Origin of the sequence: Pseudomonas sp. AU12215 (assembly GCF_001675465.2) — a bacterium.
Lineage (GTDB): Bacteria > Pseudomonadota > Gammaproteobacteria > Pseudomonadales > Pseudomonadaceae > Pseudomonas > Pseudomonas nitroreducens.
Genome location: NZ_MACM02000141.1, coordinates 1 through 115,343 on the forward strand (window position 1 = coordinate 1; position 115,343 = coordinate 115,343).

The following is a 115,343-nucleotide window of genomic DNA, read 5'->3' on the forward strand; positions in this document are numbered from 1 at the left end:
TCTCCCGTAGGACGTATGCGGTATTAGCGTTCCTTTCGAAACGTTGTCCCCCACTACCAGGCAGATTCCTAGGCATTACTCACCCGTCCGCCGCTGAATCATGGAGCAAGCTCCACTCATCCGCTCGACTTGCATGTGTTAGGCCTGCCGCCAGCGTTCAATCTGAGCCATGATCAAACTCTTCAGTTCAATACTGCTTGGGTTTTGAGAAAACCCTAAACTTGGCTCAGCAATCGCATGCTCAATTTAATGAGCTAAAACTCTCGAATTCACGAGTGTTACTTGCGCTGCTGATAATCAGTCGATCATCAGTCTTACATCACAAGCACCCACACGAATTGCTTGATTCAACTTGTTAAAGAGCAGTTGGTTAAGGCTTTCGTCTCAACCGAGGCGCGCATTCTACGCTAACCCCATCTTTCGTCAAGCTTTATTTTTCGAAAATTTCTTTTCTACTCAATCGCTTGGGCTTCCGAGAAGTCAAACCTCTCATCAGCGGGAGGCGCATTCTACAGCGATCAAACTCACTGTCAAGCACCTCGGCGACCTTCTTTTCAGTTCGCTGCCGGAGCAGCTAATGAAGAGCGGCAAGTGAATCACCTGCCTGATCACCACTCCTAACCTCTAATCTCTGTAAGTACTTGATTTTCAAGTTCTTTCAGCGCTTCATCGCTGGGAGTGGTGCGCATTATAGGGAGTTTAAATTGGCCGTCAACGACTAATTTAAACTTTCTTCAGCCGGCGGTCGGTCGACTGCGCAATCGAGGCAGCTGACGAGCTATCGGGGGCATGCGCAGGAGCATCAGCACAAGCCCTACGACTGCATAGATCGCCCAGCGCTCCAGATCAGACCGCACGACCCACAGCATATGCAACAACCCCAAACCGAGGATGACATATATCAGGCGATGCAGTTTCTTCCAGCTCGCCCCCAGCTTTCGCATGCTGTAGCGGTTGGAAGTGATAGCCAGGGCCAGCAACCCGAGGAACGCCCCGAAGCCGACAATGATGTAGGGCCGCTTGCTCAGCTCTACTCCCAATTGGGCCCAGTCCAACCCAAGGATGAAGACGGCATAGGCACTCAGGTGCAGCACTATATAGGTGAAGCACCAGAGACCCAGCTGGCGGCGAACCTGTCCCCAGCCACCCCACCGGGTGACTTTCTGCAGAGGCGTCATCGCCAGGGTAATGAGCAACAGGACGAGACCGCCCTGGCCCAGCCTGTCCACCAGCGCCTTGCCCGGGTCCGGCCCCAGATCGAAGATCCAAGCCTGGTACAGCCAGAAGAGCGGCGGCGCCGATGCAGCCAGAAACACCCCGGCCCGCCAGAACGGATAGCGCATCAGTAGTCCTTCCTCAGATCCATGCCCGCATAAAGCGAAGCGACCTCATCGGCATAGCCGTTGAACATGAGGGTAGGACGAACATTGGGGCTGAATAGTCCACTGGGCAGACGACGTTCGCGCGCCTGGCTCCAGCGCGGATGGTCTACCGTCGGATTGACGTTGGCATAGAAGCCATACTCGTCCGAAGCCAGACTCTGCCAGGTAGTCTTCGGCTGCTCCTCGACGAAGCTGATCCGCACAATGGACTTGGCTCCCTTGAAGCCGTATTTCCACGGCACCACCAGACGCAGCGGCGCTCCGTTCTGGTTCGCCAGTACCCGGCCGTACATGCCGACAGCCAGAATCGCCAAGGGATGCATCGCCTCATCCATGCGCAGCCCTTCCACATAGGGCCAATCGATCAAGGCGAAGTTGGATTGCACACCCGGCATATCCTTGCGATCCACCAGGGTTTCGAAGCGCAGGTATTTCGCCTTGCTGGTCGGTTCGACCCGATTGATCAGCTCGGAGATCGGAAAGCCGATCCACGGAATGACCATCGACCAAGCCTCGACGCAGCGCAATCGGTAGACGCGCTCCTCCAGCAGATAGGGTTTGATGAAGTCCTCGAGCGCGTACTTGCCGGGTTTACCCACCTCCCCATCGATCACTACGGACCATGGCTCGGTCTTCAAGGTACCCGCATTGGCAGCGGGATCACCCTTGTCCGGGCCGAATTCGTAGAAATTGTTGTAGGTGGTGGCGTCCTTGAACGGTGTGATGGCTTCATCTTTTACCGTGACGGCATCCCAGCGTGTAGCGGCGAGCTTTTCCGTGAGCCAGGAAGGGGCAGCCGCTTCGGCGACATCGGCATAGCGACCGCCCTCGGCAAAACCCAGACGCGGCAATCCGGATAGAGCCGCAGCCGCCATCGCACCACCGAGAAAGTGGCGACGGGAGAGATAGAGGGATTCGGGCGTGACTTCCGATTCGTGGCAATCGGAAAGGCGGGACGACTTGATCAGCATGACGGGCTCCGCAACAACTGGCTGTATGCGCCAGTAGACTGCGGAGCCCGCTGGAAATTACACGGCAGGCGGCTGCTTGCGACGGCGCAATTGCAACAAGTATTGCACCGGTCCGGAGGTCGCGTATGCAAGGAACAGCAGGAGCAGGATGCGCGGCGGGTCGGTGAAGACCACGGCGAATGCCAGCACCACTACCAGGATTGCCATGAACGGCACGCGGCCGCGCAGGTCAAGATCCTTGAAGCTGTAGTACTTGATATTGCTGACCATCAGCATGCCGGCGGCGGCGACCATCAGCGCAACCAGCAGGGAAACCTTGGCGCCCTGAACGTCGAAGTCGGCGAACGCCCAGACCGTACCGGCAACCAGCGCCGCGGCAGCCGGGCTGGCCAGACCGATGAAGTAGCGCTTGTCAGCCTTGCCCACCTGGGTATTGAAACGCGCCAGACGCAGAGCGGCACCAGCAACATAGATGAAGGCGACCATCCAGCCGACCTTGCCCAGGCTGCTCAGCGCCCACTCGAAAGCGACCAGCGCCGGAGCTACTCCGAAGGCGACCATGTCGGACAGCGAGTCGTACTCGGCGCCGAAAGCACTCTGGGTATTGGTCAGACGGGCCACACGACCGTCGAGGCCGTCGAGGACCATGGCGACGAAGATGGCGATGGCGGCGTTGGAGAAATCGCCGTTCATGGCATTGATGATGGCGTAGAGGCCGGTAAACAGTGCTGCAGTAGTGAACAGGTTAGGCAGCAGGTAGATGCCGCGATGACGAACCTTGCGACCTTCTGCGTCATGGCCCTCTTCGATGTGCTCATCGATGGGCAGCAGACTTTCTTCGGTGTCGGAAGCCTTGTTCGGCTCCTCGTGACCTTCACTCATGGACGATTCCTTGAGAACTCGTTGAGGCTGAGATTTGCCGGTGCACGCTTTTGCGTGGACACGTCCGGCACCCCCGCTTTATACCAGATCACCGCCCCTAAACGAAAAAACGCGGCAAGCGCCGCGTTTCCTCGTTTGTCGAAAGGACCTTAGTTCTTGGTCTTGTCGACGATCTTGTTGGCAGCAATCCACGGCATCATGGCGCGCAGTTGCTCGCCGATGACTTCGATACCGTGAGCGGCGTTGTTGCGGCGCTTGGCGGTCATCGACGGGTAGTTGGTAGCGCCTTCGGAGATGAACATCTTGGCGTATTCGCCGTCCTGGATGCGCTTCAGAGCGTTGCGCATGGCCTGACGGGATTCGGCGTTGATCACTTCCGGACCGGTTACGTACTCGCCGTATTCGGCGTTGTTCGAGATCGAGTAGTTCATGTTGGCGATGCCGCCTTCGTACATGAGGTCCACGATCAGCTTCAGTTCGTGCAGGCACTCGAAGTAGGCCATTTCCGGAGCGTAACCGGCTTCGACCAGGGTTTCGAAACCGGCTTTCACCAGCTCGACGCAACCGCCGCACAGAACGGCCTGCTCGCCGAACAGGTCGGTTTCGGTCTCGTCCTTGAAGGTGGTTTCGATGATACCGGTACGGCCGCCGCCAACGCCGCAGGCGTAGGACAGAGCGACGTTCTTAGCATTGCCCGAAGCGTCCTGGTAGATCGCGATCAGGTCGGGGATGCCGCCGCCTTTCACGAACTCGGAGCGTACGGTGTGGCCCGGGGCCTTCGGCGCGATCATGATCACGTCGAGGTCAGCGCGCGGTACGACCTGGTTGTAATGGATGGAGAAGCCGTGGGCGAAAGCCAGGGTGGCGCCTTTTTTCAGGTTCGGCTCGATCTCGTCCTTGTACAGACGGCCCTGGAACTCGTCCGGAGTCAGGATCATGACCAGGTCGGCAGCGGCAACGGCTTCGGCCACTTCGGCGACTTTCAGGCCGTGGTTCTGAGCCTTGGCAACGGAAGAAGAACCCGCACGCAGGCCGACGGTTACGTCGACGCCGGAGTCTTTCAGGTTGCAGGCGTGGGCATGGCCCTGGGAGCCGTAACCGATGATGGCAACTTTCTTGCCCTGAACGATGGAGAGGTCACAGTCTTTATCGTAGAAAACGCGCATTTGGGTAATCCCCTGTCAGTTGGCCTCGTGGGCCGTATTTCAAATCAGATGCTGAGAGTCTTGTCGCCACGGGCAATACCGGTGACGCCGCTGCGGACAACTTCGAGGATCGACGCGGTGCCGATGGCCTGGATGAAGCTGTCCAGCTTGTCGCTGGTGCCGGCCAGCTGCACGGTGTAGACGCTGCTGGTGACGTCGACGATCTGTCCGCGGAAGATGTCGGTGGTGCGCTTGACCTCGGCGCGCTGTGCGCCGGTAGCCTTCACTTTCACCAGCATCAGCTCGCGCTCGATGTGCGCGCTCTCCGAGAGATTCACCAGTTTTACCACCTCGATGAGCTTGTTGAGGTTCTTGGTGATCTGCTCGATGACTTCGTCCTGACCGGCGGTGGTCAGGGTCAGGCGCGACAGCGTCGGGTCCTCGGTCGGGGCGACGGTCAGGCTTTCGATGTTGTAGTTGCGCTGGGAGAACAGGCCGACGACGCGGGACAGCGCGCCGGGTTCGTTTTCCAGCAGCAGGGAAATGATGTGTCGCATGATCAGGTACGCTCCGTCTTGCTCAGCCACATGTCGCGCATCGCACCACCGCGGATCTGCATCGGGTAGACGTGCTCGCTGGTATCGACCTGGATGTCGAGGAAGACCAGGCGATTCTTCATCGCGAAGGCTTCTTCCATCATCGGCTTCAGGTCCTTCAGGTCGGTGATGCGCATGCCGACGTGGCCATACGCTTCAGCCAGCTTGACGAAGTCCGGCAGCGATTCCATGTAGGAGTGCGAGTAGCGGCTGTTGTACTGCATGTCCTGCCATTGGCGGACCATGCCCAGCGCACCGTTGTTCAGGTTGACGATCTTCACCGGCAGGTCGTACTGCAGGCAGGTGGACAGCTCCTGGATGTTCATCTGGATACTGCCTTCACCGGTCACGCACGCAACGTCTGCGTCAGGGAAGTTCAACTTCACACCCATGGCGGCCGGGAAGCCGAAGCCCATGGTGCCCAGGCCACCAGAGTTGATCCAGCGATTGGGCTTGTTGAAGCGGTAGTACTGCGCCGCGAACATCTGGTGCTGACCTACGTCGGAAGCGACGAAGGCATCACCGTTGGTGACTTCGCAGAGGGTCTCGATCACGGTCTGCGGCTTGATGATGCTGCCGTCGCCCATGCTGTAGGGGAACAGGCCGCGGGTGCCACGCCATTCCTCGATCTGCTTCCACCAGGCAGCCTGGGCTTCTTTGTTCGGGGTCTCGCCGATTTCCTTGAGGATCGCGACCATTTCGGTCAGGACGCTGTCCACCGGGCCGACGATCGGGATGTCGGCCTTGACGGTCTTGGAGATCGAGGCCGGGTCGATGTCGACGTGGATGATCTTGGCATTCGGGCAGAACTTGGCTGCGGTCTCGCCGTTGATCACGCGATCGTCGAAACGCGCGCCGACGGCAAAGATCACGTCAGCGTGGTGCATCGCGAGGTTCGCGGTGTAGCTGCCGTGCATGCCGAGCATGCCGACGAACTGGCGATCGGTACCCGGATAGCCACCCAGGCCCATCAGGGTGTTGGTGACCGGCACGTTGAGCATGCGCGCGACTTCAGTCAGCGGCTCGGCGGCATTGCCCATGATCACGCCACCACCGGCGTAGATGATCGGGCGCTTGGCAGCGAGCATCATCTCGGCGGCCTTGCGGATCTGGCCGGAGTGGCCACGGACCGCCGGGCTGTAGGAGCGCAGCTTCACCTTCTTCGGGTAGTTGTATTCGAACTTCTGGGTCGGATCGCCCATGTCCTTCGGAATATCGATCACCACCGGGCCGGGACGGCCGGACTGGGCGATATAGAAGGCCTTCTTGATGACCTCAGGGATTTCCGACGGGTGCTTGATGATGAAGCTGTGCTTCACGATCGGGCGGGAGATACCGACCATGTCGGTTTCCTGGAACGCGTCGGTACCAACCATGTTGCTCGCCACCTGGCCGGAGATCACCACCATCGGGATGGAGTCCATGTAGGCGGTGGCGATGCCGGTGACGGCATTGGTCGCGCCGGGACCGGAGGTCACCAGCACCACGCCGGGCTTGCCGGTGGCCCGCGCATAGCCGTCGGCCATGTGGGTAGCGGCCTGCTCGTGGCGAACCAGGATGTGGGTTACTTCGTTCTCTTTGAAGAGAGCGTCGTAGATATGCAGGAGGGCACCGCCCGGGTACCCGTAGATGTACTTAACGCCTTCGTCACGCAGGGAGCGGACGACCATTTCAGCGCCGGATAAAAGTTCCACGTTGTCACCTCTAGAACGCTATATACGGAAACCCCCAACGTGGGGGACCGACTTGGATGGCTGCCCGGCAGACATGGGCGAATGTAATCGCCGGCTACGTCGACTGCCGATTGAGCAGAACCTGGAGACACTCCTGTTTGTGTTACGGAGAGCCTCCACCCAGCGCGAGGTAACGCGAAACAGGGTGAAACTTTGCGGCGCGGGTAGCACCTCTTGTCTGCCGAGTAAAACCAGCTTGCGGCCGGCCCACTGCAGCGAACCTTGGATTCTTCTGAAACGAAGCGGCCAAGTCAAGCCATATATGGCTTTGAATGAAGCGGGGATGTGAACTTTCTCAGAGTGAATAAGCCCGCGATTTGGTTATAGTTACCGACAGACTCCGCACCCCAAGGATCGACAAAGCATGCGACGGACGATTTTCATGGGCAGCCTGCTGCTCGCACTGGCCCCGACAGTGATGGCCGCGCAGGTCTACAAATGGGTCGATGCCCAGGGCATCACCCACTTCGGAGCACAGCCACCACAAGGTGCCGATGCTGCCACCGTGAACACCAACACCGCACCGCCCAAGGCCAGCAGCAACTTCCCGCCGCCCGCCGACGCCCTGCCGAAACTCGCGCCCAGCGCGGACGAAAAGCAGAAGGCCGCCGACGAAAAGGTGCGCCAGGAAGTCGCGCAGCAGGAAGCCGAACGCCTCAAGCAGTGCGACAAACTACGTAACGACATGGCCCAGTTGAAGAACAATCCGCGCATCCGCGTGGACAATGGTGAGGGCGAGCTTCGCCGCATCACCGAAGAGGAACGTCAGGACCGTATCGCGGCCAGCGAAAAGAGCCTGCGCGAGAACTGCAACTGACGCCCGCTCAGGGCGTCGGGCTGATCAACTGGTCGAAGGCGCCGAGCGCATCGAGCAGACCAGCCACCCGCGCGCCCTCATTGGCATAAGCCATTTCCGCGATGGCACGGATCCCCGAGGCAGTGGGCAGGTCCGCGCCGCTCTCGATGATCAGCTTCATCCGCGGCAGAAATATCCACTGCAGCCACTCCTCCAGCGCCAGCGTATCCACGCAGAAGGGTTCGACGCTGGAAAGCCTGTCCGGCGACGGGCTTTCGCTTCCCCACAGACCGATTGCACGCAGCTCCCGCTCGATCAGCAGCAACTGATCGGCGACGGCCAGCACGCGCCCGTCCATTACAGGGTCACCTTGGCTTTCTGCCGTGCCTCGGCGGCGCCAGCGGTATTGCCCTGCTGGTCACGACACTTGGCGATCAGATCCCACAGACTGGCCTGCATGGTCGGGCGACCGTTGGCCAGCGACAGGCCACGCAGCGCCACCTGTTCGGCTTGCGCAGCATCGCCCTGTGCCAGGCGTACCTGGGCCAGCTTGTAGAGCACCTGCGGCTCGCGCGGAGCAATGCGCTGGGCGCGCTCCAGGCTGGCGGCAGCGCCGTTGAGGTCACCACCACCCTGCTGCTGCGAGGCGGAGGTAAGCAGCGCCAGCACCGGTCCATCCAACTGCTCGTCCGCCGAGAGGCCAGAGTTGCTCGACGGAATGCCGGAAGGCCCCTGGTAGTTCTGGGTGGTCGGCGCAGCCTGCTGAGCCTGATTGATCGGCTGCTGGTAGGTCTGCGACTGGAAGCCACCATTGGAGGTGATGCCACCACTGGTGGAGATTGGCTGCTGCGAGTAGCTCGTTCCCGTTGCTCCCGGCGCCGTGGTCATCGGCGAGGTGCTGATCGGCGCGGCGCCGCTCTGCGCCGGGAAAGTCTGGATCGGCGCCATGCCGGCATCCTGCGGGACCATCACGGTAACCCCGGAGTCACCCTGCGGGATGCTCTGGCCGGCACCGGCACGAACTGGCGCCTGGGTGTTGCCACCGCTGCGGCCAACGCGCTCCGAGTTGGAGACGGAGGTACCGGAGTCCTGCACGGGAATCGCACCCTGCTGCGGGGTCGCACAACCGGACAGAAGCGCCAGAGTCGCCGACGCTGCAAACCAAGCTTTTCTCACTTCCAATCCTCTTGCATCAGTTCAACCAGCCGCGCACCCAGTCCATGACTTCGCCGGCTGGCGTCTGGTTTCCGCAACCTGCGCCCAGCGCAGGTTCGCTTCCACGAATATAAGGCATCTGCACTGCGCCCGGGCAGTTGGCGTCAGTGCCCTGCCCGGTATGCGGATCGACCCAGGCCTGCACGACATTATCCGGCATCGGCATGTCCAGCGGCGCGGGATTGGCCTTGCGCATGAAGCTGGTCCAGATCTGCAGCGCACCGGTGGCACCAGTGAGCGGCGTCTTGCCATTGTCGTCGCGACCGATCCACACCACTGCCAGCAGGTCCTGGCCGAAACCGGAGAACCAGCTGTCGCGAGAATCGTTGGTGGTACCGGTCTTGCCCGCCAGGGTGAGGGACGCCGGCAACTGGTTGTAGACCGAGCGCCCGGTGCCTTCGCGCATCACGCGCTGCATGGCGCTCTGCAGCAGGTAGATGGCGCCCGGATCGAAACGCTGCTGGACCTGGAACGGATAACGCTTGAGCGGCTGCCCGTCTGCCGCCAGCACACTGCGGATGCTGCGCAGCGGGGTATTGAAGCCGCCACTGGCAATCGTCTGGTACATGGTCGCCACTTGCATCGGGCTCAGCGCGCCCGCGCCCAGCAGCATCGACGGATAGGCCGGCCAATTCGGCGACACGCCCAGGCGCTCCAGCGTCTTCAGGACGTTCGGCACGCCCAGGTCGAGACCCAGCCTGGCCGTGGACAGGTTCAGCGAACGGGCCAGCCCCTGGTAGAGGAAGATGGTGCCGTTGGCGGTGCCTTCATAGTTCTTCGGCGTCCACACCTGGCCATCCTTGCCCTTCACCTGGAACGGCTGGTCCTGGATGTAGCTGGTCAAGGTGTACTGGCTCGGACGCTCCAGCGCGGTCAGGTAGACCGCCGGCTTGACCAGCGAACCGATCGGCCGCACCGCATCTACCGCACGATTGAAGCCGGCGAAGCGCGGGTCACGGCTGCCGAGCAGCGCCTGGATTTCGCCGGTTTCCGGGTTGGTCACGACCATCGCGGTTTCGGTCTCGGCGACGCCCTTGCGGCCTTCCAGGCGCTTGAAGGTTTCGCTGACGGCGGACTCGGCCTTCATCTGCAGGATGGGGTCGAAGCTGGTGAAGATCCGCAGGCCTTCTTCGGTCAGGTCCTCGTCGCGATAGTCCTCGCGCAACTGGCGTTTCACCAGGTCGAGGAAGGCCGGGTAGGAGCTGTTGGCCATGCTGCCCTGGGTGGTCACACCCAGCGGCGCCTGCTTGGCGGCAGCCGCTTCCTGGGCGGTGATCACACCCTGCTCGGCAAGCACGTCGAGCACCACATTGCGGCGTTCCAGCGCACGCTCCGGATTCCGACGCGGGTTGTAATAGGAAGGCCCCTTCACCATGCCAACGAGCAAAGCCACCTGGGGCAGCTTCAGCTCCGATAGCGGCTGGCTGAAGAAGTACTGGCTGGCGAGGCCGAAGCCGTTCACCGAGCGCTGGCCGTCCTGGCCGAGGAACACCTCGTTGAGGTAGCCCTCGAGGATTTCACGCTTGTCGTAATGCAGTTCCAGCAGCACCGCCATCATAGCTTCGGTGAGCTTGCGCGACAGGCTGCGCTCGTTGGTCAGGAAGAAGTTCTTCACCAGCTGCTGGGTCAGCGTACTGCCACCCTGGCGCAGCTGGCCGGCGCTGGCGTTGACCCAGACCGCCCGGGCGATGGACTTGATCGAGACCCCGTGGTGGGTCCAGAAATCGCGGTCCTCCACGGCCACCAGGGTATCGATCAGGTAAGGCGGCACCTGGTCCAGCTTGATCAGGATGCGGTCTTCGTTATGCGCCGGGTACAGGCCGCCGATCAGCAGCGGCTCCATGCGCGCGACAGCGAGGTCGCCACCATTGGCGCGACTCAGGCCAGCCACGTAGTCGCCGGAGAAGCGCACGCGAATGCGCTGCGCAGGCTCGGCACCTTCATAGAACTGGAAGCCACGGGTATTGAGGTCGACGGCGTTGCCGGACACCGACACGGCGCCAGGGCCTGCGACCGAGGCCTCGCGGCGATAGCCTAGCGCATCCAGCTCGCGCAGGAAGTCGTCCTTGCCCAGTTTCAGGCCGACGAACAGCTCCAGCGGCCGGGCGTAGACCTTGGCGGGAATGGTCCAGCGCTTGCCGGAGAATTTCTCCTGGACAACCGCATCGAGGTACACGGCAAAACCGGCCAGCACCACGACACCAACCAGACCGAGCTTGAGAGCCCAGCCCAGCCACTTGCGCATGGCAGGCGACGATTTGCCGCTTTTTTTACGAGGTTTGGAAGATCGGGGACGCGTCATGGCGGCGCATTATACGTACTTTGTCCACAGGAGACAGACGCCGCTCCAGCGGGCGTCCGGGCTTGATGCGAACTGCCGCGCATCCAACAAGAACGGCAGTGGCCGAGCTATGACCCCGCGATGGCCATTTGGTTGCCAGCCGGCTGCAGAGTTTGCACCTGCCGACCCAGCCGCCATAATGCCCGCCTTTAGAAAATTCGACCGGAAAGGACATCACGTGAGCCAGACCCTACTCGCAGCCCTGCAGAACCCCGCCCTCTTTCCCCATCCGGTCGACGGCTTCCGGGTCATCGAAACCCACATTTCCTGGGTGCTGCTCACTGGCTCCCATGTCTACAAGATCAAGAAACCGGTGAACTTCGGCTTCCTCGACTTCACCGACCTCGCCAAGCGCAAGCACTTCTGCGAGGAAGAGCTGCGCCTGAACCAGCGTCTGACCGAAGGCCTGTACCTCGACGTCATCGCCATTACCGGCAGCGAATCCGCCCCGCAGATCGGCGGCGACGGCCCGGCCATCGAATACATGATCCAGTGCCGCGAATTCCCGCAGAGCCAGTTGCTCAGCGAAGTTCAGGCCCGCGGCGAACTGAGCGCCCAGCATATCGACGGCCTGGCCCATCAGATCGCCGACTTCCACCTGCGCACCCCGGTCGTCCCCAGCGAGCACCCACTAGGCACTCCGGACGCCTGCATGGCGCCGGTGCGGCAGAACTTCGAACAAATCCGTCCGCTGCTCTCGGACAAAGCCGACCTGCTGCAACTGGATGCCCTGGAGGCCTGGGCGGAGTCCAGCTTCGAGCGCCTGCACGGCGTGTTCGAGCAGCGCAAGGCCAATGGCTTCATCCGCGAATGCCACGGCGACATCCATCTGGGTAACGCCGCGATCATCGACGGCAAGGTAGTGCTGTTCGACTGCATCGAGTTCAACGAGCCCTTCCGCTTCACCGATGTCACCGCCGACTACGCCTTCCTCGCCATGGACTTGGAAGACCGCGGCCTGAAGTGCCTGTCGCGACGCTTCGTCAGCCAGTACCTGGAATACACCGGTGACTACCAGTCGCTGGCCCTGCTGAATTTCTACAAGGCCTACCGCGCCCTGGTCCGCGCCAAGATCGCGCTGTTCAGTCTGGCGCACCAGACTGACGCCGTGCAGAAGGCCGCGACGCTGCGCCAGTATCGCAACTACGCCAACCTGGCGGAGAGCTACAGCGCCATTCCCTCGCGCTTCCTCGCGGTGACCGTCGGTGTTTCCGCCGTCGGCAAGAGCCAGGTCGCACTGCGGCTGGTAGAAGCGCTGGGCGCCATTCGCCTGCGTTCGGACGTGGAGCGCAAGCGCCTGTTCGGCGAACAGCAGGCCGACCAGCAAGGCCAACTGAAGGCCGGCATCTATGCTGGCGACGCCACCACCGCGACCTACCAACGCCTCAACGAGCTGGCCGTTGATATCCTGCGTGCCGGCTACCCGGTCGTGCTGGACGCGACTTTCCTCAAGCGAGAGCAACGTGCCGCTGCCTGGGAAATTGCCGAGGAAACCGGGGTGCCCTTCCTGATCCTCGACTGCCAGGCGCCGGAAGCCGTGATCACCGGCTGGCTCACTCAGCGCCAAGCCGAAGGCAATGACCCCTCCGACGCGACCCTGGAAGTGATCCAGGCGCAGCAGGCCAGTCGCGACCCTCTCAGCGCCGAAGAGCAGCAACACAGCAAGCGCGTCGACACCCCCGACGCCGCCAGCCTCGACGCCCTGGTCGCCAGCATCCGCCAGCGCCTGCCGGGCCTCTGATCCACCGTTTGTCGGCCGGAATCACCGCCACGCGATGACTCCGGCCGGTGGGCAGCGCCGCACGGCGCGCCCTGCCTGCGCCACATCGCCCTGCCCCGCTTTCAGGGCGATGTCACAACGCCACGCTTTTCTCATCCACCGCTACACTTTCCAGGGTGTGTCCGGCCGCTACGAGCAGTTCTCGGCCTTTTCAAGACCTGACACCCATCGTGCCCATCGCAAGGACCGACGATGAACGACGAACTGCTGCACCTGAAGAACCTCGGCAAGACCTCTGCCCAGTGGCTCCACGCCGTGGGCATCCACAACGCTGGCGACCTGCGCCGTCTGGGGGCGGTCGGCGCTTACCGGGCCGTGCGCGCCCGGGGCTTCCGTGCCTCCAAGGTGCTCCTTTACGCCATCGAGGGTGCCCTGCTGGATGTGCACTGGAACGACCTTCCTCCCGCGCACAAGGCAGCCCTTCTCGGCGAGCTTGAGACATTTCCCGCACGTAACAAGAGCTAGCTCACAAGCTCTGTGGGAAAATGTTTACGCAAGGTGCCTGTCCGCTTATGGTCTCAGGGCCCTTCGTGCGCCCTCGACCGTCGCCATATCAAGGAATTACGGCCATGTACCTACTCGGTGAACAACCTGCCTACGCCGATCGACTGATCAATCGCCTGCAGGGCATTCCGGCGCAATTGCTCGCCGGCCTGGAACCCGCTGGCGAAGCCATCCGCCTGGAGCGATCCGACGACCTGGAAGGCGAGTTGCCCGGCAAGCATCTGTTCCTCATCGAGAATGGCCTGGTCCATGCGCTGGTGGACGAGCGCCCGCTGTTCTACCTGCAGGAAGGCGACCTGGTCGGCCTGCGCCAGGGTATCGAGCTGCCACCGTGCCGTTACGTCAGCGAAGAACCTCTATGCCTGATTCCCTATTCGCGCAGCGAAGTGTTCCGCCATATCCACAGCGACGAGGAGCGCCAGGAGCAGTTCCTGCACTACCTGATCGGCCACACCGCGCTGCTGTCCGACGCGCTGGCGCACCTCAAGCAACCGGAAATCCGCCCAGCTACCGGCTTCCAGCATTTCGCCGCCGGCGCGCAGCTGATCCAGCAGGGTGATGACGCCGAGCACGTGTTCATCATCATCGAAGGCCACGCCGAGGCCTTCGTCGATGGGCAGAAGGTCGGTGACGTGCAGAAGGACGAAATCTTCGGCGCCATGGCCGTATTCACCCGCGAGAAGCGCAGCGCGTCGGTCATCGCCAGCGAGCCGTGCACCGTGATGGTGATCCCCAAGGACCAGTTCCTCAGCCTGATGCAGAGCAACCCGCGCATCGCCCACAGCCTCATCGAGGGCATGGCACGCCGCATCGACCTGCTGAACAAGGAAGTCACCCAGTTGCGCCTGCAGCGCCAGCCGGACTGAGCCTCAGCCCTTTGAGAAAGCCCGGCCTTGCGCCGGGCTTTTTCGTTACCGCGGTAGCTCATTCGTCGATGAGAAAAAATCTGCAGAAAAGAGGTTGACTCTCAAATGATAATGATTATTATTGAGTCATCTGGTCGCGAGGCCAGATCGATAACCTCAAGAGACCACGCAGTCGGACTCTTCAGATTATCTCCTCATCAGGCTAATCACGGTTTCGACCCGGCACTTTGCCGGGTCTTTTTTTTGCCCCGGTTTTTACCTTTCCGCCCCATCGCCAATCCGCAGAAAAAACTTCGCATCAGTCGCAGAAAAGCTGTTGACTCTCAAATGATAATGGTTATTATTACAAGAACTGGCTGCGAGGCCAGTTGGATAAGCTAGAGAGACCACGCAGTCGGACTCTTCAGATTATCTCCTCATCAGGCTAATCACGGTTTTAGACCCGGCACTTTGCCGGGTCTTTTTTTGCCCGCGATTTCTTGCGCGTCAGTCTGACAGCGAGCCTATGAAAAACGGAGCCTTCCGGCTCCGTCGTGTGACTTACAGGCTACCGCGCATCTGTGCACAGTAATCGGTGGCGGGCTGGGCCGGTGTATACCACAGGTAATCCGCCTGGCCGGGCTCCACGGGCTTGCCGACTTCCGCCAGCATCACCACCTTCAGCCCTTGCGCCGCGTCGATGTCCTTCAGATGCAGCGGCACTCCCAGATCGCGCCGCGCATGAAAGCCGCCGGCGATCAGCACGGAGGGTTCGGGAGCTGCCTTGAAACTTTCGGCCATGCGCCGGTCGCGCTGCTGCTGCACCGCCAGCATCGCCGGGTACTGGCTCTCGGGCAGCAGGCCACAATGGGAACCACGGATGTCCTCCAGCAATGCATTGCGCACCGACGCGGCGGTGGACGCCGAGCCTTGCAGCTGCGGCTTGGTCCGGTAGATCTTCATGATTTCGCCCCGATCCAGGTTGGCCGCCAGTAGTGGCGCCGGCTGCTTCACCAGCCAGGTCACCAGCGGGCCGTATTGTGACCAGTCCCAGCCCGGCTGCCAGCGCAGCGCAACGATCAGGTCGTTTGGCATGTCGCCCTTTGCGGCGGATGCCTGGGCGGCGCTGACTGCGCTCTGCTGGTCAGGGGCGAGCATTTCCAGCAGCACACTGCCACTCGGGCGACGCTCGGCCAGGGCGCGCACCAGCCAGAGCTCGAGGGCATGGTGATCCGGATTGTCGTGCTGCTCACCAACGATTACCCGCGGTGCCGCTGCAAGTCGATCAAGCAGCTGCGCGGGGGAAAGTTGCTCGCCGCTACGCAGATCGCGGATCACCCCCAGCTCGGCGCTGTCGCGCTCTTCCGGGCTTTGCCAGTCTGGCAGCGGCGGCGCAGCCACCTGGCCCTGGCAGGCAGCGAGCAACGCCAGCAGTGGGACGAGCAGGACCTTCTTCATGGCGACTCCTATCAGCGCGCGATGATCAGCGGATGGCCGCGCTCCGGGTGCTCCTGAACCAGCACGTCGAGGCCGAAGACCGTGCGCAGGGGTTCGGCCTGAAGCACCTCACGCGGCGTGCCGAGCAGATGTGCACGCGCCTCGTGCAGCAACAACAGGCGGTCACAGTAGCGCGCCGCAAGGTTCAGGTCGTGCAGGATGACCAGCACTGCCGCGCCGCGCCCGGCAAACTCTCGCACAGCCTGCAGCGTGGTGTGCTGATGCAACGGGTCGAGGGCGGACGTCGGTTCGTCCAGCAGCAGGATCTGCTCCTCTCCGCCCGGCCAGAGCTGCGCCAGCACCCGAGCCAGGTGCACGCGCTGGCGCTCACCGCCGGACAGCGCCAGGTAGCTGCGCCCGGCAAGGTGCGAGGCATCCGCGGCGCGCATCGCTTCGCGGATGATTGTTTCATCGCGCTGGCGGCCAGTGTCGTGAGGCAGCCGGCCGAACCCCACCACCGCCTCGACGGAAAAGGCGAAGTTCAGCGAGGACGATTGCGGCAGAACAGCCAGCCGCCGCGCGCGCTCGGGGCCCTGCCACGACTCCAGCGGGCGACCTTCGAGGCTCACCGCTCCGCTGGTAAGCGGCAATTCACCATTCAAGGCGCCGAGCAGCGTGCTCTTGCCCGCGCCGTTGGGGCCGAGCACACCGAGCACTTCGCCCGGCTGCAGCGTCACGCTCACATCCTGCAGGACGACCTGGGAGCCGCGATTCACCCGCAGCTTGTCTGCGCACAGCATCAGGAGCGCCCCCGGATCAGCAGATAGAGAAAGAACGGCGCGCCGATCAGCGCAGTGACGATGCCGATGGGGAGCTCCGCCGGCGCCAGCGCCAGGCGAGCGATCAGGTCGGCCAATAGCAGAAGGATCGCACCGCCGAACATCGATGCCGGCAGCAGCACGCGGTGATCCGGGCCGACGATCAGCCGCAGCAGGTGCGGCACGACCAGGCCGATGAAGCCGATCATCCCGGCCGCCGCCACCGCCGCGCCCACACCGAGGGCAGTGCAGAGGATCAGTTCGATTTTCAGTCGCTCGACGTCGAAGCCCAGGTGGCGCGCCTCGGACTCACCCAGCAACAGCGCATTCAACGCATTCACCCGACGCGGCAACCAGCAGGCTACCAGCAACGTGATCAGCAGCAGTGGCCACAGACGCGGGTAGCTCGCGCCATTGAGGCTGCCGAGGTTCCAGAAGGTCAGCGTGCGCAACGTAGCGTCGTCGGCGAGGTAGGTGAACAGCCCGATCAGCGCGCCGGCCAATGCCGTCAGCGCGATGCCGGCCAGCAACATGGTTGCCACACTGGTCTGGCCATTGTGGCGACCCAGCCGATACACCAGCGCCGTCACCAGCAGGCCACCGACAAAGGCGCAGGCGGACAACAAATAAGGAGCAAAGACTTCCGGCAGCCCGCCGATGGAGGCGCCGAAGACGATGGCAATGGCGGCCCCCAGCGCGGCACCGCTGGAAACTCCGATCAGGCCGGGGTCGGCCAGCGGGTTGCGGAACAAGCCCTGCATCGCCACACCGGCCAGCGCCAGCACGCCGCCGGTGGCGATGCCCAGCAAGGTGCGCGGCAGGCGGATCTGCCCGACGATCAGTTCAGCCTGGCCGAGCCCGTCGACGGACACCGGCAGCCCGAGCATGTGCGCCAGCGCGCGCAGGGTATCGCCCAGCGGCAGGCTCACCGGCCCGAGGGCCAGTGAGAGCCAGACGACCAGCAGCAGGAGAAAACCGAGGAACAGGAACAACGGTCGAGCGGTAACGATCCGGGTCAAGGACGACTTTCCGTGTTCAGGGCCTGCGCGGAAGGATAAAAGGCCTGGGCGAGGCTAGCCAGCCCGTCGGGGATGCGCGGACCGAGGCCACCGACCAGCAGGGTCGGGTCGAGCACCAGCACGCGGCCCTCGCGCACTGCGCTGGTCGCGGCGAGGCCGGGATTCTGCTGGGTCAATGCGGCACGTGCCTTGTCGCCGTCCAGGGCGCGGTCGCTGAGCACCACCACCTGCGGGTTCAGCGCGGTGAGCGCCTCGCTGGAGAGCGTCTTGTAGCCGGTATGGGTAGCGAGGTTGCGGCCGCCAGCATGCTGGATCAGCCAGTCGCCGGAGGTGTCCTGCCCGGCCACCAGCAGGTTGCCGCCGGCATGCCCGACCAGCAGCACGACACCGGGAGCGGCCTGTGCGGCCTGGGCCTTCTTCACCCAGGCGTCCTGCGCGGCAAGGCGTGCATCGAAGTCCGACTCGGCCCGTTTCGCCTTGTCCACCGCGCCGAGCAGTTCGCCCAGGCGCTGGATAGTGTCGTGCACGGTCTTTTCGTCAGCCTTGGCCGACAGTGTTTCGATCCGCACGCCCGCGGCACGCAATTGCTGCAGGACCGGCGGCGGGCCCATTTCCTCGCTGCCCAGCAGAATATCCGGCTGCAGCGCCAGGATGCCTTCGGCGGCGAGCTGTCGCTGGTAGCCGATCTTCGGCAACCCCTGCAGCGAAGCCGGATGCAGGCTGGTGGTATCGACGCCGACCAGCTTGGCCTCGCCCCCCAGGGCAACGACCCATTCGCTGAGCGAACCACCAGCGCTCACCCAGCGCTGCGGCAGCGCATCGGCCAGCGCGCTGGTGGCCGTCAGGCAGAGGCCGGTGAGCAGCCCGGCCAGCAGCGGACGGGCAGTCATGGAAGCTTTCTTCATCGTGTCGGCCCTCAGAGTGCCGGGAAGGATTCGGCAAGTTCGCGCCAGCCCTGCAACTCCGGAACTCCCGGCTTTCGTGCGCCAAACACTTGCAGCACCAATTCGCCCTGAGCATCGAAGGCTTCCCAGCTGGTGATCACGCCATCGCTGCTCGGCTTGCGCACGCGCCACAACTCGACCACGCCCGGCGTCTTCAGATGCAGGTTGAACAGCGGATCGAGGACGTTGAACCAGTTGTCCATCCACTTGAGGTTTTCCACGGTGCCGGTGTGGATCTGGATGCAATGGGCGTTGCCGACGAAGAGCATGATCGGCAACTGGCTTGCACCGGCAGCCTCCAGCAGGCGCGGCAGCTCGGCAGTATCCAGGGGCTCGGCCCACTCGCGGCCGGCCAGGCGCAGCGCCTGGGTGCGCTGGACCTTGTGCTTCTTCAGCAAGGCGAAAAAATGGTGGGTGTCCTTCAGGGCCGCCCAGCCCTCACGCAAGGCAGCAACGTCGATTTCGCCGTCGGCCAGCGCAACTGCCTTGGGCTCGAGCGGTACCAGCTCCAGATCGGCGCGCTGCTCGGCAGCGGTGAAGCTGCGCACCAGCGGGTCCCAGGCGGCGAGGTCGCTCTGCTCGGTGAGGAACACCTTGTGCACGGCGGTGCCCTGGCGGTCGAAGACCTGAATGCTGCGCTGGGTACCGTGGGCGGTCTCCTCGCTGACGGCGAAGGCGCTGGCCCAGCCGCCGAGGAACAGGCGCAGGTCGATGTCCGGGGAAACCACCAGGCCCATCTGGCCATTGGCGGAAACGGTCACGTCGCGGTACGGCCCCTTGCGCTCGTGCACACAATGCTCGTTGCGGGTCAGCGCCATGACCTGCCCCAGCTCGCCCAGTGCCGGCAGCAGCTCGGCCCAGTCGGTGCGCAAGCGCACGGCGTCCACCCCCAGGCGGCTGGCCATCAGCTCGGCTTCGCTCACGGCCAGATGGTGCGCCGCATCGCGGGCGCGCAGGCGCGGTTTCTCGGCGCGCAGCGCTTGCCAGGCGCGGTACAGCTCGGAGGCCGGCGCAGTCAGGGTCGTCATTGCAGAATTCCTCGTTCGAAAGGTGGCCTGCCGCGGTGCGGCAGCATGGACGAACCTTGCCACAGGGAAATCAGGAAATCTATTTGATAATTATTTGCATTAGATTGCAGAGAGGCTTAAGGTCGGCGCCGATTTCGCCGGGCTCCCGGCGAGCACCAACTTCAGCACACGGAAGTGCACCCTCTTCCGGTCCTGCCATCCACGCGCGGATAATGGCTGCCCTGATGGAGACCGTGTCGAATGATCCTGCTCTGCGCCCCGCATGACCTGGCCGAAGGCCAGAGCCGGGGCTTCAAGGCCGCCGGCCTGAACCTCTTCGCCGTGCGCCGCGAAGGCCGCGTGTACGCCTACCGCAACCGCTGCCCGCACCGGGAAATCCCCCTGGGCTACGATGCCGAGAACGTTCTCGATGACAGCGGCCGCCTGCTGCAATGCGGCCATCACGGCGCGCTGTTCCTGATCGAGACCGGCGAGTGCATCCAGGGGCCGTGCCTGGGGGATGTTCTGCAAGCGCTGCCCTGCCGAGAGGATGAACAGGGGATCTGGCTGGACGAAAGCGACCCAGGATAGGAACGGTTCCGGGCCGGTTCGCGAGCGACTAGAGCAACACTTTCAGCGGCCGGTCCAGAAACATCTCCTGGGTATCAATCCGCGCTCCATACGCCAGCACTTCCACTCCAGCAGTACGCGCCTCGGCCAGCGCCGCCGCATAGGCCGGATCGATCTCCTTCGCCGGGCGCACCGCTTCGATCTCCGACAGGTTCACCGCATACAGCAGCACCGCGCGCATACCGTCGCGCGCCAGCGCCGCCAGTTCGCGCAGGTGCTTGGCGCCACGCTGGGTAACGGCGTCGGGGAAGGCGGCGACGGTGGTGTCGTCGAAGCCCAGGGTCACGCTCTTCACCTCCACGAACACCGGCTTGCCGGCGTACATCAGGCGGAAGTCCGCGCGGCTGTTTTCCTGCCCGTAGGCAACCTCGCGGCGCAGTTCATCGAAGCCGGCCAACTCGGTCACCGTACCGGCCAGCAGCGCCTCTTCCACCAGCCGATTGGCCCGTCCGGTGTTAACGCAAGCCAGGCGACCCTGCGGCGTCTCCACCAGTTCCCAGGTACCGGGCAGCTTGCGCTTGGGATCATCGGAGCGGCTGAACCAGACGCGGCAACCTTCGCTCATGCAATTGAGCATCGAGCCGGTGTTCGGGCAGTGGATGGTGAGCAATTCGCCGCTGGCGGTCTCGATGTCCGCCAGGAAGCGCTTGTAGCGTTTGATCAGGCGCGCCTCTTCCAGCGCCGGCTCGAAGCGCATCAGGGGCGCCAGGTCTTGAGGCCGCGGGCAATGCGTTCCACCGCCTGCTGCAGGCGATCGACGCTCTGCGTATAGGCGAAACGCACATGGTGCGACGCCTGGTAACGCCCGAAGTCGACGCCGGGCGTGAAGGCTACGTGCTCGGTCTCGATGAAGTGCTGGCAGAAGGCAAAGGCGTCACCGCCGAAGGCGCTGATGTCCGCGTACAGATAGAAGGCACCTTCCGGTTCCACGGCGATGCCGAAGCCCAGCTCGCGCAATGCCGGCAGCAGGTAGTCACGGCGGCGGCGGAATTCTTCGCGGCGCTCCTCGAGGATCGCCAGGGTGGCCGGCTCGAAGCAGGCCAGCGCGGCGTGCTGGGCCATGCTCGGCGCGCTGATGTAGAGGTTCTGCGCCAGCTTCTCCAGCTCCCCCACTGCATCCGGCGGCGCCACCAGCCATCCCAGGCGCCAGCCGGTCATGCCGAAATATTTGGAGAAACTGTTGAGAACGAAGGCGTCGTCATCCACCTCCAGGACGCTGGACGCGTCGATGCCGTAGGTCAGGCCGTGGTAGATCTCGTCCACCACCAGATGGCCGCCGCGCGCCTTGAGCGTGGACGACAGCGCGGCGAGTTCATCCTTGTGCAAGAGGGTGCCCGTAGGATTCGCCGGCGATGCGGCCAGAGCGCCTACACTGTCCTGATCCCAGTGCCGTTCGACGAGCTCCGGGGTGAGCTGGTAACGGCTCTCCGGGCCGACCGGCACCAGTTGGGCGGCGCCTTCCACCAGGCGCAGAAAGTGGCGATTGCACGGGTACCCCGGATCGGCCAGCAGCCAGTGCTTGCCCGGGTCCACCAGCAGGCTGCTGGCGAGCAACAGGGCGCCGGACCCGCCGGGCGTGACGAGAATGCGCTGCGGGTCGATCGACAGGCCGTAGCGCTGGGCGTAGAAGCCGGCAATGGCTTCGCGCAGAGCCGGCAGGCCACGTGCGGCGGTATAGCGCGTGTGACCATTTGCCAGGGCCTGCTGCCCGGCCTCGACGATGGGCGCCGCGGTGGTGAAGTCCGGCTCGCCGATTTCCAGGTGGATGACGTCGTGGCCCGCGGCCTGCAACTCGTTGGCCCGCGCCAGCAGCGCCATGACGTGGAAGGGTTCGATGGCGCGACTGCGCGCACTGAAGGTGGTGGCCATGCAATATTCCGAACTTTGCGACAGAGCCGGGATTCTAACAGGCCACTGATGGATACTGGGCAGCCGCGCATAGACAGTGTGGCGCTTGGGAATTTGCAGGCTTCGTCTGGCAAACACCAGCGATTCTGCGAAGGTTTGCCGAGAAACCCGCTGGTCGCGACCAGTGGGTCGGCAAGCTGGCAGTCAGGTATGTGCGGGCACTGCCAGCCTCGACAACCGGGAGTAGCGTCCCCGTTATCGTTCTGGTAAGTTCGCCCGCTGCGAGCGCGGGGCCGGCGGTGCCGGAGAGGGACCATCCGCGAGAGGATTAGCGAGAGTGAGAGGCGGTCATCCATGCCCACCAAAGCAAAACAACAGAGCAGCCAACTGATTCGTGGCTTCGAGCCCTACCAGGAAACCAAGGGCGAGGAGTACATGAGCGATCGCATGCGCGCGCACTTCACCTCCATCCTCAACAAATGGAAAGTTGAGCTGATGGAAGAAGTGGACCGCACTGTGCACCACATGCAGGACGAAGCGGCCAACTTCCCGGACCCGGCCGACCGTGCCAGCCAGGAAGAAGAGTTCAGCCTCGAGCTGCGCGCCCGCGACCGCGAGCGCAAGCTGATCAAGAAGATCGACGAGACCCTGCAACTGATCGAAGACAACGACTACGGCTGGTGCGATTCCTGCGGCGTCGAGATCGGCATCCGCCGTCTGGAAGCCCGCCCCACCGCCACCCTGTGCATCGACTGCAAGACCCTGGCGGAAATCAAGGAAAAGCAGCTGGGCTCCTGAGCCTGGTTGATCCCGAACGGGGCGCTGCGGCGCCCCGTTTCGTTTCTGCTGCCATCTGAAGAGCCGCCATGCCCACCACCCAGTACATCGGACGCTTCGCCCCCACGCCCAGCGGCTACCTGCACTTCGGCTCGCTGGTGGCCGCTGTCGCTTCCTACCTGGATGCGCGCTCGGTGGGTGGAAAGTGGCTGGTACGCATGGAAGACCTCGACCCGCCACGGGAAATGCCCGGTGCCCAGGCGGCCATCCTGGAAACCCTGGAACGCTACGGCTTCGAGTGGGACGGCCCGGTGCAGCGCCAGAGCGACCGCCACGCAGCCTACTCCGCGCAGGTCGAACAATGGCTGCGCAGCGGCCTGGCCTACGCCTGCACCTGCTCGCGCAAGCAGCTCGAAGGCAGTAACGGCATCTATCCCGGCACCTGCCGCGACGCCCAGCATGACTGGCACGGCGACGTCGCCATCCGCATCCGCGTGCCGGAACTGGACTATCGCTTCACCGACCGCCTGCAGGGCGAATTCCACCAGCATCAGGGCCGCGAAGTGGGTGACTTCATCATCCGCCGCCGCGACGGGCTGTTCGCCTATCAACTGGCGGTGGTGCTGGACGATGCCTGGCAGGGTGTCACCGACATCGTCCGCGGCGCCGACCTGCTGGACAACACCCCGCGCCAGCTCTATCTGCAGGAACTGCTGGGCATCGCTGCGCCGCGCTATCTGCACGTCCCGCTGATCATCCAGCCCGATGGCCACAAGCTGGGCAAGTCCTACCGCTCGCCGCCCCTGGAAGCCGCACAGGCGTCGCCGCTGCTGGTGCGCGCCCTGAAGGCGCTGGGTCAGAATCCGCCCGCCGGGCTGGCGCAAAGCGCTCCGGGTGATGTCCTCACCTGGGGCATCAGGCACTGGAATGCCGACGCCATCCCCCATAGCCTGACGCTGGAAGACGCGCAGCTCTAGACTGGTAAACAGCAGCGGCTCTTCGCAGGACCGAGGGGGGCGCCTAGCCCTTGCTCGCGAACCCGAATCCCGCTGCGGGGGCTTGTTCGCGAGCACGCTCGCTCCCACAAGGTCTGCCGCTCCTTCGGCAAGAGCCGGGTCGGCTTGCCGGCGACTGTGCGCACAGGTAGCCTGCCCGCCGAACCAAGAGAGAGACGACATGTACATCTACCGACTGGTGTTGCTCCTGGTCGTGGGCATCTACCTGTTCTCACCGGCCATCATGGACTGGTGGATCGATCCCCACGGCGCCTGGTACCGCCCGTATCTGCTGTGGCTGATCCTGATCGTCGTCACCTTCATCCTGCAGAGCCAGCGCGATGCTGACGAGCTTTAGCCTCACCCAGCTGATCCTGATCAGCGCCGCTTACCTGATGGTCCTTTTCGGTGTCGCCTGGATCACCGAGCGCGGCTTCATCCCGCGCCGGCTGGTGCGCCACCCGTTGATCTACACCCTGTCGCTGGGCGTGTATGCCAGCGCGTGGGCGTTCTATGGCACAGTCGGGCTGGCCTACCAGTACGGCTACGGCTTCCTGGCGATCTACCTGGGCGTTTCCGGAGCCTTCCTGCTTGCCCCGGTGCTGCTCTATCCGATCCTGCGCATCACGCGGGCGTACCAGCTGTCCTCGCTGGCCGACCTGTTCGCCTTCCGCTTCCGCAGCACCTGGGCCGGTGCGCTGACCACGTTGTTCATGCTGATCGGCGTGCTGCCGATGCTGGCCTTGCAGATCCAGGCAGTCACCGACTCGATCAGCATCCTCACCCGCGAGTCGGAGCCCAACCGCGCGGCGCTGGCGTTCTGCGCGCTGATTACGCTGTTCGCCATTCTCTTCGGCGCGCGCCATATCGCCACCCGCGAGCGCCATGAAGGGCTGGTGATGGCGATCGCCTTCGAGTCGCTGGTGAAGCTGGTGGCGCTCTGCTCCATCGGCCTGTTCGCGCTGTATGGCGTGTTCGGCGGCCCCGACGGCCTGGAAGTCTGGCTGCTGCAGAACCAGGAAGCACTGAGCACCCTGCACACGCCACTCGCCGAAGGCCCTTGGCGCACGCTGCTGCTGGTGTTCTTCGCCGCGGCCATCGTGATGCCGCACATGTTCCACATGACCTTCACCGAGAACCTCAACCCGCGCTCGCTGCTCAGCGCCAGCTGGGGCCTGCCCCTGTTCCTGCTGCCGATGAGCCTGGCAGTGCCGCCGATCCTCTGGGCCGGCCTGCACCTGGGCGCCTCGACCAACCCGGAATACTTCACCCTCGGCCTGGGCATCTCGGTGGACAGCCCGGCGCTGGCGCTGACCGCCTTCATCGGCGGCATCTCCGCCGCCAGCGGCCTGATCATCGTGATGACCCTGGCGCTTTCGGGCATGGTGCTCAACCACCTGGTGCTGCCGCTCTACCAGCCGCCGGCCGAGGGCAACATCTACCGCTGGCTGAAATGGACACGCCGCGCCCTGATCGCCGCGATCATCATGGCCGGCTATGCCTTCTACCTGCTGCTGGGCGCCGAGCAGGACCTGTCCAACCTCGGCATCGTCTCCTTCGTCGCCACCCTGCAATTCCTCCCCGGCGCGCTGGCCGTGCTCTACTGGCCGACCGCCAACCGCCGCGGCTTCATCGCCGGCCTGGTGGCGGGCATGCTGGTGTGGGGCGCGACCATGCTCACCCCGCTGGTCGCGAACATGCAGAGCATCTATCTGCCGCTGTTCAACTCGCTCTACGTACTGGACGACACCACCTGGCACCTCGCGGCGCTCGCCTCGCTGGCCGCCAACGTGCTGGTGTTCACCCTGGTCTCGCTGTTCACCGAAGCCAGCGATGAAGAGAAGGGCGCCGCCGAAGCCTGCGCCGTGGACAATGTCCGCCGCCCGCAGCGCCGCGAGCTGATCGCCGTGTCCCCGCAGGAATTCGCCAGCCAACTGGCCAAGCCGCTGGGCGCGAAGACCGCCCAGCGCGAAGTGGAGCAGGCCCTTCGCGACCTCCACCTGCCCTTCGATGAGCGCCGCCCCTATGCCCTGCGCCGTCTGCGCGACCGCATCGAGGCGAACCTCTCCGGCCTGATGGGGCCGAGCGTGGCGCAGGACATGGTGGAAACCTTCCTGCCCTACAAGGCCAGCAGCGAAGCCTACGTCACCGAGGACATCCACTTCATCGAGAGCCGCCTGGAGGATTACCACTCGCGGCTCACCGGCCTGGCCGCCGAACTCGACACCCTGCGCCGCTACCACCGCCAGACCCTGCAGGACCTGCCCATGGGCGTCTGCTCGCTGGCCAAGGACCAGGAAATCCTCATGTGGAACCGCGCCATCGAGGACCTCACCGGCGTCAGCGCGCAACGCGTGGTCGGCTCCCGCCTGGCCGCCCTGCCCGACCCGTGGCGCGGTCTGCTGGAAGGCTTCATCGATGCGCCGGACGAGCACCTGCACAAGCAGCGCCTGTCCATCGAAGGCCAGACCCGCTGGCTCAACCTGCACAAGGCGGCGATCGAGGAACCGCTCGCGCCCGGTAACAGCGGCCTGGTACTGCTGGTTGAAGACCTCACCGAAACCCAGTCCCTGGAAGACAAGCTGATCCACTCCGAGCGCCTGGCTTCCATCGGCCGCCTGGCCGCCGGTGTCGCCCACGAGATCGGCAACCCCATCACCGGCATCGCCTGCCTGGCGCAGAACCTGCGGGAAGAGCGCGAGGGCGATAGCGAACTGACCGAGATCAGCGGGCAGATCCTCGAGCAGACCAAGCGCGTCTCGCGCATCGTGCAGTCACTGATGAGCTTCGCCCACGCCGGCGGCAAACAGGTCGCGGCCGAGCCGGTATGCCTGGCGGACGTCGCCCAGGAAGCCATCGGCCTGCTCTCGTTGAACAAGCGCAGCGTCGACGTGCAGTTCTTCAACCTGTGCGACCCGGAACACTGGGTGGAAGGCGACTCCCAGCGCCTGGCGCAGGTGCTGATCAACCTGCTCTCCAACGCCCGCGACGCCTCGCCGCCCAATGGCGCGATCCGCGTGCGCAGCGAAGCCTCCGAGCAAACCGTCGACCTGATCGTCGAGGACGAAGGCAGCGGCATCCCCAAATCGATCATCGACCGCCTGTTCGAGCCGTTCTTCACCACCAAGGACCCGGGCAAAGGAACCGGCCTGGGCCTCGCGCTGGTCTATTCGATCGTGGAAGAGCATTATGGGCAAATCACCATAGACAGCCCGGCAGACCCGGAACGCGAATGCGGTACCCGCATCAGCGTCACCTTGCCGCGGCATCCTGGCCCGACGGCCGAGCAGTAAACGAGCACGTCGAGAGAGCTGAATACATGGCACATATCCTCATCGTCGAAGACGAAACCATCATCCGTTCCGCCCTGCGACGGTTGCTCGAGCGGAACCAGTACCAGGTCAGCGAGGCTGGCTCGGTGCAGGAGGCACAGGAGCGCTACAGCATCCCGTCGTTCGACATGATCGTCAGCGACCTACGCCTGCCCGGCGCCCCCGGCACCGAACTGATCAAGCTGGCCCAGGGCACCCCGGTGCTGATCATGACCAGCTACGCCAGCCTGCGCTCGGCAGTGGACTCGATGAAGATGGGCGCGGTGGACTACATCGCCAAGCCGTTCGACCACGACGAGATGCTCCAGGCTGTGGCGCGCATCCTCAAGGATCGCCAGGAGAACCGTAACGCCCCCGCCGAAGCCCGCGGTAACGCCAAGGCCGCCGAGCGTAGCAGCGGTAACACCGCCGCCGCGGATGGCGATATCGGCATCATCGGCTCCTGCCCGCCCATGCAGGAGCTCTACACCAAGATCCGCAAGGTCGCGCCGACTGATTCCAATGTACTGATCCAGGGCGAGTCCGGTACCGGCAAGGAACTGGTCGCCCGTGCGCTGCACAACCTGTCCAAGCGCACCAAGGCGCCGCTGATCTCGGTGAACTGCGCCGCGATCCCGGAAACCCTGATCGAGTCCGAACTGTTCGGCCACGAGAAAGGTGCATTCACCGGCGCCAGCGCGGGTCGAGCAGGCCTGGTGGAAGCCGCCGACGGCGGCACCCTGTTCCTCGACGAGATCGGCGAACTGCCGCTGGAAGCCCAGGCACGCCTGCTGCGCGTATTGCAGGAAGGCGAGATCCGCCGGGTCGGCTCGGTGCAGTCGCAGAAGGTCGACGTCCGCCTGATCGCTGCCACCCACCGCGACCTGAAAATGCTGGCCAAGACCGGCCAGTTCCGCGAAGACCTCTATTACCGCCTGCACGTCATCTCGCTGAAGCTGCCGCCCCTGCGCGAGCGCGGAGCCGACGTCATGGAAATCGCCCGCTCCTTCCTGGCGCGTCAGTGCTCCCAGATGGGGCGCCCGGCGCTGACCTTCTCTCACGAAGCCGAGCAGGCCATCCGTCACTACCCGTGGCCGGGTAACGTGCGCGAACTGGAGAACGCCATCGAGCGCGCTGTGATCCTCAGCGAAAGCCAGGAAATCCCTGCCGACCTGCTGGGCATCGACATCGAGCTGGACGATCTGGAAGACGACTTCGGCGATGATGGCGACCTGCGCCCGACCAACGGCAGCGCCAGCAATCACGAGCCCACCGAGGATCTGTCGCTGGAGGACTACTTCCAGCACTTCGTCCTCGAACACCAGGACCACATGACCGAGACCGAGCTGGCCCGCAAGCTGGGTATCAGCCGCAAATGCCTGTGGGAACGTCGCCAGCGCCTGGGCATTCCACGCCGCAAATCGGGTGCTGCGGCGGACTCGTAACAGGTCACCACACTGTTACCGGAGACATGCTCCGTAACAAAGCCGGGTTCATCGGTAACGGAAACCCGGCTTTTTTGTGCCTGTCGTTCGGAGGCGAACGCTCGCAAACCCTTGAAAAATAAGGATTCGCAAAAGTTGGCACGGCATCTGCTTTGTTATTGGCACAACAACAATAACAAGCACGACCACTCAAAATAAGAACAAGACGAAACGACTCCAGCACAACAAAAACAAAATCGCGGAGGCGCAGCTAACTGATTCTTTTGGAGAAGGGTAGCCGTCGGGAGCAGTCCCGCAACCAGTCAAGAAGAATAAAACTGTCTTGAGGCAGCACGCAAAACTGGTTGGATCGCAAGATCATTGCTCACTCAGCGACCAAAGCAATCCGTTTGCTATTGAGCACCTTCCAAGTGTGGAAGGTTCCCCGAAGCAGATAGCTTCGAGGGTCGGGTCTACAAACAAAAACAACAAGCCCGGTAATCATAATAAAAACAAAGCACGCACCTATTTGGGGGGGAGCCTCGGCTCCCCCAGTAGCTTTCGCTACACCCTCTCCCCTTCTCCCCGCAAGTCCCTTTCCCCAGTTTTCTTCATCATCCCACCCCACAATGCTAGAATCGCCGCGGCGCAGACGGCAGACGATTTGCTGCCAATTGTTTCCAGGCAGCAGCAGGCACCCGCTATCCTCCAGGAAACGCCGTGAACGCGCGGCGCTGCAGACGCCATCCATACACCCATTCCCGATAGTGCACACATGCTGAAAAAGCTGATCCAGTCCATCCGATCCCCATTGCGCCGTCCGCGCGCTGTCCGCACTACTCCGGAAGTCGTTGGCAATCATCAGCACTCGCTGCGGCGGGAACAGTTCAGCAGGAACGCGGTGAACGTCGTGGAGCGCCTGACGAAGGCCGGCTACCAGGCCTACATCGTCGGCGGTGGCGTACGAGACCCGCTGCTCGGCATTCCGCCCAAGGACTTCGACGTGGCCACCAGCGCCACCCCGGAGCAGGTGCGCGCCGAATTCCGCAACGCGCGGGTGATCGGTCGCCGCTTCAAGCTGGTCCATGTCCATTTCGGCCGGGAGATAATCGAGGTCGCCACCTTCCGCGCCAACCATCCGGTCAGCGAAGACGATACCGACAGCGCCCACGCTTCGCGTAACGAAGCCGGCCGCATCCTGCGCGACAACGTCTATGGCACCCTGGAAGACGACGCCCAGCGTCGCGACTTCACCATCAACGCCCTGTACTTCGACGTTACCGGCGAACGCATCCTCGACTACGCCCATGGCGTGCGCGATATCCGCAACCGCCTGATCCGCCTGATCGGCGACCCGGAGCAGCGTTACCTTGAAGACCCGGTACGCATGCTGCGCGCGGTGCGTTTCGCCGCCAAACTGGATTTCGAGATCGAGAAGCACAGCGCTGCGCCGATCCGCCGTCTCGCCCCGCTGCTCAACGAGATTCCGTCCGCGCGCCTGTTCGACGAGGTGCTCAAGCTGCTCCTCAGCGGCAAGGCCGAGCGCACCTTCGAATTGCTCAACGAATACGACCTGTTCGCTCCGCTGTTCCCGGCGAGCGCCAAGGCGCTGAAGGATGACCCGGAATACGCCGGCAAGCTGATGCGCCAGGCCCTGGCCAACACCGACGAGCGCATTCGCCTGGGCAAGCCGGTCACCCCGGCCTTCCTGTTTGCCGCGCTGCTCTGGCCGGCCCTGCCCGCCCGCGTGCTGAAGCTGCAGGACCGCGGCATGCCGCCGATCCCGGCGATGCAGGAAGCCGCCCACGAGCTGATCCTGGAACAGTGTCGTCGCACTGCGGTGCCCAAGCGTTTCACCATCCCGATCCGCGAGATCTGGGACATGCAGGAGCGCCTGCCGCGCCGTCAGGGCAAGAAGGCCGATCTGCTACTGGAAAATCCGCGTTTCCGCGCCGGCTACGACTTCCTACTGCTGCGCGAGAGTGCCGGCGAGGAAACCGGAGGCCTGGGTGACTGGTGGACCGACTACCAGGAAGCCAGCGACGGCGAGCGCCGCGGCATGATCCGCAACCTGGCCAGCCAGCAGGAAGAAGCCGGCGCAGCCCCGCGCAAGCGCCGGCGGGGCGGCAACAACCGCCGCCGTCGCGGCCCACGCACCGAAGGCACCAGCAGCGAATGAGCGAGCGCGTGTACATCGGGCTCGGTAGCAATCTCGCCGAGCCGCGCCAGCAGCTGGAAGCCGCTCTGAAGGCCATGGCGCAGATTCCTGCCAGCAAGGTAGCGGTGGTTTCCCCGCTGTACGCCAGCGATCCTCTGGGCCCGCCGGACCAACCACGTTACGTCAATGCCGTGGCCGCGCTGGATACCGACCTGGAGCCACTCGCCCTGCTGGATGCCCTGCAGACCATCGAGCTGGAACAAGGGCGCGTACGCAAGGACGAGCGCTGGGGACCACGCACCCTCGATCTCGATATCCTGCTGTTCGGTGACCGGGTGATCGACGAGCCGCGCCTCACCGTCCCGCACTACCACATGCACGCCCGCGCCTTCGTGCTCTACCCGCTGGCAGACCTGGCCCCGCAACTGCGTTTCCCCGACGGTCGTACCCTGCCCGAGCTGCTCGCCGCCTGTCCGTTCAGCGGCCTCGAGCGCCTGTCCTGAGGCATGCTGCGCCCCAGGTGTGGGGCGCACTGACAGTAACGCCGTAACAGTCCGGTAACACCTGCAATTGACTTCGCCTTTTTCGATCCGGACTATAGGGCCCCGTTTGCCCCTGCCCGGCGCAGAACCGAGGACACTTTCATGCCTGATGTCACCCTGACCACCCTGCAAGGTCTCAAGCAAAGCGGCGAAAAGATCGCGATGCTGACCTCCTACGATGCCACTTTCGCCCACACCGCCAGCCTGGCCGGTGCCGAAATGCTGCTGATCGGTGACTCCCTGGGTATGGTGCTGCAAGGTCACGACAGCACGCTGCCGGTGACCGTCGAAGACATGGCCTACCACACCGCTGCGGTCAAACGCGGTAACAAGGGCGCACTGATCGTCACCGACCTGCCGTTCGAATCCGGCACTTCCCTGGACCAGTTGCTGCGCGACTCGGTCAAAGTGATGCAAGCCGGCGCCCATATGGTCAAGCTCGAAGGCGGCTCCTGGCTCGCCGAACCGATCGTCCGCCTGGCGCAGATGGGCATCCCCGTGTGCGCACACCTGGGCCTCACCCCGCAGGCCGTCAACCTGTTCGGCGGTTTCAAGGTGCAAGGTCGCCAGGAAGCCCAGGCGCGCCAGTTGCGTGCCGATGCCATTGCCCTGGAGCAGGCTGGTGCTGCTGTATTGCTGCTGGAGTGCGTACCGTCCGCCCTGGCGAAGGAAATCACCGAAGCCGTGAAGATCCCGGTCATCGGTATCGGCGCCGGTGCCGGCACCGACGGCCAGGTGCTGGTGATGCATGACCTGCTCGGTCTGTCACTGTCCGGTCGTTCGCCGAAGTTCGTGAAGAACTTCCTCGAAGGCCAGCCCGATATACAGTCCGCTTTCACTGCCTATGTGAAGGCCGTGAAGGACGGCACCTTCCCTGGCCCGGAGCACGGTTTCGCCTGATGAACACAGTGAAGACAGTCCGCGAGCTGCGTGCCGCCGTGGCGCGCGCCCGTAGCGAAGGCAAGCGCATCGCGCTGGTGCCGACCATGGGCAACCTGCACGCCGGGCACGCCGCGCTGGTGACCAAGGCCGGCCAGCGCGCCGATTTCGTGGTTGCCAGCATCTTCGTCAACCCGCTGCAGTTCGGCCCCAGCGAAGATCTGGAAAAATACCCACGCACCCTTGCCGCCGACCAGGAGAAGCTGCTCAGCGCCGGTTGCCACCTGCTGTTCGCCCCCACCGTCGAGGAGATGTACCCGGACGGCATGGACGGCCAGACCCGCCTGCACGTGACCGGCGTTTCCGAAGGCCTGTGCGGCGGCAGCCGACCGGGCCACTTCGATGGCGTCGCCACCGTGGTCTGCAAGCTGTTCAACATGGTCCAGCCGGACATGGCGCTGTTCGGCGAGAAGGACTTCCAGCAGTTGGCGGTGATCCGCAAGCTGGTGCGTGACCTGAACCTGCCGATCCAGATCTTCGGCGAGCCGACCGTGCGCGCGGAGGATGGCCTGGCGCTGTCCTCCCGCAACGGTTACCTGACCGACGAGCAACGCGCCGTCGCGCCGGTGCTGCAGCGCACTCTGAGGCAACTGGCCGAGCGCATCCGCCAGGGCGAGCGCGACTTTCCCGCGCTGCTGGCAGAAGGCAGCCGGCAGATCGAAGCGGCCGGCCTGCGTATCGATTACCTCGAAGCCCGCGAATCCGCCGGTCTGCGCCCCGCCACCGCAGAGGATCATCAGTTGGTGATTCTGGTTGCCGCCTTCCTGGGCACCACCCGGCTGATCGACAACCTCGCCTTCCACATCGACTGATTCCCCGCCCGACACCCGAATTTTCGCCTCGAAGCCGCGCCAACCGCGGCCTTGAGCGACTTCGGGTGCTCGGGCATACTCGCCCCGCTCTCCTCGACCAGAAGAAAAACAGGAGCCACGTCATGCAGAGCATCATGCTCAAAGCCAAACTGCACCGCGCCGAAGTCACCCACGCCGTGCTCGACTATGAAGGCTCCTGCGCCATCGACGGCGAATGGCTCGATCTCGCCGGAATCCGCGAGTACGAACAGATCCAGATCTACAACGTCGACAACGGCGAACGCTTCACCACCTACGCTATCCGTGGCGAGGAGGGTTCGCGGATGATTTCCGTCAACGGCGCCGCCGCTCACAAGGCCAAGGTGGGTGACCGCGTGATCATCTGCGCGTACGCTCAGTTCAGCGACGCCGAGCTGGAAGGCTACAAGCCGCGCATGTTGTACATGGCTCCCGGTAACGAGCTGAGCCATACCAGCAACGCGATCCCGGTCCAGCTCGCCTGATCCGAAGAGACGATCCCCGGAACCACCGGGCATCTTTTCCGTTCGAAAGCCTCAAGCTCAAACACGCCCGTCTTACCCGAAGGTACGTCATGGAACACCACCTCACCCCGCTGGATGCCACCCAACTGGCGAGCTGGAAGGCATTGGCCGCCCACCGCCAGGAACTGCAGAGCTTCACCATGCGCGAGGCATTCGCCCAGGACCCGGAGCGCTTCAAGCGCTTCTCCCTCAGCGCCTGCGGCCTGTTCCTCGACTTCTCGAAGAACCTGATCCGCCAGGACACCCTCGACCTGCTGGTGAAGCTCGCCGAGGAAGCCAAGCTGGGCGAGGCCATCCAGTCCATGTTCCGCGGCGAGGTGATCAATGCCTCCGAGCGCCGCCCGGTGCTGCACACCGCGCTGCGCCGCCCTATCGGCGATAAGGTGCTGGTGGACGGCAACGATGTGATGCCCGAAGTGCACCGCGTGCTGCACCAGATGACCGAACTGGTCGCGGCCGTGCACAACGGCCTGTGGCGCGGCTACACCGAGAAGCCGATCACCGATGTGGTGAACATCGGCATCGGTGGCTCCTTCCTCGGCCCGCAACTGGTCTCCGAAGCGCTGCTGCCCTTCGCCCAGAAAGGCGTGCGTTGCCACTATCTGGCGAACATCGACGGCAGTGAATTCCGCGAGATGACCGCCAAGCTCAACGCCGAGACCACGCTGTTCATTGTCTCCTCGAAGTCCTTCGGTACCCTGGAAACCCTGAAAAACGCCCAGGCCGCCCGCGCCTGGTACCTGGCCCAGGGCGGTAGTGAGGCGGAGCTGTACCGGCACTTCATCGCCGTTTCCAGCAACAAGGAAGCCGCTTCCGCCTTCGGCATCCGCCCGGAAAACGTCTTCCCGATGTGGGACTGGGTCGGCGGCCGTTACTCACTGTGGTCGGCCATCGGCCTGCCAATCGCGATGTCGGTGGGCATCAACAACTTCAAGGAACTGCTGTCCGGCGCCTACAGCATGGACCAGCACTTCCTCACCGCGCCGTTCGAGAAGAACATCCCGGTGCTGCTGGGCCTGCTCGGCGTGTGGTACGGCGACTTCTGGGGCGCGCGCAGCCACGCGATCCTGCCCTACGACTACTACCTGCGGAACATCACCGATCACCTGCAGCAGCTGGACATGGAATCCAACGGCAAGAGCGTGCGCCAGGACGGCACCCCGGTGTCCGCCGGCACCGGCCCGGTGATCTGGGGTGGCGTGGGCTGCAACGGCCAGCACGCGTACCACCAGTTGCTGCACCAGGGCACCCACCTGATCCCGGCCGACTTCATCGTCCCGGTGTCCAGCTACAACCCGGTCGCCGACCACCACCAGTGGCTGTACGCCAACTGCCTGTCGCAGAGCCAGGCGCTGATGGTCGGCAAGAGCCGCGCCGAAGCCGAGGCCGAACTGCGCGCCAAGGGCGTGGACGAGGCCGAAGTGCAGCGCCTGGCACCGCACAAGGTGATCCCGGGCAACCGCCCGAGCAACACCCTGGTGCTCGAGCGCATCAGCGCCCGCCGCCTGGGCGCGCTGATCGCCATGTACGAGCACAAGGTCTACGTGCAGAGCATCCTCTGGGGCATCAACGCCTTCGACCAGTGGGGCGTGGAGCTGGGCAAGGAGCTGGGCAAGGCGGTCTACGGGCGCCTGGTCGGCAGCGAGGAAAGCGCCGCCGAGGACGGTTCCACCCAGGGCCTGATCGACTTCTTCCGCGGCCGTCACCGCGGCTGATGGATTTACGAACGGGTGAGCGCCTGCTCACCCGTTTGCTCGGCCCGGCACTCTCCGCCATCCCCCTCAGCTCCATCCGCCCTCCCCACCTCTGCGCCTAGCGCTCTGCAGCGCCGATCAGAACACCCACGCGGGAACGTTCCCGTCTGGTGGCGCGTCGAAACTGCATGGACAACCCTTGAACCCGCCTTGCCTTGGATGCACCCTTGGGACATCTCGGCTAAACAACAACAAGGATTCCCCATGCATGAGATCAGCCTTCACCCCGTGCCGGAGGCCGTACGCAAGCGTGCCTACCTCGACAACGATGCCTACCAGCGCCTCTACCAGCAGTCGGTAGACGACCCGCATACCTTCTGGGGCGAGCAGGCCAAGACCTTCCTCGACTGGTTCAAGCCCTGGCACTCGGTGCACCACGGCGACCTCGCGAAGGGCCAGGCGACCTGGTTCAAGGGCGGCGAGCTCAACGTCACCTACAACTGCATCGACCGCCACCTCGAACAGCGCGCCGAGCAGGTCGCGATCATCTGGGAAGGCGATAACCCGGCCGAATCCGCCAACATCACCTACCGCAAGCTGCACAGCCATGTCTGCCGCCTGGCCAATGTGCTCAAGAGCCGCGGTGTCGGGAAAGGCGACCGGGTCTGCATCTACATGCCGATGATCCCCGAAGCTGCCTACGCGATGCTGGCCTGCGCACGGATCGGTGCGATCCATTCGGTGGTGTTCGGCGGTTTCTCCCCGGACGCCCTGCGGGACCGCATCAACGATGCCGATTGCCGCACCGTGATCACCGCCGACGAAGGCGTGCGCGGCGGCAAGTACGTCCCGCTGAAGAAGAACGTGGAAAAAGCCCTGGCGGACTGCCCGAACGTGTCCACCGTGGTCGTGGTCGAGCGCACCCAAGGCGAGATCCCGTGGGTCGAAGGCCGCGACCTCTGGTACCACGAGGCCCTGCGCGAGGCCAGCGAGGACTGCGCACCAGAGCCGATGGATGCCGAGGATCCGCTGTTCATCCTCTACACCTCCGGCTCGACCGGCAAACCCAAGGGCGTGCTGCACACCACCGGCGGCTACCTGCTGGGCGCGGCGATGACCCACAAGTACGTGTTCGACTACCACGACGGCGACATCTACTGGTGCACCGCAGACGTGGGCTGGGTCACCGGCCACAGCTACATCGTCTACGGCCCGCTGGCCAACGGCGCCACCACGCTGATGTTCGAAGGCGTGCCGAACTACCCGGACGCCTCGCGCTTCTGGCAGGTGATCGACAAGCACCAGGTGAACATCTTCTACACCGCACCCACTGCCATCCGCGCGTTGATGCGCGAAGGCGATGCTCCCGTGCAGAAGACCAGCCGTAGCAGTCTGCGCCTGCTCGGCTCAGTGGGCGAGCCGATCAACCCGGAAGCCTGGGAGTGGTACTACGAAGTCGTCGGCGAGAAGCGCTGCCCCATCGTCGACACCTGGTGGCAGACCGAAACCGGCAGCATTCTGATCACTCCGCTGCCCGGCGCCACCGACCTCAAGCCCGGCTCGGCGACCCGCCCCTTCTTCGGCGTGCAACCGGTACTGCTGGATGAGCAGGGCAAGGAAATCGATGGTCCCGGCTCCGGCGTACTCGCCGTGAAAGCCAGCTGGCCCAGCCAGATCCGCAGTGTCTACGGTGATCACCAGCGGATGATCGATACGTACTTCAAACCCTACCCCGGCTACTACTTCACCGGCGACGGCGCGCGCCGCGACGAAGATGGCTACTACTGGATCACCGGCCGTGTGGACGACGTGATCAACGTCTCCGGCCATCGCATCGGCACCGCCGAGGTGGAGAGCGCGCTGGTGCTGCATGACTCGGTCGCCGAGGCCGCCGTGGTCGGCTATCCGCACGACCTCAAGGGCCAGGGCATCTATGCCTTCGTCACCACCATGAACGGCATCGAGCCCAGCGACGCACTCAAGCAGGAACTGCTGGCCCTGGTGAGCAAGGAGATCGGCAGCTTCGCCAAGCCGGAAATGCTGCAGTGGGCGCCGGGCCTGCCCAAGACGCGCTCGGGCAAGATCATGCGGCGCATCCTGCGCAAGATCGCCTGCAACGAACTGGAAAACCTCGGCGATACCTCGACCCTGGCGGACCCCAGCGTGGTCCAGGGGCTGATCGACAACCGCCTCAACCGTTGACCTGCGCTACAGGCCGAGGGCGCAAAGATGCTAGGTTTATGGAACAGACCTGTCGTCCTTGCCCCGAGGCCTGTCCGCCGCAATGGAAACCGTTCGCCGTCATATCGAAAGCCAGGTACTCAGCCTGACCGGCCTCGCCCTGGGCGGGGTCGACTTCGAGTCGCCCAAGGGCGATCCCGGCCTGTTCGGGCCGGAATCCATCAGCTGGAAAGTCCATGGCGACTTCAGCTCGATGCTCATTGGCGGCATCAGCGCCCTGCTCCTGCAGATGCTCCATCCGGCCGCGCTCGGTGGAGTGTGGGACCACTCCAACTTCCGCGCCGACATGCTCGGCCGCCTGCGCCGCACCGGGCAGTTCATCTCCGCAACCACCTACGGTTCGCGCGGTGACGCCGAGAAGCTGATCGAGCGCGTGCGACGCATCCACAACGGCGTCCACGGCACCCTTCCCGACGGCACCCCCTATGCGGCCAGCGACCCGGACTTGCTTACCTGGGTGCACGTCGCCGAAGTCAGTTGCTTCCTTGCCTCGCACCTGCGCTACCTGAACCCGAATCTTTCCGGCGAAGAACAGGACCGCTACTACGACGAGATAGCCCTGATCGCCGAGCGCCTCGGTGCACGCAATGTCCCGCGCTCGCGGGTGGAGGTTGCGGCCTACCTGCAACAAATGCGCCCACAGCTTCGCTACGACGAACGCACCCGAGAAGTGGTCAGCGTGCTCTTCAACGCCCCTGCCCCCAGCTTCCTTGCCAAGCCCTTCGGCATGCTGATGATGCGCGCCGGCATCGACCTGCTCCCGGAGTGGGCGACTGACCAGCTTGGCCTGAGCCTTGGCAGCCTGCAGCGCCAGCTGATCCGTTCCAGCGTGAAGCGCAGCGTGCCGCTGTTGCGCTGGGCGGTGCGCAACGGTTCGCTGCACCGCGCGCGCCGGCGAATGGGGCTGCCCCCTCTGCGCTGAAACGTGACCACTCGGTTCGGAGGGTGGTGAGCCGGCGGCGAGCGTGCAACCATGCTCCTTCGCTGCGGCCGTTGCCGCGCCAGCCAGAGGATTCGCGTCATGCAAGAAGTCGTCATCGTCGCTGCCACCCGTACCGCCATCGGCAGCTTCCAGGGTTCGCTCGCCACATTGCCGGCCCATGAACTGGGCGCCGCGGTGATTCGCAGCCTGCTGCAACAGACCGGCCTGGATCCGGCCCGGGTGGATGAAGTCATCCTCGGCCAGACACTGACCGCCGGTGCCGGCCAGAACCCGGCGCGCCAGGCTTCCATTGCCGCAGGCCTGCCCAACACGGTGCCGGCGATGACGGTGAGCAAGGTCTGCGGCTCCGGGCTCAAGGCCTTGCACCTGGCTGCGCAGGCCATCCGCTGTGGTGACGCCGATATCGTCATCGCCGGCGGCCAGGAAAGCATGAGCCTCGCCCCCTACGTCATGCCTGGCGCCCGTACCGGCCTGCGCATGGGCCACGCCAAACTGGTCGACAGCATGATTCAGGACGGCCTGTGGGATGCCTTCAACGATTACCACATGGGCATCACCGCCGAAAACCTGGTGGAGAAGTACGGCATCAGCCGGGAGGACCAGGACGCCTTCGCCGCCGAATCGCAACGCAAGGCCGCCGAGGCCATTGAAGCGGGGCGCTTCAAGACCGAAATCACCGCCATCGAGATTCCCCAGCGCAAGGGCGAAGCCCTGCGCTTCGACACCGACGAGCAGCCCCGCGCCGGCACCACCGCMGARTCCCTGGCCAAGCTCAAGCCGGCSTTCAAGAAGGACGGCAGCGTCACCGCCGGCAACGCTTCGACCATCAATGATGGCGCGGCCGCCGTATTGCTGATGAGCGCGGCCAAGGCTGCGGAACTGGGCCTGCCGGTCCTGGCCCGTATCGCCGCTTATGCCAACGCCGGTGTCGACCCTGCCATCATGGGCATCGGCCCGGTCTCGGCTACCCGCCGCTGCCTGGAGAAGGCCGGTTGGCAGCTCGCCGACCTGGACCTGATCGAGGCCAACGAGGCGTTCGCCGCCCAGGCATTGTCTGTGGGCAAGGAACTGGGCTGGGATGCCTCGAAGGTGAACGTCAACGGCGGTGCCATCGCCCTTGGCCATCCCATCGGCGCCTCGGGCTGCCGCGTACTGGTCACCCTGCTGCACGAGATGCTGCGCCGCGACGCGAAAAAGGGCCTCGCGACGCTCTGTATCGGCGGCGGCCAAGGTGTGGCACTGGCTCTGCAGCGCTGACCTATCGGGACTTGCTGAGCAGAATTCCGTCTGCACAGCAAGTCTCCACGCACGATTGCAGGCCCATGCCCTCCTAAGTTGATTCTCCGCATGCTTTCGGTCCTACGCATAGGAATATTCCGTAGGTGCTTGAACAACTGGTCTATCTTCAAGATCAATGCGCGCAATTATTTGGACTCAGGGAGTCAACCATGAAGAAACGTGTGGTGCTGATCGAGGATCACCCCGCGATGCGTTTGGCGATCCGTTCGCTGCTTGAACAGGATCCTCAGTTCGAAGTAGCACGCGAGGCAGCCGATGGTCATGGCGGTCTGGACGCTGTCCGCAAGGAACGGCCGGACCTCGTGATACTGGACCTCAACCTGCCAGGGATGGACGGCCTCGACCTGCTGGCGCGTATCCATATTTTCGACGAGAACATCCGCCTGCTGGTCTTGAGCTCGCAGGATGAACGCCTGTACTCGAGCAAGGTCGAAGCCGCGGGTGCGCATGGCTTCGTCAGCAAGAACAAGGACACCAGCGCCATTCTCAACGCCGCTCGCATGCTGGTCTCGGGCTATCGCTGCTTCCCGGAAAAGTCACTGAGCATCGACAAGAACGCCGACCCGGTGGCCAGCCTGACGCCACGCGAACTGGTGGTACTGCGCAGCCTGGTGAGAGGCATGAGCAACAAGGACATCGCCGAGGAACTCTTCCTCAGCCAGAAGACCGTCAGCACCTACAAGACGCGTATTCTCGAGAAGCTGAACCTTGAAAGCCTCGTGGATCTTGTTGAGTTCGCCCGCACTAATCGCCTGAACGACTGACAGACATCACTGAAAACCGCGTCCGAAGGCGACTTTCGAATCGAACCATCCCAGCCGTGCCATACTGGTTCTGCACGTCACGACGGAAACGACTCTCGCCATGCCCAAAGGATTGAAACGCGCCATCGGCGCGGTCTTGTTGCTGGTCTCCCTCTACTGCCTGCTGGGTTTTCTCATTCTTCCCGGCATTGGCCTGCGCGTAGCCAACCAACAACTGGCTCAATACTCGACGGGCCCAGCGCGCCTGGAACGCATAGAATTCAATCCCTTCAGCCTGGAACTCACCCTCTGGGGATTGCACCTGGGCGAAGAGGGGCAGGAACAGGTACGTTTCCGCCGCCTCTACGGCAACCTCGAACTCGATAGCCTGTGGAAGCGCCAGTTGCACCTGGCGGATGTCGAACTCGATGCACCGCACACCGAGTTGCTGTTCGCCGAGAACGGCACGCTGAATCTCACCAGGCTGTTCAAGCTCCCCCCGAGCGAACCGACTCCCCCGCCGGCGGAACCGAGCGATCCCTTCCCGCTGCGCATCGACCGCATACGGCTGGCCGAAGGCAGTCTGCATTTCCTCGACCGTCGCCCCAGCGAGCCGGTGGAGTTCGTCTTCGACCCGTTGGGGTTCGAGCTGCACAACCTCAGCACGCTGCCTGACGACGGCGCCGAAATGACCCTGGTCGCCACCGGCCCGCACGGTGGCAAGCTCGACTGGAAAGGCGACCTGAGCATCGTGCCGTTCACCTCCAAGGGCAGCGTCACTGTCGACGATGTACCGCTGAAGGCCTGGTGGCCCTATGTGCGTGACAACGCTCCGCTCAATCTGAATAACGGCATGCTCAGCGTCGCCTCCGACTACCACCTGGACCTGTCGAAGGACACCCAGCTGCTGCTGGACAAGACGACCATCAAGTTGCGCGACCTCGACCTGACATCACCTGAAGGCAAGCCGCTCGCCAAGCTCGCCACCCTGGATGTCGCCGACACCGCGCTGGACCTCGCCAAGCAGGAAGTGATCGTTGGTCAGATCCGCAGCCAGGGTCTGGAAGCCTGGGCTGCGCGTGAGAAGGACGGGCAGCTTGACTGGCAGAAGCTCTTCGCCGACTTCAAACCCTACAAGCGCCCCGAGGAGCCAACGCCTCAGGCACAGGCCGCCCCCGAGCAGAAGCCTGCCGAGAAGCCCACCAGCGAAGCCAAGGCGGCGTCCGGCGAGACTGCCACCGGCCAGCCGCAAACGCCCCCGGCGAAGGCCGCCAAGGAACAGCAGACGGCCGTGGTCACCCCCGAGGCCGAGGACAAAGCGCAAGGCAAGCCCACCGATGCAACCAAGACTCCGCCAGCAGCCGTGGCCGCTTCAACGACCCAACCGCAGCCCGCAGATGCCCAGTCCGCCGCACCGGCTGAGCCGAAGAAGACCTGGCACGTGGTCCTGCGCGACACCCAGTTGCGCGGCTACAAGGCCCACCTGGCCGATCGCGCACCGAGCAAGCCGGTGAGTCTCGAAGTCGGCCCGCTGGATCTCGACCTGCAGAACCTCGACAGCGGCCTGACCTCGCCCCTGCAGCTCAAGCTCAAGACCGGTCTCGGCCCCCGCGGCCAGATCGAGGCCAGCGGCCAGGTCATCCCCAACCCGGTCAGCGCGAAGCTCAAGGTCTCCACCCGCGACATCGACCTGCGCGTCGCCCAGGCCTACATCGATCCGTTCATCCGCCTGGAACTGCGCAGCGGTCTGCTGGCCAGCGACCTCGATGTCGACCTCAAGGGCACCGAGCCGCTGGCTTTCAGCGTCAACGGCAGCGTTCAGGTCACGCAGTTGCATACCCTGGACACCCTCAAGAGCCGCGACTTCGTCAAATGGACCAAGCTGACCCTCAACGGCCTGGCCTACAAGCATGGCGACAGCCTGCTGATCCAGACGGTGTCGCTGGAAGAGCCCTACGCACGCTTCATCATCAACGAGGACCGCAGCACCAACGTCAGTGAGCTGATCATCACGCAACCGGAATCCGCATCGTCCTCCGCGAACAAAGGCGGCAGTGGCAACAGCAAGCCGCTGGGCATCCGTATCGGCGGGGTGAAGATCAACAACGGTTCGGCCAACTTCGCCGACCTGACCCTGCGCCCGGACTTCGCCACCGCCATCCAGCAGCTGGGCGGCGAGATCGGCACCATCGACAACCGCAATCCGACACCCGCCTCGGTGGACGTGAAGGGCAAGGTCGACAAGTACGCCCCGGTCACCATCAAGGGCAGCCTCAACCCCTTCTCGCCGCTGGAGAAGCTGGACATCGCCACCAGCTTCAAGCGCGTCGAGCTGACCACCCTGACGCCCTACTCCGGCAAGTTCGCCGGCTATCGCATCCGCAAGGGCCGGCTGAACCTGGACCTGCACTACCAGATAACCCAGGGCAAGCTGAAGGCCGACAACAAGGTGCTGGTAGAGCACCTGCAACTGGGCGAGAAGGTCGACAGCCCCGATGCTGTGGATCTGCCGGTGAAACTGGCGATCGCGCTGCTCAAGGACGCCAACGGCAACATCGATATCCAACTGCCGGTGGAGGGCGACCTGAACAACCCGCAGTTCAGCGTCATGCCCATCGTCTGGCAGACCCTGCGCAACCTGGTGGTACGCGCGGTGCAGGCACCCTTCAAATTCATCGCCGGGCTCGCCGGCGGCGGCGACGAGGACCTGGGCAGCGTGACCTTCGCACCCGGCTCCAGCGAGCTGGATTCCGCCGCCCAGGCCAACCTCGACAAACTGGTCGGCGCGCTCAAGCAGCGCCCAGCCCTGAAGCTGGAAGTCGAAGGTGTCGCCGCCGCAGCCAGCGACGGCCCGCTGCTGGCCGACAAGCGCCTGAAACAGGAATACCAGAAGAACTACTACAGCATGTTGCAGCGCCGCGGCGACAAGGTGCCCAGTGACGCCAGCCAGTTGGAAGTCCCGGAGGATCTGCAGCCGATCCTGCTCGAAGGCGTCTACCGTGCGCGCCTGAAGAAACAACCTCCGGCGGAGTGGCAGGACCTGAGCAAGGACGAGCGTTCGGCGAAGATGCGCCAGGCCGTGCTCGACTCCTGGAGCGACAGCCAATTGCTGCTGCGCAAGCTCGGTCAGGAGCGCGCGACCCAGATCAAGGACTATCTGGTCAGCAAGGGCGGCCTGGGGGACGACCGCATCTACCTCATCGACGTCAGCTTCGGCGAAGCGGAGAATGGTGGCAAAGTGGCCGCCCAGCTTCACCTCGATAGCGAGTAAGGAGTCGTTCGATGAAAGCCCTGACCTGGATGTCCTGCGCCCTGCTGCTTTGCGCGGCGGGCGCCCAGGCGGAAAGCATGCGCTGCGGTAGTTCCCTGATCAACGCCGGCGACCGTGCCTGGGAAGTCGAGCAGAAGTGCGGCGCGCCGGATCACCGCGATGAAGTCGGCTATACCCTCAGCGGCTACGACCACCGCGAGTACCGGGTCGAGGAGTGGGTGTACGGGCCGCGCAACGGCACCAGCTACATCCTCACCTTCGAGGCCAACAAACTCAAAAGCATCGAGTTCAAACGCAATTGAAGCCCCTCTTCACTCTGCGCCTGGTCGCGCTTGTGTTACCGCTCACTGTCATTGCGCTGGACGCGCAGGCCGCCAGCTTGCGCTGCAACAGCAAGCTCATCAGCACCGGCGATGTCACCAGCGACGTGCTCAGCCGCTGCGGCGAGCCAGTCAGCCGCTCCTTCCTGGGCTACAAGCAGGTGCCTGGCCCCCGCTACGGCGAATCCATGGAAGTGGCCGTGGAAGAATGGATCTACGGCCCCTGGAGCGGCATGTTGTATTTCGTCCGCTTCGAGGGCAATCGGCTGAGCGACATCCAGAGCAAGCGCAGCGGCAACTGACAGCCGTGCTGGCGAGGTGCTAGTCTCGCCGCCACTCACGCCACTTGCGCCAAGGACCGGTCGCCATGGTCATCGTCCCCGCCGAGCATCCGCTGGACTGGAAAAAGCCTCCCGTCATCACGCTGCTGCTCATCGTCATCAACGTCCTGATCTACTTCGGCTACCAGGGGGGCGATAGCGCCCGGCGCGAAGAGGCCGTACGCGTCTATCTCGATCAGGGCCTGCTCGCTCATGAGCGCCCCTTGTTCAGCGTCTCGCTGGAACGCCGCGACCGCCTGGAAGCCGACCAGCAGCGCGCCCTGGAGGCCCTGCCGCGTCAACAGTTGGCCTGGCTCGTTCTCTCGGATCTGGAGTTCGGCCATGAGCTACGCGCACTGCCGGCCTTCCAGCAGGACAGCGCCTGGCAGGCCGCGCGCCTGAAAGCGGAAGCCGCCCGCGACCTGACCAGCAGCCTGCGCTTCGGCTTCATCCCCGAGCGGTTCACCGTCCAGGGCCTGTTCGGCTCGATGTTCCTTCATGGCAGCTTCTGGCACCTGGCCGGCAACATGGTATTCCTGTTCATCTTCGGCTTCGCTCTGGAAGCAGCCTTGGGACGAGCCCTGTATCTGGGCCTCTACCTGTTCAGTGGCTTCTGCTCCAGCCTGCTGTGGTGGGCGCTGGATCCGTCCTGGGTACCGGGCATAGGTGCCTCCGGCGCCATCTCCGGCCTGATGGGCATGTACATCGGCGCCTATGGCCTGCGGCGCATCCAGTTCTTCTACTGGCTCGGACCGCTGATGGGCTACCTGAAGGCACCAGCGCTGTGGATCCTGCCGCTGTGGCTGGGCAAGGAACTGTTCGGGCTGCTGCGTGCCGCCGATCATGTGAACTACTACGCGCACATCGGCGGGCTGGTCTCCGGCTTCCTCGCCGTCTGGCTGCCGCGCAAACTCGGGCGGATGCCGGTCGACGAGGCCTACCTGGCGAAGGAAGACCCAGAAGCCCCTTTCAAGCGCGCCCTGGCATCGTTGGATGAGCAGATCGGCCGCTTCGCCCTCGACCAGGCCGCCGCGCGCGGTGCGGAGTTGCTGCGGCAGTTCCCGGGGCAACCTTTGCTGGTCGAGCGCCTGTATGGCTTAGCCAAAGGGAGGCAGGACCGGGGCTTGATGAGCGAAACCCTCAAGCAGTTGTTCGCCCTGCCGCCCTCCCCGGCGGCCGACTCACTGCTGCGCAGACTGGCTGAGGAAAGTGCCGCCAGCGATACCGGGCTGCTTGCACATCCGGCCATTCAATTACACCTGCTGCGCAAGCTGCTACATCGCAATGAGTCCGTGCAGGCACTAATCAGCTGGCACCGGCTGGCGCGCTCCGCTCTGCGTCCCGAAATGCTGCCGGGCCTGACCCTGCAACTGGCCAAGCAGGTTGGCCAGAAGGGTGACCTGCAGACCGTGCACGAACTGTCACGCTTCCTCCGTCAGCACTACCCGGAAGCAGACCCGACCCGCCAACTGACGATCTACCAGCAACACCTGGCCCCTTGATTCACCCATGAAAAAGCCCCGCCGGCGTACCGGCGGGGCCTTGATCATCCCTGGGTTCAGGCGCTACAGGTGGCGGCTGAAGTCGCGGACTTCCTCTTCCGCTTTCTCGCGGGTCCAGCCGTAGCGCTCCTGCAGTTTGCCCACCAGGTATTCGGCGTGTCCGTCCGCCGCCTGCAGGTCGTCGTCAGTGAGCTTGCCCCACTTCTCCTTGAGCGAGCCGGAGAGCTGCTTCCACTTGCCTTTGATGACGTCAGTGTTCATGGCGATCCTCCTGTTCGGAGTTGGATGGGGTGAGAACCCGTGGTGCTTACTCGACCGACTTCAGGCCGTCGGCGGACACAGCGGTCACGCCTTTGATGCCCTTGGCGGTCTTGATCGCGAGTTCCTTCTCGGCGTCGGTCTTGACGTTACCGGAGAGCGAAACCACACCTTTGTTGGTCTCGACCTTGATGTTGGTGCCACTGATGTCCTTGTCGGCGATCAGGCTGGATTTCACCTTGCTGGTGATCCAGGTGTCGGAAACCGCCTCTTCAGTTTTCTGGACGGTGTCATTGGCGGCCAGAGTCGTCGGCTGGGCGAACACCGAGTTGGCGAACGAGAAGCTCAGAGCGGTTGCGGTGGCAGCGGCAAGGGCCAGTTTGTTGAAACGTTTCATGGCGGTTTCTCCTGAATTGTTGGAAAACTGCGGCCCGTTCCTGGCTGCAGTTGCACTAGGACTATCGCAAGCCCTGTGCCAGCTTTTACGATCCAGTAAAAACCTTATTAATCAAAAACTTAAAAAGTCAGCCCAAACAGCGACCGCTTGCAGTTTGCAAAGTCTGCCGCTGCGCTCCATGCAGGTTGCACGATCAGGTACCTGAGCTCCTGCCCAACTTCGCCAGCACGGCCTCAAGCTGCACCACCTCGCCCATCTGCTCGAAAGCCGGATAACGCTGGCGAATGAAAGCCAGCAACTGCTGGGCGGGTTCCACCTGCCCCAGCTCCTCCGAAAACGCCCGTGCCGCCATCAGGTAGGCGCGGGGAATGCCGGGGTAATCTGGGTAGCGCTTGTGCAGGTTGCGCAGCAGGCTCAGCCCCTCGCGGGCCTTGTGGCGCTCGATCAGCACCTCGGCAATGCGTTCGCAGACGCTCGGGTCCTCGGGCAGGTAGTCCGCCTGCAGTTGCCGGGCATTGAGGAAGGCGCTGGCAGCCAGCTGCGGGTTGAGCCGGCTGGCCAGGCTCAGGTAGTGCGGCAGGTGATTCAGGCATTCCGCACGCTCGTTCAGGGCGAAGAGCAACTGGTGATAGCGCTCATTCAGCTTGAGATCCTGGCGGCCTTCGCGCAGCGCCGCGACGAGGATTTCCAGCGCCACGCCGGTCTGTCCCTCCTTGACTCGTACCTCCGCCTCGGCCAGTGCCTTGCGGCGGTGCCATTCCGGCGCGGCGTAGCCGGCCGGGGCGTCCTCCCCGGCGGATACGTAGCCCAGTTGGCCCTGATACTGGAACACGGCATAGCCCATCATGGCGCACATCACCACGGCGAAATAACCCGTCAGGCCTGCCACCACCGGGACCATCACCACCCGCGGCAGCCCGTTGGAGAGAAGCCAGGCGACATAAGTGGGCGACTGCCAGAGGATGAACAGGAACACGCAGAGGATCAGGTAACGCCAGCCCATGGCCGCGATCACCTGCCCCACTTCGCCGGGGCTCAGCGCGGCCCCCAGGCTCTTGTCCAGGGACAGCCGGATGATGCTCGCCGGCAGAACCAGCATGACCGCGATATTGGCTGCCCAGTAGATCGCCTCGCTGTGGAAATCGGCAGCCAGCCACAGCAGCACCAGGGCGATCAGGAATACCGCCAGTTGCTGGAAGAACATCCGCAGACTGTCGGGGCTGAAGGCTTCGAGCAGGCCTGGAGCTTCCTGGCCGCCAAAACTCGCCGTTTCGATCACGCTATGCAGGTATTTGGTCGCCACGCTGAACAGGGCGATCCAGAGCACGAACATCGGCGGCATGAATACACAGGCCAGTGCCAGCAAGACACAGAAGGCCAATGGCCCGGCCTGGAATCCGTAGGCGAAGAACTTCGGCAGGCGCTCCCAGAAAGGTTGCGCGGTATTCGCCGCGCCGAGGTAGCGCAGATGGCCCCGGCACAACGGGCACGACGGCGCGTACTCCGGCGCATCGGCATTGAGCGGAATGCAGCAGTCGCCGTAATGGCGCTCGCAAGGCTGACAGTGCCAGGTCGCGGGCTGGGCACTGTGGTAATGACAGTAGCGCTTGTCCATCTCGGGGCATCCTTGGAGCGAGATCGGCGGAAAGCGCATTCTCAAGGCAAAAAAAGAGGGCCCGCAAGGGGCCCTCTCTTCATTTCGCTACCGCTTAGACGCCAGAGGCTTCAGCAGCGGCTACGTCCTTGATGGACAGCTTGATGCGGCCACGGTTGTCCACGTCCAGAACCAGGACTTTGACTTCCTGGCCTTCCTGCAGAACGTCGGTGACCTTGTCGATGCGCTTGTCGCTGATCTGCGAGATGTGCACCAGACCGTCCTTGCCCGGCAGGATGTTGACGAAGGCACCGAAGTCCACGATGCGCTCGACCTTGCCGACGTAGATCTTGCCGATCTCGGCTTCCGCGGTGATACCCAGGACGCGCTGCTTGGCAGCCTCGGCAGCTTCCTTGGTTTCGCCGTAGATCTTCACGCTGCCATCGTCCTCGATGTCGATCGAGGCCTTGGTCTCTTCGCAGATGCTGCGAATGGTGGCGCCGCCCTTGCCGATGACGTCGCGGATCTTGTCGGTGTCGATCTTCATCTGGATCATGGTCGGAGCGTTCTCCGACAGCTCGGCGCGCGGGGCGGCGATGATCTGGTTCATCTGACCGAGGATGTTCAGGCGAGCTTCCAGGGCCTGGCCCAGGGCGATCTCCATGATCTCTTCGGTGATGCCGTTGATCTTGATGTCCATCTGCAGGGCGGTCACGCCCTTGTCGGTACCGGCGACCTTGAAGTCCATGTCGCCCAGGTGGTCTTCGTCACCCAGGATGTCGGTGAGGATGGCGAACTTGTCACCTTCCTTCACCAGGCCCATGGCGATACCGGCCACCGGCGCCTTGACCGGAACACCGGCGTCCATCAGCGCCAGGGAAGCACCGCAGACGGAAGCCATGGAGCTGGAACCGTTGGACTCGGTGATCTCGGAAACCACGCGGATGGTGTAGGGGAACTCGTCCTGGCTCGGCAGCATGGCAGCAACGCTGCGGCGTGCCAGACGGCCGTGGCCGATTTCACGACGGCCAGCGCTGCCCATGCGGCCACACTCGCCAACCGAGAACGGCGGGAAGTTGTAGTGCAGCATGAAGGGGTCTTTGCGCTCGCCTTCGAGGGTATCGAGCAGCTGGGCGTCACGGGCGGTGCCGAGGGTGGCAACGACCAGAGCCTGGGTTTCGCCACGGGTGAACAGCGCCGAGCCGTGGGTCTTGCCCAGTACGCCGACTTCGATCTTCAGCGGACGAACGGTGCGGGTGTCGCGGCCGTCGATACGCGGTTTGCCGTTGACGATGTTTTCGCGAACGGTACGGTATTCCAGCAGGCCGAAGACTTCTTTGACTTCACCTGCGGAGAACTGGCCTTCGCCTTCACCGGCGAACTTGGCGACGATCTGCTCGCGCAGGGCATCCAGGGCCGCGTAACGGTCCTGCTTGACGGTGACGGTATAGGCTTCGGAGATGGCGGCACCAAACTCGGCCTTGATGGTGTTGACCAGGGCAGTGTTCTCGACCGGCGCGGTCCAGTTCCAGCTCGGCTTGCCAGCTTCGGTTGCCAGCTCGGCAACGGCACGGATGACGGCCTGGAACTCTTCGTGGGCGAACAGAACGGCACCCAGCATCTGGTCTTCGGTCAGTTCGTCGGCTTCGGACTCAACCATCAGCACGGCGTCGGAGGTACCGGCCACGACCATGTCGAGGCTGGAGCTCTGCTGCTGCTCATAGGTCGGGTTGAGGATGTAGCCGATTTCCGGGTGGAAACCAACGCGGGCAGCGCCGATCGGGCCGGCGAACGGAATGCCGGAGATGGCCAGGGCGGCGGAAGTGCCGATCATGGCCGCGATGTCCGGATCGGACTTCTTGTTGGTGGAAACGACGGTGCAGACAACCTGCACTTCGTTCATGAAACCTTCGGGGAACAGCGGGCGGATCGGACGATCGATCAGGCGCGAGGTCAGGGTTTCCTTCTCCGAAGGACGGCCTTCACGCTTGAAGAAGCCACCGGGGATGCGGCCGGCTGCGTAGGTCTTCTCCTGATAGTGCACGGAGAGCGGGAAGAAGCTCTTGCTCGGGTCGGCCTGCTTGGCGCCGACGACGGTGCAAAGCACGGTGACGTCGTCCATGGTGACCAGGACGGCGCCGGTGGCCTGGCGGGCAATGCGGCCAGTCTCGAGGGTGACGGTCGACTGACCGAACTGGAATTTCTTGATTACCGGGTTCACGGTTTCTCTACCTTCTCTTTAGTTGCCTTGGGGGAAATTGTGGAAATGCCGGGAGTCGGACCCGTTTTCATTCCCTATAAAAGCGAGAAAGCCGGGAGCCAGAGCCGATGAGCGGTATACACCGCCCAACGACCCCGGACTCCCAGCTTCCCACTTCAGGCTTGCCGTCTTAGCGACGCAGGCCCAGGCGACCGATCAGGGCGCTGTAACGAGAGGTGTCCTTGCTCTTCAGGTAGTCCAGCAGCTTGCGGCGCTGGTTGACCATACGGATCAGGCCACGACGGGAGTGGTGGTCTTTGCCGTTGGCCTTGAAGTGGTCCTGCAGCTTGTTGATGTTGGCAGACAGCAGTGCAACCTGCACTTCCGGGGAACCGGTGTCGCCTTCAGCTTGCTTGTACTCGTTAACGATCTGGGCTTTTTCTTGGACGCTCAGTGCCATGATGGGGCTTCCTCTGAGGTAACAGGCCAGGGACTTCTCCCTGTGTTCATAGTAAGAGGAGTGACCGTGCCTGCTGACAGCCACCCTCGGTTCCGGCCTTACGACCGAATCAGTCGACGCGGCGCCAGGCGCCCGTCTTCGACCACTTCACCGATGCCGATGAAGCGACCTTCGTGATCCTGCACCCGCAGCATGCCGAACTTCGGCATTTCGGGAGCGCGTACTGGCTGGCCATGCAGCCAGTAATAGGCGCTGTGCTCGGAGAGCTGCAACAGCGGCCAGTGTTCCAGGCCGGCATCCACCGGCAGCAGGAAACGGTCGAGGGCTTCGTTGCCGCCCTCGGCATGGACTTTCTCGAGCGCCTCCAACGTCACCGACTGGTTCAGCTGGAAAGGTCCGGCCTGGGTCCGGCGCAGGGCGGCAACGTGTGCACCACACCCAAGTTCGCGGCCGAGGTCTTCGACCAGGGTGCGGATATAGGTGCCCTTGCTGCAGGAAACGGCCAGCGTCGCACAGGGCGACTCGAAGGCGAGCAAATCCAGGCGCGCAATAGTAACAGAACGCGCCTCGCGCTCCACTACCTCTCCTGCACGAGCCAGCTTGTACAACGGCTGACCGTCCTTCTTCAGGGCCGAGTACATCGGCGGCACCTGCTCTATGTCGCCACGGAAGCGTGGCAGCATGGCCTCGATGGCGTCCCGACCAATGGTCACCTCGCGCTGCTCTAGGACCTCACCCTCGGCATCACCGGTGGTGGTGGTCACGCCCAGTTGGGCGACGGTCTCGTAGCCCTTGTCGGCATCGAGCAGGTACTGGGAGAATTTGGTCGCCTCGCCGAAGCACAGCGGCAGGACACCGGTGGCCAGCGGGTCGAGGCTGCCGGTATGGCCGGCCTTCTCGGCATTGAGCAGCCAGCGCACCTTCTGCAGGGCCTGGTTGGAGCTCATGCCACGCGGCTTGTCGAGAATCAGCACGCCGTTGACCGCACGGCGAATGCGTTTCACCTGGGCCACGCGTTACTCCTCGGCATCGCCGCCATGACGGCGATCGGCTGCCACTGCGCGCTCGATCAGCGCCGACAGCTCGGCACCACGGCGGATACTGGCGTCATAGCTGAAGTGCAGTTGCGGCACGGTGCGCAGCTTCATCGCCTTGCCCAACTGCATGCGCAGGAAGCCCGCGGCATCGTTGAGAATGCTGGTGTTCTGCTTCACCACTTCGGCGTTGTCATCCTGGCCCATCACGGTGACGTACACCTTGGCATGGGACAGGTCACGGGCCACGTCGACGCCGGTGATAGTCACCAGGCCCAGACGGGGGTCCTTGATTTCACGCTGGATCAGCAGCGCCAGTTCGCGCTGCATCTGGTCGCCGATACGCTGGGTACGGCTGTACTCTTTGGCCATTTTCCTAACCTGCTTACCCGAGCCAGAAGGCTCCGGGCCTGAAAGCGGCAAACGCCCGGGGCAGCTTTCAAGCTGGCCCGGGCGCTGCGTTCACGCTCGAATACCCTTACAGAGTACGAGCGACTTCGACCTTCTCGAACACTTCGATCTTGTCGCCGACGCGAACGTCGTTGTAGCTCTTCACGCCGATACCGCATTCCATACCGGCACGCACTTCGGCGACGTCATCCTTGAAGCGACGCAGGGATTCCAACTCGCCTTCGAAGATCACCACGTCGTCGCGCAGCACACGGATCGGACGGTTGCGGTGCACCAGACCCTCGGTGACCATGCAGCCGGCGACCGCGCCGAACTTCGGCGAACGGAACACGTCACGCACTTCGGCGATACCCAGGATGTTCTCGCGAACATCGCTGCCGAGCATGCCGGTCAGGGCTTTCTTGACGTCTTCGATGATGTCGTAGATCACGTTGTAGTAACGCATGTCGAGGCCTTCGGTCTCGACGATCTTGCGCGCACCCGCATCAGCACGAACATTGAAGCCGAACAGCACCGCGTTGGAGGCCAGCGCCAGGTTGGCATCGGACTCGGTGATACCACCGACGCCGCCGCCGACCACGCGAACCTGCACCTCGTCGTTGCCCAAGCCACTGAGCGAGCCCTGCAGGGCTTCCAGCGAACCACGGACATCGGACTTGAGGACGATGTTGAGGGTCTTCTTCTCTTCCTGGCCCATGTTCTCGAAGATGTTTTCCAGCTTGCCGGCGTGGGCACGAGCCAGTTTCACTTCGCGGAACTTGCCCTGACGGAACAGAGCGACTTCGCGGGCCTTCTTCTCGTCGGCGACCACGGTCATCTCGTCACCGGCATCCGGGGTGCCGTCCAGGCCGAGGATCTCGACCGGAATCGACGGACCGGCTTCCTTGATCGGCTTGCCGTTCTCGTCGAGCATCGCACGGACGCGCCCGTAGTTGACGCCGACCAGCACCATGTCGCCCTGACGCAGTGTGCCATCCTGAACCAGTACAGTGGCTACAGGGCCACGGCCCTTGTCCAGACGGGACTCGACCACCACGCCACGGCCCGGAGCCGACGGAGTGGCTTTGAGTTCGAGTACTTCAGCCTGCAGCAGCACGGCTTCGAGCAACTCGTCGACGCCGGTACCCACCTTGGCGGATACATGGACGAAGGGAGCATCGCCACCCCACTCTTCCGGGATCACATCCAGAGCGGCCAGGCCATTCTTGATGTTGTCCGGGTTGGCGTCCGGCTTGTCGATCTTGTTCACCGCGACCACGATCGGCACGCCAGCGGCTTTCGCGTGCTGCACGGCTTCCTGGGTCTGCGGCATCACGCCGTCGTCCGCGGCCACCACGAGAATGACGATGTCGGTCGCCTGGGCACCACGGGCACGCATCGCGGTGAACGCAGCGTGGCCAGGGGTGTCGAGGAAGGTGACCATGCCGCGGTCGGTTTCCACGTGGTAGGCACCGATGTGCTGGGTGATGCCACCGGCTTCGCCAGCTGCCACCTTGGCACGACGGATGTAATCGAGCAGCGAGGTCTTGCCGTGGTCGACGTGGCCCATCACGGTCACGACCGGCGCACGGGAAACGGCTTCACCTTCGAACTTCAACGACTCGGCCAGTTGCTCTTCCAGGGCGTTCTCGCTGACCAGCTTGACCTTGTGGCCGAGCTCTTCGGCGATCAACTGGGCGGTCTCCTGGTCGAGTACCTGGTTGATGGTCACCGGGGTGCCCATCTTGAACATGAACTTGACGACTTCAGCGCCCTTCACCGACATCTGCGCAGCCAGTTCGGCCACGGTGATGGTCTCACCGATATTTACTTCACGCACAATCGGTCCTGTCGGGCTCTGGAACCCGTGCTGGTTACGCTTCTTCAGCTTGCCCTTGCCACGGCCACCGCCGCGACGGCCAAAGCTGTCGTCGTCGTCACCACCACTGCGCACGACGCGCGGCGCGGTGGTCTTTTCCTTTTCCTTGATCGACGGGCGATGCTGGGCATGTTTGCGATCGCGGCGCTCGTCTTCCTCGTCGCGCTTGGGCGCACGGCGGGGCTCTTCCTTCTTGCGGTCGTCCGCAGCAGGAGCAGCAGCGACCGGCGCAGCCGGAGCAGGAGCCGCGGCGCGCGGGGCGTCGGCAGCAACCGCAGCAGCGGCAGGCGCAGAGCTGGCAGCCTGGCGAGCGGCATCCGCCTGGCGGCGGGCCTCTTCCTCAGCGGCCCGCTGACGGGCCTCTTCCTCAGCCTTCAGACGCACAGCTTCTTCAGCGGCACGCTGCTCTTCCAGCTCACGCTGGCGCTCGGCCTCGAGCTCTTCAGGATCGCGCTTGACGTAGGTTTTCTTCTTGCGAACCTCGACGCTGACGGTCTTGCTGCCAGCGACTTTCAAGGTCGAAGTGGTCTTGCGTTGCAGGGTGATCTTGCGCGGCTCATCCGCGCGGTCACCGTGGCTGCCCTTCAGGTGGGCCAGCAGCGCTTGCTTCTCGCTGTCGGTCACTACCTGCTCGGCATTGTTATAGGGTAGGCCCGCTTCGCGCATCTGCTGCAGCAGGCGCTCCACCGGCGTATCGACCGTCTTGGCCAGTTCTTTCACCGTGACTTGCGTCATGCACTTCTCTCCTCAGGCCGCGAATGCTTACTCGAACCAATGGGCCCGGGCGGCCATGATCAACTTGCCAGCACGCTCTTCATCCATGCCGTCGATGTCGAGCAGATCGTCAATCGATTGCTCGGCCAGATCTTCACGGGTGGTTACACCGCGCAGCGCCAGGTCCACGGCCAGCTCTTTGGTCATACCATCGAGGCTGAGCAGGTCTTCGGCAGGTTGGGCGTCGGCAAGTTTTTCTTCAGTGGCGATGGCTTTGGTCAGCAGGCGATCCTTGGCGCGCGAGCGCAGCTCGTTGACGATGTCTTCGTCGAAGCCGTCGATGCTGAGCATCTCTTCCATCGGTACGTAGGCGATTTCTTCCAGGGTGGTGAAGCCTTCCTCCACCAGTACCTGGGCGAGCTCTTCGTCGACATCCAGCTCGTCGACGAAACGCTGCAGGATGTCGCCAGTTTCAGCCTGCTGTTTGGCCTGGATATCGGCCTCGGTCATCACGTTCAGGGTCCAGCCGGTGAGCTGGCTGGCCAGACGTACGTTCTGGCCACTACGGCCAATGGCCTGGGCCAGGTTGTCTTCGGCAACGGCGATATCCATGGTGTGGGTATCTTCGTCGACGATGATCGCCGCCACTTCGGCCGGAGCCATGGCATTGATCACGAACTGCGCGGGGTTGTCATCCCAAAGGACGATGTCCACACGCTCGCCACCCAGTTCGCCGGAGACGGCCTGGACGCGGGAACCACGCATACCGATGCAGGCACCCTGCGGGTCGATACGCTTGTCCTTGGAGCGAACGGCGATCTTGGCGCGCGAACCCGGGTCACGGGCGGCGGCCATCACGTCGATCAGCTGCTCGGCGATTTCCGGTACTTCGATGCGGAACAGCTCGATCAGCATTTCCGGCGCGGTACGCGACAGGATCAGCTGAGGGCCGCGGTTCTCGCTGCGGATTTCCTTCAGCAGGGCACGCACGCGGGTGCCGACGCGGAAGGTTTCACGCGGGATGATCTGGTCGCGGGCCAGCAGCGCTTCGGCGTTGTTGCCCAGGTCGACGATCACATTGTCGCGGGTGACCTTCTTGACGGTGCCGGAGATGATCTCGTTGACCTTCTCGCGGTAGGCGTCGACCACCTGAGCGCGCTCGGCTTCGCGAACCTTCTGCACGATGACCTGCTTGGCGGTCTGTGCGGCGATGCGGCCGAACTCGATGGACTCGATCTTCTCTTCGATGACTTCACCGGCCTTCATGCCGGGGTGCTCTTCCTGCACGTCTTCGACGGTCAGTTCAGACGCCGGATTGGAGTAATCCTCGTCTTCGACGATGGTCCAGCGACGGAAGGTTTCGTAGTTGCCGTTGGCGCGGTTGATTTCCACGCGCAGGTCAACGTCGTCCTCGAAACGTTTTTTGGTCGCGGTTGCCAGGGCCAGCTCCAGCGCTTCGAAAATCACGCCAGGCGGAACACCCTTCTCGTTGGATACCGACTCAACAACCAGCAGTACTTCTTTGCTCATCGTACGCCTCGCCTTTCAATCCATTGGAATCCGCGCTCTGGCGGCTCACTCAAATCGGGGAATGATGTTGGCCTTGTCGATCGAGTCGACCGGCAGCAGGTATTCATGGTCGTCCACCAGGACCACCACATCCTGCTCCTCCACACCACGGAGAATGCCCTGGAAATTGCGCCGCCGTTCGAAGGGCGTGCGCAGCTTGATCTTCACCTGCTCGCCGACATAGCGGGCGAACTGTTCGAGCGTGAAGAGCGGCCGATCCATACCGGGCGACGACACCTCCAGGGTGTATTCGCCACTGATCGGGTCTTCCACGTCGAGGATGCCACTGACCTGACGACTGACGATCTCGCAGTCGTCGATCAGGATGCCTTCCGCACGGTCGATATAAACCCGGAGCAGGGAATGGCGACCTTGGGAAATGAACTCCAGGCCCCAGCACTCATAGCCGAGCGCTTCTACTACAGGGGCCAACAAGGCCTGCAACTGTTCTAGCTTGCTCGACACCTGATCGCCTCGCGTATGCTGTAGAAACAAAAAATGGGCGAAACGCCCATCCCTTAAGGACCGCCCTGAACCGGCGGCGCGGACTGTCCAGCTAGCAAAAAGCCCCTGAAAAGGGGCTCTGCCAAACTGGTTGCGGGAGCTGGATTTGAACCAACGACCTTCGGGTTATGAGCCCGACGAGCTACCAGACTGCTCCATCCCGCGTCAAAGCTGGTGCGAAATTATACGGTTGAGCCCCTTGAAGGTCAACCGAAACTCCGAAACGACAAGGCCCGCACTGCGGGCCCTTTCGTATATGGTACCGAGGAGGGGACTCGAACCCCTACAGCCTATGGCCACTACCACCTCAAGGTAGCGTGTCTACCAATTCCACCACCTCGGCAAAAACTCTTGCCTGCTTACTTCTGCTCAGGAGCCGCCGGAACGTCGCCGTTACCGCCTGCAGGGGCTTGAGGTTGCCCTTGCGCGCCCGGCACATCGCTAGCTGCCGGAGCTTGTTCCTGCTTCTGCTCCATCACTGCCGGATCAGGAAGCCCAGCGTGACGAATCATATCAGCTTTTTCTTTAGCAAAATACGCTAAACCCAAGCTGGTAATGAAAAAAACCGCAGCGAGTATAGCAGTAAAGCGGCTCAGGAAGGTAGCAGAACCTTGGCTACCGAAAACGGTGGCCGAAGCACCTGCACCGAACGACGCACCGGCGTCGGCACCCTTGCCTTGCTGAAGCAGGACCAGCACAACCAGACCCAGCGCCATCAGCAGGTGAATCACGATTACAACTGTTTCCAACATCTTCAGTTTCCTGCGGCGCGACAGATCGCACCGAACTCATCCGCATTCAGGGAAGCCCCACCAATGAGCCCCCCATCGATATCCGGCATCGCGAACAGCTGGGCAGCACTGGCTGCCTTGACGCTGCCGCCGTACAGGAGACGAAGGCCGCTTGCCACCTCTGCGTTTTCCGCCGAGATCTGCGAGCGAATCGCCGCATGTACTTCCTGGGCCTGCTCGGGAGAAGCGGTCAGCCCCGTCCCAATCGCCCACACCGGCTCGTAAGCCACAACGGCGCGGGAAAAAGCCCCGACACCGAGATCTTCGATTACCGAGCCCAACTGGCGCCCGACAACCTCAAGAGTCTTGCCCGCCTCACGCTGCTCACGGGTTTCCCCCACGCACAGGATCGGAATCAGGCCACACGATTGAGCCGCCGCAAACTTGCGACTGACCACACCATCGCTCTCACCCAGAATCAGGCGACGCTCGGAATGACCGACCAGCACCAGGGAACAGCTCGCATCCGCCAACTGGCTGGCTGCAACTTCCCCTGTCAGGGCGCCCTGCATCGGCTCAACCGCGCAATTCTGCGCACCGACGGCAACCGCCTTTCCATTCAGACCTTGAACAGCCTGATTGATGTACAGACAAGGCGGAAACACCGCCACATCGACACCCGTGGGAAGAGCCAGTTGACGCAGGCCTTTGATCAGCTCCGTTACGCTGGAGCGGGTACCGTGCATTTTCCAATTACCGGCCACCAAGGGTCGACGCATGCTGTACCTCGCTGAGCAAAGTGGGCGCAGATATTACTCGACGCTTTTGGAACTGACAAGAGAAATCAAGCACATACCTCTGTAACCACTTTCGCCAGCTGCTCGGCATAGGCGCGCACGCGTGCTTCCTCGTCGCCTTCGACCATCACCCGCACCAGTGGCTCGGTGCCGGATTTACGCAGCAGCACCCGACCACGACCGGCCATCTCTTCGGTCACCTTGGCGCAGGCTTCCTTCACCGCCGGATGCTCCAACGGGTCCACCCCGCCACCAGCAAAGCGCACGTTGATCAGCACTTGCGGACACTTGCGAATGCCCATGCGCGCCTCAGCCAGGTTCTGACCTCGGGTTTTCAGCGCCATCAGCACCTGCAGCGCGGCGATGATCGCATCGCCGGTCGTGGTGTGCTGGCAACAGACAACATGGCCGGAATTCTCTCCACCCAACTGCCAGTTGCGCGACTGCAGCTCGGACATCACGTAGCGATCCCCTACCTTGGCGCGGGCGAAGGGAATGTGCAGTTCCTGCAGAGCGAGCTCGAGCCCGAGGTTGCTCATCAGTGTCCCTACCACGCCACCGTGCAGCTTGCCACGATCAAGCATGTCACGCGCAATGAGGTAGAGAATCTCGTCACCATCGACGATGGTGCCGGTGTGATCGACCAACATCACCCGGTCGCCGTCGCCGTCGAAGGCGATGCCGATATCCGCATGATGGGCCAGCACGGCCTCCTGCAACGCCCCCATATGGGTGGAGCCGCACTTGTCATTGATGTTCAGGCCGTTTGGCTCCGCACCGATGACGAACACTTCGGCACCCAGTTCCCTGAATACGTTGGGAGCGATCTTGTAAGTAGCACCATGGGCGCAATCGAGCGCGATACGCAGACCAGCGAAACTGGTGTTCGATGGCACGCTGCTCTTGCAGAACTCGATGTAGCGGCCGGCGGCATCGTTGATCCGCGAGACCTTGCCCAGGCGGGCGGACTCGACGACCGTCATCGGCGCATCGAGAAGCTCCTCGATGATCAGTTCCACCTCGTCCGGCAGCTTGGTGCCCTGGCCGGAGAAGAATTTGATGCCGTTGTCGTCGTGCGGATTGTGCGAGGCACTGATAACGATGCCCGCCTCCGCATGGAAGGTACGGGTCAGATAGGCGATACCCGGGGTCGGCATGGGGCCGAGCAGCATCACGTCGGCACCGGCGGCGGACAAGCCAGCCTCCAGCGCGGACTCGAACATGTAGCCGGAAATCCGCGTGTCCTTGCCCACCAGGACGCGACATTTGCCTTGCTGACGGAAAGCCATGCCCACGGCCCAGCCCAGCTTGAGCACGAAGTCTGGGGTGATCGGCGGGGTGCCTACGCGTCCGCGAATTCCATCGGTACCAAAATACTTCCTGCTCATGCGGACATCCCCTCTTCTGTTGCACTTTCCACTGCGTGAATCATTCGAACCACATCCACCGTCTCGGCGACATCATGGACGCGGATGATGCTGGCTCCCTTGGCGACCGCCAGAGCCGCAAGGGCCAGGCTGCCGTACAGGCGCTCGCCCACCTCACGACCGAGCGCGCGCCCGACCATGCTCTTGCGCGAGACACCGACCAGCAATGGACAGCCCAACGACATCAGGCACTCCATCTGCCGGAACAGATTCAGGTTATGACTCTGCGTCTTGGCAAAACCGAAGCCAGGATCGATGACGATCCGTTCCCGGGCAATGCCCACGGCTTCGCAGACGGCGATGCGCTCCTCGAGGAAATCGTGAACCTCCTGGAGGATATTCGGATAACGCGGATCGTCCTGCATGTTTCCCGGCTCGCCGCGCATATGCATCAGGCAAACCGGAAGCCCCGTGTCCACAGCGGCATCCAGGGCTCCATCACGCTGCAGTGAGCGCACATCGTTGATCAAGCCTGCCCCGAGACGAGCGGTTTCACGCATCACCGCCGGGGCGGAGGTATCCACCGAGATCACTACATCCAGCTCGCGGGCAATCGCCTCGACCACCGGCGCGACGCGCTCCAACTCCTCGGTGGGCGAAACCACGCGAGCGCCGGGACGGGTCGACTCGCCGCCGATATCGATCAGTGTGGCGCCGGCCGCGACCATCTCCGCCGCATGGCGCAATGCAGCATCATGCCGATTGAAGCGCCCGCCGTCGGAGAAGGAGTCGGGAGTGACATTGAGGATGCCCATGACGTGCGGGCGGCTTAAATCAAGAACCCGGTTGCCGCAAGGCAACCGGGTCGGGTGGTACAACGAACTCATTCAGTGCTCTCAGTGTTCGCCGGCAGGCCCGCCAATGGGGTTTTCCTGGCGACCTTCATCACGGGGCGCGGCTGCGTTGCCGGAAGAGCCGGAGTTGCCCCCCTGCCAGTCACGCGGCTCGCGCGGGGTACGACCGGCCATGATGTCGTCGATCTGATCGGCGTCGATGGTTTCGTACTTCATCAGCGCGTCGGCCATCATGTCGAGCTTGTCGCGATTCTCTTCCAGCAGACGCTTGGCGGTGCCGTAGCAGTCGTCGATGATGCGGCGCACTTCCTGGTCGATCAGCTTGGCGGTTTCGCCGGACACGTTGGCGTGCTGGCTACCGGCACTACGACCCAAGAACACCTCGCCCTCTTCTTCCGCGTACATCAGCGGACCGAGCTTTTCCGACAGGCCCCACTTGGTCACCATGTTCCGCGCCAGTTGGGTGGCCCGCATGATGTCGTTGGAGGCACCGGTGGTAACCCCTTCGAAGCCCAGGGTCATCTCTTCGGCGATACGGCCACCGAACAGCGAGCATATCTGGCTTTCCAGAGCGCGCTTGGACAGGCTGTAACGATCCTCTTCCGGCAGGAACATGGTCACGCCCAGGGCACGGCCGCGCGGAATGATGGAAACCTTGTAGACCGGATCGTGCTCCGGAACCAGGCGGCCAACGATAGCGTGGCCGGCTTCGTGGAACGCGGTGTTCTTCTTCTCTTTCTCGGACATGACCATGGTCTTGCGCTCGGCGCCCATCATGATCTTGTCCTTGGCCAGTTCGAATTCGCGCATGTCGACGATACGCTTGTTGGAACGGGCAGCGAACAGAGAGGCCTCGTTGACCAGATTGGCCAGGTCGGCACCGGAGAAGCCCGGTGTACCGCGCGCGATCACGGCCGGATCGACGTTGTCGCCCAGCGGAACCTTGCGCATGTGTACTTTGAGAATCTGCTCACGACCGCGGATGTCCGGCAGGCCAACCACCACCTGGCGGTCGAAGCGGCCCGGACGCAGCAGCGCGGGGTCGAGCACGTCCGGACGGTTGGTCGCGGCGATGACGATGATGCCGTCATTCATCTCGAAGCCGTCCATCTCCACCAGCAACTGGTTGAGGGTCTGCTCGCGCTCATCGTGACCGCCACCCAGGCCGGCGCCACGATGGCGACCGACGGCGTCGATTTCGTCGATGAAGATGATGCAGGGAGCGTGCTTCTTGGCCTGGTCGAACATGTCGCGAACGCGCGAGGCGCCCACGCCGACGAACATTTCCACGAAGTCCGAACCGGAAATGGTGAAGAACGGCACTTTGGCTTCGCCGGCGATGGCCTTGGCGAGCAGAGTCTTACCGGTACCGGGCGGGCCGACCATCAGCACGCCGCGCGGGATACGACCGCCCAGGCGCTGGAACTTGCCCGGATCGCGGAGGAATTCCACCAGTTCGCTGACCTCTTCCTTGGCCTCGTCGCAACCGGCGACGTCGGCGAAGGTGGTCTTCACCTGGTCTTCCGACAGCAGGCGCGCCTTGCTCTTGCCGAAGCTCATCGGGCCGCCGCGGCCACCGCCGCCACCCTGCATCTGGCGCATGAAGAACATGAAGACGGCGATGATCACCAGGATAGGGAAGCTGGCCACCAGGAGCTGAGTCCAGATGCTCTGCTGCTCGGGCTGCTTGCCTTCGACAACGACGTTGTTGTTGACCAGGTCGCCGATCAGGCCGTTGTCGGCGATGGCCGGGCGGATGGTCTTGAAGGTGTCACCGTCCTGGCGCTTGCCAGTGATGACCGCGCCGTCCACGGTCACGCGCTCGACCTTACCGTCCTTCACCTGCTGGATGAAGTCCGAATAGTTGAGCGTCTGCGGCTCGCTCGGGCTGGAGAAGTTGTTCATCACGGTGACGAGTACCGCCGCGATGATCAGCCACAGAATCAGGTTCTTTGCCATGTCGTTCAATTGACTACCCTCTGAAGCCGGCTCCGCCCTGGAAACCGCTTCTCACGACGGCCAGACTCCTTCCGGCCAAAATTACTACACAACGCCCGCCGCCAGGCAGGCGCCGTCTGTAACCCTTTATGAACCCCGGCTTTCACCGGTACAAGCAAAACCTGCAAGGCATAGACCAGAAGCCTGCCCAATCATTCCAGTCTAGGCGCCGCGAAAGCCTCGTGCGAGCAGATACTGCTCCCGTGAACGGTCGCGTGACGACAGCGGCTTGCGCATCTGCACCTTCTCGAAGTTCTCGCGAACCTGCTTGTGGTAAGCGTCGAAACCCTCACCCTGGAAAATCTTGATCAGGAAATCGCCCCCCGGACGCAGCACACGGGTGCACAGATCCAGGGCCAGCTCGCAGAGGAACATGGCACGAGGCATGTCCACGGCGGGCAATCCACTCATATTGGGGGCCATATCGGAAATCACAAGGTCTACCGGATTTTCTCCGATGGCCTCGAGCAACTGGGCGAAGACTTCGTCCTCGGTGAAGTCCCCTTGGATGAAGGTCACATCCGGGATGCTGTCCATCGGCAGGATGTCCGAGGCGATCAGGGTGCCCTTATCGCCGATCACCCGGCTGGTGACCTGCGACCAGCCGCCCGGCGCCGCGCCGAGGTCGACCACGGTCATGCCGGGACGCAGGATGCGATCCTTCTCCTGGATTTCCAACAGCTTGTAGCTGGCACGCGAGCGATAGCCGTCGCGCTGTGCCATCTTCACGTACGGATCGTCGAAATGTTCTTTCAGCCAGCGATGGCTAGTCTTGGAACGGGCCACGTATTACCTCGTCTGAGCGGCATCCCGGTAGTACCGAAACTCGGGTAGAATATCCGCCTTTTTTACCAGGGGTCAGATTATGGCGCTCTCTCAGGAGCAGAAAAAGCAGTTCAAATCTATCGGGCATCACCTGAAACCGGTATTGACCGTTGCTGAAAACGGTCTTTCGGAAGGTGTGATGGCCGAGCTTGAGCGCGCGCTCAACGATCATGAACTGATCAAGGTGCAGTTCCGCATCACTGAACGCGACGACCGTCGCGCACTGATCGACGAACTTTGCCAGAACGGCAGCTGCGAACTGGTTCAGACCATCGGCAAGATGGCACTGATCTACCGTCGCAATCCGAAGCCGAACAAGAACCTGTCGAACATCAGCCGTTTCAGCGGCCTCTGACAGTCAAGACCGGCAACGCGGAGCCGGCAAGGCTCCGCCGCGTCAGGCCCGCTCGTCCCGCCCCGGTACCGGTTGCAGCACCAGCAGCAGACCGAACAGCGCCACCACCAGATAGTTGAACCAGAACCAGCGCTGAGCATCCGGCACGAATTGGCGCACGACGAAGAAAGTCAGGATCATCCCCAGCACCGCCAGCAGCAGTTGTCCGCGCACTTCCCGCAGGAAGGCGACGGCGCCGCGGGCCTGCCAGAGCACCAACCCCTGCAGCACTGCACAGAAACCGGCAAAACCCAGCAGCAGCGGCTTCAGAGCGTCAGCGACGGACTCCACCAGCAGCGGCGCCAGGCCGATCTTGTCCAGCGCCGGCAGCACCACGAACTGAAGCAGCCAAAGGCCGCCGACCCAGAATGTCTGGGCCAGCAGCCAACTGATGGCGCCTGCGTTCAGTGGTTGCCGATCAGGCGTGGCGGACTTCAACGATCTCGTACTCGACATCGCCACCCGGAGTCTTCACCAGAACGGCATCGCCTTCGGTCTTGCCGATCAGCGCACGGGCGATCGGCGAGTTGACGGAGATCTTGCTGTTCTTGATGTCCGCCTCGTCGTCACCGACGATCTGGTAGGTCACCGTCTCGTCGGTCTCGACGTTGGCGATGTCCACGGTAGTACCGAAGATCACCTTGCCACTGTGCGGAATGGTGGTCACGTCGATGATCTGCGCGTTGGACAGCTTGGCCTCGATGTCGCGGATGCGAGCCTCGGACATGCCCTGCTGCTCACGGGCGGCGTGGTACTCGGCGTTTTCCTTGAGGTCGCCCAGTTCACGCGCTTCGGCGATGGCCTGGGTGATCTGCGGACGCAGAACGGTCTTCAGGTATTTCAGTTCTTCTTCCAGGGCGCGAGCGCCCTGGACGGTCATTGGAAATTTGCTCATGCGTTGATTCCTGCATGGAGATCCTGCAGACGGCGAACGGTCTTCTCGGGACCGAACTTGAGCGCCTCACAGATCGCCTGCCCCGCCGCGATGGTGGTGGTGCAGTAGATCTTGTGCTGCAGGGCGTTACGACGGATGGAATACGAGTCAGCGATGGACTGGCGGCCTTCGGTGGTGTTGATGATCAGAGTGACTTCGTCGTTCTTGATCATGTCGACCACGTGAGGACGGCCCTCGGTCACCTTGTTCACGCGACGCACCGGCAGGCCGGCAGCCTCGATCACCTTGGCGGTGCCGGCGGTGGCGACTACCTCGAAGCCCAGCGCGACCAGATCGCGGGCGACCTGAACGGCTTGCGGCTTGTCGTCCTCGCGGACGCTGATGAAGGCGCAACCGGCGTTCGGCAGGATTTCACTGGCGCCCAGCTGGGCTTTCGCGAAGGCCTCACCGAAGCTGTCGCCGACACCCATCACCTCGCCAGTGGACTTCATCTCTGGGCCGAGGATCGGGTCGACGCCGGGGAACTTGGCGAACGGGAACACCGCTTCCTTGACGCTATAGTAAGGCGGGATCACCTCTTCGGTGAAGCCGACTTCGGCCAGGGACTTGCCAGCCATGACGCGGGCCGCCACTTTCGCCAGCGACTCGCCGATGCACTTGGAGACGAACGGCACGGTACGGGACGCACGCGGGTTCACCTCGATCACATAGATGTCCTCGCCCTGAACGGCCATCTGCACGTTCATCAGGCCGACCACGCCGAGCTCCAGGGCCATCTTCTTGACCTGTTCGCGAATCTCATCCTGGATGTGCTGCGGCAGCGAGTACGGCGGCAGCGAGCAGGCGGAGTCACCGGAGTGCACGCCAGCCTGCTCGATGTGCTGCATGATGGCGCCGATCACCACGGTCTCGCCGTCGCACACCGCATCGATGTCGACTTCGATGGCGCAGTTCAGGAAGCGGTCCAGCAGCACCGGGCTGTCGTTGGAAACCTTCACGGCCTCGCGCATGTAGCGCTTGAGCTCTTCTTCCTGGTAGACGATTTCCATCGCGCGGCCGCCCAGTACGTACGACGGGCGCACCACCATCGGGTAGCCGATGTTCTTCGACAGCTCCAGGGCCTGGTCTTCGCTGCGCGCAGTGGCGTTGGCCGGCTGGCGCAGGTTCAGACGCTGGACCATCTGCTGGAAGCGCTCGCGGTCTTCGGCGCGGTCGATGGCGTCCGGGCTGGTACCGATGATCGGTACGCCGGCTTCTTCCAGGGCGCGGCAGAGTTTCAGCGGGGTCTGGCCGCCGTACTGCACGATGACGCCCTTGGGCTGCTCGACGCGGACGATTTCCAGCACGTCTTCCAGGGTCACCGGCTCGAAGTACAGGCGATCGGAGGTGTCGTAGTCGGTGGAAACGGTTTCCGGGTTGCAGTTGACCATGATGGTCTCGTAACCGTCTTCACGCATGGCCAGCGCGGCGTGTACGCAGCAGTAGTCGAACTCGATACCCTGGCCGATGCGGTTCGGACCGCCGCCCAGGATCATGATCTTGTCGCGAGTCGACGGATTGGCTTCGCACTCTTCCTCGTAGGTCGAGTACATGTAGGCGGTGTCGGTGGCGAACTCGGCGGCGCAGGTGTCCACGCGCTTGTACACCGGCAGCACCTTGAGCTTGTGGCGATGGTTGCGCAGGTTCTTCTCGGTCACACCCAGCAGGGTGGCCAGGCGCGCATCGGAGAAGCCCTTGCGCTTGAGCTTGAGCATCAGGTCGCGATCGATGGCGGACAGACCCAGGGTCTTTACACGCTCCTCGTCCTTGATCAGGTCTTCGATCTGCACCAGGAACCACTCGTCGATGCGGGTCAGGTCGAAGACTTCGGCAATGCTCTTGCCGGCGCGGAAGGCGTCGGCGACGTACCAGATGCGGTCGGCATTGGGCACGGTCAGCTCGCGCTTGAGGATGCTCTCGGCTTCCGGATTGCTCAGGTCGAGCTTCGGATCGAAACCGGTGGCGCCGACTTCCAGGCCGCGCAGGGCTTTCTGCACGGACTCCTGGAAGGTACGGCCGATGGCCATGACTTCACCCACGGATTTCATCTGGGTGGTCAGGCGGGCGTCGGCTTTGGGGAATTTCTCGAAGGCGAAACGCGGGATCTTGGTGACGACGTAGTCGATCGCCGGCTCGAAGGACGCCGGGGTGCGGCCGCCAGTGATGTCGTTCTGCAGTTCGTCGAGGGTGTAGCCGACAGCCAGCTTGGCGGCGATCTTGGCGATCGGGAAGCCGGTGGCCTTGGACGCCAGCGCCGAGGAACGCGATACGCGCGGGTTCATTTCGATCACCACCATGCGGCCGGTGTTCGGGCAGATGCCGAACTGCACGTTGGAACCGCCGGTTTCCACGCCGATCTCACGCAGCACCGCCAGCGAGGCGTTGCGCATGATCTGGTATTCCTTGTCGGTCAGGGTCTGCGCCGGCGCGACGGTGATCGAGTCACCGGTGTGCACGCCCATCGGGTCGAAGTTCTCGATGGCGCAGACGATGATGCAGTTGTCCTTCTTGTCGCGGACAACTTCCATCTCGTATTCCTTCCAGCCGATCAGCGATTCGTCGATCAGCAGTTCGTTGGTCGGCGACAGATCCAGACCGCGGGTGCAGATTTCTTCGAATTCCTCCCGGTTGTAGGCAATGCCGCCGCCGGTGCCGCCCATGGTGAAGGACGGGCGGATGATGCACGGGAAGTTGACCTTCTCCAGCACGCCGTAGGCTTCTTCCATGCTGTGGGCGATACCCGAGCGCGGGCAGGCCAGGCCGATATCACGCATGGCCTTGTCGAAGCGCGAACGGTCTTCGGCCTTGTCGATGGTGTCGGCGTTGGCGCCGATCATTTCCACGCCGAACTGCTCCAGAACGCCGTGACGCTCCAGGTCCAGGGCGCAGTTCAGCGCGGTCTGGCCGCCCATGGTCGGCAGCAGCGCGTCGGGGCGTTCCTTCTCGATGATCTTGGCGACGGTCTGCCACTTGATCGGCTCGATGTAGGTGGCGTCGGCCATGGCCGGGTCGGTCATGATGGTGGCCGGGTTGGAGTTCACCAGGATGACACGGAAGCCTTCTTCCTTCAGGGCCTTGCAGGCCTGCGCGCCGGAGTAGTCGAACTCGCAGGCCTGGCCGATGACGATCGGGCCGGCGCCGAGGATCAGGATGCTCTTGATGTCTGTACGCTTGGGCATGGGACTCTCGTTGCAATATTCAGGAAAGGGTTGCGCTGGCCAGCTTCACGCCAAAGCCGACGAACAGGGCGCCGACGCCGCTCGAGGCGCCGGCAGCCAGCCGTTGCCGTCGACGGAACCAGGCCGCCAGACGCACACCGGAGAAAATCAGGAAGCTGAGGTACAGGGCGCTGATGATCTCGAGGATCGTGCCCAGTACCAGGAACGACAGGCCGGGATAGGCGTAACCCGGGTCGACGAACTGGATGAAGAAGGAGATGAAGAAGAGGATCGCCTTGGGGTTGGACAGGCTCAGCAGCAGCGCCTTGCGGAACGGCTGGTTGACGTCCACTTCCTTGGCCGGCGCGGCGGCCGCATCCAGTGGCTGGCGGAGCTTCTGCCAGCCTCCACGGAGCATGCCTAACCCTAAGTAGAACAGGTAGGCGGCGCCGACGTACTTCAGGCCCAGGAACAGCATCGGCTCGGCCTTGAGGACCGAGGCGATACCCAGCGCCGACAGGAACATCAGGATCGCATCGCCCAGGAACACCGCGCTCGCCGCCCGGTAGCCCGAGGCCACGCCGCGCTGGGCGGCAGTGGCGAGGACGAACAGCGAGTTCGGCCCCGGCAACAGGACGATGAACAACGTACCCAGGACATAGGTCCAGAGGTCGGTGATTCCCAGGGTCGGCATCATCTTCTTCTACCTTTTCCGTCTCTCTCGAGAAAAGCCGGGACTCAGCGGCGCTCGGCCATCGCCGCGATGAAGCGGTCGAACAGCGGAGCCACGTCGTGCGGGCCGGGGCTGGCTTCCGGGTGCCCCTGGAAGCTGAAGGCCACCTTGTCGGTGCGCTCGACGCCCTGCAGGGTGCCGTCGAACAGCGACTTGTGGGTGGCGCGCAGGTTGGCCGGCATGCTTGCCTCGTCCACGGCAAAACCGTGGTTCTGGCTGGTGATCATCACCACACCCGAATCCAGGTCCTGCACCGGGTGGTTGGCGCCATGGTGGCCGTGGCCCATCTTCACGGTTTTCGCGCCGGAAGCCAGGGCCAGCAGTTGGTGACCCAGACAGATGCCGAAGATCGGCGTCTCGGTGTCGAGGAACTCGCGGATGGCCTGGATGGCGTAGTCGCACGGCTCGGGGTCGCCAGGGCCGTTGGAAAGGAAGATGCCGTCCGGGTTCAGGGCCAGCACTTCGCTCGCCGGGGTCTGCGCCGGCACCACGGTCAGGCGGCAGCCGCGGGCGACCAGCATGCGCAGGATGTTCAGCTTCACGCCGAAGTCGTAGGCGACCACGTGGTACGGCAGGTCGGCGGCGGCGATTTCCGGGTGGCTGTCGGTTTCCAGGTTCCAGACGCTGGAGCGCCACTCGTACTTCTCGGTGGAGGACACGACTTTCGCCAGGTCCATGCCCTTCAGGCCCGGGAAGCCGCGTGCCAGTTCGAGAGCTTTTTCCTCGGTGGCGTCGTCGCCGACCAGGATGCAGCCGTTCTGCGAACCTTTCTCGCGCAGGATGCGGGTCAGGCGGCGGGTGTCGATGCCAGCGATGGCAACGGTGCCGTTCTCCTTCAGGTAGTCCGGCAGGGACTGCTTGTCGCGCCAGCTGCTGGACAGCAGCGGCAGGTCACGAATGATCAGGCCGGCGGCCCAGACCTTGTTCGACTCGGCGTCTTCGGGCGTGGTGCCGGTGTTACCGATGTGCGGGTAGGTCAGGGTGACGATCTGTTGGGCGTAGGAAGGATCGGTAAGGATTTCCTGGTAGCCGGTCATGGCGGTGTTGAACACCACCTCTCCGACGGTCTGGCCGTCGGCGCCGATGGCTTCACCGCGAAAAACGCTGCCGTCGGCAAGTGCAAGTATGGCTGGCTTAGTCAAGAAGACCTCCCGTAGTTCAAGCCTGGCTGGGCGTGCGCAGATTGTAAAAAAGCGGGATGACATCAGAAGAAGTCATCCCGCTTTTTATGTGATTCATGCTGCGCTGCTTTTAGTGGACACACTAAAGCTGTAGTTTACAGAAATGCGACATCATGGTCCACCTTTTGCACGACGTACGGCCATGCCACTCAGCGAAGGCCAAGTACGTCCTGCATGTCGTACAGGCCGCTGGCCTGCCCCTCCAGCCATTGCGCAGCACGCACGGCGCCACGAGCAAAGGTCATGCGGCTAGAGGCCTTGTGGGTGATTTCCACGCGCTCGCCATCCGCGGCGAACAGCACGGTGTGGTCGCCCACCACGTCGCCAGCACGTACGGTGGCAAAACCGATGGTCTCGCGCGAACGAGCGCCGGTCTGACCTTCACGACCGTAGACAGCCACCTTCTCGAGATCACGACCCAGGGCGTTGGCGACCACTTCACCCATGCGCAGCGCGGTGCCGGAGGGCGCGTCGACCTTGTGACGGTGATGCGCCTCGAGGATCTCGATATCCACATCGTCACCCAGCACGCGGGCGGCGGTATCGAGTAGCTTCAGGCAGAGGTTCACGCCCACGCTGTAGTTGGCTGCGAAGACGATCGGGATGTCCTTCGCCGCTTCGTTCAGCAGCTCCTTCTCGGCCGCGGAAAAGCCCGTGGTGCCGATGACCATGGCCTTGCCGGCCTTGCGGCAGACTTCCAGGTTCTTCAGGGTCACGGTCGGATGAGTGAAGTCGATCAGCACATCGAACTCGTCGACCACCTTGGCCAGGTCGCCCGACAGCGGCACACCAATACGGCCCAGGCCGGCCAGCTCGCCCGCGTCGGCGCCCACCAGGGTGCTGTCCGGGCGGTCTACCGCAGCAGTCAGGCCAGCGCTGCCGCCAGTCTGCTGCACGGCCTCGATCAGGGTCTTGCCCATGCGCCCGGCGGCGCCCATTACGGCTATACGTCGCATATAAAACAGCTCCAAGCTAAAAAGGCCCCGGGCGATTCGCACCACCGGGGCCCTGTATCACAGATCGTCGAAGAAGCGCTTCATGCCCTCGAACCAGCCACTGGCCTTGGGCGAATTGGAGGAGTTGCCCTGCAGGGTGCCACGGAACTCTTCGAGCAGCTCGCGCTGACGCTTGTCCAGCTGCACTGGCGTCTCCACCACCACGCGACACATCAGGTCGCCGGCACCGCCGCCGCGCACCGGGGCAACGCCCTTACCGCGCAGACGGAACAGCTTGCCGGTCTGGGTGCCTTCGGGGATCTTCAGCTTCACGCGTCCATCCAGGGTCGGCACTTCCAGCTCGCCACCCAGGGCTGCATCGGCGAAGCTGATCGGCACTTCGCAGTACAGGTGCTTGCCGTCACGCTGGAAGATGTCGTGCTCACGCACGTTCACCACCACATACAGATCGCCCGCCGGGCCACCGTGGGCGCCGGCCTCGCCTTCGCCGGTCAGGCGGATGCGGTCACCGGTATCGACGCCGGCCGGCACTTTTACCGACAGGGTCTTGTGCTCTTCCACACGACCCTGGCCGTGGCAGGAGCCACAAGGGTCGGTGATCATCTTGCCGCTGCCATGGCAGCGCGGGCAGGTCTGCTGCACCGAGAAGAAGCCCTGCTGCATGCGCACCTGGCCGATACCACCGCAGGTGGTACAGGTGACCGGCGTAGTGCCGGGCTTGGCGCCACTGCCGCTGCAGGTCTTGCAGCCGACCAGGGTCGGAACGCGGATGGTCACGGTAGTGCCGCGCACCGCGTCTTCCAGGTCCAGGTCGAGGGTGTAGCGCAGGTCCGCGCCACGGGCCGGGCCGCTACGGGAACCACCGCGGCCGCCACCACCACCGAAGAAGTCACTGAAGACATCACCGAAGATGTCCGAGAAGCTTGCGCCACCAAAGCCTGCACCGCCGCCACCCATCTGCGGATCGACACCGGCATGGCCGTACTGATCGTAGGCCGCACGTTTGCTGGCGTCGGACAGGACCTCGTACGCCTCGTTGGCCTCCTTGAATTTATCCTCGGCCTCCTTGTCGCCGGGATTGCGGTCCGGGTGGAACTTCATGGCGAGCCGGCGATAGGCCTTCTTCAGGTCCGCTTCGCTGGCGCCGCGCTCGACACCCAGTACCTCGTAAAAATCACGTTTGGCCATAACTTTCCTGCACTCTAAAAACCGTTCCCCCAGACACGCCAACGCGGGAGCAAGCCCCCGCGTGACGTTTCATGCGCACCGACACGCTGGTCGGTGCGCCGGAGCGGAAGCAAGCACGCGGCTTACTTGTTCTCCTTGACCTCTTCGAACTCGGCGTCGACGACGTCGTCGCCAGCCTTGTCGTCAGCGGTCTCGCCCTGAGCGGCAGCACCCGGCTGCGGCTGTTCGGCGTACATCTTCTGCGCCAGCGGAGTGGACGCCTGGGACAGCGCGTTCATCTTCGCTTCGATCTCGGCCTTGTCGTCGCCTTTCACGGCCACTTCCAGCTCGCCGAGAGCCTTCTCGATGGCAGCCTTCTCCTCGGCAGTGGCCTTGTCGCCAGCCTCGGTGACCATCTTGCGAGTCGCATGGACCAGTGCATCGCCCTGGTTGCGGGCAGCGGCCAGCTCCTCGAACTTGCGGTCTTCCTCGGCATTCGCCTCGGCGTCGCGGACCATCTGCTGGATCTCGTCCTCGGACAGACCGGAGGAAGCCTTGATCACGATGGACTGCTGCTTGCCGGTAGCCTTGTCCTTGGCGCCGACGTGCAGGATGCCGTTGGCGTCGATGTCGAAGGTCACTTCGATCTGCGGCACGCCGCGCGGAGCCGGCGGGATGTCGGCCAGGTCGAACTTGCCCAGCGACTTGTTCTGCGCGGCTTGCTTGCGCTCGCCCTGCAGCACGTGGATGGTCACGGCGCCCTGGTTGTCATCGGCAGTGGAGAACACCTGCGACTTCTTGGTCGGGATGGTGGTGTTCTTGTCGATCAGCGCGGTCATCACGCCACCGAGGGTTTCGATACCCAGGGTGAGCGGGGTGACGTCGAGCAGCAGCACGTCCTTCACGTCGCCGGCCAGCACGGCGCCCTGGATGGCAGCACCCATGGCAACGGCTTCGTCCGGGTTGACGTCCTTGCGCGCTTCCTTGCCGAAGAACTCGGCAACGGTCTTCTGCACCAGCGGCATGCGGGTCTGACCGCCGACCAGGATCACTTCGTCGATCTTCGAGACATCGAGGCCCGCATCTTTCAGCGCAACGCGGCACGGCTCGATGGTGCGAGCAACCAGATCTTCCACCAGGGATTCCAGCTTGGCGCGGGACACCTTGACGTTCAGGTGTTTCGGGCCGGAAGCGTCAGCGGTGACGTACGGCAGGTTGACGTCGGTCTGCTGGGTCGAGGACAGCTCGATCTTGGCCTTCTCGGCAGCTTCCTTCAGGCGCTGCATGGCCAGCGGGTCGCCCTTGAGGTCCATGCCGGATTCTTTCTTGAACTCCTCGACGAGGTAGTCGATCAGGCGCAGGTCGAAGTCTTCACCACCCAGGAAGGTGTCGCCGTTGGTGGCCAGCACTTCGAACTGGTGCTCGCCGTCGACTTCGGCAATTTCGATCACGGAAACGTCGAAGGTACCGCCACCCAGGTCATAGACAATGATGGTGTGGTCGCCCTTGGCCTTGTCCAGGCCATAGGCCAGCGCAGCCGCGGTCGGCTCGTTGATGATGCGCTTGACGTCCAGACCGGCAATGCGGCCGGCATCCTTGGTGGCCTGACGCTGGCTGTCGTTGAAGTAGGCCGGGACGGTAATGACCGCTTCGGTGACCGGCTCGCCCAGGTAGTCCTCGGCAGTCTTCTTCATCTTCTTCAGGACTTCGGCGGAGACCTGCGGCGGAGCCATCTTCTGGCCCTTGGCCTCGACCCACGCATCGCCGTTGTCAGCCTTGACGATGTTGTAAGGCACCATCTTGATGTCTTTCTGTACGACATCTTCTTCGAAGCGACGGCCGATCAGACGCTTGACCGCATACAAAGTGTTCTTCGGGTTGGTCACAGCCTGGCGCTTCGCCGGCTGACCTACGAGGATTTCGCCATCGTTGGCGTAGCCAATGATCGACGGGGTGGTACGAGCGCCTTCGGCGTTCTCGATGACCTTGACGTTACCGTTCTCCAGGATGGACACACAGGAGTTGGTGGTCCCCAGGTCGATACCAATGATTTTGCCCATAATTCACTCTCCAGAAATTAGATTCCGCGCTGACCCTGTTGCGGGTCTTTGGCTCGGTTGATTACCCAGATGGGGACCGGGTGATGGATTTCAAGCCTTCTCGTCGATCGAAGGCGGAGTTTGTTCCGGCGCCTTGCTGACCACGACCATGGCCGGGCGCAGCAGGCGACCGTTGAGCAGGTAGCCCTTCTGGAACACCTTGACCACACTGCCCGGCTCGAGGCGGATGCTCTCTTCCATGGCCATTGCCTGGTGGTGCTCGGGGTTGAACGGCTCGCCGTGCGGGTCGACCGGCTCGAGGTTGTAGCGCACCAGCGTGTCGTGGAACATCTTCAGCGTCAGCTCGATGCCTTCGCGCATCGGCTTGATCGCTTCGTCTTCCGGGTTCGACATCTCCAGCGCCCGCTCGAGGGTATCGACGATCGGCAGCAAGTCGCCGGCGAATTTCTCCAACGCGAACTTGTGCGCCTTCTCCACGTCCTGCTCGGCACGGCGGCGGACGTTCTGCAGCTCGGCAACAGCGCGCAGGCTCTGGTCCTTCGCCGCGGCCACCTGTTCTTCCAGCTCCAGCACGCGGGCGTTCAGATCCCCGGTAGCGCCGGCTTCGGGCTGCTCGTTGAACTGGGAATCCTGAGTCTGTTGTTCGTCAGACATGCCACTCTCCTAAAAAGAAAATAAGCCTTTGAAAACAAGGCGAACCCAATGGTCCGCGGCTCTGGCGTGTATATGGGGCGCTTTTTTTTTACTTCAAGGGCCTGGACTTCAGGGACCAACCAGCAAGCGACGAGGGAGAATTGCCAGCCGCAAAAAATACTGTATAAATAAACAGACATCTTTGCGGAGCCGCCGCCCATGTTGGTTCATCTGTCCGTTCACAATTACGCCATCGTCGAGCACCTCGATCTCGAGCTCGCCGCCGGCATGACCGTGATCACCGGCGAAACCGGCGCCGGCAAGTCGATCATGCTCGACGCCCTCGGCCTTGCCCTGGGCGACCGTGCCGACAGCGGCGTGGTACGCCCCGGCTGCGACAAGGCCGACATTCTCGCCAGCTTCGATGTCAGCGCGATTGCCGAAGCCCGCGACTGGCTCGCAGAGCGCGACCTGGAACAGGATGGCCCGTGCATCCTGCGCCGGGTGATCACCGCCGAAGGTCGCTCCCGCGCCTACATCAATGGCACACCCTGCCCACTCGGTGACCTCAAGCACCTGGGCGAACTGCTGATCGACATCCACAGCCAGCACGAACACCAGTCGCTGCTCAAGGCCGATACCCACCGCCGCCTGCTCGACGAATTTGCCGGCAGCCAGGATCTGGCGCGCCAGGTGCACCTCGCCGCGCAACGCTGGAAGCAGACCCACCAGGAACTGGACCGCCTGTCACGCAACGGTGACGAACAGCGCGCTCGTCATCAGTTGCTCAGCTATCAGCTGGAAGAACTGGAGAATCTCGGCCTGGGTGACAATGAACTGGAGGCTCTGGAAGCCGAACACAAGACCCAGAGCAACGCCGGCAGCCTGATCGCCGCCTGCCGCCAGGTGGTCGAACTGTGCAGCGAAAACGACGCCGGCAATGTGCTGTCGGCGCTGACTTCCAGTCTCAATCGGCTCACCGCCTTCCAGAGCCAGCCAATCGCCTTGAGCGAAGCGGTGAACCTGCTGTCCAGCGCGCAAATACAGGTGGAGGAAGCTATCGGCGAACTGAACCGTTTCGTCGACCACTTCGACGCCGACCCCCTGCGCCTGCAGCAGCTGGAAGAGCGCATGGATGCTATCTATAGCCTCGCCCGCAAGCACCGCGTGCAGCCCCACGAACTACAGGATCTGCAACAACGCCTGCTGGACGAGCTGGAAGCGCTGAATGCCGACGACGAAGCCGTCGACCGCCTGGGCGAAGAGCTCGCCGCCTACGCTCGTCATTACCAGGAGAAAGCTGCAGAGCTCAGCCAACTTCGTCGCGCCGCCGCACCACAACTGGCCAAGGCCGTGGAAGTGGAAATGCAGCGCCTGGGGATGCCTGGGGGCCGCTTCTCCATCGATTTGCGCGACGCCACCTCCGATGAGCCTCAGGTGAACGGCCTGGAACAGCTGGAATTCCTGGTCAGCGCCAACCCCGGCCAACCCATGAAAGGCCTGGCGAAAGTCGCCTCGGGCGGTGAGCTGTCGCGCATCAGCCTGGCCATCCAGGTGATCACCGCGCAGACCTCGCGCATTCCCACCCTGGTCTTCGACGAGGTGGACGTCGGCATCGGTGGCCCCACCGCCGAAGTGGTCGGCCAGTTGCTGCGCCGCCTCGGCGATCGCGGCCAGGTGCTGACCGTCACCCACCTGCCGCAGGTCGCCGCACAGGGCCACCAGCACCTGTTCGTGCACAAGGACCGCGACACCAGCGAAACCCGCACCGCCGTGGCCAACCTGAAAAAAGCCGAACGCATCGAGGAAGTCGCCCGCATGCTCGGCGGCGTCGACCTGACCAAAGAATCCCTGGCCCACGCGCGCAAGATGGTGGACTCCGCCGTGCAGGATTGACCCCTTTCTTGGAAGGAGCGAGCACAAACGAAAACGGCGACCCGAGGGTCGCCGTTTCTGCATCTGCGTACGCTTACTTCTTCTTGCGCACGTAGAGCACCAGGTTGTGATCGACGAGCTCGAAGCCGCGCTCCTTGACGATCTCTTTCTGGCGTTTCTCGATTTCAGAGTCCATGAACTCGATGACTTCGCCGGTGTCGACGCAGACCATGTGGTCATGGTGACCGCTGTCGGCCAGCTCGAAGACGGCATGGCCGCCGTCGAAGTTGTGGCGCACCACCAGGCCGGCGGCTTCGAACTGGGTCAGGACGCGGTAGACGGTGGCCAGACCGACGTCTTCACCCGCCTCCATCAGCGCCTTGTAAACATCCTCTGCGCTCATATGGCGCTGCTCGGCGGAGTCGAGCATCTGGAGGATCTTGACGCGCGGCAGCGTGACCTTGAGTCCGGCTTTGCGCAGTTCGCTATTTTCAACCATGTGTGCTTTCTCGCCGCGGAATGCTTCGCAGCACCCCTCAATACAGGTATGATCGGGATTTCGTCGCTCAGCCAAGATAGTGGAAGTCACCCCTTGATGCAAAACGCCAAGCTCATGCTGACCAGTCTCGCTTTCGGGCTGGGACTCGCCGCACTCGCCGGTTGCTCGTTCCCGGGGGTCTACAAGATCGATATCCAGCAGGGCAACGTTGTAACGCAGGATATGATAGACCAGTTGAAGCCCGGAATGACCCGACGCCAAGTGCGGTTTATCATGGGCAACCCGTTGATCGTGGATACTTTCCACCCCAATCGCTGGGATTACCTGTACAGCATCCAGCCCGGCGGCGGCCAGCGCCAGCAGGAGCGGATGAGCCTGTATTTCGGCCAGAACGACCAGTTGGTCGGCCTGAACGGCGACTTCATGCCTGGCGTCAGTCGCGACGAATCGATCCTCGGCAAGGACGGCGTCACCCCGCCACTGGCCCCGGAAGCGCCTCAGCAGCAGCCCGAGCAACCCAAGGAGCAACCGGCCAAGCCCGGCTCCGTGGAAGAGCAGATCCAGAAGGAAGTCGATCAGGTGGAAACCGTACCGATCCCGACTCCGGAACCGCTGGACAAGAATCCGCAGTAAGGGATTCGTGCCAACGAAAAAGCCCGGCCAATGCCGGGCTTTTTTGTTGCCCGTGGTTTCATCACCGAAGTATCAGCCGCGCGCCGCCTTGGCTCTCGCCGCGCGCTGCTTGCGCACTTCCTTGGGATCGGCGATCAGCGGGCGATAGATTTCTACCCGCTCCCCTTCTTCCAGCACGCGCTCGTCGGGCCTGGCCACTACCTTGCCGAAGATGCCCAGCGGACAGCTCTGCACATCCAGATCGGGAAAATGAGCGGAAATATCCGACAGCGCCACCGCCTCGCGCATCCGAGTGCCACGGGGAACACTCAGGCGCAGCAGCATCTGCTTTTCCGGCAAGGCATAGACCACCTCGATGGCGATACTCGCGGATTCAACCATGCAGCTGCTTGGCACGCTGGCAGAAGGCGTCGACCATGGTGTTCGCTGCCTGGGTGAACAGCGGGCCGAGCGTGGCTTTCACCAGCGCTCCGGCGTAGTCGAAGGTCAGGTCCAGGGAAATCTTGCAGGCCTTGTCACCCAGCGCCTTGAAGGTCCACACGCCATGCAGCTGGGTGAACGGCCCCTCCTCGAGGTTCATCTCGATGCTCTGCCCCGGCACCAGCACGTTACGGGTGGTGAAGCGCTGGGTAATGCTGCCCTTGGCCACGGTCAGCTCGGCGCGCATGGCCGTATCGCTTTCCGCCAGTACGGTGGAAGCCGAACACCAGGGCAGGAACTCCGGGTAGCGCGCCACATCGTTGACCAGGTCGTACAGCGCCTTCGCCGGATAGGGCAGCAGGGCCGAACGCTGGATATGCGTGCTCATAGATTTCTCGCTTTGTGTTGTGGGGCATCTGACCGACATCTGACCGGACAGCAGCGCCCTCTGATCAAAAAAACAGCGCGCATTCTCCGAGATTAGCCACGCACCCTCAAGCTTGCATGCCGTCGCATGCTGTCCCGATAGCGGCGCGGCGAGTGACTCCCTATAATGCGCGGCCTATGGCTAAACAGAAGAAACACCCTTCGGGGACCATCGCGCAGAACAAGAAGGCTCTGCACGACTACTTCATCGAGCAGCGCTTCGAGGCAGGCATCGCCCTGGCCGGCTGGGAAGTGAAAAGCCTGCGCGCCGGCAAGGCGCAGCTGGTGGACAGCTACGTGCTGCTCAAGGATGGCGAGGCCTGGCTGCTCGGCAGTCACATCACGCCGCTGACCACTGCCAGCACCCACGTCATCGCCGACCCGGTGCGCACGCGCAAGCTGCTGCTGCACAAGCGCGAGCTGGGCAAGCTGTTCGGCGCCGTGCAGCAGAAGGGCTACGCCTGCGTTGCGCTGTCGATGTACTGGAAGAAGCACCTGATCAAGTGCGAGATCGCACTGGCCAAGGGCAAGAAAGAGTACGACAAGCGCGGCACCGAGAAGGAGCGCGACTCCGACCGGGAAATCCAGCGCGCCATTCGTCACGGCAAGGACGACTGAGCCTCCAAGCGCCCTCCTGCGAGGGCGTGTTGCCAGTCAGGCGTCCACCGCGCCCTGGCGTCGCTGCGCGCGTTGCAGGCGCAATTCCTTCGCCTGTACCTCGGCCAGCACTTCCTGCACGTAGTCGATATGCCGCTGGGAAATCTCCCGCGCCGCTTCCGCGTGCCCGCCAATAATCGCCTCGTACAACTCGCGGTGCTGACGCATCAGTTGCTCGCGCGTCTCGTCACGCTGTGCGTACATCCCGCCGATATTGGTCACCACATTGCGCTTGAGCAAATCGAACAGGCCACGAATGGTGTGCAGCAGCACGGCGTTGTGGCTGGCCTCGGCGATGGCCAGATGGAACGCCGCGTCCGCCGCCCCCTCCTCCGCACGACTGACCTTGCCCACCCGCAGATAGCAATCCTGCAGCGTATCGAAGGACTGCTTCAGGCGCTGGTGATCCACCTCGGTTGCACGCAACGCCGCGTAATAGGCGCAGGAGCCTTCCAGGGTGTGGCGGAACTCCAACAGATCGCGCTGTGCCTCCGGATTGCTTTCCAGCAGGTGCAGCAGCGGATCGCTGAACATGGAGCCCAACCCCTCGCTGACATAGTTGCCTCCGCCCTGGCGACTGACCAGCAGCCCCTTGGCGCCGAGCTTCTGGATCGCCTCGCGCAGTGAGGGCCGCGACACGCCGAACTGCTCGGCCAGCACGCGCTCGGCGGGCAAGCGCTCGCCAGCCTTGAGAGTGCCCTCAAGGATCATCGCTTCCAGCCGCTCGACGATGTCGTCCGACAAACGGCGCTGCTTGACCTGACCAAAACTCATCTTCGTGAACCCCCTCGCTCTCTCACTCTGAGCCGCGCTCCAGACGCGCTCTGCACAGCGCGCGGCAGCCTACCCAGTGGCGCCGCCGGCAACAAGACCAGCTCACGTTCCCGAGCGCCCTCGACAAAAGTCGCAGAGCAGTAAATTGACACGTCGCCAGCAGGGCTTTTACCCTGAGCGCTCAGCCTTGTAAATTGGTAATACCAATTTACCGCAAGCTGGATTGCACCACAACATAAAGCCGCGATCAGTCGACCGTCTGCCCACGCGCCACAAGCGCACCGGAATCGCCCGACCGGCAACCAGGCCCTCCACCCAAAAACAATTAGGGAGCCAACACAGATGCAAACCTGGCAGCAGATCTATACTCCGCTCGGCAGCCTCGGCCTGTCCGCGCTGGTCGCCGTCATCCCGATCGTGTTCTTCTTCCTCGCCCTCGCCGTGTTCCGCCTCAAGGGCCACGTCGCCGGCAGCATCACCCTCGCCCTTTCCGTCATCATCGCCATTGCCGCCTTCGGCATGCCCGCCGACATGGCCATCGCCGCTGCCGGCTATGGCTTCGCCTACGGCCTGTGGCCGATCGCCTGGATCATCTTCGCGGCGGTGTTCCTCTACAAACTCACGGTCAAGAGCGGCCAGTTCGAAGTGATCCGCAGCTCGGTGCTGTCGATCACCGGCGACCAGCGCCTGCAGGTGCTGCTGATTGGCTTCTCCTTCGGCGCGTTCCTTGAAGGTGCGGCGGGCTTCGGCGCACCGGTGGCAATCACTGCCGCCCTACTCGTCGGCCTGGGCTTCAACCCGCTGTACGCTGCCGGCCTGTGCCTGATCGCCAACACCGCGCCGGTGGCCTTCGGCGCCCTGGGCATCCCGATCATCGTGGCCGGCCAGGTCACCGGTATCGACGCCTTCAAGATCGGCGCCATGACCGGCCGCCAATTGCCGTTCCTGTCGATCCTCGTACCGTTCTGGCTGGTGTTCATGATGGACGGCTTCAAGGGCGTGAAGGAAACCTGGCCGGCCGCCCTGGTCGCCGGGGGCAGCTTCGCCATCACTCAGTACTTCACCTCCAACTTCATCGGCCCGGAGCTGCCGGACATCACCTCCGCGCTGGTCAGCCTGATTTCCCTGACCCTGTTCCTCAAGGTCTGGCAGCCGGCCAGCGAGCGTGCAGTGGTCGCTAACGCAGGTGGCGCGGCGGTCATGGGCAGCGGCAACGGCGCTCGCAGTACCGAACCCTCGCCCTACAGCTTCGGCGAAATCCTCAAAGCCTGGTCGCCCTTCCTGATACTGACCGTACTGGTCACCCTCTGGACCCTGAAGCCGTTCAAGGCGTTGTTTGCCCCGGGCGGCGCGCTGTATAGCCTGGTGTTCAACTTCTCCATCCCGCACCTGGACCAGTTGGTGGTGAAAACCGCCCCCATCGTCGCCAACCCGACGCCGATTGCCGCCGTGTTCAAGCTGGACCCGATTTCCGCCACCGGCACCGCGATCTTCCTCTCCGCCGTGATCTCGATGCTTGTTCTGCGGATCACTGCGAAAACTGGTCTGACCACCTTCAAGGAAACCCTGCTTGAGCTGAAGTGGCCGATTCTCTCCATCGGCATGGTGCTGGCCTTCGCCTTCGTCACCAACTACTCGGGCATGTCCACCACCCTGGCGCTGGTCCTGGCCGGCACCGGCGCAGCGTTCCCGTTCTTCTCGCCTTTCCTCGGCTGGCTGGGCGTGTTCCTCACCGGTTCGGATACCTCCTCCAACGCGCTGTTCAGCTCGCTGCAAGCCACCACCGCGCACCAGATCGGCGTCAACGACACCCTCCTGGTCGCGGCCAACACCAGCGGTGGCGTGACCGGCAAGATGATCTCGCCGCAGTCCATTGCCGTGGCCTGCGCCGCCACCGGCATGGTCGGCAAGGAGTCCGACCTGTTCCGTTTCACCCTCAAGCACAGCCTGATGTTCGCCGCCATGGTGGGCCTGATCACCCTCGCGCAGGCGTACATCTTCACCGGCATGCTCGTGCATTAAGGGAGTCATCGCCGCCCCGTCGTTCACAGACAGAACGGCGGGGCGGCCGGCCCAGGCGCCACGCGATAGCTGCAACAAGCCCGGCAAAGCGTCTAGCTTGTTCAGGGTTCCTGCCGTCACCGTGACGCCTTAATCGACAGACCTTCAACGATGGGACGCCCATGATCATTTCTGCCTCTACCGACTACCGCCCCGCGGCCCAACGCAAGCTGCCGCCGTTCCTCTTCCACTACGTCGACGGTGGCGCCTACGCCGAGCGCACCCTGCGCAACAACGTCGACGACCTGGCCAGCATCGCCCTGCGCCAGCGCGTGCTGAAGAACATGTCCGAACTGAGCCTGGAGACGAAGCTGTTCGACGAGACGTTGAGCATGCCCATCGCCCTGGCCCCGGTCGGCCTGACCGGCATGTACGCCCGGCGCGGTGAAGTACAGGCAGCCCGCGCAGCGGCCGCCAAAGGCATTCCCTTCACGCTGTCCACGGTGTCGGTCTGCCCTATCGAGGAAGTCGCCCCGGCCATCGACCGCCCCATGTGGTTCCAGCTCTACGTGCTCAAGGACCGCGGCTTCATGCGCAACGCGCTGGAGCGCGCCAAGGCCGCCGGTGTGAAGACCCTGGTGTTCACCGTCGACATGCCGGTGCCCGGCGCCCGCTACCGCGACGCCCACTCCGGCATGAGCGGCCCGAACGCGCCGCTGCGCCGCGTCTGGCAGGCTATGACCCACCCGGCCTGGGCGCTGGACGTCGGCCTGCTGGGCAAGCCCCATGATCTGGGCAACATCTCCAAGTACCGCGGCAACCCCACCGGCCTTGCCGACTATATCGGCTGGCTGGGCGCCAACTTCGACCCGTCGATTTCCTGGAAGGACCTGGAGTGGATCCGCGAGTTCTGGGACGGCCCGATGATCATCAAGGGCATCCTCGATCCGGAAGATGCCAAGGACGCGGTGAAATTCGGCGCCGACGGCATCGTCGTCTCCAACCACGGCGGCCGCCAGCTCGACGGCGTACTCTCCAGCGCCCGCGCCCTGCCGGCGATTGCCGATGCGGTGAAAGGCGACCTGAAGATCCTCGCCGACTCGGGCATCCGCAACGGCCTGGATGTGGTGCGCATGATCGCCCTGGGCGCGGACACTGTGCTCATTGGCCGCGCCTTCCTCTACGCCCTGGCCACCCACGGCGAGGCCGGCGTGAAGAACTTGCTGGACCTGTTCGAGAAGGAAATGCGCGTGGCCATGGTGCTCACTGGCACCAAGACCATCGGCGAGATCACCCGTGATTCGCTGGTGCGCGAACTGGGCGCGTAATCGCTCTTCGTAGCGCGCATAACCTGGAACGGGCTATGCGACGTTCCTGCGGTGTATGACGCTGGCGCGTTATACACCCTACGAGAGCGGTAGCCTGGGAGCATCCCGGCAAAAAGCGCACCTTGTGTACGCAAAAAAAGAACACCGATGGGCCGTCCAGCGGCCCACGCTCACCGATGATGAATGGAGCTGCCATGAGCCTCCCCGCCGCCTTCCTCGATACGGTAGAACACCTGATTCCCCGCGAACGCCGTTTCGACGACCCGCTCTCGACCCTGGCCTTCGGCACCGATGCCAGCTTCTATCGGCTGATCCCCAAGCTGGTGATCCGCGTCGAGAGCGAGGATGAAGTCGCCACGCTGCTCAAATCCGCCCACGCCCACCAGGTCGCAGTGACCTTCCGCGCTGCCGGCACCAGCCTCTCCGGCCAGGCCGTGAGCGACTCGGTACTGCTGGTGCTGGGTGACAACTGGAATGGCCGCGACATTCGCGAAGGCGGCACGCAGATCCGCCTGCAGCCCGGCGTCATCGGTGCCCAGGCCAACGCCTGGCTGGCGCCTTTCGGCCGCAAAATCGGCCCGGACCCGGCCTCGATCAACGCCTGCAAGATCGGCGGCATCGTCGCCAACAATGCCAGCGGCATGTGCTGCGGAACGGCGCAGAACAGCTACCACACCCTCGCCGGCATGCGCCTGCTGCTGGCCGATGGCACCCTGCTGGACAGCGAGTTGCCCGGGAGCATCGCCGCCTTCCGCGAAAGCCACGGCGCGCTGCTCGAGCAGCTCGCCGAACTGGGCCGACAGACCCGCGCCAACCCCTCGCTGGCCGCGAAAATCCGCCACAAGTACCGCCTGAAGAACACCACCGGGCTGTCACTCAATGCGCTGGTCGATTACGACGAGCCGCTGGATATCCTCACCCACCTGATGGTCGGCTCCGAGGGCACCCTGGGCTTCATCAGCGCAGTGACCTACGACACCGTGCCGGATCACCCGCACAAGGCCAGCGCGCTGATCGTCTTCCCCGACGTGGAAACCTGCTGCAAGGCCGTGACCGTGCTCAAGCAGCAACCGGTATCCGCCGTGGAGCTGCTGGACCGCCGCAGCCTGCGCTCGGTGGAAAACATGCAAGGCATGCCGGTATGGGTGAAGAGCCTCTCCGAAGGCGCCTGCGCGCTGCTCATCGAATCCCGCGCGGCGACCCAGTCGCTACTGCACGAACAGCTTGAACAAATCATGGCCTCCATCGCCGATTACCCGGTGGAGAAGCAGGTCGACTTCAGCGAAGACCCGGTCGTCTACAACCAGCTCTGGCGCATTCGCAAGGACACCTTCCCGGCCGTCGGCGCGGTGCGTGAGACTGGCACCACGGTGATCATCGAGGACGTCACCTTCCCCGTCGAACAGCTCGCCGAGGGCGTGAACCGCCTGATCGGGCTGTTCGACAAGCACGGCTACGACGAAGCCATCCTGTTCGGCCACGCGCTGGAGGGGAACCTGCACTTCGTCTTCACCCAGGGCTTCGAGTCCCCCGAACAGATCACCCGCTACTCGGCCTTCATGGACGACGTCGCGCACCTGGTCGCCGTGGAGTACGGCGGCTCGCTGAAGGCCGAACACGGCACTGGGCGCAACATGGCGCCCTTCGTCGAGCTGGAATGGGGCCATGACGCCTACCAGCTGATGTGGCAACTCAAGCGTCTCCTCGACCCCACTGGCATCCTCAATCCCGGCGTGGTGCTGACCGACGACCCGCAGCTGCACCTGAAGAACCTCAAGCCGCTGCCAGCCGCCGACGAGATCGTCGACAAGTGCATCGAATGCGGCTTCTGCGAGCCGGTCTGCCCGTCCAAGGGGCTGACCCTGAGCCCGCGCCAGCGCATCGTGATGTGGCGCGACATCCAGGCCAAGCGCCGCGCCGGCATCGACACCACCGAACTGGAGCGCGACTACCAGTACCAGGGCATCGACACCTGCGCCGCCACCGGCCTGTGCGCCCAGCGCTGCCCGGTGAACATCAACACCGGCGAGCTGATCAGGAAGTTGCGCGGCGAAGAGGCGCACCACGCCGGTACTGCCACCTGGCTGGCACGCAACTTCTCAACCGCCATGAAGGGCACGAAGTTCATGCTGCATGCGGCCAACGGTGCGCGCATGCTGCTCGGTGCGCCTCGCCTGGCCCGCCTCAGCGCCTCCCTGAGCCACGCCAGCAAGGGCCGTGTGCCGCAGTGGACGCCGGCAATGCCGCAACCGGTGCGCCTCGCAGCAGCGCCGCGCACACTCGATGACAGCCGCCCACGCGTGGTCTACCTGACTGCCTGCGTGTCCCGCGCCATGGGTCCGGCGGCGGCGGACGAGGAACAGATGCCGCTGATCGACAAGACCCGTCAGTTGCTGGAGAAAGCCGGCTATCAGGTGATCTTCCCGGACAACGCCGACAACCTCTGCTGCGGCCAGCCTTTCGCCTCCAAGGGCTACCAGCAGCAGGCTGACGCCAAGCGCGACGAGCTGCTCGCCGAGCTGCTGCGCGCCAGCCGTGGCGGCCTCGATCCGATCTACTGCGACACCAGCCCCTGCACCCTGCGCCTGGTGCAGGAGCTGGCCGATGACCGACTGAAGATCTACGACCCGGTGAAGTTCATCCGCACCCACCTGGTCGAGCGCCTGGACTTCCAGCCGCAGGACAAGCCGGTGGCCGTGCATGTCACCTGCAGCACCCAGCACCTGGGCGAAAGCCAGGCGCTGATCGAGCTGGTCAAGCGCTGCACCCGCGAAGTCGTGATCCCCGAGGGCATCCACTGCTGTGGCTTCGCTGGCGACAAGGGCTTCACCACGCCCGAGCTCAACGCCCACTCGCTGCGCACGCTCAAGGACGCGGTGCAGTACTGCGAGGAAGGCGTCTCCACCAGCCGCACCTGCGAAATCGGCCTGTCCGCCCACGGCGGCATCGACTATCGCGGGGTGGTCTATCTGGTGGACCGCGTGACTCGGGCGCGCCCTCTCTAACGCTGGTGGGTCGCGAACATGGCTGGCTCCTGCCGGCCCCGGCCAACGAGGGAGCGGACTCTGTCCGCGCTCGAACCCCAGCCCACGGCGTCATCCCCTTGTTAACGCCCTGTTAAGCCGGCGCTGTCACCCTCTGCCGCAAAACCGCCGCGGCGGCTATCCTGCTCGGGATGGCCGCGGCGGCGCTGCGCGATAAGGGAGCGAAGATGAGAATCCTGTTGGCGGAAGACGACCAGTTGCTGGGCGATGGCATTCGCGCGGGGCTGGGGCTGGAAGGCGACACCGTGGACTGGGTGAACGACGGTGTCGCCGCCGAGCAGGCGCTGGAAACCGACGAGTTCGACCTGCTGGTGCTCGACCTTGGCCTGCCGCGCAAGGACGGTCTGGAGGTGCTGCGCAGCCTGCGTCGGCGCGGCGACCTGACGCCGGTCCTGATCCTCACCGCCCGCGACAAGGTGGCTGATCGCGTCGCAGGCCTGGACGCCGGCGCCGACGACTACCTGACCAAACCCTTCGACCTCGACGAGCTGCTGGCCCGCGTTCGCGCCCTCACCCGTCGCCATACCGGGCGCGCCGCACCGCTGCTGAAACATGGTGAGCTCTCACTGGACCCGGCCACCCACCAGGTCAGCCTGGCGGGCGCACCGGTCGATCTGGCCCCGCGCGAATACGCGCTGCTACGCCTGCTGCTGGAGCAACGCGGCAAGGTGCTGTCCCGTGCGCGACTGGTGGAAGCCCTCTACGGCTGGGACGGAGACCTGGAGAGCAACGCCATCGAAGTCCACATTCACCACCTGCGGCGCAAACTGGGCAACAGCCTGATCCGCACCGTGCGCGGCATCGGCTACGGAATCGACCGCCCCGAAGGCGCCACCCAACCTTGAGCGGCACGCCGCGCCGCGCCGGCTCCATCAGCCGGCGCCTGCTGCTGATGCTGATCGGCGGCGTTTCCCTGCTGTGGCTGGTGGCCGGGCTGTTCACCTATCAGTTGACCCGCGAACAGGTGAACCGCCTCTACGACCAGGACATGATCGACTTCGGCCAGGCCGCCCTGAGCCTGGTGGACATCGCCGACGCCATCGATCCGCAGTCCAGCGACGCCATGGAAATCCTCGCGCGCAGCCGCAAAGCCATCGAAGGGCTGCCGCTGCTTCGCCGCGAAGCCTCACTTGGCTACGCTATCTGGTATCGCGGCCAACCGCTGCTCGCCACGCACAAGCCCCCGAACGGCATCGAGGCACAACCGCCGGGCTTCTCCGACTTGCTCAGCGGCGACGTCAACTGGCGTGTACTGCAGATGGCCACGCCGGGCGCCGACGAAGTGCGCATCTGGGTCTTCGAGAACCTGCATTACCGCCACAAGACGCTGCACCTCTTGCTGTTCAGCGCTCTGTTCCCGCTATTGCTGGCGCTGCCGCTGATCGGTGTGCTGGTGTGGTTCGGCGTGCGCCAGGGTCTGGCTCCCTTGCGCAGCCTGATCGAGCAGGTGCACCAGCGCAGCGCCCACAGTCTGCACCCACTGGCCTTGAGCCGGGCGCCAGTGGAGGTACACAGCCTGGTCAACGAACTGAACCTGCTGCTGGAGCGCCTGAACTCGGCGATGGAGGCCGAACGCCGGCTGACCAGCGACGCCGCCCACGAAATCCGCACACCATTGGCGAGCCTGCGCACCCACGCCCAGGTAGCGCTGCGCTCTTGCGACCCTGCCGCCCACGCCCATGGCCTGCAACAGGTCAGCCGCAGTGTCGAGCGGATCAGCGCGCTGATGGAGCAGATTCTCCTCCTGGCCCGTCTGGACGCCGAAGAACTGCACGAAATCTTCGCCCCCGTGGACCTGCGCCTGCTGGCCGAAGACACCATCGCCGACCTCGCGCCCCAGGCCATCGACAAGCAGATCGACCTGACTCTCGACAGCCAGGAAGCCACCCTGCCAGGCGTCGCCGCCTGGCTCGGGGTGATGCTCACCAACCTGGTCGGCAATGCCTTGCGCTACACCCCCGAAGGCGGCCGCGTTTCCGTCACCCTGGAAACCAGCAGCGACCGTCTGACGCTCTGGGTCCGCGACAACGGCCCCGGCGTCGCCCCCGCCGAGCGTGCGGCGATCTTCACCCGCTTCTACCGCAGCCCCAGCGTCGCCAGCAGCAGCGGCAGCGGGCTGGGCCTGCCCATCGTCAAGCGCATCGTGGAAATCCACCGCGGGCGCATCAGCCTGCACGAAGGGCTGGAAGGCGCAGGCCTTGGCGTTTGCGTCGAACTCCCGACAACAACCGGCCAAATACTCTGAACCCCGCGTAAAAAACCGCAGTCCACCCTGTACGGCCGGCCTTTACGGGCCGCCGACCATCGGTCCAACGTGACAGGAGAACTGCCATGAAACGCGCCGCCCTGCTCATCACCGCCACCCTGCTGGCCTCGCCGGCCTTTGCTGACGACCTGTGCAGCACCAACCTGCAGAAAGTCGACGACGCGGTGAAAACCACCACCAACAACACCCAGGCCCAGGAACAGGCGATGCGCCTGCAGGAAAAGGCCGCCCAGGCCCAGGCCGCCGGCAACACCAAGGAATGCATCGCGCACACCGAAAAAGCCCTGAAGCTGCTCAAGGACAACGCCGGCGACGGCGGAGCCAACGGGTGACCCCGGTCGCGGTGACCGGCCACTGCGCCGGTCGCCGCCCATAACGGCGGCGAAGCCTGCGCCATTCGCGAGGCCGCAGTTCGTTCCCCAGCCTTCGCCGCTCCCTAAGATGGTGCGATTCCCGATCACAAGAATCACAACGGAATCGCCATGCCCGTCTCCCGCTTGCTCATCGCCAACCGTGGCGAAATCGCCATCCGCATTGCCCGCGCCGCCGCCGAGCTGGGTATCCACACGCTGGCGATCTTCGCCGAAGACGACGCCGCCTCGTTGCACACTCGCCAGACCGACCAGGCTGCTGCCCTCAAGGGACGCGGTGCCAGCGCCTACCTCGATCAGCAACAGATCATCGACATCGCCCTGGCCCAAGGCTGCGACGCGGTGCACCCGGGTTACGGCTTCCTCTCCGAGAACGCCGACTTCGCCCGCCGCTGCGAAGCCGCCGGCCTGACCTTCGTCGGCCCATCGGCAGACGTGCTGGAGGCCTTCGGCGACAAGGCCCGCGCCCGCGATCTCGCCCGCGACCACGGTGTAGCACTGGTCGCCGGCAGCAATCACGCCACTTCGCAGCAAGACGCCGAGCGCTTCTTCCGCGAACTGCCCGCCGGCGCCGGAATGATGATCAAGGCACTGGCCGGCGGCGGTGGCCGCGGCATGCGCGCGGTGCGCAGCGGCGAGGAAATCCCCGACGCCTACACCCGCTGTCAGGCCGAAGCCCGCGCGGCCTTCGGCGATGATCGCCTCTACGTCGAGCGCCTGATCCAGCGCGCCCGACACATCGAAGTGCAGGTGATCGGCGACGGCCGCAGCGTCAGCCACCTGTGGGAACGCGACTGTACCCTGCAGCGACGCAACCAGAAGCTGCTGGAGATCGCCCCGAGCCCCAACCTGCACCCACGCCTGCGCGGCGCCATCCTCGCCGCCGCCGTGCGCCTGGCCGAGGCAGTGAACTATCGCGGGCTGGGCACCTTCGAATTCCTCCTGGACGAGGACAGCGGCGACTTCGTGTTCATGGAAGCCAACCCGCGCCTGCAGGTGGAACACACCGTCACCGAAGCGGTCACCGGCATCGACCTGGTACAGGCGCAACTGCGCATCGCCGCCGGCGCCAGCCTCGCCGAGCTGAACCTGACTCAGGCCGAGATTCCCGCGCCGCGCGGCCACGCCCTGCAACTGCGGATCAACCTGGAAAGCCTCGCCAGCGATGGCACACCGCATCTGGCCTGCGGCACCCTCAGCGCTTACGAACCACCCAGCGGCCCCGGCCTGCGCGTGGACGGTTACGGTTACGCCGGCTACCGCAACAGCGCCGGTTACGACTCGCTGCTGGCCAAGCTGATCGTCCACGGCAGCAGCGGTTATCCACAGCTGGTGCAGCGCGCCTACCGCGCCCTCTGCGAATTCCGCCTCGAAGGTGTGGCGAGCAACATTCCGCTGCTGCTCAACCTGCTGCGCCAGCCTGCAGTGGCGGACAACCAGGTCACCACGCGCTATATCGAAGAACACCTGCCGGCGCTGCTCGATGCGCAGGACCACACCCACCCGCACCGATTCTTCAGCCACGCCAGCGCTGCGCCGCAAGCCCAGCGCGCGAGTGAAGCCCCCACCGGCTGCGTTCCGCTGGCCACGCCCAGTGCGGGAGTCCTCGTCAGCCTGCAGGTGGCTCCCGGCGACGCCGTCGCCCTAGGCCAGACCATCGCCGTGGTCGAGGCGATGAAGATGGAGTTCGAGGTAAAGGCCGGCGCCAGCGGCATCGTCCATAGCCTGGTTGCCACCCCCGGCGATAGCCTCGGCGAAGGCGAAGCGCTGCTGTTCGTTGAGCCGGCCGACATCGCAGCGCAGGACCACGAAAGCAGCGCCGCCATCGCTCTCGACGCCATCCGCGCGGACCTCGCGGAAGTCATCGAACGCCACGCCATCGGCCTCGACGAGTGCCGCCCGGACGCTGTCGCCAAGCGCCACCGAAACGGCAAGCGCACCACCCGCGAAAACCTCGCCGACCTGCTCGATGAAGGCAGCTTCATCGAATACGGCGCATTGGCCATCGCCGCCCAGCGTCGTCGCCGCAGCGTCGAGGAATTGATCGCCAGCAGCCCCGCCGACGGCCTGGTCAGCGGCCTGGGCAGTGTCAACGCCGCGCAATTCGGCAACGAAAAGGCCCGCTGCCTGGTGCTGGCCTACGACTACACGGTGTTCGCCGGCACCCAGGGCGTGATGAACCACAAGAAGACCGACCGCATGCTGCACCTGGCCGAGCAATGGCGCATCCCGCTGGTGCTCTACGCCGAAGGCGGCGGCGGGCGCCCCGGCGATACCGACTTCGTCGGCGTGGCCGGGCTGGACAACATGAGCTTCGTCGGCCTGGCGCGGCTCTCCGGGCTGGTGCCGCTGGTGGGCGTGGTCTCCGGACGCTGCTTCGCCGGCAACGCCGCCCTGCTCGGCTGCTGCGACGTGATCATCGCCACCCGCGACACCAGCCTGGGGATGGCCGGCCCGGCCATGATCGAAGGCGGCGGCCTGGGCAAATTCTCCCCCGAGGAAGTCGGCCCCAGCGACGTGCAGAGCGCCAACGGGGTGATCGACGTGCTGGTGGAAGATGAAGCCGAAGCCACCCGTATCGCCCGCCAGTACCTCGCCTACTTCCAGGGTGACATCACCGACTGGCAGTGCGCCGACCAGCGCCTGCTGCGCCATGCGGTGCCGGAGAACCGTCTGCGCGTCTACGACACCCGCCAGGTCATCGAACAATTGGCGGACAGTGGCTCGGTGCTGGAGCTGCGCCGTGGCTTCGCCGCCGGAATGATCACCGCGCTGGTGCGCATCGAAGGCAAACCCTTCGGCCTGATCGCCAACAACCCCATGCACCTGGGCGGCGCCATCGATGCCGAGGCCGGCGACAAGGCCGCGCGCTTCATGCAGCTGTGCGATGCCTTCGACCTGCCGATCATCTCGCTGTGCGACACCCCTGGCTTCATGGTCGGCCCGGAGGCGGAAAAGACCGCCACCGTGCGCCACGTTTCGCGCATGTTCGTTACTGCCGCCAGCCTTACGGTGCCCTTCTTCACCGTCGTGCTGCGCAAGGGCTACGGCCTCGGCGCACAGGCCATGGCCGCCGGCAGCTTCCACGCGGCGCTGTTCACCGTGGCCTGGCCCAGCGGCGAATTCGGCGCCATGGGCCTGGAAGGTGCTGTCCGTCTCGGTTACGCCAAGGAACTGGCTGCCGTGGAAGATGCGCAGGAGCGCCAGGCGCTGTTCGACAAGCTGGTCGCCGCGGCCTACCGCAACGGCAAGGGCCTGAATATGGCGAGCTACCTGGAGATCGACGACGTCATCGACCCGGCCGACACCCGTCGCTGGCTGCTCCGCGGGCTGGCTTCGACGCCACGTCCGGCGCAGCGCCAGGGGAAAAAGCGTCCACTGATCGATACCTGGTAAGCCATGGGTTGAGCTGCGCGGCCGATCCGCTAAAATGCGCGGCGTCATTGGGGAGTAGCCGACCGTTCCGCGAACGGGGGCGACGTCAACACACTTGGCCCAAATCAGTTGACGATCTCGCGAGCTAGAGCAGAACAAGGCGAGAGCAGCGAAGAAAGCGCAGTTTACGAATAGTAAATGAGCATTTCTCAGCTGTTCTCAACGCAGTTATGCCGACGCGCAGCAGATCGTAGACGGATTTCAGGCCATGGCGTCGCCAGCAGACTAGCCTGGCAAGACCTTTGACCACGTGATCTCCGCAACGGCCGGGGAGATGCGTGGTCATGGGTACTACACCGGCCGGGAGCTTCACCGTGATGCACCACCCCATTCTTCGCTCCACCTGTCTGGAGCTGCACGCATGCTGACCTTCATCCTCGAACTGCTCGGCATGCTGCTGGTGATCCTGGTCGCCGCCGAACTCTTCACCAACGCGCTGGAACACTTCGGCGAACGCCTGGGTATCTCCGAAGGCGTCACCGGCTCGCTGTTCGCCGCCGTTGGCACGGCGCTGCCGGAAACCCTGATCCCGCTGCTCGCCCTGTTCGCCGGCACGAGCAACATCACGCTCAACGAGGAAGTCGGCGTCGGCGCCATCCTCGGCGCACCGCTGATGCTCTCTACCCTCTCCACCTGCCTGATGGCCTGCTTCGCCTGGCGCGCCCGCGGCCTACTCGGACGCATCCGCCCGGAACGCAGCGGCCTGCAGCGTGACCTGAACTTCTTCCTGGTCGCCTTCAGCTTCGCCACCATCGCCATGTTCGTACCAGCGCAATTGCGCTCCGTGCGCATCGCCCTCAGCGTGCTGCTGGTACTCACCTACGTCGCCTACATCACCCTGACCCTGCGCGCCTCGCGGAGCCTGGTGGACGACGGCCACGGCACCGAAGCCGACCACCACATGTACCTGTCGCGCATCGGCCTGCCGACCAACCTCGCCACCATCCTGCTCCAGCTGTTGCTGGGTGTGGCGCTGCTGGTGCTGGGCGCGAAGGGCTTCATCCATGGGGTGGAAGGCCTGTCGCACCTGCTGGGCCTCTCCGCGCTGCTGCTGTCGCTGCTGATCATCCCCATCGCCACGGAGCTGCCGGAGAAGATCAACAGCATCCTCTGGGTCCGTCGCGGCCGCGACACCCTGGCCTTCGGCAACATCAGTGGCGCCATGGTCTTCCAGGGCACCCTGCTGCCCGCCATCGGCATCCTGCTCACGCCCTGGCAGCCGCGCATCGAGGTCCTCACCGGCGTGCTGATCACGCTGGGCGCCGCGTTTTGGCTACGACTCAACGCCCAGCGCAGCAGTGGATTGCCGGTCTGGGTGCTGCTGCTCAACGGCGTGCTGTATGCCGCCTATCTGGGTGTCACCCTGTCGCGCTGACGCGCGCGGCTCATTGCCTACACTGACAGTCCGGGCTGCCGCTTCGGCGGCAGCCGCACGACTAGCGATACGCCGAAGGAGTGAGCATGAAAATCCTGGTAGTCCTGACCTCCCACGACCAGCTCGGCAATACCGGCAAGAAAACCGGGTTCTGGCTCGAGGAGTTCGCCGCGCCCTACTATGTCTTCAAGGATGCCGGCGCCAGCCTGACGCTGGCCTCGCCCAAAGGCGGCCAACCACCGCTGGACCCCAAGAGCGACGAGGAAGACGCACAGACCCCGGCCACCCTGCGCTTCCGCCAGGACAGCGAAGCGCAGGCCGCGCTGGCCAGCACCGTGAAGCTCAGCGAGGTGAAGGCCGACGACTTCGATGCCGTCTTCTACCCCGGCGGCCACGGCCCACTCTGGGACCTGGCCGAGGACCGCGCCTCGGTGGCCCTGATCGAAGCCTTCCACTCCAGCGGCAAGACCGTCTCCGCCGTCTGCCACGCCCCAGCCGTGTTCCGCCATCCTCGCGGGCTGGACGGCCAACCGCTGGTACAGGGCCGCCACGTCACCGGTTTCTCCAACAGCGAAGAGGAAGCCGTCGGCCTCACCGACGTCGTGCCCTTCCTCGTTCAGGACATGCTCAAAGCCAACGGCGCCCGCTACAGCAAGGGCCCGGACTGGCAAAGCCACGTCGAAGTCGACCGCGGCCTGATCACCGGTCAGAACCCCGCATCGTCCGAGGCCGTGGCCGAAGCCGTCCTGAAATTCCTGGCCTGACAAGCCTTTACACCGCCCCGGTGGCTATCGGGGCGGCTTTCCCGTAGAATGAATCCCGACCTTGACAGGTTTTGGGGCCGATTAGGATTCGACGCCGGTAACAAAACTCTAGGGGCATGCCGAGTAGGTGACAGTTCTCGTAAATCAGCTGCCACAACTTTATAGTTGCCAACGACGACAACTACGCCCTAGCAGCCTAAGTGCCGCTAGCAGACCCTAGGGGATGCCTGTAAACCCGAAGATTAGGTCTGTCATATAGAACAGGATCGCCGCCAAGTTCGCTGTAGACGTAACGGCTAAAACTCATACAGCTCGCTCCAAGCGCCCTGCCACTCGGGCCGCGAGGAGTTAACCTAGTAGAGATGGCTAAGCATGTAGAACCGACAGCGGAGAACTGGCGGACGGGGGTTCAAATCCCCCCGGCTCCACCAAACAAGCTATACAAATCAGGCACTTACGCTTAACGCGAAGTGCCTTTTTTGTGCCTGAATGGGCTGTTTTGGCTGGGGAATGCCAGCTTAATGACAGCCTGCCATTGTCACTGGCACGCCTGTACCGCCGCGCGCAGCTGTACCTCATAGCCCTTCCGCTGCTCCAGCTCGGCCAGCAAGGCGCGCACCTTGGTCTGCAGGCTGTCGCCTTTCTGCAGCGATGCCGTCGCCCAGGTCGGCACCTCTACTGCCGGCGTTCGACACGGAACCGCCACCGGCACTTCCACGCGCACCATACGCGGTTCAGGCTCGACCTGGGCTGCGCATCCCGCCAGCGCAACCACAAACACCAGAACCCACTTCATAGACCCAACTCCTTGTCGATCAGCGCCTCGACCACCGCCGCCGGGTCACCGTCGGCGCGCTCCTGCTGCAGACGCTGGGCGGCGGCGTAGTGCTGGCCGGCCTGCTGCTGGGCGCCGGCGATAGCCTGGGCAGCCTTCGCCTGCCGCTGCTCGGCCTGGTTGGCAAGTTCGCCGAGCTTGGCGCCCTGCTCCTTGGTCAACTCATCCAGATTGCCCCGAGCGGCCACGCACTGACCCTTCGCGTCATTGGCTGCGTCGAGCTGTGGCCGGTAATGCCCGGCCGCCAGCCACACACCGAGGCCCGCACCGATGACCACCAGCAGAAGAGAGGCCGGCGCCAGAAGGGCCAACTTCCATCCTGCGCTCACGCCACCACCCCGCCAGCTGCGCGGTACTGCTGCACCAGGTCCTCGAGCTTGTGTTCACGCTGGCCATAACCCGCGCCGGGCAGGCTCGCCCAGATATTCGCGCACTTCGTGATGGCATCGCGCACACGGCCCGCCTTGATGTCGTCCAAGGCGCGGCGCTCGCGAATCTGCTGGATTGCAACCCGGTCCTGGCTTTCCGGACTGAAGTCGCGCAGCTGCAGCAGGTCGCGGTAAGGCTTCCACCAGCGGAACAGGAGCTGATAGCGGCCAGCCGCAGTCGACTGCAAGCCCTGGGTGTTTACCTTAACCAGGATGTTCGGGTGCCCAGCGTAGTTGCTGAAAGTGTTCGGCGAGTTGATGCCGCCCACCACCACGTCATAGCCGTCGTCCTGGGTGTAGCGACTGGTCCGAGTACCCTCCGACCAGGCCAGCATATCCAGGAAGGCAAGCACGTTCTTGCCGCCGGCATCGGCAGCGCTGATTCTAGGCATGTTTTCTCCGGGCATAAAAAAGCCCGCCTAGGTGGCGGGCTTGATCAAGTGATCAGGATCAGGCGCTTTTCAGCAGAGCGATCTCGGCGCGGGCCTCATCCAACTCCCGGCGCATCTTGTGCAGCATGGCGATCATGTCGGGAATCATCTTCGTGTCATCTCGACCCTGGTACACCGGTTGCTCCTGAGTAAACGCCCACATGGCCCCATCCCCATAGATACTAACGTCGTCCGGCTCTACGACACCTTCTGCCACAAGCGTGCCATCCGGAAGCTGAACACTACCCACGCGGCGAACGGCATCCTTGGTTCCAGTGGCCGTATCCGGGTCAACCGCCTGATTCTCGTGAGCAATGAACCCCTTACCTTCCGACCCATCAGCTTTCCAATTCCAGGTAACTGGCCGGAACTCCATGATTCGCGCCGTAGCCTCAATCTCGTCGAGATCCAGTACGTTCTCCTTAAGGCGGTAGTCCGAACTAGTGTTGTAGGAGGTTGTCGTGCCACTAGTAGTAATGCTGCCCACTTGGGTCGGGCCGCTGTAGAAGGCTGAGACTGTTCCCGCGCCCCCGGCAGGTATTCCTACCTGCATTGGCCAGGTAGATAGCGAGTTGCTCCGCAAGATGAGCGAGCCCACCGCTTGGACGGAGAGTCCTGGGGAACCGGCGGCAATGGGATGTTCGTTGGTTGAGCCAAGCATAAAGGTGCCGCTGGTCGCGAACCTGGCCCTGTTGGTTCCGTTTACGTTGACGTCAATCGGCAATTGAGACCCTGACCCCGTCGCGCCGGATTGAATGAKGGTCGCCGCGGCCTGAGCGGATATCTGGATGTAACTCGCGTTATTGGGGTCGAACGAGTTCGCTGCCAGAAATGCAGAGTTAGTAGCGCTGCCGTTGGGTATAACCAGGACAACGGTCGAACCGTCCTTTACGCTGCTCTGGAACGCGCCTCGATTCGCGATTGGCGAACTGGAAAAGTCCGCCTGAATTCGCACCCCTTGCCCGGCCAGAACAAATGGCGAGCCCGACTGCCAGCTAGCGACAGGACCAAGGGAGGCCAGGAGTGCACCATACTGGTTCACAAACCCCCGCAGCGCGTCCGCACTATCCTTTACATAGCCCTGCATTGGCGCAATCGCATAGCTTCCAGTCGGGCTATTCGCTCCTTGGTAGTTTGGCTTGATGGACAGTACAGTGGCGCTGGAAACGTTGGTAACTTCGTACCAGAACCCATCCGGTCCACGAAAGGCATCGCCGACGCGGGCGTTTGCCGAGAAGCTGGTGCCAGTACCGGTAACAGTACCGCTATTGTTGGTCACCGCAACGGTGCCAGAAGAATACCAAGGCATATAGCCTCCTACTTTCAAGCGCGCAGCGACCCCAGCCGCCATCGCAACCGAATGAAATCGAAGGAAAGGGAGGGCAACCATGCCCACCAACGAAAAAGACGCCGGACTCACCCGGCGATGGCGGCGAGAATAAGCGGCCAATTAAAAGTCGGCGCGACGTTATCGGTCAGTGCGCTTACCGTAACCCTCATGTTGCTGTGATCGTCATCGACCCACGCCATGGTCAGGGTCCAGCCCTGTCCGCCGCCAAGGTTCGGGCGGCCATTGCAAAACGGGTTGGCCAGGAAGTACACGCCCGTTCCCAGCACAGAGCTACCGGTGAAGTCCCAGTACCAAGAGCTACCGATGCCGTACTTACTGCCCCGGCTCCACGCCCGAATGGCCCCCCAAAATCGCACCACCGGCCAACCACTATCGAAGGTGATACGCCCCGCTGAATCGCGTACGCGAATCCCCCAGCCGTCGCCCGCCGCTGGCGGGTTCACCCCAGCGGCAAAGTAGCTGCCGGAGCCAGCCAGGCCAGTCACCGGGTTGAAGCGAAAGCCCGTCCAGGCGCCGGCCGAACCGATGAACTCCAGCCGCTGGCATCCTGCCTTACCGTTTGGATTGAGGAACAGCATGGGCGGCGCCTGGGTCGCCACCGGCGACGGAAAGTTGACCGTAAGCCAGTTGGTTCCGGCGCCGTGGGAATAGGTGCCACGCTGCAAGACATGGGCAACACCATAGGTATCATCAACGATCACCTGACCACTGTCGCCAGTTACACGAAAACCCCAGCTCATCGGAACATTACCGCGTGAACCCGCAGCGGGTAGGCCGCCGGCGGGATGGTTATAGTGTTACCCGTCACGGTATAGGCGGGCAGTATGGTGAACTCGGGCACCGAGGCCTCGAAGTGACACCAGGCGGCGCCGTTCGCCGCATCGAAGTCGGGCAGGGTCAGCGTTAGCGGCTGACCCGTTACCGTAACCACCTGGGAATAGATGGTCCGCATGGAAAAGAGCCCTGTGTCGAGGCTCACCCCGCCGCCGGCAGTGCGAACGATAATGCCGTGACTCATGCGTTGAGGTTCCCGATTTTGACGCGCTCAACGCCACCGCCGTCATAGATGCGGATGACGTTGTTGCGAACTTCCATGCGGCCATCGGCGCCGGTGCCGTTGATTTCCAGACTACCGCCCTTGTCCAGCCGCCAGGCCGGGCGGCCGTAGGCATCCAAGGCGCTCGCCTCGATCACGTTGCCGATCTTAGCGTTACCGATACTCGCGTCTTGAATCATCGCGGAGTTGATGAACATCTGACCTCCGACGATGGACACCGGCGCCACGGCCTGGCCATTGCTGCTATTGAAGAACAGGAAGCGGTCAGCCTGGAACGCCAGGGAAGTCACACTGGTGCCACTGTCGAACCCCAACTGCCAGCCAGCGGCATAACGCTGTCCGCTGGAAGCTACCTGCAACTTGACGCTGTACAGCGCCTGAACGTTGCCATCCAGCGTGGCCACAGCCTGCTGGCTGGTCTGGATCGCGGCGGAGTTTTGCCCGACCGAGACGTTCAGCTGGTCAATCTTCTGCGCGGTCGCGGTGTTGCTGTCCGCCAATGCCACTTCAACCGAGCTGATTCGACTTTCGGATGTCGTGGTCCTGGCCTCCAGCACGGTTGCATGCTGCGCGATGGCATAGTTCTCCGACGTCCGAACTCGAACCTCTTCAGCAAACTGCGCCGTTGCGGCGGCTCCGCGCAGCGCATCCTGCAACTCCCCCTCTCCCGTATCGTCGCGATAGGTCGCATACAGGGCGTTCAGTTGCCCAGCGCTGACCTGTACCTTTCCATCTAAGCTCTGGATATCAGCGGTGTTCTGCTGCACCTGGACGGCCAACCCATTGGCAGATTCCACCGCCTGCCCGACATCTGACCAGTAAGCGGCGGCCGGTGGCGCCTCGCCAATCGGAACGTCCTGCCGCGCCTGGTAGAGGCGCTGCCCCTGGCGAACAACGTCGTTCTTCAGGTAACTCTTGGTCGCGTCATAGACCAACGCATCTACGAAGTTGTCGACCTGATCCTGCAGGTCAGTGATGGCTTGCTGAATGCCATCGATCTCGGAGAAGAACTCCTCGCCCAGCGCGCTCTCCACATACTCCTTCGTGATCAGCTCGTTGTATTCCGTGGCGTCCGTGGAGGTGATCCCATCCACCCAGTTCGACCAGGCGCCGACATTACCGGTACGGTCGATCAGGCGGCCTCGGAACGCGAGCCGCGCACCAGCCACCAGCGAAGTCAGCGTGTGCGTATCGGTCGGGTAGGCGAACAGGCCCAGCGCCGAGGCGGTCTGCTCGCTGCCACCTGGCGTGGTCGACTGCTGCAGCTCAGTGAACGCCGTGTCCTCTGCGCCCGCCGGGAATCCCCAGTCGAGCTGGATCTTCCAAGGCCCCGGAGTGGTACGCAGGAAAGCCAGCACCGGTGGCAGGCCGTCCTTGCCCACCAGGTCGGTCAGGACCGAGGTGCGCCAGGTCGACGTGATCTCGAAGGCGCTCACTGCACGCACGCGGGCCATGTAGGCGCCGGCGTAGATGCCGGTCACGTCGACACTGGTGGTGCCGGTGCGCGGCAAGCGAATCCAGTTGCCACTGTCCTTCTGCCACTCCACGTCGTAGGCCACAGCGCCCTCAACCGCGGGCCAGGTGATTTCCATGGTGCTGACTGCCAGGCCCTGGTCGATCGCCCAGCGCGACGTCAGCGTGACGCTGGCGGGGGGCTGCACGGTGGTGACCGGAATTACGCTGATCGGCCGCTCCTCCAGGCGCGCGCCGGTGTCGATGTAATCGAACTTGCTGGGGTTGTACTCCAGGCCGTAGATGGTCCAGTTGCCATCGTCACCGCGCTTGGTGCTCATCACCCGATAGAGCTGGACGGCCAGATCATCGGCGTCGAGCGCCCAGCACAGCTCTCGCTCAGGCGTCTCCGAATAGGAGGTGGTGACGGTCACCGCGCGCCCACTCACGGACTGCACCGTGCGAGCCTGGGCCGCACCGCTGGGCATGTTGATAATCAGGCGATCGCCGGCTTTCGCCTGGGTGTCGCGATCGAGGGTGATCACCCGCCCGGCCACCGCCGAGATCCGGCCGCCAATCTCCCGGCCGGCACGCAGCGAGTCCGCCACCGGGATGATGTAGCCGGGCAGCGGGATGCGCCCTTCCATGCCGGTGCTGAACGTAATGGTGCTGTCCTGAACGCTGGTCAGCACCACCCACTTCCCGCGGCGCTGAGCCTCGCTCTCGCGGGTGCAGCCGATGGCGCCCAGATCCACCGGATTGTCACCGTAGCGGCGCTGCAGCGCGGGATCGGAGTAGGCGGTAACGTCGGTGTCGTAGTTGTTCGCCGGGTTGTCGTAGCTGATCAAGGCGCGGCTGTAGCGGGTCTTCGCCGAGGCGCTGCCGTAGGTCATCTTCCCGCCGATCACGTTCGCCCGGGTGAACACGTAGTCGAAGTCGGCGGTACGCGGCATGTCGGCCTGCGATACCAGCTGCCCCTGCGCCCAGTAGGTCATACCCCGGTAGATGGCCGAGAGGTCACGCAGCAGCGTCCAGGCCTGCGCCCGGGACTGCAGGTTCAGATCGCACAGGAAGCGAGGTTCCTGACCGCCTTTGCCGTCGGGCACCAACTGGTCGCAGTACTGGGCAATCTTGTACAGCTCCCACTTGTCGACCATCCACGGCTTGATCCGCCGACCAAGGCCGAAGCGGTTGTTGGTGCAGACGTCGTAGGTGATCCACGCCGGATTGTTCGTCCAGGCCGATTTGAAGCTGCCATCCCAGACGCCGGTATAGGTGCGCGCCTCCGGGTCGTAGGTGGTAGGCACCTGCACCTTGCGCGCCTTGCAGTCGACGGTGACGCCCGGGATGTTGCTGAACTGCTCCGCGCTGAACTCGATGTAGAGCAGCGCSGTGTTCGGGTAGCGCAGCTTCGCGTCGATCACCTCSGTCATRCCYGAGATCAGCATGGTGTCGGCGATCAGGCTGCTGTTCTGGTTCGCCGTCAGCCTGCGCACACGCACCTGCCAGCCGCCAGTCGAAGTCGGCAGGTCGACGCGGCGCGAGCGCTCGTAGCGGCTGGTGGTTTTGCCGTCGACCGCCTCGCGCAGCACCTCGGCATAGGCGCCGCCATCGGTGCTGACTTCCACCGCGTACTCGATCCGATAGCCCTTCACGTCGCCGTTGGCTTCCTGCTTCTGCAGGGCCGGCCAGGCGAATCGCAGGCGCACAGCGGACAGCTGGGTATTGGTCACGGAGCGCACCCATGGGGTGTCGCTGCGCAGCTCCACGTTTACCGTGGTTTCATTCTCGACCGAGGGGATACCAGGGATGTAATCCTGGTCGACGCTGCCTGAGCGCCACTCCCATTTCACGCCGGGGAAGTTGACGTTGCCGCTGGCATCCATCAGCGGGGTGTTGTCCAGGTAGATATCCCGGTCAGTCGGAGTCCCAGCAAACTCGCCCTCCCCCACCGCCAGCAGCAACTTGGCGGTGGCGACGGACTGCAAGCTGTCGCGGGCGATCGATGGCTGTTTGGGCTTGCTGCTGCCGCCCTTGCGGCCCGTGATTTGCTGCTGAACGTCGGCGCCCATGCGTTTCTCCAGGCATAAAAAAACCGCCTCACGGCGGCTGTTCTTGGATAGTCAGATCAGGTCTTGTCTTCGGCGTAGACCGAGGCGCTGATGATGGCCCCACCCCAGCGTCGTTTGCCGAAGCAGAGCGGCACGGGGTTCCCGCTGGCGGTGGTGTTCCTCGCGCTGCCAAAGGCGTAGCTCGGCAGGTTCTCCGGGGCGGCGGACTGGCTGAGGCCCTTCGCCTGGGGGCTGAGCATCTGGACCACCCCGCCAAGAGCTACCGCCGCTCCAGCCTGCATGAGAGGAACGCCGATGGCGCCACCACCGAAAGCAGTGGCAACAGCCCCAACTGCGACCATAACCACACCGACAACAGTCTGCAGGGAGCCAGCGCGCTTGCTCCCCGAAATAACCGGGACGACGCGGATCTCCCTAGCCCCACTTGAACCGAACGATTCTTCCGCAATGTTCTTCCGATTCCGAAAAATCGCGAACCTCATCCCCAATCCCTGAAGGCGCAGAATTGCCTCCTTGAATCCGGGCAATGTATTGCGCAGCGCACTGAACGCCTCCTGCACCGAGCCCGTTTCCAATATCCTCCGATGCTCACGCCCAAACTCACGAACAAGCGGCCCCGACAACTTGATGATGGTGTGTGGTGATGTCCCCGTACATGCAGTCACGCTATTCTCCAGACATGAAAAAAGCCGCCCTCGGGCGGCTTGTTCAAAATGTCGTCGGCAATATGTCTGTATCGCCGTTGCCGCTGGTGAACACCCGGTAATTTAGGCGGTCACCATCTCTTACATCGATCTCGCGCTCTCGCCGGGCGGCACTGGTACCACACAGCCCTGCACCAATAACTCCAGCACCAACCACCACGGGGCGGGCCGGCAGATAGAGCGTAACTTTCTCCTGCGTCGCAATGCGCGCAGCTAGGCGGCCATCTACATAGACGCCCATGTCGCACCCGCCGCCAATGAATCCTGAGTCCCTTACCATAGTCAGCGAGCCAAACGGTCCGGAGGGTTTCACCTGGTAGGCAAAGACGTTGGCTGCCTTGGCCGGTGTCGCAGAATCGACGGACACAGGCGAAGTCGAGCAGCCAGCGAGAAGCAATAGCCCAGCGACCCCGACGATCTTTTTCATGGTTCCCTCCTTTTAGATCGCCGGAGGTTAGCACAGCCTATATCTTTGCCTGATCGTGACGTAGCACCAGGCGCGCCCGCTCATGCCAGTTTCCACCGTAGACGATGATCTCGCTGGGCTTGCCGTAGAGGTGGTGCAGCAGAAACGGACCGGCGCCGAAGACCTTGCTGTCCTCCCCGGGCAGCACCGCATTGGCGCCGAGGTAGATGCCGGCATGGTTCGGGTGGTAAGTGCGCCCGACCTCGAAGACGATCATGTCGCCGCGCCGGGGCGTCTCGACTGGGTTAAAGCCCGCCGCCTCGAAGTACGACTCGTACAGGCTCGGCCCGTCGGCCAGCTCCCACCAGCCGTCCACGCGCTCGAAGCGCTCGAACTCCACCCCCCACTCGCGCTGGTACCAGTCGGCACAGACCTGCCAGCAATCCCAAGCGCCATGAACGAACGGGCGCCCCAACAGCGGGATGTCGCCCTTCGGCGCGATGGTGCGCAGATCACCCTCCGGCCAGCTGAGGATGTGCCACGGTAGGCCCGATGCCTCGCACATGGCCAGGTCGTGCGGCGACGGCCGACTGGTCGCGTCCGGGTGGCTGTGCACRATGGCCACCACCTCGCCCTGGTCTTCCGCCACGGCGTAGTCCTCCGGGTGCAGACGGAACTCTTCCCGCGGCTGGCTGGCAGTGTTCCGGCAGCGGACGTATCTCTGCGCCTTGCCGGCACCGATGACCACCCCGCACGCCTCGCGCGGATACTCCTCGGCCGCGTGCGCCTGGATGGCACTCAGGATCTGCTTGCGCATGGTCAACTCCGGGCGATCAGGGACACGGCCGGGAAGCCGCCGAAGGGCAATTGATTGCCCGCCCCCCATCGCTTATTGCAGGACCGATAGAGCCCGGCGCATTGGTCCTTCGCCGGGTCGTCGGTAGGGTTGTCGTCGATGTCGTAGTACGGGCCGGTGTAGCCGCAGTCTGGCCCGCGATAGCCGCCGGTCATGCACCAGTGGCAAAGCATGGTCATCTGCCGACCCACAGCTTCGTTGCCGACATCGCCCGGGCTGGCCAGCTCCCACTCGACCAGCTGGTCGTCTTCGCCGGTCTTCTGGTCGAAGTACCAGATGCTGATCGATTCCTGGGTCGGATCTGCATCCGGGTTTCCGGCCGGGAAGTTCTCCGCGTCCAGGAACTCGGCCAGCGTTTCGCGGATGGTCAGCTGAAAGTTGGCCAGGTCATCGAAGGCCAGGCACAACGCCGTGAGGCGACCGCTGACATTGCCCGCCGAGAAGGTCGGGCGGACTGCCGTGCCGTCACCGGTCGCCTCGATGCCGCTTATCTGCACTGGCCAGGCGGAGTACTCCTCACCCTGCCACCAGATCGACTTCGCCGGCAGTTGGTCCGCATTGGCACCGGCGGCGGCCAACTCCTGCGGGGTATGCGGGATAGCATGGCCGTGGAAGCGCAGTACGTCGGCGCCGAACTCGCTGCCGTCCAGTTCGAACAGCATGATCTCGGCGCCKGGCTCCAGCTTCTGGAGCTGCARRATGAGGCTCATGGGTGGAASGCCTGGTCAAAGGTGAGCGAAAGGACCTCGATCGCGCCAGGGCGCCGCTGCTTGCGGTACGCCTTGCACTTGTACATGCCCAGCTCGCCGCCGGGCGGCGTCCACAGGAACGACCGATATCCCTTGTGCCGGCGGATGAAGTCAAGGATGGGCCCGACCTCATCGGGGAGCCCGCCAAAGGTCAACGACCAGCTTTGGCTCTCGCCATTGAGGCCGTCGCCCGACTCCTGCGCATACCCATCGCCGAATTGCGACGTGCGCGTGCGCAGGGTGCCGTCGACATCAGCTTCGTCGTCGGGCACCCAGGTGAAAGTCTCGATCGCCATCAGCCCCTCCCGGCCATGTTTCGATAGCTGACGCCACCAGGGCGCCACGAATCCGCGACAGCGCGTTCCGCCGCCGCCTTCATCTGCAGCTGCATGTTCTGCTGCAGCGCCTGCTGGTCCAGTTCCATGCCCTCAGAACTGCGGTCCTCGACAGTGACCGCCACCGGAGCATTGACCTGTAGCGCAGTACCACCGCCGCCGCCCACGGCCCGAACACCGAGCGAACCATCTGCACCGCGAGCCAGGGGCAGGATTGCCTCAGGCCCCGCCTCTCCCATGATCCCCATCCGGTCGCCGGCCATGCCAAAGGCGGTCGGTCGGCTGACGATGGAGTTGGCGAAGGCTGCGCCATTGGCGAAGAACTGCACGCCATTCGCCCAGGCGCCGCCGTCGGCCTGGGCAGCAGCCCAGTTGGCGTATGCATTGCCGGTGTAACCGGATTGCGATGCCCCGGCCGCGGCGGACCCGCCGCCGAAGTAGGCGCCGGCCGCCGAGACGCCCACACCGATCAGACCACTGAGCAAGCCAGTCGCTGCCTGCTGACTGGCAATCCGTGCCATGTCGTTGATCACGCTGCTGGCGAAATCTCGGAACTTCATCTTCCCGGTGGTGGCGAAATCGGCGAGGGAATTTCTTGCCGTGTTGAAGCCAGTGGTGAGCATGTCATCCGTGGCGCCGGCGACGTCCGCCGCGTCGGCCTGGATGTTCTGCCAAGCGCGCCGGGCGCCGTTGCGGTAGTCCCGCTGGGCGGCGAGGCGCGCCTCGTAGCCGTCGACCTCCATCTGCAGCTCGCGSGCCTGGAAGTCRGCMAGRTCCGCAAGGCGCCGCTCATACTCGGCCGGACCAAGCCGGCGGCTCGCATCTTCCTGCTGCGCCTCCAGTTCGCGCCGCAGGTCGGCGTACTTCTTCGTCACCGCATCGAGGCGCTGCGCCTGGTCGCGCTGATCATCCCCGAGGCCGATGCCAGCCACGTCGGAATTGATCGCATCCTGCCGCGCCTGCAGCACCACCTCCATGGCCTTACGGTACGCCTCTGAACTGTTGCGCCGCTGCTCTGCCAGCTTCTGCTCCTGCTGGATGCGCTTCTGGATCGAGCCGTCGGCATAGGCCTCGTTCAGGTTCTTGATGCCGAGCTCCATCTCGGCGGTGGTGATCTTGCCTTCGGCCTGGGCCTTGCGGAGTTTCTGCACGCCCTCGGCCAGGTCCTCCAGGCGCTTCTTCTCCGGCAGCGCTTTGTCGATCAGCGCATCCAGCGCCTTGACTTCATCCTGCAGCGATTTAGTTCGGGCCTTGCCGCTGGCCGTTGCCGCCTGGTTGGCCTTCTTCTGCGCCTCGATCGCATTGGCAGCCGAGAGGATCGCCTGGCGGTCGGTCTCGGTCAGGTCGGTGTTGTCCGCGATGAAGCGGTTCGCCGCCTTGATGGCGTCGTTGTTGTCCTGCAGGCCGCCCAGTTGCTTCTGCAACGTCTCCAGGTAGGTCTGCCCGGCGCCGCTCATCCCGGTCTTGGCAGCGTTGTTGGCGTTGGTCGCCGCGGTGTTTTCCTGGGTGACCCCGGTCAGCACACGCAGGATGTCGGCGACCTTATCGGAGCGCTCGCCCGCTTCACTCAACGCACCGGACTGCTTTACCCAGGAATCAATCTTCTCCGGCGAAATTCCTGCGCGCTTTCCGGCTTCTTCAATAACCGGCGCTAACGACTGGCCGGCAGCCTTGGCCTCATTGAGTTGGCCGATCAACTCCTGGTACTGAGCCAACTGCTTGGTGTATTGCCCTCTCATGTCGCGGACCGGAGCAGCAACCATCGCCGAGCGGATCGACTGGGCAAGGGCGCCGTAGGAATCCCGCACCTCATCCGAGGCCTTGATTTGCTCCTCTTTCCACTTCACCAGCGCCGCTGCGCGCTGATCTTTGCTCAGCTTCTGAAACTCTTCCCGTACCTGCTCGACCGACTTCTTCAAGTCGTCTATGCCAACCCCTGCCTGGCCTGCATTATCTCGAAGCAGGAGGAGCGATGCCGCGGCAGTGCCGGCGAGCAGAGCCAGCCCCACAGGGCCACCCAGCAGGGTCATCAGGCCGGTTGACGCTGCGCGAAGTCCGGCCTGTGCCGTAGTCACCAAGGCCGTAGCTGCCGCTTCGCGCTGCCGAGCCTGAGCCAATTGGATCGACATCTGGGTCTGCACAGCGGTGCCCCGGGCAGCGATCGCCTCGCGCTCGGCTAGCAGAGTCGCCGTCTGAGCCTTTCGCTGCTCAGCAACGGCGGCCTGCAGAATCGCATCAGCCTGCTTGCGACGGGTTAGCGCATCACCAATGGCGGCCCTCCCCGCATTGATGGTAGCGACGGTAGCTGCCGCTGCGCGTGCCGAGTACAGCGTTAGCGCGCCAGCCATGACGCCGCCGACTAGGCCGGCGAGCCATTCCACATTATTTGCGACAACGCCCAATGCGCTAGCCAGCAGATCTAGCGCTCCAGTTCCCTCATTGACGCCGGCCGCAAAGGTCGTAATCGAAGTCTGAATGTTAGTCAGGGCATCGTTCACGCTGATCGACATAGCAGCCGCCGCCTTGCGGTTCACCTCCACCGTACGCAGCAGTCCGGTGTTGATGTCATCAAGCGACAGCTTGCCCTGTACGCCCAGATTGCGGATCTCCTCCGCGCTCTTGCCAGTCGCACTGGCAATCGCGTCGACGATCGTCGGCATCGCATCCTGAATCGATACCCAGCCGTCAGCCTCAACCTTGCCGGTTTGCAGGGCCTTCGAATATGAGTCCAGCGCAGATCCAGCCTTGTCGGCCGACGCGGCGTTGGTTACCAACAGGAAGCTAAAGCTATCAGTGATGTCGAGGGTCTGCTGCGTGTCGAAGCCCAGCGAGCGCATAACTGCTGCCGTACGGATGTACAGCTCCTGAGCCTCGGCCAGTGGCCTATACGTCTCTTGAGCAGTTTGCAGCAGATGCTGTTGTACCTGGTTGTACGTCTCGGTGCTGCCCGCAGCCATCTCCAAGCGATCAGCCATTTGGCCGTAGGCGTCAACCTGCTGAATGATGCTCCCAATCAGGCCAGCCCCTGCCAGCGCTGCAAATGCCCCTCTCATCAGCTCACCAGCTTTGGAGGCGGAGTCGCTCACATTGTTGAAAGCTGAGTCGACGGTAGCCAGGCTACTGTCGATACTTGAGGTCACAGTGGTGACGACCTGATCGGCGCTCGTCAGCTCGCGCCGCAGTTGAGCCGTAGTGGCCTCGATCTGGATCAGCATCCCCTGGACTTCTTGATCGGACATCGTTTTCTCCGGGCATGAAAAAGCCCGCAAAGCGGGCTCTACAGTAAAAAAGGTAATAGACGCTTAGCTATTTCCCGCAGAAGGCTATTACCGGGCCAGCCTCACCACTAAAACTACTTGTATTGAACGCTGCCGTAATCGAAGAACCCGTAAATGTTTCCACCCGCGCAACGTACCTGGCGCTAGAGTTCAACCGTTCAAGATATGTAGGGCCAACAAACGGGTAGAAAGAACTCTTTCCGTCAGTAGATGCGTCCCACCGATTTGGCTCATGCTGCATGTCATCAATCCTAGAATCAATATCATGCACTCGGCCAATGTAACGATTCCAGCTAATGTACACTTCAAGATTGCCATCAGAGCAGCGCACATGTAACTCCGCAGGGACGGCAAGACCATCAGAGACAGGCTCTGAGTTCAATACTGCCGAAACTCTATCAGCATCTGTAATAGGGTCTTTTTCGTGAAACCTCGCCCACTTTCCGTATGGCTCTTCTATCTGTTCAGAGTTTTTCTCATCACACCCAGATACCCCTACCACAATAGCGCCAAGAACAGCCAAACTTATAAATCCCTTCATATTCACTCCACCTCTACAGTGAAGGGAATGTATCACTCAGACAGCCCGATATCCCAGTGCCACCACTCGTTTAGTCGGCACACGACTACTCCCCGCGCCCCCGCAGAAACGCCTTCAGCCTGTCGGCCACGGTGGCCTTCCGCTGTGGCGAGGGGGCCCTCTTGGGTGACGAAGCGTTACCTGGGTTCATCCAGTCCAGCCGCGCATCCAGCGCCAGCAGGATCTGCGGAATCGGCGTGCGCCAGGCTGTATCAGGCGGCCAGCCAAGCCAGCCGGTGGCTACGCCGAATAGATAGTCGACGTAGGAGCCATCCCTTACTGCGCTGTGCTGTCCGCCTCGGGCTTTCCCCGGGCGACGATGCTCGGCGGCACCGGGCTCAGAAGGCCGGCGATGTAGTCGGTGAGCTGCGCAGAGACCTTGACCACGCCAGTCTCGAAGACCTGCGTAGCCAGGGTCGTGTGCTCCTCCGGCTTCAGGCCGGCGGCAGCGATAACCACATCAGCGCAGGCGCCGATGCTCAGCAGGCGCATGGACTCCATCGCTGGACGGAGGCCACCGAAGCGCGATTCGATCTTCAGCGCGGCCTCCAGGGTCGGCTGCAGTGTGTAGGTACGGGCACCGATCACCAGCGTGACAGTGCCGTGCAGGGCTTCACTCATGGGCATCTCTCAGTCAGGGAGGAGACGGGGCATAGCCCCGTCGATTACGGGCCTGCCGCCGGGCCGGCGGGGATTTCGAGGATCGGGGTGTTGATGCCGAAGGTCATGTTGCGGCGCACCACGTTGTCGGCACTGCCCGGCGCCACGGTGTTGTTCATCACCTTCACRCCGAARTAGWAGGTGGTCGGCAGGATCACCGGATTGGCMGACGGGTCGCCGTCGTTGAGGGTGATCTTGAGGTTGTAGTTGCCCTTGGAACGGTCCTTGTGCGCCACCTTGACCGCGTTCTGGCCGGCATCGCCGTTGTCCAGGCCGACGGTGAGAGTCAGGTCGCCGGCATCGGCGGTCCCCTTGTACTTGCGCACCCGACCGTCAGCCAGCGAGGTGAAGTTCACATTGCTGAAGGTGTCGCCGAACTCGCCGATGTCCTCGATCTCGCCGATATCGACGTAGGTGTCCGCCTTGTACTCGGCTTCGGTGTCCGCCGGCGTCTTGCTGCCGAGGGCCACGCGGCAGCCGGCAGCCGTGTTGAGATTGTCTTCTGCCATGGTGTCCTCCACTGGCGTTGGGTTGATGGTGCTCAGGTAGTGGTGATGACGCGTACCGTGGCCGACCCCATGTAGGTCCGGCCGTCAGGCTCGCGGTTGGTATCCGTGTCGACCAGGCGCACCGAGACAGCACGACCGACCGACAGCGCCAACGGGCGCTCGTCCAGGGCGTCCTCGATCTGGCCGAGGATCTGCTTCACCTCGGCCTGCCCCTGGTGGTCGCTCCAGACGCTCAGGTACAGCAGGCGCAGTTTTCGCTTGCGGCCGTAGATCGGACTGGTGTTGCGCGACACCTCGCGATCCAGCGTAACGTAGGGGTAAGGCGTGTCCGCCGGTACCGCGTCGAAGACCGGCACACTGAGCTCGGCGGTCAGGCGCTGGTAGACGGCCTGCTGCAGAGGRAATCCGTTGTCAGSCACTGCTGGCTCCTTTCGCMGCGCGCGCCAAGGTGCTGCTGATGGCGCCGCGGATGATGACCAGGATGTCGTCGCGATTCAGGTCCCAGCTCGGGCGGAGCCAAGGATGAGCCGGCCGCGCCGGAATGTCCGGGTAGTAACCGAAGAAGTGCGTGCCGTCTGACTTGTTCTCGGTCTCACGACGGCCCAGCCGGTTGCGGCCGGAAAGCTTGCTGCGATCACGGTTGACCGTGTGGCCGCCGCCAATTGCATCAGCGTCCTGCCGGCGATAGAGCGTCCCGCTGTAACCCTTGGTCCCGTACTCGATGAACTTCAGGTAGAAGAATTCGCGATTGTCGGCCTTGCCGATGATGCCGATCCGAGCGTCGAGTCCGTTCTTGCTGACCTTCACCTGGAGCGCGTTGGCGCCGTCACCGGTGTCACGGGCAATCAGGTTCTGCTGCGTGGCCAGCACCATGTCAGCGGCCTCTGCCATCGCCTTGGGCAGGTCACTCTTATCGATGGCGGCGATCCGGCGAAGCACACCACGCAACTTGAAGTCGCCCTTGATGCGCGATCGCCTGCCCATGGCTTACTCCTTGCGGACGCGCTTGCGGGGCTCTGCCTCAACTGCTGGCGGGTTGGCATTGCCATCGTCGAAGACCAGGCCGCGGGCAATCAGCTTGTTCAGGGTCTTTGCCGGCAGGTGGCTGACGTCGTCACCCTTCTCAGCCTTCACGGCGCCGGTGAGGCGCCCGGTAGCTCGAAGCACCATTTCGATTACCTCGGGGTGGGGGCAACGCTCGAGCACAACAGGCGCAGCATGTCGCTGGTGTTGTCCTCGAGCGGGGCCTCGATGGTGTAGGTTTTCTTGTGAACCAGGCGGCGCCCGGCGATCAGGTCATCAGCGGGGCGGGCGCGGATCTCCGCGGTGACCGTGGCTTGCAGTTGGCTGGCCACCGTCGAGGTGCGCCCAGTCGGCATGGTGATTTCCACCCAGACCTTCCGAAGCTCCACCCAGTGCTCGCTGTACCCGCCGCCGCCATCAGGGATGCGCTGCAGCGCCTGGAGAGACGCGAGGTGTCGAAGTCCACCGGCTCTCATCAGAATCGCTTCCTGTACCAGAGAAGGCGCTCGACACCGAGCGGGATGGTCGTGGCGATCGTGCCCAGCGCAACCGCCTCGCGGGTCGCATACCAGTGAGCCACCAGCAGGTAGACCGCTTGCCAGATGTCAGGCGTGACCAGCAACTGATTCGGCTCGCTCGGGTCGGCCTCCACCAGCTCGACGTCGCAATGCTGCTCGACGTGGAACAACGCCGACTCGACATAGCCCTTGATCAGCTCGTCCTCGACGTCGTTGTCGACCTTGGCCTGCAGCTTGATCCTGGTCAGAAGCTCGGGATTCGCGTTCCAGTCGATGACCATTACTTGGCCTCTTTCGGCGCCGCCGGCTTGGCTTCCTTCGGCTTGGCCTTCTCGGTCACTTCTTCGGCCAGGCCCTTGCCGATCAGGACGTGGCCGTACTCGTCGTCTACATCCTCGAACACCTGGCCCGCCTTCACCTTGGCCGACTCAGCGCCCAGCTTCACGGCATCACCGACGAAGCCCCATTTCGCTTTGATCTTCATGTTTGCTCCAGATGCGAAAAGGCCGGCGCAGTGGCCGGCCTTCATGGGTTGGAAGTGGATCAGGCGGTCGGGAACAGGCCTTTCACCAGCGCTTCGCGGCGGCGCACGCCCAGGCCCAGGCGCTCCTCGACCAGCAGCGCGCGCTCGTTCTTGATGAACTGATCATTGATCAGGCCCATCTTGAACAGGAACGACATGCGGTCGAACAGCACCGAGGAGCGTGCGAAGTTGGCCACCAGGAACTCGCCGCCGGTGTCCGCGTCGCCCTCGTCGACGCTGTCGGAGGTGATCACCGGGCGACCCCACAGGATCGGGGTCACCAGGCCCTGCAGGTTGGCGAACAGGTAACGGTTCTCGCCGTCCTTCTGCAGCTCGATGTTCATCCAGTCCAGCTCGGACATCACCAGGCCGTCAGCCGACAGCTTCGACTGCTTGCGCACCTGGTAGATCGCACGGCGCATGATGTCGATAGCGGTGTCTCCGGCCTTGGTCAGGGTCGGGTCGTAGGTGGTCGCCTGGGTCATCAGGCCGTTCAGGTTCTCGCCGGTGCCGTCGCCCTTGAGGATCTGCGCTTCCTCTTCCAGCTTCAGGTCGTAGCGCAGCAGCTCCTGCAGGTAGGCGAGCAGTTGCGGGACGTCGTCCAGCGCCTCATCGGTGACCGGCATCCAAACCGCGATCTTCTTGACGCGGTCGGTCTTGGTCTCGAAGGTCACGTTGCTGGTGGGCTTGGTACCGCCTTCAGCCACCGGCGCGGCGCCACGAGTGTGCAGCAGCTCGCGGAAGTAGCTGTACTGCTGGCCGGAAACCGGCACGGTGGTGAGCAGGTCGCGAATGCGCAGCTCCTGGCGAATGCCCGGCTGGATGACCGGGTCGTAGTTCGGCGCAACGATGCCGGCGCTGGTGACCTTGGTTTCCTTCATGGAAGCCAGGTCCGACTTGGTAACCTCGATCTGGGCCAGGGCAACGGATTTCTGTTGCAGGGACTTGTAGCCGTCGTCGCCCTTCACCAGGTCGATGAAGGACTTGCCCTCACCCGGCTGGCCGCGCAGCTTCACGCCCTTCTGCTCCAGATCCTGCACCTGGTCGATGACCTTCTGCAGTTCGTCCTTCTGGGTCTGGATGTCCTTCTTCATCTCGGTGGAGACGGTGTTGCCCTTCTCCACTTCGACCATGACCGCGTCGTACTTGGATTGCAGGCCCTGGAAGCCGGTCTTCAGTTGCAGTTCCAGGGAGTCTTTCAGTTCTTTCACTTCGCTCATGGCGTAGCTCCAAAATGGGTTGTGAACAGGGTTGAAATGTCTTTCAGCTCTTCCACGATCGCCGTGGCCTCGCTTCCGCCATCACGGCGGAGCGCGGAGTAGCCGAGCGAAGCGACTGCCGCCGCCTCCTTCTGCGAGAGGCCCATGCGTTCGCGCAGGGCGTTCTCGAAAAGCCGAATGTCCGACTTGACGCTGAGTACTTCCGCCTCGGGGTTCATGCCGAACGGCACGAAGGACGCCTCCCACAATTCGGCAGACTTGATGACGCGGACCTGCCGGCCGGCGCGCTGCTCGAAAGTCGCCTCGATGGTGTTGAAGCCGATGGACATGCTGTCGAGCGAGCCATCCTTCATCAGCTCGTAGGCGTCGCGCGCATAGCTGACTGCCAAGTTGACCCGCCCCTTGAGGTACAGGCCCCGGTCGTCCTGGGTGAACTCCGAGTTGCCGACCAGGCGCGTCAGGTCGTGGTAGAGGGCCAGCTTCAGCCGGCCGTTGCGGGCGGTCTTCACCCGGGTGAAGGCGCCCTTGAGGATCACGTCGTCGCCCAGGTCGACGTTGTCGAACACCGCGGCGTAGCCCTCGAAGTTGCCCGCCTCGTCGGCGGCCTTCACCTCGAAGGGGCAATCAAGTTTGCTGAGCATTGGTCTGCATCTCCCAACGGGTGACCTGGTTGTACTTGTCGTCATCGAGCGGCGGCAGGTTCTCCTTGGCCCGCACTTCGTTGATGTGCATCCAGCCAGACCCACCCGAGCCGCCCAGCGCGGCGGTGTAGTACGCAGCCCGGCCGGCACTGTCGGCGCGCAGCAAGCCCTCTACCGCGAACTCGATGAAACGCCGAGTGGCGCCGTACAGCTTGTCGTTGAATTCGTCCTCGACCGCATCGATGTAGGGCTTCAGCCCGAAAGTGACGAAGCCGATCAGCTGCTGCTCCAGGTTGGAGCCCATGATTGAGGTCTTACCGGCACGGTTCGCCAGCCAGAGAGGCACGCCATAGATGCCCGCCATCGCCTCCTCTTGGAACTGCTGAGACTCGATGAACTGGGCGTCTTTCTGGCTGATGCCGGCGGGTGTGATGGTGGGCCCACCCTGCAGGATCGCCATCTTGCCGATATCGTCGGCGTCGCCCTTGCGCACATCGGGGAACTTCGCCAGGACCTGCGCCTGCTGCTTCTCGGTCAGGAACTCCTTGTAGATGACGTAACCACCGGTGAACCCGCCTTTGCGCATGAAGCGCGCCGACCATTGCTGGCCCGCCTTGGCCAGGCCCATGGTCTCCGCCTGGTACTCGATAGGCGAAAGGCCCACGATGCCGTCCAGGCTGAAAATCTTGAAATGCAGCATGTTCTCCGGCGACACCGGGAACCGGTCGCCGTTCTTCGGCTGAACCCAATACAGCAGGTCACCATCGGTCTCGATGGTCACCGAGTCGCACGTCAGCGGGACCAGCCCGATCGGATCACCGTTCCTGTTGCGCTCGATCAGCGCGAAGGCGTTACCCTTCAGCGCCATGTTCACGACGACGAACTTCAGGAAGTTCAACATCGTCATGAACGGGTTCGGCTTGCGCAGCAGCTTCTGCGCACCGTCCTTGCGCGGCACCAGCTTGCGCGGAGTGTCGCCCTCAGAATCCTCGTAGAGCTTCAGCGGCAGGCCTGACAACGACTCCGAGAGGATCTTCACGCAGGACCACACCATGCTGATCGACAGCGCGGTCTTGGTGGTCACCCGGACACCGGCCTTAGTGGTTTTGCCACCGACCTCCATGTCGACCTCGACATAGTTGCCCGTGGCGGGGTCGGTGTAGCCGAACATCCGCCAGGTGCTGGGGTTGTACCAACGAAATGCCATGGTCAGCCTATGAGTCCGAAGAAGCCGTTGTCGAGGTAGTCGTCCATACCGCCGCGCGCCTCGGGATTGAGGGACAGCAGCGACACCGCGTTGAAGGTGGCCATGAGCGGGTCGATCTTCGCGGTGC

The 115,343-nt window shown here is 63.6% G+C and carries 108 protein-coding genes, 2 tRNA genes, 1 rRNA gene and 1 other RNA gene (1 of these 112 running past the window's edge); 38 read left to right on the top strand and 74 right to left on the bottom strand.

Translation table 11 applies throughout. The features are described 5' to 3' along the window. The 7 genes from A9513_RS19920 to A9513_RS19950 form a co-directional block, all read right to left on the bottom strand. Positions 1–189: ribosomal RNA gene (locus tag A9513_RS19920) — 16S ribosomal RNA — on the bottom strand; the annotation flags it as partial. Between the two features lie 545 nt (positions 190–734). Beyond that, on the bottom strand, positions 735–1,343 hold the full coding sequence (gene msrQ, locus A9513_RS19925; protein ID WP_065085372.1) for a protein-methionine-sulfoxide reductase heme-binding subunit MsrQ: 609 nt from the start codon (positions 1,341–1,343) through the stop codon (positions 735–737). Next, positions 1,343–2,353 carry a protein-methionine-sulfoxide reductase catalytic subunit MsrP gene (msrP, locus tag A9513_RS19930; RefSeq protein ID WP_065085373.1) on the bottom strand — a complete coding sequence of 337 codons (1,011 nt, stop codon included), beginning with the start codon at positions 2,351–2,353 and terminating at the stop codon, positions 1,343–1,345. The genes msrQ and msrP overlap by 1 nt, the downstream gene beginning before the upstream one ends. A gap of 57 nt (positions 2,354–2,410) precedes the next feature. After that, positions 2,411–3,235 carry a CDP-diacylglycerol--serine O-phosphatidyltransferase gene (pssA, locus tag A9513_RS19935; RefSeq protein ID WP_017516328.1) on the bottom strand — a complete coding sequence of 275 codons (825 nt, stop codon included), beginning with the start codon at positions 3,233–3,235 and terminating at the stop codon, positions 2,411–2,413. Between the two features lie 149 nt (positions 3,236–3,384). Further along, entirely contained in the window at positions 3,385–4,401 is a 1,017-nt protein-coding gene (ilvC, locus tag A9513_RS19940) for a ketol-acid reductoisomerase (protein ID WP_017516327.1), read from the bottom strand. Positions 4,402–4,445: 44 nt separating this feature from the next. Next, a complete protein-coding gene (gene ilvN / locus A9513_RS19945; RefSeq protein WP_017516326.1) occupies positions 4,446–4,937 on the bottom strand; it encodes an acetolactate synthase small subunit in 492 nt (163 codons plus the stop codon). Between the two features lie 2 nt (positions 4,938–4,939). After that, positions 4,940–6,670: an acetolactate synthase 3 large subunit gene (locus tag A9513_RS19950; protein ID WP_024767184.1), complete on the bottom strand. Its 1,731-nt coding sequence runs from the start codon at positions 6,668–6,670 to the stop codon at positions 4,940–4,942. Positions 6,671–7,073: 403 nt separating this feature from the next. On the opposite strand from A9513_RS19950, the gene A9513_RS19955 reads away from it, so the two are divergent. Further along, a complete protein-coding gene (locus A9513_RS19955; protein WP_065085374.1) occupies positions 7,074–7,526 on the top strand; it encodes a DUF4124 domain-containing protein in 453 nt (150 codons plus the stop codon). 7 nt (positions 7,527–7,533) lie between these two features. On the opposite strand, the gene A9513_RS19960 is transcribed toward A9513_RS19955, so the two are convergent. From A9513_RS19960 to mrcB, 3 genes are read right to left on the bottom strand one after another with little or no spacing between them, the layout of a single operon-like run. Then, positions 7,534–7,863: a YqcC family protein gene (locus A9513_RS19960; protein ID WP_024767182.1), complete on the bottom strand. Its 330-nt coding sequence runs from the start codon at positions 7,861–7,863 to the stop codon at positions 7,534–7,536. Then, positions 7,863–8,681: a tetratricopeptide repeat protein gene (locus tag A9513_RS19965; RefSeq protein ID WP_024767181.1), complete on the bottom strand. Its 819-nt coding sequence runs from the start codon at positions 8,679–8,681 to the stop codon at positions 7,863–7,865. The genes A9513_RS19960 and A9513_RS19965 overlap by 1 nt, the downstream gene beginning before the upstream one ends. A gap of 16 nt (positions 8,682–8,697) precedes the next feature. After that, on the bottom strand, positions 8,698–11,022 hold the full coding sequence (mrcB, locus tag A9513_RS19970) for a penicillin-binding protein 1B (RefSeq protein WP_024767180.1): 2,325 nt from the start codon (positions 11,020–11,022) through the stop codon (positions 8,698–8,700). 217 nt (positions 11,023–11,239) lie between these two features. Here mrcB and A9513_RS19975 point away from each other — a divergent pair, with 217 nt between their 5' ends. From A9513_RS19975 to A9513_RS19985, 3 genes are all read left to right on the top strand, one after another. Continuing rightward, on the top strand, positions 11,240–12,802 hold the full coding sequence (locus A9513_RS19975) for a bifunctional aminoglycoside phosphotransferase/ATP-binding protein (RefSeq protein WP_065085375.1): 1,563 nt from the start codon (positions 11,240–11,242) through the stop codon (positions 12,800–12,802). A 231-nt stretch (positions 12,803–13,033) separates the two neighbouring features. After that, the gene (locus A9513_RS19980) at positions 13,034–13,306 is read left to right on the top strand and encodes a TfoX/Sxy family protein (protein WP_024767178.1); all 273 of its coding nucleotides are present in this window, start codon (positions 13,034–13,036) and stop codon (positions 13,304–13,306) included. Positions 13,307–13,410: 104 nt separating this feature from the next. Beyond that, on the top strand, positions 13,411–14,211 hold the full coding sequence (locus tag A9513_RS19985; RefSeq protein WP_024767177.1) for a Crp/Fnr family transcriptional regulator: 801 nt from the start codon (positions 13,411–13,413) through the stop codon (positions 14,209–14,211). Between the two features lie 540 nt (positions 14,212–14,751). Here the strand turns inward: A9513_RS19985 and A9513_RS19990 are convergent. The 5 genes from A9513_RS19990 to A9513_RS20010 are packed head-to-tail and all read right to left on the bottom strand — an operon-like array spanning position 14,752 to position 19,436. Beyond that, positions 14,752–15,648, bottom strand: a complete 897-nt coding sequence (locus A9513_RS19990; RefSeq protein WP_065085376.1) for a ChaN family lipoprotein — start codon at positions 15,646–15,648, stop codon at positions 14,752–14,754. Positions 15,649–15,659: 11 nt separating this feature from the next. Next, positions 15,660–16,427: a heme ABC transporter ATP-binding protein gene (locus tag A9513_RS19995; protein WP_065085377.1), complete on the bottom strand. Its 768-nt coding sequence runs from the start codon at positions 16,425–16,427 to the stop codon at positions 15,660–15,662. Then, positions 16,427–17,410, bottom strand: coding sequence for an iron ABC transporter permease (locus A9513_RS20000; protein WP_139092889.1), 984 nt, complete (start codon positions 17,408–17,410; stop codon positions 16,427–16,429). Before A9513_RS20000 ends, A9513_RS19995 begins: the two co-directional genes overlap by 1 nt. Positions 17,411–17,460: 50 nt before the next feature. Continuing rightward, the gene (locus A9513_RS20005; RefSeq protein ID WP_024765349.1) at positions 17,461–18,354 is read right to left on the bottom strand and encodes a hemin ABC transporter substrate-binding protein; all 894 of its coding nucleotides are present in this window, start codon (positions 18,352–18,354) and stop codon (positions 17,461–17,463) included. Between the two features lie 26 nt (positions 18,355–18,380). Continuing rightward, complete coding sequence (locus tag A9513_RS20010) at positions 18,381–19,436, bottom strand: hemin-degrading factor (protein ID WP_065085378.1); 1,056 nt, start codon at positions 19,434–19,436, stop codon at positions 18,381–18,383. A 240-nt stretch (positions 19,437–19,676) separates the two neighbouring features. Between A9513_RS20010 and A9513_RS20015 the strand changes: the two genes are divergently transcribed. After that, positions 19,677–20,006 (top strand): Rieske 2Fe-2S domain-containing protein, encoded by a 330-nt coding sequence (locus tag A9513_RS20015; RefSeq protein ID WP_065085379.1) that lies wholly within the window; start codon positions 19,677–19,679, stop codon positions 20,004–20,006. 28 nt (positions 20,007–20,034) lie between these two features. Here the strand turns inward: A9513_RS20015 and sfsA are convergent, their stop codons facing one another. Together sfsA and A9513_RS20025 are read right to left on the bottom strand one after the other, a co-directional pair. Then, positions 20,035–20,742: a DNA/RNA nuclease SfsA gene (gene sfsA, locus A9513_RS20020; RefSeq protein WP_065085380.1), complete on the bottom strand. Its 708-nt coding sequence runs from the start codon at positions 20,740–20,742 to the stop codon at positions 20,035–20,037. Next, entirely contained in the window at positions 20,742–21,914 is a 1,173-nt protein-coding gene (locus tag A9513_RS20025) for a pyridoxal phosphate-dependent aminotransferase (protein ID WP_065085381.1), read from the bottom strand. Before A9513_RS20025 ends, sfsA begins: the two co-directional genes overlap by 1 nt. A gap of 333 nt (positions 21,915–22,247) precedes the next feature. Here A9513_RS20025 and dksA point away from each other — a divergent pair, with 333 nt between their 5' ends. The 19 genes from dksA (at position 22,248) to A9513_RS20115 (ending at position 45,726) form a co-directional block, all read left to right on the top strand. Next, positions 22,248–22,691, top strand: a complete 444-nt coding sequence (gene dksA, locus A9513_RS20030; protein ID WP_015478905.1) for an RNA polymerase-binding protein DksA — start codon at positions 22,248–22,250, stop codon at positions 22,689–22,691. A 68-nt stretch (positions 22,692–22,759) separates the two neighbouring features. Beyond that, complete coding sequence (gluQRS, locus tag A9513_RS20035; RefSeq protein ID WP_065085382.1) at positions 22,760–23,647, top strand: tRNA glutamyl-Q(34) synthetase GluQRS; 888 nt, start codon at positions 22,760–22,762, stop codon at positions 23,645–23,647. 199 nt (positions 23,648–23,846) lie between these two features. Further along, positions 23,847–24,023, top strand: a complete 177-nt coding sequence (locus A9513_RS35670) for a hypothetical protein (RefSeq protein WP_015478907.1) — start codon at positions 23,847–23,849, stop codon at positions 24,021–24,023. Beyond that, positions 24,007–26,958, top strand: coding sequence for a sensor histidine kinase (locus A9513_RS20040; RefSeq protein WP_054910799.1), 2,952 nt, complete (start codon positions 24,007–24,009; stop codon positions 26,956–26,958). The genes A9513_RS35670 and A9513_RS20040 overlap by 17 nt, the downstream gene beginning before the upstream one ends. 26 nt (positions 26,959–26,984) lie before the next feature. Next, positions 26,985–28,421: a sigma-54 dependent transcriptional regulator gene (locus tag A9513_RS20045; RefSeq protein ID WP_038803379.1), complete on the top strand. Its 1,437-nt coding sequence runs from the start codon at positions 26,985–26,987 to the stop codon at positions 28,419–28,421. 754 nt (positions 28,422–29,175) lie between these two features. Further along, a complete protein-coding gene (locus A9513_RS20050) occupies positions 29,176–30,579 on the top strand; it encodes a polynucleotide adenylyltransferase PcnB (protein WP_065085383.1) in 1,404 nt (467 codons plus the stop codon). Next, a complete protein-coding gene (gene folK / locus A9513_RS20055) occupies positions 30,576–31,061 on the top strand; it encodes a 2-amino-4-hydroxy-6-hydroxymethyldihydropteridine diphosphokinase (RefSeq protein ID WP_054910796.1) in 486 nt (161 codons plus the stop codon). Before A9513_RS20050 ends, folK begins: the two co-directional genes overlap by 4 nt. Positions 31,062–31,202: 141 nt before the next feature. Continuing rightward, positions 31,203–32,000, top strand: a complete 798-nt coding sequence (gene panB / locus A9513_RS20060; protein WP_024765342.1) for a 3-methyl-2-oxobutanoate hydroxymethyltransferase — start codon at positions 31,203–31,205, stop codon at positions 31,998–32,000. After that, positions 32,000–32,851, top strand: coding sequence for a pantoate--beta-alanine ligase (gene panC / locus A9513_RS20065; protein WP_024765341.1), 852 nt, complete (start codon positions 32,000–32,002; stop codon positions 32,849–32,851). The genes panB and panC overlap by 1 nt, the downstream gene beginning before the upstream one ends. Before the next feature lie 122 nt (positions 32,852–32,973). Beyond that, complete coding sequence (panD, locus tag A9513_RS20070; RefSeq protein WP_045216800.1) at positions 32,974–33,354, top strand: aspartate 1-decarboxylase; 381 nt, start codon at positions 32,974–32,976, stop codon at positions 33,352–33,354. An 89-nt stretch (positions 33,355–33,443) separates the two neighbouring features. Continuing rightward, the gene (pgi, locus tag A9513_RS20075; protein WP_024765339.1) at positions 33,444–35,108 is read left to right on the top strand and encodes a glucose-6-phosphate isomerase; all 1,665 of its coding nucleotides are present in this window, start codon (positions 33,444–33,446) and stop codon (positions 35,106–35,108) included. A gap of 243 nt (positions 35,109–35,351) precedes the next feature. Continuing rightward, the gene (gene acs, locus A9513_RS20080; RefSeq protein WP_037014337.1) at positions 35,352–37,289 is read left to right on the top strand and encodes an acetate--CoA ligase; all 1,938 of its coding nucleotides are present in this window, start codon (positions 35,352–35,354) and stop codon (positions 37,287–37,289) included. 82 nt (positions 37,290–37,371) lie between these two features. After that, positions 37,372–38,250, top strand: a complete 879-nt coding sequence (locus A9513_RS20085) for an oxygenase MpaB family protein (RefSeq protein WP_065085384.1) — start codon at positions 37,372–37,374, stop codon at positions 38,248–38,250. Between the two features lie 99 nt (positions 38,251–38,349). Next, positions 38,350–39,528 carry an acetyl-CoA C-acetyltransferase gene (locus tag A9513_RS20090; protein WP_065085385.1) on the top strand — a complete coding sequence of 393 codons (1,179 nt, stop codon included), beginning with the start codon at positions 38,350–38,352 and terminating at the stop codon, positions 39,526–39,528. Positions 39,529–39,719: 191 nt separating this feature from the next. Next, a complete protein-coding gene (locus A9513_RS20095) occupies positions 39,720–40,334 on the top strand; it encodes a response regulator transcription factor (protein ID WP_024765336.1) in 615 nt (204 codons plus the stop codon). A 100-nt stretch (positions 40,335–40,434) separates the two neighbouring features. Further along, entirely contained in the window at positions 40,435–43,584 is a 3,150-nt protein-coding gene (locus A9513_RS20100; protein WP_065085386.1) for a DUF748 domain-containing protein, read from the top strand. 11 nt (positions 43,585–43,595) lie between these two features. Continuing rightward, on the top strand, positions 43,596–43,886 hold the full coding sequence (locus tag A9513_RS20105) for a DUF2845 domain-containing protein (RefSeq protein ID WP_024765334.1): 291 nt from the start codon (positions 43,596–43,598) through the stop codon (positions 43,884–43,886). Next, entirely contained in the window at positions 43,883–44,206 is a 324-nt protein-coding gene (locus tag A9513_RS20110) for a DUF2845 domain-containing protein (RefSeq protein ID WP_024765333.1), read from the top strand. Before A9513_RS20105 ends, A9513_RS20110 begins: the two co-directional genes overlap by 4 nt. Before the next feature lie 65 nt (positions 44,207–44,271). After that, on the top strand, positions 44,272–45,726 hold the full coding sequence (locus tag A9513_RS20115; protein WP_065085387.1) for a rhomboid family intramembrane serine protease: 1,455 nt from the start codon (positions 44,272–44,274) through the stop codon (positions 45,724–45,726). A gap of 63 nt (positions 45,727–45,789) precedes the next feature. Here the strand turns inward: A9513_RS20115 and A9513_RS20120 are convergent, their stop codons facing one another. The 18 genes from A9513_RS20120 to rlmE all read right to left on the bottom strand — a co-directional run bounded on the left by A9513_RS20120 (position 45,790) and on the right by rlmE (position 63,258). After that, positions 45,790–45,987, bottom strand: a complete 198-nt coding sequence (locus tag A9513_RS20120) for a CsbD family protein (protein ID WP_024765331.1) — start codon at positions 45,985–45,987, stop codon at positions 45,790–45,792. 46 nt (positions 45,988–46,033) lie between these two features. Then, complete coding sequence (locus tag A9513_RS20125) at positions 46,034–46,381, bottom strand: BON domain-containing protein (RefSeq protein ID WP_024765330.1); 348 nt, start codon at positions 46,379–46,381, stop codon at positions 46,034–46,036. 193 nt (positions 46,382–46,574) lie between these two features. Then, a complete protein-coding gene (locus A9513_RS20130) occupies positions 46,575–47,996 on the bottom strand; it encodes a DUF4013 domain-containing protein (protein WP_065085388.1) in 1,422 nt (473 codons plus the stop codon). A 94-nt stretch (positions 47,997–48,090) separates the two neighbouring features. Continuing rightward, positions 48,091–50,196 (bottom strand): polyribonucleotide nucleotidyltransferase, encoded by a 2,106-nt coding sequence (pnp, locus tag A9513_RS20135; protein ID WP_037014346.1) that lies wholly within the window; start codon positions 50,194–50,196, stop codon positions 48,091–48,093. 169 nt (positions 50,197–50,365) lie between these two features. Further along, on the bottom strand, positions 50,366–50,635 hold the full coding sequence (gene rpsO / locus A9513_RS20140) for a 30S ribosomal protein S15 (protein ID WP_017518939.1): 270 nt from the start codon (positions 50,633–50,635) through the stop codon (positions 50,366–50,368). Between the two features lie 98 nt (positions 50,636–50,733). After that, positions 50,734–51,648 carry a tRNA pseudouridine(55) synthase TruB gene (truB, locus tag A9513_RS20145; protein ID WP_037014352.1) on the bottom strand — a complete coding sequence of 305 codons (915 nt, stop codon included), beginning with the start codon at positions 51,646–51,648 and terminating at the stop codon, positions 50,734–50,736. A gap of 3 nt (positions 51,649–51,651) precedes the next feature. Continuing rightward, positions 51,652–52,041: a 30S ribosome-binding factor RbfA gene (gene rbfA, locus A9513_RS20150; protein WP_024765327.1), complete on the bottom strand. Its 390-nt coding sequence runs from the start codon at positions 52,039–52,041 to the stop codon at positions 51,652–51,654. 106 nt (positions 52,042–52,147) lie between these two features. After that, complete coding sequence (gene infB, locus A9513_RS20155; protein ID WP_065085389.1) at positions 52,148–54,673, bottom strand: translation initiation factor IF-2; 2,526 nt, start codon at positions 54,671–54,673, stop codon at positions 52,148–52,150. Positions 54,674–54,700: 27 nt separating this feature from the next. Continuing rightward, entirely contained in the window at positions 54,701–56,182 is a 1,482-nt protein-coding gene (nusA, locus tag A9513_RS20160) for a transcription termination factor NusA (RefSeq protein ID WP_038803375.1), read from the bottom strand. A gap of 45 nt (positions 56,183–56,227) precedes the next feature. Next, positions 56,228–56,686: a ribosome maturation factor RimP gene (rimP, locus tag A9513_RS20165; RefSeq protein ID WP_024765321.1), complete on the bottom strand. Its 459-nt coding sequence runs from the start codon at positions 56,684–56,686 to the stop codon at positions 56,228–56,230. A 127-nt stretch (positions 56,687–56,813) separates the two neighbouring features. Next, positions 56,814–56,890: transfer RNA gene (locus A9513_RS20170), tRNA-Met, on the bottom strand. Positions 56,891–56,982: 92 nt separating this feature from the next. Beyond that, positions 56,983–57,068, bottom strand: a tRNA-Leu gene (locus A9513_RS20175). 16 nt (positions 57,069–57,084) lie between these two features. Continuing rightward, on the bottom strand, positions 57,085–57,477 hold the full coding sequence (gene secG / locus A9513_RS20180) for a preprotein translocase subunit SecG (protein ID WP_024765320.1): 393 nt from the start codon (positions 57,475–57,477) through the stop codon (positions 57,085–57,087). A gap of 2 nt (positions 57,478–57,479) precedes the next feature. Continuing rightward, positions 57,480–58,235, bottom strand: a complete 756-nt coding sequence (gene tpiA / locus A9513_RS20185) for a triose-phosphate isomerase (protein WP_024765319.1) — start codon at positions 58,233–58,235, stop codon at positions 57,480–57,482. 65 nt (positions 58,236–58,300) lie between these two features. Continuing rightward, positions 58,301–59,641 carry a phosphoglucosamine mutase gene (gene glmM, locus A9513_RS20190; RefSeq protein ID WP_024765318.1) on the bottom strand — a complete coding sequence of 447 codons (1,341 nt, stop codon included), beginning with the start codon at positions 59,639–59,641 and terminating at the stop codon, positions 58,301–58,303. After that, positions 59,638–60,507, bottom strand: a complete 870-nt coding sequence (gene folP, locus A9513_RS20195; RefSeq protein WP_065085390.1) for a dihydropteroate synthase — start codon at positions 60,505–60,507, stop codon at positions 59,638–59,640. The genes glmM and folP overlap by 4 nt, the downstream gene beginning before the upstream one ends. A gap of 9 nt (positions 60,508–60,516) precedes the next feature. Then, on the bottom strand, positions 60,517–62,433 hold the full coding sequence (gene ftsH, locus A9513_RS20200; protein ID WP_065085391.1) for an ATP-dependent zinc metalloprotease FtsH: 1,917 nt from the start codon (positions 62,431–62,433) through the stop codon (positions 60,517–60,519). 201 nt (positions 62,434–62,634) lie between these two features. Beyond that, complete coding sequence (gene rlmE, locus A9513_RS20205) at positions 62,635–63,258, bottom strand: 23S rRNA (uridine(2552)-2'-O)-methyltransferase RlmE (RefSeq protein WP_065085392.1); 624 nt, start codon at positions 63,256–63,258, stop codon at positions 62,635–62,637. Between the two features lie 79 nt (positions 63,259–63,337). On the opposite strand from rlmE, the gene A9513_RS20210 reads away from it, so the two are divergent. Next, the gene (locus tag A9513_RS20210) at positions 63,338–63,652 is read left to right on the top strand and encodes a YhbY family RNA-binding protein (RefSeq protein ID WP_024765315.1); all 315 of its coding nucleotides are present in this window, start codon (positions 63,338–63,340) and stop codon (positions 63,650–63,652) included. A gap of 42 nt (positions 63,653–63,694) precedes the next feature. On the opposite strand, the gene A9513_RS20215 is transcribed toward A9513_RS20210, so the two are convergent. The 9 genes from A9513_RS20215 to grpE form a co-directional block, all read right to left on the bottom strand. Continuing rightward, a complete protein-coding gene (locus tag A9513_RS20215; protein ID WP_083196184.1) occupies positions 63,695–64,099 on the bottom strand; it encodes a DUF4149 domain-containing protein in 405 nt (134 codons plus the stop codon). A gap of 10 nt (positions 64,100–64,109) precedes the next feature. Next, positions 64,110–64,586: a transcription elongation factor GreA gene (greA, locus tag A9513_RS20220; protein ID WP_017518953.1), complete on the bottom strand. Its 477-nt coding sequence runs from the start codon at positions 64,584–64,586 to the stop codon at positions 64,110–64,112. After that, positions 64,583–67,804, bottom strand: coding sequence for a carbamoyl-phosphate synthase large subunit (gene carB / locus A9513_RS20225; protein WP_038803373.1), 3,222 nt, complete (start codon positions 67,802–67,804; stop codon positions 64,583–64,585). The genes greA and carB overlap by 4 nt, the downstream gene beginning before the upstream one ends. Before the next feature lie 19 nt (positions 67,805–67,823). Further along, complete coding sequence (gene leuE, locus A9513_RS20230) at positions 67,824–68,477, bottom strand: leucine efflux protein LeuE (RefSeq protein ID WP_141678477.1); 654 nt, start codon at positions 68,475–68,477, stop codon at positions 67,824–67,826. Between the two features lie 44 nt (positions 68,478–68,521). Further along, positions 68,522–69,658 (bottom strand): glutamine-hydrolyzing carbamoyl-phosphate synthase small subunit, encoded by a 1,137-nt coding sequence (carA, locus tag A9513_RS20235; protein ID WP_024765312.1) that lies wholly within the window; start codon positions 69,656–69,658, stop codon positions 68,522–68,524. Positions 69,659–69,846: 188 nt separating this feature from the next. Further along, a complete protein-coding gene (gene dapB, locus A9513_RS20240; protein ID WP_024765311.1) occupies positions 69,847–70,653 on the bottom strand; it encodes a 4-hydroxy-tetrahydrodipicolinate reductase in 807 nt (268 codons plus the stop codon). Positions 70,654–70,710: 57 nt separating this feature from the next. Then, positions 70,711–71,841 (bottom strand): molecular chaperone DnaJ, encoded by a 1,131-nt coding sequence (dnaJ, locus tag A9513_RS20245; RefSeq protein WP_065085395.1) that lies wholly within the window; start codon positions 71,839–71,841, stop codon positions 70,711–70,713. A gap of 122 nt (positions 71,842–71,963) precedes the next feature. Then, entirely contained in the window at positions 71,964–73,880 is a 1,917-nt protein-coding gene (gene dnaK / locus A9513_RS20250) for a molecular chaperone DnaK (protein WP_065085396.1), read from the bottom strand. 90 nt (positions 73,881–73,970) lie between these two features. Continuing rightward, the gene (gene grpE / locus A9513_RS20255; protein WP_024765309.1) at positions 73,971–74,534 is read right to left on the bottom strand and encodes a nucleotide exchange factor GrpE; all 564 of its coding nucleotides are present in this window, start codon (positions 74,532–74,534) and stop codon (positions 73,971–73,973) included. Positions 74,535–74,732: 198 nt separating this feature from the next. On the opposite strand from grpE, the gene recN reads away from it, so the two are divergent. Next, positions 74,733–76,409 carry a DNA repair protein RecN gene (gene recN, locus A9513_RS20260; RefSeq protein ID WP_037014362.1) on the top strand — a complete coding sequence of 559 codons (1,677 nt, stop codon included), beginning with the start codon at positions 74,733–74,735 and terminating at the stop codon, positions 76,407–76,409. 73 nt (positions 76,410–76,482) lie between these two features. Here recN and fur read toward each other — a convergent pair whose 3' ends face one another. Further along, positions 76,483–76,887 carry a ferric iron uptake transcriptional regulator gene (fur, locus tag A9513_RS20265; protein WP_009613072.1) on the bottom strand — a complete coding sequence of 135 codons (405 nt, stop codon included), beginning with the start codon at positions 76,885–76,887 and terminating at the stop codon, positions 76,483–76,485. 96 nt (positions 76,888–76,983) lie between these two features. Here fur and A9513_RS20270 point away from each other — a divergent pair, with 96 nt between their 5' ends. Continuing rightward, positions 76,984–77,520 carry an outer membrane protein assembly factor BamE gene (locus tag A9513_RS20270; RefSeq protein ID WP_024765307.1) on the top strand — a complete coding sequence of 179 codons (537 nt, stop codon included), beginning with the start codon at positions 76,984–76,986 and terminating at the stop codon, positions 77,518–77,520. A gap of 72 nt (positions 77,521–77,592) precedes the next feature. Here the strand turns inward: A9513_RS20270 and A9513_RS20275 are convergent, their stop codons facing one another. Together A9513_RS20275 and A9513_RS20280 are read right to left on the bottom strand one after the other, a co-directional pair. Next, a complete protein-coding gene (locus A9513_RS20275) occupies positions 77,593–77,901 on the bottom strand; it encodes an RnfH family protein (RefSeq protein ID WP_024765306.1) in 309 nt (102 codons plus the stop codon). Further along, the gene (locus A9513_RS20280; RefSeq protein ID WP_024765305.1) at positions 77,894–78,328 is read right to left on the bottom strand and encodes a type II toxin-antitoxin system RatA family toxin; all 435 of its coding nucleotides are present in this window, start codon (positions 78,326–78,328) and stop codon (positions 77,894–77,896) included. Before A9513_RS20280 ends, A9513_RS20275 begins: the two co-directional genes overlap by 8 nt. Positions 78,329–78,504: 176 nt before the next feature. Here A9513_RS20280 and smpB point away from each other — a divergent pair, with 176 nt between their 5' ends. Beyond that, positions 78,505–78,984 carry an SsrA-binding protein SmpB gene (smpB, locus tag A9513_RS20285; RefSeq protein WP_024765304.1) on the top strand — a complete coding sequence of 160 codons (480 nt, stop codon included), beginning with the start codon at positions 78,505–78,507 and terminating at the stop codon, positions 78,982–78,984. Between the two features lie 36 nt (positions 78,985–79,020). Here smpB and A9513_RS20290 read toward each other — a convergent pair whose 3' ends face one another. Continuing rightward, positions 79,021–79,797 (bottom strand): FCD domain-containing protein, encoded by a 777-nt coding sequence (locus A9513_RS20290; RefSeq protein ID WP_024765303.1) that lies wholly within the window; start codon positions 79,795–79,797, stop codon positions 79,021–79,023. 342 nt (positions 79,798–80,139) lie between these two features. Here A9513_RS20290 and A9513_RS20295 point away from each other — a divergent pair, with 342 nt between their 5' ends. From A9513_RS20295 to ssrA, 10 genes are all read left to right on the top strand, one after another. Next, positions 80,140–81,819 carry a lactate permease LctP family transporter gene (locus tag A9513_RS20295; RefSeq protein ID WP_065085397.1) on the top strand — a complete coding sequence of 560 codons (1,680 nt, stop codon included), beginning with the start codon at positions 80,140–80,142 and terminating at the stop codon, positions 81,817–81,819. Between the two features lie 161 nt (positions 81,820–81,980). After that, positions 81,981–83,126, top strand: coding sequence for an FMN-dependent L-lactate dehydrogenase LldD (gene lldD, locus A9513_RS20300; protein WP_065085398.1), 1,146 nt, complete (start codon positions 81,981–81,983; stop codon positions 83,124–83,126). A gap of 194 nt (positions 83,127–83,320) precedes the next feature. Further along, complete coding sequence (locus tag A9513_RS20305) at positions 83,321–86,131, top strand: FAD-binding and (Fe-S)-binding domain-containing protein (RefSeq protein ID WP_065085399.1); 2,811 nt, start codon at positions 83,321–83,323, stop codon at positions 86,129–86,131. Between the two features lie 206 nt (positions 86,132–86,337). Then, positions 86,338–87,015, top strand: a complete 678-nt coding sequence (locus A9513_RS20310; RefSeq protein WP_037017122.1) for a response regulator — start codon at positions 86,338–86,340, stop codon at positions 87,013–87,015. Positions 87,016–87,062: 47 nt separating this feature from the next. Beyond that, entirely contained in the window at positions 87,063–88,415 is a 1,353-nt protein-coding gene (locus A9513_RS20315) for a HAMP domain-containing sensor histidine kinase (RefSeq protein WP_065085599.1), read from the top strand. An 86-nt stretch (positions 88,416–88,501) separates the two neighbouring features. After that, entirely contained in the window at positions 88,502–88,768 is a 267-nt protein-coding gene (locus tag A9513_RS20320) for a hypothetical protein (RefSeq protein ID WP_065085400.1), read from the top strand. Positions 88,769–88,918: 150 nt separating this feature from the next. Further along, the gene (locus A9513_RS20325) at positions 88,919–92,203 is read left to right on the top strand and encodes a carboxyl transferase domain-containing protein (protein WP_065085401.1); all 3,285 of its coding nucleotides are present in this window, start codon (positions 88,919–88,921) and stop codon (positions 92,201–92,203) included. Between the two features lie 400 nt (positions 92,204–92,603). Next, positions 92,604–93,617 (top strand): sodium:calcium antiporter, encoded by a 1,014-nt coding sequence (locus tag A9513_RS20330; protein WP_065085402.1) that lies wholly within the window; start codon positions 92,604–92,606, stop codon positions 93,615–93,617. Between the two features lie 86 nt (positions 93,618–93,703). Then, a complete protein-coding gene (locus A9513_RS20335; protein ID WP_024764811.1) occupies positions 93,704–94,381 on the top strand; it encodes a type 1 glutamine amidotransferase domain-containing protein in 678 nt (225 codons plus the stop codon). 73 nt (positions 94,382–94,454) lie between these two features. Further along, positions 94,455–94,812: a transfer-messenger RNA gene (gene ssrA, locus A9513_RS20340) on the top strand. Positions 94,813–94,919: 107 nt separating this feature from the next. On the opposite strand, the gene A9513_RS20345 is transcribed toward ssrA, so the two are convergent. The 26 genes from A9513_RS20345 to A9513_RS20465 all read right to left on the bottom strand — a co-directional run. After that, positions 94,920–95,177: a hypothetical protein gene (locus A9513_RS20345; RefSeq protein ID WP_065085403.1), complete on the bottom strand. Its 258-nt coding sequence runs from the start codon at positions 95,175–95,177 to the stop codon at positions 94,920–94,922. After that, the gene (locus A9513_RS20350) at positions 95,174–95,527 is read right to left on the bottom strand and encodes a hypothetical protein (protein ID WP_255302878.1); all 354 of its coding nucleotides are present in this window, start codon (positions 95,525–95,527) and stop codon (positions 95,174–95,176) included. The genes A9513_RS20345 and A9513_RS20350 overlap by 4 nt, the downstream gene beginning before the upstream one ends. Before the next feature lie 14 nt (positions 95,528–95,541). Beyond that, entirely contained in the window at positions 95,542–96,036 is a 495-nt protein-coding gene (locus A9513_RS20355; RefSeq protein ID WP_065085405.1) for a glycoside hydrolase family protein, read from the bottom strand. A gap of 58 nt (positions 96,037–96,094) precedes the next feature. Continuing rightward, positions 96,095–97,384, bottom strand: coding sequence for a tail fiber domain-containing protein (locus A9513_RS20360; RefSeq protein ID WP_141678463.1), 1,290 nt, complete (start codon positions 97,382–97,384; stop codon positions 96,095–96,097). Between the two features lie 107 nt (positions 97,385–97,491). Continuing rightward, the gene (locus tag A9513_RS20365) at positions 97,492–98,166 is read right to left on the bottom strand and encodes a hypothetical protein (RefSeq protein ID WP_065327737.1); all 675 of its coding nucleotides are present in this window, start codon (positions 98,164–98,166) and stop codon (positions 97,492–97,494) included. After that, positions 98,163–98,444, bottom strand: a complete 282-nt coding sequence (locus tag A9513_RS20370) for a hypothetical protein (RefSeq protein ID WP_065085408.1) — start codon at positions 98,442–98,444, stop codon at positions 98,163–98,165. The genes A9513_RS20365 and A9513_RS20370 overlap by 4 nt, the downstream gene beginning before the upstream one ends. Further along, positions 98,441–102,007, bottom strand: a complete 3,567-nt coding sequence (locus A9513_RS20375; protein ID WP_065085409.1) for a phage tail protein — start codon at positions 102,005–102,007, stop codon at positions 98,441–98,443. The genes A9513_RS20370 and A9513_RS20375 overlap by 4 nt, the downstream gene beginning before the upstream one ends. A 56-nt stretch (positions 102,008–102,063) precedes the next feature. After that, on the bottom strand, positions 102,064–102,672 hold the full coding sequence (locus tag A9513_RS20380; protein WP_065085410.1) for a tail assembly protein: 609 nt from the start codon (positions 102,670–102,672) through the stop codon (positions 102,064–102,066). Between the two features lie 43 nt (positions 102,673–102,715). Further along, positions 102,716–103,138 carry a hypothetical protein gene (locus tag A9513_RS20385; protein WP_065085411.1) on the bottom strand — a complete coding sequence of 141 codons (423 nt, stop codon included), beginning with the start codon at positions 103,136–103,138 and terminating at the stop codon, positions 102,716–102,718. 37 nt (positions 103,139–103,175) lie between these two features. Continuing rightward, positions 103,176–103,934, bottom strand: coding sequence for a C40 family peptidase (locus tag A9513_RS20390; protein WP_065085412.1), 759 nt, complete (start codon positions 103,932–103,934; stop codon positions 103,176–103,178). A gap of 2 nt (positions 103,935–103,936) precedes the next feature. Next, entirely contained in the window at positions 103,937–104,683 is a 747-nt protein-coding gene (locus A9513_RS20395; protein WP_065085413.1) for a phage minor tail protein L, read from the bottom strand. Then, a complete protein-coding gene (locus A9513_RS20400) occupies positions 104,680–105,018 on the bottom strand; it encodes a phage tail protein (RefSeq protein ID WP_065085414.1) in 339 nt (112 codons plus the stop codon). The genes A9513_RS20395 and A9513_RS20400 overlap by 4 nt, the downstream gene beginning before the upstream one ends. Beyond that, positions 105,018–108,296, bottom strand: coding sequence for a phage tail tape measure protein (locus tag A9513_RS20405; protein WP_065085415.1), 3,279 nt, complete (start codon positions 108,294–108,296; stop codon positions 105,018–105,020). Before A9513_RS20405 ends, A9513_RS20400 begins: the two co-directional genes overlap by 1 nt. Positions 108,297–108,363: 67 nt before the next feature. Beyond that, the gene (locus A9513_RS35675) at positions 108,364–108,882 is read right to left on the bottom strand and encodes a hypothetical protein (protein WP_141678464.1); all 519 of its coding nucleotides are present in this window, start codon (positions 108,880–108,882) and stop codon (positions 108,364–108,366) included. A gap of 309 nt (positions 108,883–109,191) precedes the next feature. Beyond that, entirely contained in the window at positions 109,192–109,536 is a 345-nt protein-coding gene (locus A9513_RS20410) for a hypothetical protein (protein ID WP_065085416.1), read from the bottom strand. A gap of 44 nt (positions 109,537–109,580) precedes the next feature. Next, positions 109,581–110,084, bottom strand: coding sequence for a hypothetical protein (locus A9513_RS20415; RefSeq protein WP_065085417.1), 504 nt, complete (start codon positions 110,082–110,084; stop codon positions 109,581–109,583). A 32-nt stretch (positions 110,085–110,116) separates the two neighbouring features. Continuing rightward, positions 110,117–110,503 carry a DUF3168 domain-containing protein gene (locus A9513_RS20420; protein WP_065085418.1) on the bottom strand — a complete coding sequence of 129 codons (387 nt, stop codon included), beginning with the start codon at positions 110,501–110,503 and terminating at the stop codon, positions 110,117–110,119. Next, positions 110,496–111,068, bottom strand: coding sequence for an HK97 gp10 family phage protein (locus A9513_RS20425; protein WP_065085419.1), 573 nt, complete (start codon positions 111,066–111,068; stop codon positions 110,496–110,498). Before A9513_RS20425 ends, A9513_RS20420 begins: the two co-directional genes overlap by 8 nt. A gap of 3 nt (positions 111,069–111,071) precedes the next feature. After that, positions 111,072–111,254, bottom strand: coding sequence for a hypothetical protein (locus A9513_RS20430; protein ID WP_065085420.1), 183 nt, complete (start codon positions 111,252–111,254; stop codon positions 111,072–111,074). 5 nt (positions 111,255–111,259) lie between these two features. Further along, on the bottom strand, positions 111,260–111,583 hold the full coding sequence (locus A9513_RS20435) for a phage head closure protein (protein WP_065085421.1): 324 nt from the start codon (positions 111,581–111,583) through the stop codon (positions 111,260–111,262). Continuing rightward, positions 111,583–111,906 carry a head-tail connector protein gene (locus tag A9513_RS20440; protein WP_065085422.1) on the bottom strand — a complete coding sequence of 108 codons (324 nt, stop codon included), beginning with the start codon at positions 111,904–111,906 and terminating at the stop codon, positions 111,583–111,585. Before A9513_RS20440 ends, A9513_RS20435 begins: the two co-directional genes overlap by 1 nt. Continuing rightward, positions 111,906–112,109, bottom strand: a complete 204-nt coding sequence (locus A9513_RS20445; RefSeq protein ID WP_065085423.1) for a hypothetical protein — start codon at positions 112,107–112,109, stop codon at positions 111,906–111,908. Before A9513_RS20445 ends, A9513_RS20440 begins: the two co-directional genes overlap by 1 nt. A 59-nt stretch (positions 112,110–112,168) precedes the next feature. Beyond that, the gene (locus A9513_RS20450; RefSeq protein ID WP_065085424.1) at positions 112,169–113,368 is read right to left on the bottom strand and encodes a phage major capsid protein; all 1,200 of its coding nucleotides are present in this window, start codon (positions 113,366–113,368) and stop codon (positions 112,169–112,171) included. Next, positions 113,365–114,009: an HK97 family phage prohead protease gene (locus A9513_RS20455; RefSeq protein WP_065085425.1), complete on the bottom strand. Its 645-nt coding sequence runs from the start codon at positions 114,007–114,009 to the stop codon at positions 113,365–113,367. Before A9513_RS20455 ends, A9513_RS20450 begins: the two co-directional genes overlap by 4 nt. Then, positions 113,993–115,216: a phage portal protein gene (locus A9513_RS20460; RefSeq protein ID WP_065085426.1), complete on the bottom strand. Its 1,224-nt coding sequence runs from the start codon at positions 115,214–115,216 to the stop codon at positions 113,993–113,995. The genes A9513_RS20455 and A9513_RS20460 overlap by 17 nt, the downstream gene beginning before the upstream one ends. A 2-nt stretch (positions 115,217–115,218) precedes the next feature. Beyond that, a protein-coding gene (locus tag A9513_RS20465; protein ID WP_065085427.1) for a terminase large subunit crosses the window boundary here: on the bottom strand, positions 115,219–115,343 show its 3' end. It continues 1,555 nt past the right edge of the window; 125 of the gene's 1,680 nt are visible here — the last part of the coding sequence; its start codon lies beyond the right edge, outside the window; the stop codon is at positions 115,219–115,221.

Excerpts from the sequence above, each read along its gene's own strand:
- A9513_RS20335 (WP_024764811.1), top strand. The coding sequence starts at position 93,704 with ATGAAAATCCTGGTAGTCCTGACCTCCCACGACCAGCTCGGCAATACC.
- glmM (WP_024765318.1), bottom strand. The coding sequence starts at position 59,641 with ATGAGCAGGAAGTATTTTGGTACCGATGGAATTCGCGGACGCGTAGGC.
- leuE (WP_141678477.1), bottom strand. The coding sequence starts at position 68,477 with ATGCCGACCCTGGGAATCACCGACCTCTGGACCTATGTCCTGGGTACG.
- A9513_RS19960 (WP_024767182.1), bottom strand. The coding sequence starts at position 7,863 with ATGGACGGGCGCGTGCTGGCCGTCGCCGATCAGTTGCTGCTGATCGAG.
- A9513_RS20385 (WP_065085411.1), bottom strand. The coding sequence starts at position 103,138 with ATGAAAAAGATCGTCGGGGTCGCTGGGCTATTGCTTCTCGCTGGCTGC.
- A9513_RS20275 (WP_024765306.1), bottom strand. The coding sequence starts at position 77,901 with ATGGTTGAATCCGCGAGTATCGCCATCGAGGTGGTCTATGCCTTGCCG.
- panB (WP_024765342.1), top strand. The coding sequence starts at position 31,203 with ATGCCTGATGTCACCCTGACCACCCTGCAAGGTCTCAAGCAAAGCGGC.
- A9513_RS20115 (WP_065085387.1), top strand. The coding sequence starts at position 44,272 with ATGGTCATCGTCCCCGCCGAGCATCCGCTGGACTGGAAAAAGCCTCCC.
- A9513_RS20410 (WP_065085416.1), bottom strand. The coding sequence starts at position 109,536 with ATGAGTGAAGCCCTGCACGGCACTGTCACGCTGGTGATCGGTGCCCGT.
- A9513_RS19980 (WP_024767178.1), top strand. The coding sequence starts at position 13,034 with ATGAACGACGAACTGCTGCACCTGAAGAACCTCGGCAAGACCTCTGCC.
- gluQRS (WP_065085382.1), top strand. The coding sequence starts at position 22,760 with ATGCCCACCACCCAGTACATCGGACGCTTCGCCCCCACGCCCAGCGGC.
- A9513_RS19955 (WP_065085374.1), top strand. The coding sequence starts at position 7,074 with ATGCGACGGACGATTTTCATGGGCAGCCTGCTGCTCGCACTGGCCCCG.
- A9513_RS19990 (WP_065085376.1), bottom strand. The coding sequence starts at position 15,648 with ATGAAGAAGGTCCTGCTCGTCCCACTGCTGGCGTTGCTCGCTGCCTGC.
- A9513_RS20305 (WP_065085399.1), top strand. The coding sequence starts at position 83,321 with ATGAGCCTCCCCGCCGCCTTCCTCGATACGGTAGAACACCTGATTCCC.
- A9513_RS20365 (WP_065327737.1), bottom strand. The coding sequence starts at position 98,166 with ATGAGCTGGGGTTTTCGTGTAACTGGCGACAGTGGTCAGGTGATCGTT.
- A9513_RS20290 (WP_024765303.1), bottom strand. The coding sequence starts at position 79,797 with ATGAGTTTTGGTCAGGTCAAGCAGCGCCGTTTGTCGGACGACATCGTC.
- nusA (WP_038803375.1), bottom strand. The coding sequence starts at position 56,182 with ATGAGCAAAGAAGTACTGCTGGTTGTTGAGTCGGTATCCAACGAGAAG.
- acs (WP_037014337.1), top strand. The coding sequence starts at position 35,352 with ATGCATGAGATCAGCCTTCACCCCGTGCCGGAGGCCGTACGCAAGCGT.
- ilvC (WP_017516327.1), bottom strand. The coding sequence starts at position 4,401 with ATGCGCGTTTTCTACGATAAAGACTGTGACCTCTCCATCGTTCAGGGC.
- grpE (WP_024765309.1), bottom strand. The coding sequence starts at position 74,534 with ATGTCTGACGAACAACAGACTCAGGATTCCCAGTTCAACGAGCAGCCC.
- A9513_RS20430 (WP_065085420.1), bottom strand. The coding sequence starts at position 111,254 with ATGGTGCTTCGAGCTACCGGGCGCCTCACCGGCGCCGTGAAGGCTGAG.
- A9513_RS19985 (WP_024767177.1), top strand. The coding sequence starts at position 13,411 with ATGTACCTACTCGGTGAACAACCTGCCTACGCCGATCGACTGATCAAT.
- pssA (WP_017516328.1), bottom strand. The coding sequence starts at position 3,235 with ATGAGTGAAGGTCACGAGGAGCCGAACAAGGCTTCCGACACCGAAGAA.
- A9513_RS20120 (WP_024765331.1), bottom strand. The coding sequence starts at position 45,987 with ATGAACACTGACGTCATCAAAGGCAAGTGGAAGCAGCTCTCCGGCTCG.
- A9513_RS19995 (WP_065085377.1), bottom strand. The coding sequence starts at position 16,427 with ATGCTGTGCGCAGACAAGCTGCGGGTGAATCGCGGCTCCCAGGTCGTC.
- secG (WP_024765320.1), bottom strand. The coding sequence starts at position 57,477 with ATGTTGGAAACAGTTGTAATCGTGATTCACCTGCTGATGGCGCTGGGT.
- folP (WP_065085390.1), bottom strand. The coding sequence starts at position 60,507 with ATGAGTTCGTTGTACCACCCGACCCGGTTGCCTTGCGGCAACCGGGTT.
- sfsA (WP_065085380.1), bottom strand. The coding sequence starts at position 20,742 with ATGCGCTTCGAGCCGGCGCTGGAAGAGGCGCGCCTGATCAAACGCTAC.
- A9513_RS20270 (WP_024765307.1), top strand. The coding sequence starts at position 76,984 with ATGCAAAACGCCAAGCTCATGCTGACCAGTCTCGCTTTCGGGCTGGGA.
- fur (WP_009613072.1), bottom strand. The coding sequence starts at position 76,887 with ATGGTTGAAAATAGCGAACTGCGCAAAGCCGGACTCAAGGTCACGCTG.
- A9513_RS20280 (WP_024765305.1), bottom strand. The coding sequence starts at position 78,328 with ATGAGCACGCATATCCAGCGTTCGGCCCTGCTGCCCTATCCGGCGAAG.
- A9513_RS20010 (WP_065085378.1), bottom strand. The coding sequence starts at position 19,436 with ATGACGACCCTGACTGCGCCGGCCTCCGAGCTGTACCGCGCCTGGCAA.
- carB (WP_038803373.1), bottom strand. The coding sequence starts at position 67,804 with ATGCCCAAGCGTACAGACATCAAGAGCATCCTGATCCTCGGCGCCGGC.
- infB (WP_065085389.1), bottom strand. The coding sequence starts at position 54,673 with ATGACGCAAGTCACGGTGAAAGAACTGGCCAAGACGGTCGATACGCCG.
- A9513_RS20320 (WP_065085400.1), top strand. The coding sequence starts at position 88,502 with ATGAAACGCGCCGCCCTGCTCATCACCGCCACCCTGCTGGCCTCGCCG.
- A9513_RS20435 (WP_065085421.1), bottom strand. The coding sequence starts at position 111,583 with ATGAGAGCCGGTGGACTTCGACACCTCGCGTCTCTCCAGGCGCTGCAG.
- A9513_RS20330 (WP_065085402.1), top strand. The coding sequence starts at position 92,604 with ATGCTGACCTTCATCCTCGAACTGCTCGGCATGCTGCTGGTGATCCTG.
- A9513_RS20370 (WP_065085408.1), bottom strand. The coding sequence starts at position 98,444 with ATGAGTCACGGCATTATCGTTCGCACTGCCGGCGGCGGGGTGAGCCTC.
- A9513_RS20440 (WP_065085422.1), bottom strand. The coding sequence starts at position 111,906 with ATGGTCATCGACTGGAACGCGAATCCCGAGCTTCTGACCAGGATCAAG.
- A9513_RS20450 (WP_065085424.1), bottom strand. The coding sequence starts at position 113,368 with ATGAGCGAAGTGAAAGAACTGAAAGACTCCCTGGAACTGCAACTGAAG.
- A9513_RS35670 (WP_015478907.1), top strand. The coding sequence starts at position 23,847 with ATGTACATCTACCGACTGGTGTTGCTCCTGGTCGTGGGCATCTACCTG.
- folK (WP_054910796.1), top strand. The coding sequence starts at position 30,576 with ATGAGCGAGCGCGTGTACATCGGGCTCGGTAGCAATCTCGCCGAGCCG.
- A9513_RS20295 (WP_065085397.1), top strand. The coding sequence starts at position 80,140 with ATGCAAACCTGGCAGCAGATCTATACTCCGCTCGGCAGCCTCGGCCTG.
- lldD (WP_065085398.1), top strand. The coding sequence starts at position 81,981 with ATGATCATTTCTGCCTCTACCGACTACCGCCCCGCGGCCCAACGCAAG.
- A9513_RS20025 (WP_065085381.1), bottom strand. The coding sequence starts at position 21,914 with ATGGCCACCACCTTCAGTGCGCGCAGTCGCGCCATCGAACCCTTCCAC.
- A9513_RS20210 (WP_024765315.1), top strand. The coding sequence starts at position 63,338 with ATGGCGCTCTCTCAGGAGCAGAAAAAGCAGTTCAAATCTATCGGGCAT.
- mrcB (WP_024767180.1), bottom strand. The coding sequence starts at position 11,022 with ATGACGCGTCCCCGATCTTCCAAACCTCGTAAAAAAAGCGGCAAATCG.
- A9513_RS20460 (WP_065085426.1), bottom strand. The coding sequence starts at position 115,216 with ATGGCATTTCGTTGGTACAACCCCAGCACCTGGCGGATGTTCGGCTAC.
- pgi (WP_024765339.1), top strand. The coding sequence starts at position 33,444 with ATGGAACACCACCTCACCCCGCTGGATGCCACCCAACTGGCGAGCTGG.
- rpsO (WP_017518939.1), bottom strand. The coding sequence starts at position 50,635 with ATGGCACTGAGCGTCCAAGAAAAAGCCCAGATCGTTAACGAGTACAAG.
- A9513_RS20310 (WP_037017122.1), top strand. The coding sequence starts at position 86,338 with ATGAGAATCCTGTTGGCGGAAGACGACCAGTTGCTGGGCGATGGCATT.
- dapB (WP_024765311.1), bottom strand. The coding sequence starts at position 70,653 with ATGCGACGTATAGCCGTAATGGGCGCCGCCGGGCGCATGGGCAAGACC.
- ftsH (WP_065085391.1), bottom strand. The coding sequence starts at position 62,433 with ATGGCAAAGAACCTGATTCTGTGGCTGATCATCGCGGCGGTACTCGTC.
- smpB (WP_024765304.1), top strand. The coding sequence starts at position 78,505 with ATGGCTAAACAGAAGAAACACCCTTCGGGGACCATCGCGCAGAACAAG.
- A9513_RS20100 (WP_065085386.1), top strand. The coding sequence starts at position 40,435 with ATGCCCAAAGGATTGAAACGCGCCATCGGCGCGGTCTTGTTGCTGGTC.
- dnaK (WP_065085396.1), bottom strand. The coding sequence starts at position 73,880 with ATGGGCAAAATCATTGGTATCGACCTGGGGACCACCAACTCCTGTGTG.
- dksA (WP_015478905.1), top strand. The coding sequence starts at position 22,248 with ATGCCCACCAAAGCAAAACAACAGAGCAGCCAACTGATTCGTGGCTTC.
- A9513_RS20015 (WP_065085379.1), top strand. The coding sequence starts at position 19,677 with ATGATCCTGCTCTGCGCCCCGCATGACCTGGCCGAAGGCCAGAGCCGG.
- A9513_RS20130 (WP_065085388.1), bottom strand. The coding sequence starts at position 47,996 with ATGGACAAGCGCTACTGTCATTACCACAGTGCCCAGCCCGCGACCTGG.
- A9513_RS20050 (WP_065085383.1), top strand. The coding sequence starts at position 29,176 with ATGCTGAAAAAGCTGATCCAGTCCATCCGATCCCCATTGCGCCGTCCG.
- A9513_RS20005 (WP_024765349.1), bottom strand. The coding sequence starts at position 18,354 with ATGACTGCCCGTCCGCTGCTGGCCGGGCTGCTCACCGGCCTCTGCCTG.
- A9513_RS20445 (WP_065085423.1), bottom strand. The coding sequence starts at position 112,109 with ATGAAGATCAAAGCGAAATGGGGCTTCGTCGGTGATGCCGTGAAGCTG.
- panD (WP_045216800.1), top strand. The coding sequence starts at position 32,974 with ATGCAGAGCATCATGCTCAAAGCCAAACTGCACCGCGCCGAAGTCACC.
- A9513_RS20105 (WP_024765334.1), top strand. The coding sequence starts at position 43,596 with ATGAAAGCCCTGACCTGGATGTCCTGCGCCCTGCTGCTTTGCGCGGCG.
- greA (WP_017518953.1), bottom strand. The coding sequence starts at position 64,586 with ATGAGCAAATTTCCAATGACCGTCCAGGGCGCTCGCGCCCTGGAAGAA.
- A9513_RS20325 (WP_065085401.1), top strand. The coding sequence starts at position 88,919 with ATGCCCGTCTCCCGCTTGCTCATCGCCAACCGTGGCGAAATCGCCATC.
- tpiA (WP_024765319.1), bottom strand. The coding sequence starts at position 58,235 with ATGCGTCGACCCTTGGTGGCCGGTAATTGGAAAATGCACGGTACCCGC.
- A9513_RS20345 (WP_065085403.1), bottom strand. The coding sequence starts at position 95,177 with ATGAAGTGGGTTCTGGTGTTTGTGGTTGCGCTGGCGGGATGCGCAGCC.
- A9513_RS20315 (WP_065085599.1), top strand. The coding sequence starts at position 87,063 with ATGCTGATCGGCGGCGTTTCCCTGCTGTGGCTGGTGGCCGGGCTGTTC.
- panC (WP_024765341.1), top strand. The coding sequence starts at position 32,000 with ATGAACACAGTGAAGACAGTCCGCGAGCTGCGTGCCGCCGTGGCGCGC.
- A9513_RS20045 (WP_038803379.1), top strand. The coding sequence starts at position 26,985 with ATGGCACATATCCTCATCGTCGAAGACGAAACCATCATCCGTTCCGCC.
- A9513_RS20455 (WP_065085425.1), bottom strand. The coding sequence starts at position 114,009 with ATGCTCAGCAAACTTGATTGCCCCTTCGAGGTGAAGGCCGCCGACGAG.
- A9513_RS20040 (WP_054910799.1), top strand. The coding sequence starts at position 24,007 with ATGCTGACGAGCTTTAGCCTCACCCAGCTGATCCTGATCAGCGCCGCT.
- A9513_RS20355 (WP_065085405.1), bottom strand. The coding sequence starts at position 96,036 with ATGCCTAGAATCAGCGCTGCCGATGCCGGCGGCAAGAACGTGCTTGCC.
- msrQ (WP_065085372.1), bottom strand. The coding sequence starts at position 1,343 with ATGCGCTATCCGTTCTGGCGGGCCGGGGTGTTTCTGGCTGCATCGGCG.
- A9513_RS20125 (WP_024765330.1), bottom strand. The coding sequence starts at position 46,381 with ATGAAACGTTTCAACAAACTGGCCCTTGCCGCTGCCACCGCAACCGCT.
- recN (WP_037014362.1), top strand. The coding sequence starts at position 74,733 with ATGTTGGTTCATCTGTCCGTTCACAATTACGCCATCGTCGAGCACCTC.
- A9513_RS20095 (WP_024765336.1), top strand. The coding sequence starts at position 39,720 with ATGAAGAAACGTGTGGTGCTGATCGAGGATCACCCCGCGATGCGTTTG.
- ilvN (WP_017516326.1), bottom strand. The coding sequence starts at position 4,937 with ATGCGACACATCATTTCCCTGCTGCTGGAAAACGAACCCGGCGCGCTG.
- msrP (WP_065085373.1), bottom strand. The coding sequence starts at position 2,353 with ATGCTGATCAAGTCGTCCCGCCTTTCCGATTGCCACGAATCGGAAGTC.
- dnaJ (WP_065085395.1), bottom strand. The coding sequence starts at position 71,841 with ATGGCCAAACGTGATTTTTACGAGGTACTGGGTGTCGAGCGCGGCGCC.
- rbfA (WP_024765327.1), bottom strand. The coding sequence starts at position 52,041 with ATGGCCAAAGAGTACAGCCGTACCCAGCGTATCGGCGACCAGATGCAG.
- A9513_RS20085 (WP_065085384.1), top strand. The coding sequence starts at position 37,372 with ATGGAAACCGTTCGCCGTCATATCGAAAGCCAGGTACTCAGCCTGACC.